114 protein-coding genes and 1 pseudogene (2 of these 115 running past the window's edge) are annotated in these 109192 nt (G+C 67.9%); 48 read left to right on the plus strand and 67 right to left on the minus strand.

The genetic code is table 11. The annotated features are described in order from the left end of the window. From HMF7854_RS05740 to HMF7854_RS05770, 7 genes are all read right to left on the minus strand, one after another. A protein-coding gene (locus tag HMF7854_RS05740) for a glycosyltransferase (RefSeq protein ID WP_126718212.1) crosses the window boundary here: on the minus strand, window positions 1-3593 show its 5' portion. The gene continues 106 nt to the left of window position 1, outside the view; the window shows 3593 of its 3699 coding nt (coding positions 1-3593); it begins with the start codon at window positions 3591-3593; its stop codon lies beyond the left edge, outside the window. 14 nt (window positions 3594-3607) lie between these two features. Further along, entirely contained in the window at window positions 3608-5662 is a 2055-nt protein-coding gene (locus HMF7854_RS05745; protein WP_126718213.1) for an FkbM family methyltransferase, read from the minus strand. Beyond that, on the minus strand, window positions 5659-6582 hold the full coding sequence (locus HMF7854_RS05750) for a glycosyltransferase (RefSeq protein ID WP_185829175.1): 924 nt from the start codon (window positions 6580-6582) through the stop codon (window positions 5659-5661). The genes HMF7854_RS05745 and HMF7854_RS05750 overlap by 4 nt, the downstream gene beginning before the upstream one ends. Before the next feature lie 335 nt (window positions 6583-6917). After that, entirely contained in the window at window positions 6918-7586 is a 669-nt protein-coding gene (locus HMF7854_RS05755; protein ID WP_126718215.1) for an ABC transporter ATP-binding protein, read from the minus strand. Continuing rightward, complete coding sequence (locus tag HMF7854_RS05760) at window positions 7583-8395, minus strand: ABC transporter permease (protein WP_126718216.1); 813 nt, start codon at window positions 8393-8395, stop codon at window positions 7583-7585. The genes HMF7854_RS05755 and HMF7854_RS05760 overlap by 4 nt, the downstream gene beginning before the upstream one ends. After that, on the minus strand, window positions 8388-9455 hold the full coding sequence (locus tag HMF7854_RS05765) for a KpsE/RkpR family capsule polysaccharide export protein (protein ID WP_239016859.1): 1068 nt from the start codon (window positions 9453-9455) through the stop codon (window positions 8388-8390). The genes HMF7854_RS05760 and HMF7854_RS05765 overlap by 8 nt, the downstream gene beginning before the upstream one ends. Before the next feature lie 69 nt (window positions 9456-9524). Beyond that, window positions 9525-10679, minus strand: a complete 1155-nt coding sequence (locus HMF7854_RS05770) for a mannose-1-phosphate guanylyltransferase (RefSeq protein WP_126718218.1) — start codon at window positions 10677-10679, stop codon at window positions 9525-9527. 300 nt (window positions 10680-10979) lie between these two features. Here HMF7854_RS05770 and HMF7854_RS05775 point away from each other — a divergent pair, with 300 nt between their 5' ends. Further along, window positions 10980-11738 carry an outer membrane protein gene (locus HMF7854_RS05775; RefSeq protein ID WP_185829176.1) on the plus strand — a complete coding sequence of 253 codons (759 nt, stop codon included), beginning with the start codon at window positions 10980-10982 and terminating at the stop codon, window positions 11736-11738. A gap of 82 nt (window positions 11739-11820) precedes the next feature. Here the strand turns inward: HMF7854_RS05775 and HMF7854_RS05780 are convergent, their stop codons facing one another. After that, window positions 11821-12969, minus strand: a complete 1149-nt coding sequence (locus HMF7854_RS05780; RefSeq protein ID WP_126718220.1) for a right-handed parallel beta-helix repeat-containing protein — start codon at window positions 12967-12969, stop codon at window positions 11821-11823. 173 nt (window positions 12970-13142) lie between these two features. On the opposite strand from HMF7854_RS05780, the gene HMF7854_RS05785 reads away from it, so the two are divergent. Then, entirely contained in the window at window positions 13143-13979 is an 837-nt protein-coding gene (locus HMF7854_RS05785; RefSeq protein WP_126718221.1) for a class I mannose-6-phosphate isomerase, read from the plus strand. A gap of 65 nt (window positions 13980-14044) precedes the next feature. Continuing rightward, window positions 14045-14869 (plus strand): class I SAM-dependent methyltransferase, encoded by an 825-nt coding sequence (locus HMF7854_RS05790; RefSeq protein ID WP_126718222.1) that lies wholly within the window; start codon window positions 14045-14047, stop codon window positions 14867-14869. A gap of 9 nt (window positions 14870-14878) precedes the next feature. Here HMF7854_RS05790 and HMF7854_RS05795 read toward each other — a convergent pair whose 3' ends face one another. The 3 genes from HMF7854_RS05795 to HMF7854_RS15710 form a co-directional block, all read right to left on the minus strand. After that, the gene (locus HMF7854_RS05795) at window positions 14879-15361 is read right to left on the minus strand and encodes a molybdopterin-dependent oxidoreductase (protein WP_126718223.1); all 483 of its coding nucleotides are present in this window, start codon (window positions 15359-15361) and stop codon (window positions 14879-14881) included. Between the two features lie 108 nt (window positions 15362-15469). Continuing rightward, on the minus strand, window positions 15470-16324 hold the full coding sequence (locus tag HMF7854_RS05800; RefSeq protein WP_126718224.1) for an outer membrane protein: 855 nt from the start codon (window positions 16322-16324) through the stop codon (window positions 15470-15472). Between the two features lie 103 nt (window positions 16325-16427). After that, entirely contained in the window at window positions 16428-16580 is a 153-nt protein-coding gene (locus HMF7854_RS15710) for a hypothetical protein (protein WP_185829177.1), read from the minus strand. 199 nt (window positions 16581-16779) lie between these two features. Between HMF7854_RS15710 and HMF7854_RS05805 the strand changes: the two genes are divergently transcribed. Together HMF7854_RS05805 and HMF7854_RS05810 are read left to right on the plus strand one after the other, a co-directional pair. Beyond that, complete coding sequence (locus HMF7854_RS05805) at window positions 16780-17040, plus strand: hypothetical protein (protein WP_126718225.1); 261 nt, start codon at window positions 16780-16782, stop codon at window positions 17038-17040. Between the two features lie 59 nt (window positions 17041-17099). Next, window positions 17100-17432 carry a hypothetical protein gene (locus HMF7854_RS05810; RefSeq protein ID WP_126718226.1) on the plus strand — a complete coding sequence of 111 codons (333 nt, stop codon included), beginning with the start codon at window positions 17100-17102 and terminating at the stop codon, window positions 17430-17432. A gap of 350 nt (window positions 17433-17782) precedes the next feature. Here HMF7854_RS05810 and HMF7854_RS05820 read toward each other — a convergent pair whose 3' ends face one another. The 5 genes from HMF7854_RS05820 to HMF7854_RS05840 all read right to left on the minus strand — a co-directional run bounded on the left by HMF7854_RS05820 (window position 17783) and on the right by HMF7854_RS05840 (window position 22887). Then, a complete protein-coding gene (locus tag HMF7854_RS05820) occupies window positions 17783-19033 on the minus strand; it encodes an N-succinylarginine dihydrolase (protein WP_126718227.1) in 1251 nt (416 codons plus the stop codon). Next, window positions 19033-20049 (minus strand): arginine N-succinyltransferase, encoded by a 1017-nt coding sequence (locus tag HMF7854_RS05825; RefSeq protein ID WP_126718228.1) that lies wholly within the window; start codon window positions 20047-20049, stop codon window positions 19033-19035. Before HMF7854_RS05825 ends, HMF7854_RS05820 begins: the two co-directional genes overlap by 1 nt. Further along, entirely contained in the window at window positions 20046-21254 is a 1209-nt protein-coding gene (locus tag HMF7854_RS05830) for a hydrolase (RefSeq protein ID WP_126718229.1), read from the minus strand. Before HMF7854_RS05830 ends, HMF7854_RS05825 begins: the two co-directional genes overlap by 4 nt. A 230-nt stretch (window positions 21255-21484) precedes the next feature. Next, window positions 21485-21955, minus strand: coding sequence for an RNA pyrophosphohydrolase (locus HMF7854_RS05835; RefSeq protein ID WP_126718230.1), 471 nt, complete (start codon window positions 21953-21955; stop codon window positions 21485-21487). Continuing rightward, complete coding sequence (locus HMF7854_RS05840; RefSeq protein ID WP_126718231.1) at window positions 21952-22887, minus strand: alpha/beta hydrolase; 936 nt, start codon at window positions 22885-22887, stop codon at window positions 21952-21954. Before HMF7854_RS05840 ends, HMF7854_RS05835 begins: the two co-directional genes overlap by 4 nt. Before the next feature lie 119 nt (window positions 22888-23006). Here HMF7854_RS05840 and HMF7854_RS05845 point away from each other — a divergent pair, with 119 nt between their 5' ends. From HMF7854_RS05845 to HMF7854_RS05875, 7 genes are all read left to right on the plus strand, one after another. Next, entirely contained in the window at window positions 23007-24935 is a 1929-nt protein-coding gene (locus HMF7854_RS05845) for a 2-oxoacid:acceptor oxidoreductase subunit alpha (RefSeq protein WP_126718232.1), read from the plus strand. Between the two features lie 79 nt (window positions 24936-25014). Then, the gene (locus HMF7854_RS05850; RefSeq protein WP_126718233.1) at window positions 25015-26031 is read left to right on the plus strand and encodes a 2-oxoacid:ferredoxin oxidoreductase subunit beta; all 1017 of its coding nucleotides are present in this window, start codon (window positions 25015-25017) and stop codon (window positions 26029-26031) included. Next, window positions 26028-26693 (plus strand): spermidine synthase, encoded by a 666-nt coding sequence (locus HMF7854_RS05855; RefSeq protein ID WP_126718234.1) that lies wholly within the window; start codon window positions 26028-26030, stop codon window positions 26691-26693. Before HMF7854_RS05850 ends, HMF7854_RS05855 begins: the two co-directional genes overlap by 4 nt. A 35-nt stretch (window positions 26694-26728) precedes the next feature. Further along, window positions 26729-28075: a cryptochrome/photolyase family protein gene (locus tag HMF7854_RS05860; protein WP_126718235.1), complete on the plus strand. Its 1347-nt coding sequence runs from the start codon at window positions 26729-26731 to the stop codon at window positions 28073-28075. A 13-nt stretch (window positions 28076-28088) separates the two neighbouring features. Continuing rightward, window positions 28089-29336: an SAM-dependent methyltransferase gene (locus tag HMF7854_RS05865; RefSeq protein ID WP_126718236.1), complete on the plus strand. Its 1248-nt coding sequence runs from the start codon at window positions 28089-28091 to the stop codon at window positions 29334-29336. A 55-nt stretch (window positions 29337-29391) separates the two neighbouring features. Beyond that, window positions 29392-30420: an AI-2E family transporter gene (locus HMF7854_RS05870; protein ID WP_221766417.1), complete on the plus strand. Its 1029-nt coding sequence runs from the start codon at window positions 29392-29394 to the stop codon at window positions 30418-30420. Window positions 30421-30453: 33 nt separating this feature from the next. Next, a complete protein-coding gene (locus HMF7854_RS05875; protein ID WP_126718238.1) occupies window positions 30454-30693 on the plus strand; it encodes a hypothetical protein in 240 nt (79 codons plus the stop codon). Between the two features lie 12 nt (window positions 30694-30705). Here HMF7854_RS05875 and HMF7854_RS05880 read toward each other — a convergent pair whose 3' ends face one another. Genes HMF7854_RS05880 through HMF7854_RS05890 form a run of 3 tightly spaced genes read right to left on the minus strand, consistent with a single transcriptional unit; the run spans window position 30706 to window position 33670 of the window. Next, window positions 30706-31743: a sensor histidine kinase gene (locus tag HMF7854_RS05880; protein ID WP_126718239.1), complete on the minus strand. Its 1038-nt coding sequence runs from the start codon at window positions 31741-31743 to the stop codon at window positions 30706-30708. Continuing rightward, window positions 31743-32183: a response regulator gene (locus tag HMF7854_RS05885; protein WP_126718240.1), complete on the minus strand. Its 441-nt coding sequence runs from the start codon at window positions 32181-32183 to the stop codon at window positions 31743-31745. The genes HMF7854_RS05880 and HMF7854_RS05885 overlap by 1 nt, the downstream gene beginning before the upstream one ends. Further along, window positions 32180-33670, minus strand: a complete 1491-nt coding sequence (locus HMF7854_RS05890) for a sensor histidine kinase (protein ID WP_239016860.1) — start codon at window positions 33668-33670, stop codon at window positions 32180-32182. The genes HMF7854_RS05885 and HMF7854_RS05890 overlap by 4 nt, the downstream gene beginning before the upstream one ends. Before the next feature lie 222 nt (window positions 33671-33892). Between HMF7854_RS05890 and HMF7854_RS05895 the strand changes: the two genes are divergently transcribed. Continuing rightward, window positions 33893-34411, plus strand: a complete 519-nt coding sequence (locus HMF7854_RS05895) for a PilZ domain-containing protein (RefSeq protein WP_126718242.1) — start codon at window positions 33893-33895, stop codon at window positions 34409-34411. On the opposite strand, the gene HMF7854_RS05900 is transcribed toward HMF7854_RS05895, so the two are convergent. Together HMF7854_RS05900 and dcd are read right to left on the minus strand one after the other, a co-directional pair. Further along, window positions 34385-34840, minus strand: a complete 456-nt coding sequence (locus tag HMF7854_RS05900; protein ID WP_126720092.1) for a vgr related protein — start codon at window positions 34838-34840, stop codon at window positions 34385-34387. The genes HMF7854_RS05895 and HMF7854_RS05900 overlap by 27 nt on opposite strands. A 55-nt stretch (window positions 34841-34895) precedes the next feature. Next, window positions 34896-35450: a dCTP deaminase gene (gene dcd / locus HMF7854_RS05905; protein WP_126718243.1), complete on the minus strand. Its 555-nt coding sequence runs from the start codon at window positions 35448-35450 to the stop codon at window positions 34896-34898. Window positions 35451-35641: 191 nt separating this feature from the next. On the opposite strand from dcd, the gene HMF7854_RS05910 reads away from it, so the two are divergent. After that, window positions 35642-37132 carry a replicative DNA helicase gene (locus HMF7854_RS05910; RefSeq protein WP_126718244.1) on the plus strand — a complete coding sequence of 497 codons (1491 nt, stop codon included), beginning with the start codon at window positions 35642-35644 and terminating at the stop codon, window positions 37130-37132. 68 nt (window positions 37133-37200) lie between these two features. On the opposite strand, the gene astD is transcribed toward HMF7854_RS05910, so the two are convergent. Together astD and HMF7854_RS05920 are read right to left on the minus strand one after the other, a co-directional pair. Next, on the minus strand, window positions 37201-38628 hold the full coding sequence (astD, locus tag HMF7854_RS05915) for a succinylglutamate-semialdehyde dehydrogenase (protein ID WP_126718245.1): 1428 nt from the start codon (window positions 38626-38628) through the stop codon (window positions 37201-37203). A 131-nt stretch (window positions 38629-38759) separates the two neighbouring features. Continuing rightward, entirely contained in the window at window positions 38760-39086 is a 327-nt protein-coding gene (locus HMF7854_RS05920) for an FYDLN acid domain-containing protein (protein ID WP_126718246.1), read from the minus strand. Window positions 39087-39187: 101 nt separating this feature from the next. Here HMF7854_RS05920 and cmk point away from each other — a divergent pair, with 101 nt between their 5' ends. After that, window positions 39188-39826 (plus strand): (d)CMP kinase, encoded by a 639-nt coding sequence (gene cmk, locus HMF7854_RS05925; RefSeq protein ID WP_126718247.1) that lies wholly within the window; start codon window positions 39188-39190, stop codon window positions 39824-39826. On the opposite strand, the gene HMF7854_RS05930 is transcribed toward cmk, so the two are convergent. Both HMF7854_RS05930 and HMF7854_RS05935 read right to left on the minus strand, forming a co-directional pair. Beyond that, window positions 39818-41227 (minus strand): Coenzyme F420 hydrogenase/dehydrogenase, beta subunit C-terminal domain, encoded by a 1410-nt coding sequence (locus HMF7854_RS05930; protein WP_126718248.1) that lies wholly within the window; start codon window positions 41225-41227, stop codon window positions 39818-39820. The two genes, cmk and HMF7854_RS05930, sit on opposite strands and share 9 nt — an antisense overlap. Then, complete coding sequence (locus HMF7854_RS05935) at window positions 41199-42257, minus strand: polysaccharide pyruvyl transferase family protein (protein WP_126718249.1); 1059 nt, start codon at window positions 42255-42257, stop codon at window positions 41199-41201. The genes HMF7854_RS05930 and HMF7854_RS05935 overlap by 29 nt, the downstream gene beginning before the upstream one ends. A gap of 314 nt (window positions 42258-42571) precedes the next feature. Here HMF7854_RS05935 and HMF7854_RS05940 point away from each other — a divergent pair, with 314 nt between their 5' ends. Further along, entirely contained in the window at window positions 42572-43180 is a 609-nt protein-coding gene (locus HMF7854_RS05940; RefSeq protein ID WP_126718250.1) for a hypothetical protein, read from the plus strand. 16 nt (window positions 43181-43196) lie between these two features. On the opposite strand, the gene HMF7854_RS05945 is transcribed toward HMF7854_RS05940, so the two are convergent. Then, window positions 43197-44699, minus strand: coding sequence for a TadA family conjugal transfer-associated ATPase (locus HMF7854_RS05945; protein WP_126718251.1), 1503 nt, complete (start codon window positions 44697-44699; stop codon window positions 43197-43199). A gap of 192 nt (window positions 44700-44891) precedes the next feature. Between HMF7854_RS05945 and HMF7854_RS05950 the strand changes: the two genes are divergently transcribed. Then, the gene (locus HMF7854_RS05950; RefSeq protein ID WP_126718252.1) at window positions 44892-46379 is read left to right on the plus strand and encodes a hypothetical protein; all 1488 of its coding nucleotides are present in this window, start codon (window positions 44892-44894) and stop codon (window positions 46377-46379) included. A gap of 3 nt (window positions 46380-46382) precedes the next feature. On the opposite strand, the gene HMF7854_RS05955 is transcribed toward HMF7854_RS05950, so the two are convergent. The 7 genes from HMF7854_RS05955 to HMF7854_RS05985 form a co-directional block, all read right to left on the minus strand. Next, complete coding sequence (locus tag HMF7854_RS05955) at window positions 46383-46640, minus strand: ATP synthase F1 subunit epsilon (RefSeq protein WP_126718253.1); 258 nt, start codon at window positions 46638-46640, stop codon at window positions 46383-46385. Then, window positions 46633-46812 (minus strand): eL24 family ribosomal protein, encoded by a 180-nt coding sequence (locus HMF7854_RS05960; protein WP_239016861.1) that lies wholly within the window; start codon window positions 46810-46812, stop codon window positions 46633-46635. The genes HMF7854_RS05955 and HMF7854_RS05960 overlap by 8 nt, the downstream gene beginning before the upstream one ends. Before the next feature lie 5 nt (window positions 46813-46817). Continuing rightward, window positions 46818-48290 (minus strand): F0F1 ATP synthase subunit beta, encoded by a 1473-nt coding sequence (gene atpD / locus HMF7854_RS05965; RefSeq protein WP_126718255.1) that lies wholly within the window; start codon window positions 48288-48290, stop codon window positions 46818-46820. 27 nt (window positions 48291-48317) lie between these two features. Beyond that, window positions 48318-49202: a F0F1 ATP synthase subunit gamma gene (locus HMF7854_RS05970; RefSeq protein WP_126718256.1), complete on the minus strand. Its 885-nt coding sequence runs from the start codon at window positions 49200-49202 to the stop codon at window positions 48318-48320. A gap of 113 nt (window positions 49203-49315) precedes the next feature. Further along, entirely contained in the window at window positions 49316-50845 is a 1530-nt protein-coding gene (gene atpA, locus HMF7854_RS05975) for a F0F1 ATP synthase subunit alpha (RefSeq protein WP_126718257.1), read from the minus strand. A 3-nt stretch (window positions 50846-50848) separates the two neighbouring features. Further along, window positions 50849-51403 (minus strand): F0F1 ATP synthase subunit delta, encoded by a 555-nt coding sequence (locus tag HMF7854_RS05980; protein ID WP_126718258.1) that lies wholly within the window; start codon window positions 51401-51403, stop codon window positions 50849-50851. Between the two features lie 162 nt (window positions 51404-51565). Next, window positions 51566-52042 (minus strand): GNAT family N-acetyltransferase, encoded by a 477-nt coding sequence (locus tag HMF7854_RS05985; protein ID WP_239016862.1) that lies wholly within the window; start codon window positions 52040-52042, stop codon window positions 51566-51568. A gap of 44 nt (window positions 52043-52086) precedes the next feature. Between HMF7854_RS05985 and ada the strand changes: the two genes are divergently transcribed. Together ada and HMF7854_RS05995 are read left to right on the plus strand one after the other, a co-directional pair. After that, window positions 52087-53151: a bifunctional DNA-binding transcriptional regulator/O6-methylguanine-DNA methyltransferase Ada gene (ada, locus tag HMF7854_RS05990; protein WP_185829178.1), complete on the plus strand. Its 1065-nt coding sequence runs from the start codon at window positions 52087-52089 to the stop codon at window positions 53149-53151. A gap of 176 nt (window positions 53152-53327) precedes the next feature. Then, on the plus strand, window positions 53328-53783 hold the full coding sequence (locus HMF7854_RS05995; protein WP_239017024.1) for a CAP domain-containing protein: 456 nt from the start codon (window positions 53328-53330) through the stop codon (window positions 53781-53783). 4 nt (window positions 53784-53787) lie between these two features. Here HMF7854_RS05995 and HMF7854_RS06000 read toward each other — a convergent pair whose 3' ends face one another. The 5 genes from HMF7854_RS06000 to HMF7854_RS06020 form a co-directional block, all read right to left on the minus strand. Next, window positions 53788-55338: a cryptochrome/photolyase family protein gene (locus HMF7854_RS06000; RefSeq protein ID WP_126718261.1), complete on the minus strand. Its 1551-nt coding sequence runs from the start codon at window positions 55336-55338 to the stop codon at window positions 53788-53790. Window positions 55339-55363: 25 nt separating this feature from the next. Further along, window positions 55364-57532, minus strand: a complete 2169-nt coding sequence (locus tag HMF7854_RS06005) for a primosomal protein N' (protein WP_126718262.1) — start codon at window positions 57530-57532, stop codon at window positions 55364-55366. Window positions 57533-57588: 56 nt separating this feature from the next. Continuing rightward, window positions 57589-58449: a DUF2306 domain-containing protein gene (locus HMF7854_RS06010; RefSeq protein WP_126718263.1), complete on the minus strand. Its 861-nt coding sequence runs from the start codon at window positions 58447-58449 to the stop codon at window positions 57589-57591. Between the two features lie 63 nt (window positions 58450-58512). Then, window positions 58513-59292: a phosphoribosylaminoimidazolesuccinocarboxamide synthase gene (gene purC / locus HMF7854_RS06015; protein ID WP_126718264.1), complete on the minus strand. Its 780-nt coding sequence runs from the start codon at window positions 59290-59292 to the stop codon at window positions 58513-58515. Between the two features lie 128 nt (window positions 59293-59420). Continuing rightward, a complete protein-coding gene (locus HMF7854_RS06020) occupies window positions 59421-59603 on the minus strand; it encodes a hypothetical protein (RefSeq protein WP_126718265.1) in 183 nt (60 codons plus the stop codon). Window positions 59604-59783: 180 nt separating this feature from the next. On the opposite strand from HMF7854_RS06020, the gene HMF7854_RS06025 reads away from it, so the two are divergent. Further along, window positions 59784-60689, plus strand: coding sequence for a LysR substrate-binding domain-containing protein (locus HMF7854_RS06025; RefSeq protein WP_185829180.1), 906 nt, complete (start codon window positions 59784-59786; stop codon window positions 60687-60689). Between the two features lie 62 nt (window positions 60690-60751). Next, complete coding sequence (locus HMF7854_RS06030) at window positions 60752-61186, plus strand: hypothetical protein (RefSeq protein ID WP_126718267.1); 435 nt, start codon at window positions 60752-60754, stop codon at window positions 61184-61186. Here HMF7854_RS06030 and HMF7854_RS06035 read toward each other — a convergent pair. From HMF7854_RS06035 to HMF7854_RS06080, 10 genes and pseudogenes are all read right to left on the minus strand, one after another. After that, entirely contained in the window at window positions 61183-61908 is a 726-nt protein-coding gene (locus HMF7854_RS06035) for a hypothetical protein (RefSeq protein ID WP_126718268.1), read from the minus strand. The genes HMF7854_RS06030 and HMF7854_RS06035 overlap by 4 nt on opposite strands. Continuing rightward, the gene (locus tag HMF7854_RS06040; RefSeq protein WP_126718269.1) at window positions 61905-62894 is read right to left on the minus strand and encodes a YncE family protein; all 990 of its coding nucleotides are present in this window, start codon (window positions 62892-62894) and stop codon (window positions 61905-61907) included. The genes HMF7854_RS06035 and HMF7854_RS06040 overlap by 4 nt, the downstream gene beginning before the upstream one ends. Window positions 62895-62942: 48 nt before the next feature. Next, window positions 62943-63515, minus strand: a complete 573-nt coding sequence (locus HMF7854_RS06045) for a NifU family protein (RefSeq protein ID WP_126718270.1) — start codon at window positions 63513-63515, stop codon at window positions 62943-62945. A 31-nt stretch (window positions 63516-63546) separates the two neighbouring features. After that, window positions 63547-64242, minus strand: a complete 696-nt coding sequence (locus HMF7854_RS06050) for a cytochrome b/b6 domain-containing protein (RefSeq protein WP_185829181.1) — start codon at window positions 64240-64242, stop codon at window positions 63547-63549. Further along, a complete protein-coding gene (locus HMF7854_RS06055; protein WP_126718272.1) occupies window positions 64229-64795 on the minus strand; it encodes a c-type cytochrome in 567 nt (188 codons plus the stop codon). The genes HMF7854_RS06050 and HMF7854_RS06055 overlap by 14 nt, the downstream gene beginning before the upstream one ends. 45 nt (window positions 64796-64840) lie before the next feature. Continuing rightward, window positions 64841-65740: pseudogene (gene mmsB / locus HMF7854_RS06060) on the minus strand (3-hydroxyisobutyrate dehydrogenase); the annotation flags it as partial. A 19-nt stretch (window positions 65741-65759) separates the two neighbouring features. Next, on the minus strand, window positions 65760-66536 hold the full coding sequence (locus HMF7854_RS06065) for an enoyl-CoA hydratase (RefSeq protein WP_126718274.1): 777 nt from the start codon (window positions 66534-66536) through the stop codon (window positions 65760-65762). Window positions 66537-66545: 9 nt separating this feature from the next. After that, window positions 66546-67598: an enoyl-CoA hydratase/isomerase family protein gene (locus HMF7854_RS06070; protein ID WP_126718275.1), complete on the minus strand. Its 1053-nt coding sequence runs from the start codon at window positions 67596-67598 to the stop codon at window positions 66546-66548. Further along, on the minus strand, window positions 67595-68737 hold the full coding sequence (locus tag HMF7854_RS06075) for an acyl-CoA dehydrogenase family protein (RefSeq protein ID WP_126718276.1): 1143 nt from the start codon (window positions 68735-68737) through the stop codon (window positions 67595-67597). Before HMF7854_RS06075 ends, HMF7854_RS06070 begins: the two co-directional genes overlap by 4 nt. 46 nt (window positions 68738-68783) lie before the next feature. Further along, entirely contained in the window at window positions 68784-68993 is a 210-nt protein-coding gene (locus HMF7854_RS06080) for a hypothetical protein (protein WP_126718277.1), read from the minus strand. A gap of 125 nt (window positions 68994-69118) precedes the next feature. Between HMF7854_RS06080 and HMF7854_RS06085 the strand changes: the two genes are divergently transcribed. The 7 genes from HMF7854_RS06085 to mltG all read left to right on the plus strand — a co-directional run bounded on the left by HMF7854_RS06085 (window position 69119) and on the right by mltG (window position 77119). Next, window positions 69119-70477, plus strand: coding sequence for a M28 family metallopeptidase (locus HMF7854_RS06085; protein ID WP_126718278.1), 1359 nt, complete (start codon window positions 69119-69121; stop codon window positions 70475-70477). Between the two features lie 48 nt (window positions 70478-70525). Further along, a complete protein-coding gene (locus HMF7854_RS06090) occupies window positions 70526-72946 on the plus strand; it encodes a ribonuclease R family protein (RefSeq protein WP_126718279.1) in 2421 nt (806 codons plus the stop codon). Between the two features lie 41 nt (window positions 72947-72987). After that, window positions 72988-73839, plus strand: a complete 852-nt coding sequence (locus HMF7854_RS06095; RefSeq protein ID WP_126718280.1) for a c-type cytochrome — start codon at window positions 72988-72990, stop codon at window positions 73837-73839. A gap of 33 nt (window positions 73840-73872) precedes the next feature. Continuing rightward, a complete protein-coding gene (locus tag HMF7854_RS06100; RefSeq protein ID WP_126718281.1) occupies window positions 73873-74475 on the plus strand; it encodes an NADPH-dependent FMN reductase in 603 nt (200 codons plus the stop codon). Between the two features lie 81 nt (window positions 74476-74556). After that, window positions 74557-74793 (plus strand): acyl carrier protein, encoded by a 237-nt coding sequence (locus tag HMF7854_RS06105; RefSeq protein WP_126718282.1) that lies wholly within the window; start codon window positions 74557-74559, stop codon window positions 74791-74793. A 93-nt stretch (window positions 74794-74886) separates the two neighbouring features. Then, entirely contained in the window at window positions 74887-76149 is a 1263-nt protein-coding gene (fabF, locus tag HMF7854_RS06110) for a beta-ketoacyl-ACP synthase II (RefSeq protein ID WP_126718283.1), read from the plus strand. A 4-nt stretch (window positions 76150-76153) separates the two neighbouring features. Continuing rightward, complete coding sequence (gene mltG / locus HMF7854_RS06115; protein ID WP_126718284.1) at window positions 76154-77119, plus strand: endolytic transglycosylase MltG; 966 nt, start codon at window positions 76154-76156, stop codon at window positions 77117-77119. A 1-nt stretch (window position 77120) separates the two neighbouring features. Here mltG and HMF7854_RS06120 read toward each other — a convergent pair whose 3' ends face one another. From HMF7854_RS06120 to HMF7854_RS06130, 3 genes are all read right to left on the minus strand, one after another. Next, complete coding sequence (locus HMF7854_RS06120) at window positions 77121-77351, minus strand: SH3 domain-containing protein (RefSeq protein WP_126718285.1); 231 nt, start codon at window positions 77349-77351, stop codon at window positions 77121-77123. A gap of 73 nt (window positions 77352-77424) precedes the next feature. Next, window positions 77425-77769 carry a MarR family transcriptional regulator gene (locus tag HMF7854_RS06125; RefSeq protein WP_126720094.1) on the minus strand — a complete coding sequence of 115 codons (345 nt, stop codon included), beginning with the start codon at window positions 77767-77769 and terminating at the stop codon, window positions 77425-77427. 122 nt (window positions 77770-77891) lie between these two features. After that, entirely contained in the window at window positions 77892-79301 is a 1410-nt protein-coding gene (locus HMF7854_RS06130; protein ID WP_126718286.1) for a leucyl aminopeptidase family protein, read from the minus strand. A gap of 120 nt (window positions 79302-79421) precedes the next feature. On the opposite strand from HMF7854_RS06130, the gene HMF7854_RS06135 reads away from it, so the two are divergent. After that, window positions 79422-80540, plus strand: a complete 1119-nt coding sequence (locus HMF7854_RS06135; RefSeq protein ID WP_126718287.1) for an NADH:flavin oxidoreductase/NADH oxidase — start codon at window positions 79422-79424, stop codon at window positions 80538-80540. Here the strand turns inward: HMF7854_RS06135 and HMF7854_RS06140 are convergent. Both HMF7854_RS06140 and HMF7854_RS06145 read right to left on the minus strand, forming a co-directional pair. Next, window positions 80537-81814, minus strand: a complete 1278-nt coding sequence (locus HMF7854_RS06140; protein WP_126718288.1) for an NRAMP family divalent metal transporter — start codon at window positions 81812-81814, stop codon at window positions 80537-80539. The two genes, HMF7854_RS06135 and HMF7854_RS06140, sit on opposite strands and share 4 nt — an antisense overlap. Window positions 81815-81922: 108 nt before the next feature. Then, on the minus strand, window positions 81923-82111 hold the full coding sequence (locus HMF7854_RS06145) for a hypothetical protein (RefSeq protein ID WP_126718289.1): 189 nt from the start codon (window positions 82109-82111) through the stop codon (window positions 81923-81925). Between the two features lie 312 nt (window positions 82112-82423). On the opposite strand from HMF7854_RS06145, the gene HMF7854_RS06150 reads away from it, so the two are divergent. Then, window positions 82424-82900 carry a MarR family transcriptional regulator gene (locus HMF7854_RS06150; protein ID WP_185829182.1) on the plus strand — a complete coding sequence of 159 codons (477 nt, stop codon included), beginning with the start codon at window positions 82424-82426 and terminating at the stop codon, window positions 82898-82900. A 131-nt stretch (window positions 82901-83031) separates the two neighbouring features. Next, window positions 83032-83190, plus strand: coding sequence for a hypothetical protein (locus HMF7854_RS15715; RefSeq protein ID WP_185829183.1), 159 nt, complete (start codon window positions 83032-83034; stop codon window positions 83188-83190). Window positions 83191-83203: 13 nt separating this feature from the next. On the opposite strand, the gene rimO is transcribed toward HMF7854_RS15715, so the two are convergent. Beyond that, entirely contained in the window at window positions 83204-84553 is a 1350-nt protein-coding gene (gene rimO, locus HMF7854_RS06155) for a 30S ribosomal protein S12 methylthiotransferase RimO (RefSeq protein ID WP_126718291.1), read from the minus strand. A 111-nt stretch (window positions 84554-84664) separates the two neighbouring features. On the opposite strand from rimO, the gene HMF7854_RS06160 reads away from it, so the two are divergent. The 3 genes from HMF7854_RS06160 (at window position 84665) to HMF7854_RS06170 (ending at window position 88619) form a co-directional block, all read left to right on the plus strand. Beyond that, window positions 84665-85978, plus strand: coding sequence for a UDP-glucose dehydrogenase family protein (locus HMF7854_RS06160; protein ID WP_126718292.1), 1314 nt, complete (start codon window positions 84665-84667; stop codon window positions 85976-85978). Between the two features lie 65 nt (window positions 85979-86043). After that, window positions 86044-87309 carry a nucleotide sugar dehydrogenase gene (locus HMF7854_RS06165; protein ID WP_126718293.1) on the plus strand — a complete coding sequence of 422 codons (1266 nt, stop codon included), beginning with the start codon at window positions 86044-86046 and terminating at the stop codon, window positions 87307-87309. Between the two features lie 14 nt (window positions 87310-87323). Continuing rightward, entirely contained in the window at window positions 87324-88619 is a 1296-nt protein-coding gene (locus tag HMF7854_RS06170; protein ID WP_126718294.1) for a sugar transferase, read from the plus strand. A gap of 21 nt (window positions 88620-88640) precedes the next feature. Here HMF7854_RS06170 and HMF7854_RS06175 read toward each other — a convergent pair whose 3' ends face one another. Beyond that, a complete protein-coding gene (locus tag HMF7854_RS06175) occupies window positions 88641-89210 on the minus strand; it encodes a hypothetical protein (RefSeq protein WP_126718295.1) in 570 nt (189 codons plus the stop codon). Between the two features lie 128 nt (window positions 89211-89338). Here HMF7854_RS06175 and HMF7854_RS06180 point away from each other — a divergent pair, with 128 nt between their 5' ends. Beyond that, window positions 89339-90055: a VIT1/CCC1 transporter family protein gene (locus HMF7854_RS06180; protein WP_126718296.1), complete on the plus strand. Its 717-nt coding sequence runs from the start codon at window positions 89339-89341 to the stop codon at window positions 90053-90055. A gap of 8 nt (window positions 90056-90063) precedes the next feature. On the opposite strand, the gene HMF7854_RS06185 is transcribed toward HMF7854_RS06180, so the two are convergent. Next, a complete protein-coding gene (locus HMF7854_RS06185; protein WP_126718297.1) occupies window positions 90064-90222 on the minus strand; it encodes a DUF2256 domain-containing protein in 159 nt (52 codons plus the stop codon). A 35-nt stretch (window positions 90223-90257) separates the two neighbouring features. Beyond that, on the minus strand, window positions 90258-92237 hold the full coding sequence (gene parE, locus HMF7854_RS06190; RefSeq protein WP_126718298.1) for a DNA topoisomerase IV subunit B: 1980 nt from the start codon (window positions 92235-92237) through the stop codon (window positions 90258-90260). A 185-nt stretch (window positions 92238-92422) separates the two neighbouring features. Here parE and HMF7854_RS06195 point away from each other — a divergent pair, with 185 nt between their 5' ends. Beyond that, window positions 92423-92917, plus strand: a complete 495-nt coding sequence (locus HMF7854_RS06195) for an Hsp20 family protein (protein ID WP_126718299.1) — start codon at window positions 92423-92425, stop codon at window positions 92915-92917. 81 nt (window positions 92918-92998) lie between these two features. Here the strand turns inward: HMF7854_RS06195 and HMF7854_RS06200 are convergent, their stop codons facing one another. Continuing rightward, window positions 92999-93562, minus strand: coding sequence for an OsmC family protein (locus HMF7854_RS06200; RefSeq protein ID WP_126718300.1), 564 nt, complete (start codon window positions 93560-93562; stop codon window positions 92999-93001). Window positions 93563-93588: 26 nt separating this feature from the next. Further along, on the minus strand, window positions 93589-94494 hold the full coding sequence (locus tag HMF7854_RS06205) for a diiron oxygenase (RefSeq protein WP_126718301.1): 906 nt from the start codon (window positions 94492-94494) through the stop codon (window positions 93589-93591). Window positions 94495-94810: 316 nt separating this feature from the next. Here HMF7854_RS06205 and HMF7854_RS06210 point away from each other — a divergent pair, with 316 nt between their 5' ends. Next, entirely contained in the window at window positions 94811-96622 is a 1812-nt protein-coding gene (locus HMF7854_RS06210; RefSeq protein ID WP_126718302.1) for an alpha/beta fold hydrolase, read from the plus strand. 7 nt (window positions 96623-96629) lie between these two features. Here HMF7854_RS06210 and HMF7854_RS06215 read toward each other — a convergent pair whose 3' ends face one another. Then, window positions 96630-97322, minus strand: a complete 693-nt coding sequence (locus tag HMF7854_RS06215) for a GcrA family cell cycle regulator (RefSeq protein WP_126718303.1) — start codon at window positions 97320-97322, stop codon at window positions 96630-96632. 83 nt (window positions 97323-97405) lie between these two features. Here HMF7854_RS06215 and HMF7854_RS06220 point away from each other — a divergent pair, with 83 nt between their 5' ends. The 4 genes from HMF7854_RS06220 to HMF7854_RS06235 all read left to right on the plus strand — a co-directional run bounded on the left by HMF7854_RS06220 (window position 97406) and on the right by HMF7854_RS06235 (window position 100647). Continuing rightward, window positions 97406-98239, plus strand: a complete 834-nt coding sequence (locus HMF7854_RS06220) for an ABC transporter permease (protein ID WP_126718304.1) — start codon at window positions 97406-97408, stop codon at window positions 98237-98239. Between the two features lie 38 nt (window positions 98240-98277). Further along, window positions 98278-98754, plus strand: a complete 477-nt coding sequence (locus tag HMF7854_RS06225; RefSeq protein ID WP_126718305.1) for a hypothetical protein — start codon at window positions 98278-98280, stop codon at window positions 98752-98754. Window positions 98755-98856: 102 nt separating this feature from the next. After that, the gene (locus HMF7854_RS06230) at window positions 98857-99318 is read left to right on the plus strand and encodes a hypothetical protein (RefSeq protein ID WP_126718306.1); all 462 of its coding nucleotides are present in this window, start codon (window positions 98857-98859) and stop codon (window positions 99316-99318) included. Between the two features lie 141 nt (window positions 99319-99459). Further along, complete coding sequence (locus tag HMF7854_RS06235; RefSeq protein WP_126718307.1) at window positions 99460-100647, plus strand: aspartate aminotransferase family protein; 1188 nt, start codon at window positions 99460-99462, stop codon at window positions 100645-100647. A gap of 54 nt (window positions 100648-100701) precedes the next feature. Here the strand turns inward: HMF7854_RS06235 and HMF7854_RS06240 are convergent, their stop codons facing one another. Next, window positions 100702-101166 carry a DUF4126 family protein gene (locus tag HMF7854_RS06240; protein WP_126718308.1) on the minus strand — a complete coding sequence of 155 codons (465 nt, stop codon included), beginning with the start codon at window positions 101164-101166 and terminating at the stop codon, window positions 100702-100704. Window positions 101167-101261: 95 nt separating this feature from the next. On the opposite strand from HMF7854_RS06240, the gene hslO reads away from it, so the two are divergent. From hslO to queE, 4 genes are all read left to right on the plus strand, one after another. Next, entirely contained in the window at window positions 101262-102173 is a 912-nt protein-coding gene (gene hslO, locus HMF7854_RS06245; RefSeq protein ID WP_126718309.1) for an Hsp33 family molecular chaperone HslO, read from the plus strand. A gap of 10 nt (window positions 102174-102183) precedes the next feature. Continuing rightward, window positions 102184-102555, plus strand: a complete 372-nt coding sequence (locus HMF7854_RS06250; RefSeq protein ID WP_126718310.1) for a hypothetical protein — start codon at window positions 102184-102186, stop codon at window positions 102553-102555. A 169-nt stretch (window positions 102556-102724) separates the two neighbouring features. Continuing rightward, window positions 102725-103408 carry a 7-cyano-7-deazaguanine synthase QueC gene (gene queC, locus HMF7854_RS06255; RefSeq protein ID WP_126718311.1) on the plus strand — a complete coding sequence of 228 codons (684 nt, stop codon included), beginning with the start codon at window positions 102725-102727 and terminating at the stop codon, window positions 103406-103408. Continuing rightward, window positions 103405-104037, plus strand: a complete 633-nt coding sequence (queE, locus tag HMF7854_RS06260; RefSeq protein WP_126718312.1) for a 7-carboxy-7-deazaguanine synthase — start codon at window positions 103405-103407, stop codon at window positions 104035-104037. Before queC ends, queE begins: the two co-directional genes overlap by 4 nt. A gap of 18 nt (window positions 104038-104055) precedes the next feature. On the opposite strand, the gene HMF7854_RS06265 is transcribed toward queE, so the two are convergent. The 3 genes from HMF7854_RS06265 to lipB all read right to left on the minus strand — a co-directional run bounded on the left by HMF7854_RS06265 (window position 104056) and on the right by lipB (window position 105611). Further along, entirely contained in the window at window positions 104056-104478 is a 423-nt protein-coding gene (locus HMF7854_RS06265) for a hypothetical protein (protein WP_126718313.1), read from the minus strand. 100 nt (window positions 104479-104578) lie between these two features. Then, window positions 104579-104863 carry a hypothetical protein gene (locus HMF7854_RS06270; protein WP_126718314.1) on the minus strand — a complete coding sequence of 95 codons (285 nt, stop codon included), beginning with the start codon at window positions 104861-104863 and terminating at the stop codon, window positions 104579-104581. A gap of 85 nt (window positions 104864-104948) precedes the next feature. Next, window positions 104949-105611 (minus strand): lipoyl(octanoyl) transferase LipB, encoded by a 663-nt coding sequence (gene lipB, locus HMF7854_RS06275; protein ID WP_126718315.1) that lies wholly within the window; start codon window positions 105609-105611, stop codon window positions 104949-104951. Between the two features lie 98 nt (window positions 105612-105709). Here lipB and HMF7854_RS06280 point away from each other — a divergent pair, with 98 nt between their 5' ends. After that, on the plus strand, window positions 105710-106516 hold the full coding sequence (locus tag HMF7854_RS06280; protein ID WP_126718316.1) for a DUF7847 domain-containing protein: 807 nt from the start codon (window positions 105710-105712) through the stop codon (window positions 106514-106516). Here the strand turns inward: HMF7854_RS06280 and HMF7854_RS06285 are convergent. Genes HMF7854_RS06285 through HMF7854_RS06295 form a run of 3 tightly spaced genes read right to left on the minus strand, consistent with a single transcriptional unit; the run spans window position 106465 to window position 108426 of the window. Then, window positions 106465-107076 (minus strand): GNAT family N-acetyltransferase, encoded by a 612-nt coding sequence (locus tag HMF7854_RS06285; RefSeq protein ID WP_126718317.1) that lies wholly within the window; start codon window positions 107074-107076, stop codon window positions 106465-106467. The genes HMF7854_RS06280 and HMF7854_RS06285 overlap by 52 nt on opposite strands. A gap of 37 nt (window positions 107077-107113) precedes the next feature. After that, window positions 107114-107977, minus strand: a complete 864-nt coding sequence (gene hemF / locus HMF7854_RS06290) for an oxygen-dependent coproporphyrinogen oxidase (RefSeq protein ID WP_126718318.1) — start codon at window positions 107975-107977, stop codon at window positions 107114-107116. Beyond that, window positions 107974-108426: a tRNA (cytidine(34)-2'-O)-methyltransferase gene (locus HMF7854_RS06295; protein ID WP_126718319.1), complete on the minus strand. Its 453-nt coding sequence runs from the start codon at window positions 108424-108426 to the stop codon at window positions 107974-107976. Before HMF7854_RS06295 ends, hemF begins: the two co-directional genes overlap by 4 nt. A 171-nt stretch (window positions 108427-108597) precedes the next feature. Here HMF7854_RS06295 and petA point away from each other — a divergent pair, with 171 nt between their 5' ends. After that, the gene (petA, locus tag HMF7854_RS06300; RefSeq protein ID WP_126720095.1) at window positions 108598-109179 is read left to right on the plus strand and encodes a ubiquinol-cytochrome c reductase iron-sulfur subunit; all 582 of its coding nucleotides are present in this window, start codon (window positions 108598-108600) and stop codon (window positions 109177-109179) included. A 12-nt stretch (window positions 109180-109191) separates the two neighbouring features. After that, window position 109192 carries a 1-nt sliver of a cytochrome b gene (locus HMF7854_RS06305; RefSeq protein ID WP_126718320.1) on the plus strand. It continues 1304 nt past the right edge of the window, so only 1 of the gene's 1305 nt is visible here; its start codon straddles the right edge of the window (only 1 of its three bases is visible, at window position 109192); its stop codon lies off the right edge, out of view.

Consider the following 109192-nt stretch of genomic DNA (forward strand, 5'->3'; position numbering starts at 1 on the left):
CCTGCTTGAAAACTCTGCAACCATTCTTCGAGTGTGGCGATCAGGTCATCAGTGAAATAGCTCGCGCAGTCGCCGCAAACCTCCCTAAACACGGGGATATCTCTTGCAATGAGGCGAACGTTCCGGCTCGCTGCTTCGATTAACGGCAAGCCGAAACCTTCATCAAGAGAGGCCGCAATAAGACAATCCGCTTCTCCGTAGAGGCGCTCAAGCTGCTCGTCGGAGATGTTTTGCCGCCACTCCAGCGGATGATCCGGCGCCAACTCTTCCAGCCGTCGAACGATCTTCTCTGCCTTCCAGCCAGGATTGCCGACGATGATAAGTCGGATCTTCTTGCCGCTATCCCAAAGCGCTTCGAAGGCGCGCAGAACCTCGAGATGACCCTTCCGCGGTTCAATGGTGCCAACCATAATGAAGGTTGGTTCGGCATTCCGGTCTGCGGCGGATATTGATCCGACTGAAGCCGCCACGCTGCTGCGAACATCATCCAGATCGGCACCAAGTTTGAAGTGCGAGATCGGAAGGTGAGTGTTGGGATGCGCAGTATCGAGGTAATCGCGCAAGTCGTCAGCGACCCCTTTGGATATACAAGTCGCCGTGTCTCCGGCGGCGACGATTTCGAGCCACTCTCGGTGGGCTTGTGCCACTCCGTCGGGAAACAGATCCGGATGCTTGATCGGGATCAGGTCATATACGACCGAAACAATTTTCGTCCCCTGTCGACGAAGTCGAAGCAGCTCCTCCTTCACGAAGGTTAGAAGCATTGGATTGAGATCGAGCAATAGAACCGTATCACTCTGCCCGATGTCCACCACGTCATCGGGAAGATCGACCGGCTCGACCTTCAGGAACCCGGTTGTGAACGAGCGGGCGAACCGGAACTTGCGTACTGCCGGATCGACGAAGACGGGCTCAATCCTAAAATCGAGAAAGTCTCGACCGAGCATGTCTTTCAGCACGTTGCGGACAACCCGCTGTATACCGGTTCCGGCATCGGTACGCGCGAGTACCGAAATGTCAATTAGAAGACGCTTGTTCTCGTGAGGTGACGCGTTGGCAAAGGCCGAACTGAACTGGCTCTTTTCGAAAGTCGACAACCCAGCTTGCCGTACAAGATCGATTGCGTAATCCAGCCGGTTTCGATCCAACCGCGCGGCGGCAAGAACCCTGCTATACGCCTCGGCGCATTCGGCCGGACTATGCCCGGTAAGTACTCGCTCACGGCCTAGGCCTCCAAGCTTCGCACGCATCTCGGAACTCCCGGCGAGTTCCTCAAGAGCCTCGGTTAGTTCCGAAATCTCGAATTGGTCCCGAAGGACGAGGGCGCCCTGGTCCGCAAGCGACGCCATTCCGCCGTTGTCATTGACGATCAACGGAACACCATGATTCATGCAGTCGAGCACAGCCGCCGAGGTCTCACCACGCGACCAAGTGCGCAATTGAACAGCCATATCTGCCACCGAAAGGTAACGGCGGAAAGTTTCCGCATCCGTCCAGCCGGCGATGAATATCCTTTTCTTGCCTTTCTTCGTTATGAAATCGCTCAGCTCTGCTCCATATACCCCTTGGTCGTTCTGCCCGACGAAGACCAGTTTGCAACGACGATCACCGCCAAGGCGAGACTTCACCCAAGCTTGGGCCAACTCACGGTTAAGTTTTGTCGAGCCGATCATCCCGAACGAACAGACGATTAGATCGTCGGCCGCAAACCCTAGCTCTTTCTTGAGCGAAGCCTTGTCGCTCTTGTCCGTGTATGGCTCCCGAAGAAGCGGGATGAATTGGAACTTGCTATCCGCTTGTCTGCCGTACCATTGGCGGGCGAGATGTCGGCCAAATTCGGAGTGCACAACGACCTTTTCCGCCAAATCGACAACGGTCTTGCTGCAAGGATATTTCCAAACCGTGTCGTAGACGTCGACCGCGCTTTTCCTCGCAAGCAGTGCCGGATAGCCGTGCGATCGGTAGAGCTCGCGTTGCCAGCCGTGCGGCTCGAGATGGTGCCACTCCCGGTACGACACAATCCCGCTGAGAAAAAAGTCGTGCAACACAACCACGCCACCGGTTAGCTGAAGAAGCTCGAACATGTAGGAGTGGAACTCGGAGTTCCCGAAATGATAGATTATATTGTCGAAGTCTCCGTAATTTTGGCGAAACTCAGCTTCGCTCATCACGCCGATGGCCTCCGGGATTAGCGGAAACTCGATCAAATCAGAGTTGACACCGTTGGCGAGCACTACATCTATTTGGAAATTCTTGGTTAAGGAGGCAAGTAGTTCGGCACTATAATCGGCGATGCCTGTCCTTGCAGGTGGCAGAGGGGAGACGAAGGCAAGGCGTGGCCGAGCGTCCGAGCGGTATGAGGCCGCAGGATGCGGTGCGCGACCCAGTTCCTCGATCGCGCCGAGCGCCCGGATTGCACAGCTATCCCAGTCAAATTTCGCGGATTGCACCCGACTATTTTCAAGCAACATTATCCGGTATGGATCATCTTCAAGACCGGCGTGCATGCGACTTGTGATCTCCTCTTGATCGAAGGGATCGAACATCGCTTCCTCAAGTTCTACGACCTCCGGCAGACTTGAGCGATTGGACGCAATAACCGGGGCGCCGCAATGCATCGCCTCAAGGGCAGGAAGCCCAAAACCTTCATGCCACGATGGAAAGATGAATAACCTTGTTAGATGATAGAGGGTGACTAACTCGTCTTCCGAGACATAACCGGTGAACACGATGTCTCCGTCGCTCAATCCTTTCTCCGAGGCGAGTTGCAGAAGCCTATTACGATCATGCTGGTGGGCCGAGCAGACAATCGCCAATTGATATTTGTTTCGCACGCTTCTCGGCAACTTGGCAAAGGCGCCGATGAGACGCTCGATATTTTTCCGAACGTCGATTCCGCCGGTGTACATGACAAACGGTTTGCGAAGGTCGTATTTTTGCCTGAGGCTTTCCTCGCAGTCAGGAGAGATGGTGGTCGATTTGAAATGCGGGTCTGCGGCCGTTCCCACGCTGATCGCCGTCGTTTTGTCGAATCCAAGGTGATCGATGGCTTCTCGCCGAGCGGACTCGGAGATCGACAACAGCCGATCGGCTCGGCGTAGCTGATCCACACGATCCATATACCATTGGGATATCTGACGATCGTGCAGGTAATCGCCTTTGTTTATCAAAGGGATGAGGTCATAGAGCGTGACGACGGTCGGAACGTTCCCGCACAAACCGATCGAGATGAGACCGTCGTCCGACAGCCCCTCAAAGAGACTAGTCACGAAAACGACATCTGGGTTCAGTTCTTGAATGAACCGTTCGCGGATGACCTGCGAGGCTCGCCGACGTGCCTTGCTCCCAGGGACTGCGAATGCAACGGACGGCAACTGCTTCCAAACATGGATCCTGTCCTGCGAAATGAAGTCCGCGAATTTAGTGCGGATCTCATCGATGCTGTCAGGAAAAGCCCCATTTAGAACGATATGGATATCGTGACGTTCATTGTTTCGTAAAATGGCTTGCGCCAAGGAGGATGAGTATCGACCAATACCGCGGTTACGAGAACCGTTAGTCTGCGCGCCCTGCAAATCAATTATGATACGCATCAATCGAAATACTCTTAAACTAGACGCTGGAAGATACGACGTCCGACGTCGCTAAGTTGGTCCTGTATGGACAACGTGTCATCCTCTAGTAAAGGGACTGCCTCGCCCGCCTGTCGTCTGGCAACTAGCTCTCTGACATTCTCTGACAGACTTTGAAGCTCTGTACTCAGGCCTTGCACCATGTTTCTCAGGTCAGCCGTGCCATGCGCAGCTTGTCTTGCCTCCGATCGGTAAATCTCGTTCAACAAGATCCGGTGGCGCTTCCAGGCCGCGCTATTGCTCTCGCCGCCGGTGATCATGCGGACCAGCCACCCGAATGGACTTCGTGCCCACCGCGCGCTTCGCAACGCGCGGTCAAAGCCGGCAATGCCGGGATCGTGCGATCTTGCTTCAGCCGATTTCCGAAGCTGCCATAATGTCTCCAGCTTGGAGTATCCCTCGCGTATTCTACGGGTATAATAGAGTTCGCCGACTTGATCTGGCTGTCGGCCAAGTACCGTCACATAAGCGCAGCGAACAAAGTCGATGTCGTTCCAGCTGACGAGCTCGGCGAGAGAATCGGCGCGGAGATATGGATTGCCATACTCCTGGTCGAGATAAGAGGTCATTGCTTGATCGTGGCTCGTTTGAACAGGAAAAGGAGGTTTTTGTGGCGGATGATGTTCACTGATTGACTTCGCCCAGTTCTCCAGCGCGAACATAATGTGTGAAGCCGATCTTGATCTCGGCCGTAACGGGTGCCAGCCACTCCTCGGTTTTTCAGACCCTGCCCTAACCAGGCGCGCGGCGGTCAGAACATGGGCTCGCATTTGCTCAAGCTCGGCGGCAAGTCTCGCAACGTCTTCACGGGCGTCGCCATGCTCTTTCAAAGTGTCGACTAGTTTGCCTCGAACCGCGTCGAGTTGCTCGCAGTGTCTTCGCTCCATTGCCAGATGCTCGTGAAGCGCCCGTCGCTCCTCCTCCCGGGCGGAGGTCAGTAGCGCTCGCAATTGATCCTGCTCTGCCAGAGCCACGTCGCTTGCCGCCCTCGCGCTCGCGCCTTCTGCCACCGCAGCTGCCAGACGCTCGAACAAGCCATCAATCTGGGTGAGCAGGACTGCCTTTTCGGTTGAAGCTTCGGCTGCCAGTTCCTGTAAGTCGGCGCGCTCGGCCTCCAGCGCCTGCTGGGCGGCAGCCATACCCGCACAGGAATTCTCGAGTTCCTGGACGCGCGAGAGGGCGGCCTGTCGCTCGCCGAGGAGCTCGGCGCGAGCGCTCTCGAGCTCGTCGACTCGGGACTGTAGGACGTTGTTGCTTTCTTTCAGCCCGCGCCGCTCCTCAGCGCTCGCAGTTGTCGCGATTGAGACGGCATCGGAGCGCTCATTGTTCAGCAGGGCAGCGCTGAAGTGCGATCGGCTGATCAGGAAAGAATCGAAGACATTCGGCGGCGTCTGGAACGCGCTTGCTCGTTCCGCTTGCTCCTCATGCAGGTAGTAGCGACTAAGCCCATCGAAATAAACGCTGCTGTACCCCCGGTTGCGGAGCTGGTGTTCCCAGGCCTCGTGGGTAGGTCGCCGTGTGCTTGGGAAGGTCGCTTCGATAGCGATAATCCAAGGGCGTGCGCCATGGTCGCCCCAACTCGCAAGCACGTCGGCCTCGGCGCCCTCGACATCGATCTTGAGCCAATGGGTCGGAGTTTTAATGGTCTCGTACAATCCGTCGAGCCGCACGGTGGGCACGAGAATGGACCGGCCTTCGAAACCGTTCCTTGAATGATGCTCCGCAATCTCTACGCTGGAGGTCGAAAGGCCCGTAGTCGGAAACTCAAAGAAGCGAATAGGTCCCGGGGCACAGCTGCAAGCCGCCTCGATGACCGTCTCGTCCGGCCGACTGTTCCTCAATTGTCGCGCGTAAGCAGGCGTGGGTTCGACATGAACACCGCGCCATCCTCTTTCGTAGAATGCCAAACTTACGCTGTCCTGCTCCGGATCCTGAGCGCCGATGTCGAGGTAAGAACCGCCTTCGATGTCCTTCAGCGCTCTCCAGAGTACGACATCTTCGAAATTCTGAGCGTAAGAGACGAACGTCATGATGCAGTGCGCAGCAAAGGCATGGCGGACGGTGTGGGCGTTGCTTTGATGCCCAAGACCTCCAACAGGTCGGCAACCGTTTTGCTCCAAGCTCTATGTTCGATATCCCCGTCAGTGAGAGATGCGCTACGCGCAAGCTCGATCAGGCGTTTGCCGAGCGAACGCGGATCGTCTTGCGTAAAGAATTGTATGCCTGACGACTGATTTTCACGAAATACCGGAAGGTCGCGAGCAAGGACGGGACGTCCATGCGCAAGTGCTTCGGCCAAGGGAAGACCAAAACCCTCATTGTGCGAGGCGACCAAGACGCCTTTGCAGGCTTCGTAAAGGCGGCAGAGACCCTCATCGCTGACGCTCGGCAGCCAGTGAAGGCGCTCCCCCGCATGCAAGTGCTTGCGCAACTTGACTTGGAGCGCCTGCGTCTTCCATCCCGGTTTCCCGACGATCACCAGGTCTGGCGCATCCTGAGGCGCAGTGTGCCAAATGTATTCGAATGCGGCTAAGGCGACGTCGTAGGCTTTGCGAGGCTCTACCGTGCCAACCATCAGGATAGCGTCATTTGTGCGAAGTCGTTCAAGCAATCGAGTGACGTCCAAGCACATTCCGGCGGATGGGCGGGACGCCGCAATGTCCGCGCCCAGATTCAATTTGCGTATGCGGATTAATCTTGGAGCAGCCATGGTGCCTAAACGGCCGGCCACGTCAACAGCGACCTGATTAGAGATGCAGAGGAGCTGGTCAGCTTCCCAACTCAACGTTTCAAACCACTCGCGGAATTGTTCGACGGTACGCTTTTCAAACCATTGAGAATGAGTAAGCGGTAGAAGATCGTAGACTACAACATTAACTGAGACTCCACTTGCGCGCCAAGCGCGGATCTGCCGCCGGTACTTGGGTAGAAAGTGCGCAGAAAGGTCCAAGCCTAGGAAACAGTCTCCCCGACTAACATTTATCAGCATTGGGGAAGCAGGGGCACGAACTCGATCGAGGAAATCATGAGGGGCTTGGCAGTATCCATGCCTAGCAGTCGCGAAAACCGGGACAAGGGTAAATCCCTGCCCGTCACGTTGCTTTAGCTCAGACCAGACGGCGCGCACCACTCGCTGGATGCCGGTATGCACGTCTTTCTGGACGATGGCGGATACGTCGACCAGCAGCCGGGGCGATTTACCTGCTTCGATAGCTCCGAACGACCCACGATGGCGCCAAAGCCACGCATGTCGCATGCCGAGCTGCGCGACTCCTTTCAAAGCCCTCACGCCGCCACCACCCGGTGAGTAGCCTCATGATAGAAGTCGAATGCTTCCTCCATCGAGGCTGGGTGGTGCAGCGCGCCGCCGTCAAGTACCGCCGCCCGCGTGCAATGCTCTCGAATATAGGCGGAATCATGAGAGACGATGATCATTGCTCGATTGCCGCGCTTCTCGAACAGTTCATGATGGCACTTCTCGTGAAAGCGGGCATCACCAACGGCAATGATCTCGTCGATCAAGAAACAGTCGAATTCGATAACCATCGAAATGGCAAATGCGAGTCGTGCCCGCATGCCCGATGAGTAGCTTTTCACTGGTTCGTTCAGATAAATTCCTAATTCGGAGAAGTCGTACACGAATTGGAGCCGATCCGTAGGATCAACGCCATAGATGCGACAGATAAACCGATAGTTGTCCAGTCCTGTCAACGAGCCCTGAAAAGCGCCGCCAAAAGCCAAGGGCCAAGAAACACTCATGTCTCGATCGATTTGGCCGCTGGTTGGGAACTCGGCCCCACTAATTAGTCTTATGAGAGTAGATTTGCCGGCACCGTTTCGGCCAAGGATTCCGACCCGCTCGCCGCAGTCGATCGTCAGATCGACGTCCCGCAAGACCCTCACTGGCCCGCTGTGCGTCCCGTAAGTCTTGTTGATGCCGCGTAGTCGGATCATTCGGGAACAACCGTTCGACTGATCTTCGATACTTGCGCGAGGCCTAGGATTGTCAGGACTGTGTTGATGAGAGCCATGTAAGCGGTGTCGTAGTGAGCGACGATCTGCGAACCAAAATAGCCTTCCCGCAGCATCTCGACCCCATGGACCATTGGTAGAGTCAGCACCACGTCCTGAGCCGCTTTCGGGAGAGAGTCGACCAGAAAGGCCGCTCCCGAAAGGGGGAAAAGAATATATGACGCCGGGTGCCAGAGCTTTTCAACCGTTTCCGAGACTTCAGACAAAGCCCCCAGCAGCAGCGCGGCAGAGGCACCAAACCAGGCCAACATGAGCCACGCGCCAGCAATTTGCAGGGCATCTTCTGGCATCGCGAGCCAACCGATGAAATTGAAGAATAACACGAGAAACACGAACGACATTGTTGCACCGGCAGCTTCAAGCAACACGCGCGACAAATAGATGTCGATAGGACGAACGTTGCGATGGTATAGCAGCGACAGGTTTGGCGCGATTGCCCCGATGCAGCGCGCGGGCATGTTGCGCCACAGCAGAACGCTTGAATAGCCAGTTACCGCGAAAGCGACGATCGGGAGGTTTGAGCCATGGACCGACTTGGTCGCTGTCCAGAGAGCCGTAACGCCCAACGTGAACAGCATTGGTTCCGCGAAGAGCCAGAGAAAACCGATGTTATGCCTGCCGTAGCGGGTTAGAATTTCCCGAAGCATCAGCGCGCCAATGACGCGACGCTGGATAATCCAAGCTTGCCTGAGAGTTGCGCCTTGAGGTTCCGGCGTCGAGCTATCAGGCATGATGTTCTCTCACGCCGGCCAAAAGCATCGTGAGAATGCCCCAGGCGACGAGCCCCAAGACGAACGTTGCGAAGATTCCGCGCAGGCGGCGGGGTTCCTCCGCGCGATCCGGTCGGCTTGGCTGAGCGATCCGCTCGACATAGGCCTGCTTGCGACGAGCTTCGCTGCGTGCGTCCTGCAGCGACGTCATCGCGGCCGCCAGGCGCTTGTCAGCAAACTCGCGCTCGAGCTGGAGTCGCTGGTACCGCGCCGCGGTCGCCGAGAGGGAGCGCCGATTGCCCGCCACCTGGCCGAGCTGCGCGTCAATCTCGCGGGCGAGCCCGTTAATGCGGACCTGCAGAATCGGAATCTGCGGATTGGTAGGCGCCATAGCGCGGAGCTGGAGCAGCTGCAGCCGGGCGCCGATCAGCTCGTCCTGCAGCTTAGAGATCATCTGCAGCTGGACGGTCGCCTGGCGTTCCGGGTCGATGATGCCCTGCTGGTTGCGGAAGGTGGCGAGGGCCAGCGCCGCGCTGCGATCGGCCTGCTCGGCCGAAGCGACCTCGTCGGATGCGAACTGCACGAGATCCTTGCGGCCCCGGTCGTTCAGCCGATTGACCAGCGCCTCGGAAAGCTCGAGCAGCTGCGTGTTGACCCGAAGCGCCTCGGCGGGCGTGAAGGCCCGGACGGTGAGGGTGGTAATGGATGAGCTGGTGTCATGCTCAATCCCAACCTTTTTCTGGTAGTAATCGAACAGGTCCTCAAACGAGTTGCGCCAGCCGAAACCATTGAAACGGTCGAACATCGAAATGTCGTTCGAGCCGTAAGCCTTGGCGAAGGCCCCGTTCTTGTTGAGGGCGTGCAGCGCATCACGCGACCGCACGAACGCGTGCGCGGCGTAGATCTCATCCCCGGCATTCGAGAAGCCTGCGGTCTTCAGCAACACTCCCAGCCCCGTCGACGCGGGCTTGTCGGGGCTGCGGACGACGAACTCGGACTCGGAAACATATACGTCCGAGGCGATAAACCCGAAATAGATGATGGCGCATAACGTCGGCACCACGACGGTGACCAGAAACAATGGGTCCAACCGCCTCTTGAAGGCACTTACGGCAGGCATCTAGCAATTGGTCCTTGGCGCTGATCTGGCTTAGCGGGGCCCATGGCTGATGGGCATGGCCGCTAGCAAGCTTCTGATCTCCTGGGACCGCCCCCGCGGCATCACCAGGATCCGATTACCGGCCGCAACGATGATAAGATTGTCGACGCCGTACGCGGCGATTTCAGGCCCGTCACTTCGGACATAGCAGCCCGATGAGTCAAGCAGCGTCACCGGTCCTGCCTTGGCTCCACTCGATCCCAGGTCGGCCAGCGCATCCCAGCTGCCAAGGTCCGACCATCCCGGCGACATCGGCACCACGGCCACTTGGTCCGAGCGTTCCATCACCGCAGTGTCGATCGGTTCGCTTGGACAGGCCGCAAGCGAAGCCTCGTTCGGCAGGACACTGCAGCCGTCGCTGCCGCCTGCTGTGATCGCCTCGACCGCTGCGGCGGCGATCGCAGGCGCATAGGTCTCCAGCGCGGCGAGGATCGCGTCAGCGCGGAACAGGAAGATGCCCGCGTTCCAGAGATATTGACCGTCGGCCACCATGGCTTTCGCGTCGGCAAGCGGCGGCTTCTCGACGAAGCGGAGCGCCTGGCGTGCGCCTGACTCCGGGCTCAGCGGCTGGCCCATGCGAATATAGCCATAGCCCGTCTCGGGTGAGGCCGGAACGATACCGAAGGTGACCAGCCGGCCTTCGCGGGCAGCGGCTTCACCGGCCACGATCGCGGCATGAAACGCGCAGACGTCTTCAATGACATGGTCGCTGGGCATCACCAGCAGCAGGGCATCGCCGCCGTGCAGTCCACGGGCCGTTTCGGCGGCCATGGCAATCGCCGCGGCGGTGTTGCGGCCGAACGGCTCGAGGATCACGCGCGTGCCGTCCCCCGTGTTGGACAGGGCGGCCTGGCACAGGTCGCGATGCCGCGCACTGCTGACCACGATCGGCTCGCGGAAGGACCCACGATCGGCCACTCTCGACAACGCCTCCTGGAACAGGCTGGTCGGCCCGGTCAGTGGCAGGAACTGCTTGGGCACCTCTTCGGTCGATAGGGGCCACAGGCGGGTTCCGCCCCCGCCGCTCAGCACGACGGGCACAACAGGATGCTCGAACAGCGCCGCGTTGGCGGTCGAACCGCGCTCCACGCCCGAAGCTTCGCTGTCCGTGCAACTCTGGGTCGCGCGTGAAAGATTAAAGTCCATTGAGGTTGGCCCACGCTTTGCCCGTCACGACATGATCAGTGCGTGCTCAGGCCCGGATTCAAAAATGCGCCGAAATGCCGAAACATTTTCGCGTTGTAGTGGGTTTGTTGGTGCCAGTGAGCACCAGCAATGGCAAGGTCCGGGGGTGCCGCTTGTCTACCACCGCTAGGTTAGTGTTGCAGGTTTGCAACAAGCGTAACAAAGATCTTGGATCAGAACGGTAATGGAACCATGGACGTGATCTGAGTTTATGCTGTAGGCTCTATCGGTCAGTTTCGATCACCACAAAAGGGGATGACAATGAAGTTAGTTTCATTAGCAGCCTTCGCCGCAGTCGCGGTCGTTGGCAGCCAGCAGGCGAGCGCCCAGGGCGTTTCGCTGTATGGCGTGCGGGCGGAGGCCGATGCCGGTCTCGACCGCTTCTATTCCGAGGGTAACCACAAGAACAAGTTCGGCTACGGCGGCGAAGTCGGCGTTGACGGCCTGTTCGGCTCGAATTTCGTCCTCGGTGCGTACGGCTCGTACTGGCGTTCGCGCGCCACCAACGTGACCCGTGACGGCCCCGGGATCGCCACCCGCCAGTCGCGTGGTGAGTGGGCCGGCGGTCTGCGCGCCGGTGTGCTGCTCAGCCCGACCTCGCTGTTCTACGTGAAGGGCGGCTGGGCCGTCGATCGTCAGCGCAAGACGTTCCTCGCGGATACCAGCCCGCGCGGCAACTACTCGAACCGTTACCGGACCGAGGGTTACCAGGTCGGCGCGGGCTTCGAGCAGACGCTCGGCACCTCGCTCTACTGGAAGGCGGAAGGCCGCTACACCAACTACCGCACCAACTCGTCGCGCCTCGCCGCGCTGGTTGGCATCGGTGTCCGCTTCGGCCAGTCGGCTCCGGAGGCTGCTCCCCCGCCGCCCCCGCCGCCCCCGCCGCCGCCCCCGCCGCCGCCTGCGCCTACCACGCAGACCTGCCCGGACGGCTCGGTGATCGACGTCACGGCGACCTGCCCGGCTCCGCCGCCGCCGCCGCCGCCGCCGCCGCCGCCGCCGGCTCCCGAGCGCGGCTAAGCGCTTCGGCCAGAATGAGGGAAGGGGCGGACTTCGGTCCGCCCCTTTTCTTTTGTCTTCCGCCGATGATGCGTCGAGGTGGTCAGTTCCTGGGGCGGTTCAGCAGGCAGCCGACCGTGGACACCGCGCCGGTTTCGGCTCCGACCTGCATCGCGTCGACGAACCGGCGAGCGCCAGGTGCCACATTCGCAGCCGGCCATTTTCGAAGCCCGCACCGCGAGGCGAACTCTCCTCCCGAACGCTCGACACGGTTTCCCTGAAAGGCCATCGGCCCGGTGACCCCATCGACGTTGATCCCGATCATGGCGTTGCGAACGCTGTTGCCGCGCACGGTGCCGCCGGAGGCGCGACCGGCGTACCAGGGCGCCGCCCCGATCATCAGGCCGTAGCCGCAGCCCTTGCGCGCACCGCAGTCGATGTCGTTCCGCTCCACCACGGTGCCGGAATAGTTGCCGCTAGTGTTCGGCCAGGATTGCAGCATCAGCGCCGCGAAGGCGCTTCGGGCCTCCTCACCGCTGGTGCGGAAGCGATTGCCGACAATCCGGCAGTAACGGCAGCCACCAAGGATCAGTTGCACGTCGGTATTGTCGACGAACAGATTGTTTCCGACCATGGCACCGCGGCTATCGTGGATGGTCACTCCGTCGCTCCAGTCCTCGGAACGGCGATGTGTCCCGTTGGGCCCGAACCTGTTGCCGCTGAGGCGCGGTGCTGATGCCGAGGCCGTGATCTCGAGCGCCGAGTAGCAGGCGATGTCTCTGATCGCGGAGCGGGTGAAGCTGAAGCCCGAGCCGCTCACCCGCACTCCGCCGCCGGCGGCTTTCGGGCGGGTCGAGCGGCAGAAAGCCTTGCTGCCCTTCACCCCCACAATGACGAGATGGTCCATCGAAACACCGTCTGCCGTGATCTCGAGCGGCATTTGGGTCGGCTCGATGCTGCCTTCCCGCGGCGCGAGGACCAGAACCGCGCAGCGGCGATCATCGCCGGGGAGACAGCCCGGCGCACCGGCGGCAATGCCCCGCGTCCGAATGGCCACGCCGCGCTCAATGCGGATCGGCTTCTCCAGCAGGTAGCGCCCAGGCGACAGCTCCAGCGACCCTCCGAAGGCGAGTGTCTTCAGACAATCTTGGAAGGCGGTCGAGACATCCTGGTCTCGGTTGACACTGACAGCGAGTGCGGGGCAACCGGCTTGCGCGGGTAGGCAGGCCGAGGAGACCATCAGCACTGCCACGCCCGCCAATGCTCGGCACGTCGCGACGACACGCTTGCCAGGCCAAACTGTAAGCGAAGCTGAAAACGTCACTGGTTGCTAACCTCCCGCAAGCATTTATGGAGCAGCCGAACCGCTCGCGACGACACCGATTGCTGGTACACCGCGACCACGACGGCATGGACAGGAATTTGATGACTCTCACGAAGCTGGAGACGAGGCGCGTCCACAAGGTGTGGGGACAACGCCAACTCTGGGGGCCGTTCGCCGATCCCGCGCCGGGCGAGGAGCCGATCGGCGAAGTCTGGTTCGAGGATCCCCGCGGCATCGATCGCGGCCTCCTCATCAAATATCTCTTCACCCAGGAGAAGCTGTCGATCCAGGTCCATCCGGGCGACGAGCAAGCGCACAGGCTGGGGCTCCCCCGTGGCAAGGACGAGGCTTGGGTCGTGCTCAAGGCGGAACCCGGCGCGACCATCGCCATGGGGTTGAAGCAGCCGGAAAGCCTGACAACGGTTCGCGCGGCGGCGCTCGACGGCACGCTTCAGGACTTGGTCGACTGGCGCCCGGTCGCCGCCAACCGCACCTACTTCTCGCCCTCCGGCACCATCCACGCGATCGGGGCCGGCCTCACCGTGATCGAGATCCAGCAGAACTCGGACACCACCTATCGCCTGTTCGACTATGGCCGCGATCGCGAGCTTCATCTCGACGATGGCCTCGCGGTCTCCTCGCCCGTCCCCTACAGCTTCGACAACAGCGAGCGCCAGCTCTCCGATCATCGTGCCGTGATCGTCGCCGCGCCGACCTTCACGCTCGAGCGGGTCGTCGGACCCTGCGCCTTCCGCCTGAGCGCGTCCGAGCCAGTGTGGCTGGTGCCTGTGGAGGGCGACAGCGCTGCCGACGACCAGTCGCTCGATCCCGGCTCGGCTTGGCTGGCGGAGGGAGCAGCCAGCCTGAGGCTCGGCCCGGGCGCCGTGCTGCTGCTGGCCCATGAAGGTACGGAGCCGCTCGCGATCGACGAATACTGAGGCAGCACGGGCGGAGCAGCCCGGCTGTGATTGAGGCCGCGACGGCCGGCTGCTAGCCTTCCGGCATGTCGAACGCCGACGATCCGACCCTTCGCGCCTTCGACGAGAAATGGGCTGCGCACTGGCGAGGCGTGTCGAGCCGCACGCACCAGCAGCGCACCTTCGACAACTTCTTCTCGCTATTCCCGTTCGAGGAACTCAGCAAGGCTGAGGGCTTCGACCTCGGTTGCGGGAACGGGCGGCATGCGGAGAAGGTCGCGCCGCGGGTCGGGCGCCTTCACTGCATCGACCCGTCGCCCGCTGGCCTCGCGGCAGCCCGCGCGCAGATGGCCGACCAAGCCAACGTCGAGTTCCACTGCGCCGACGTCGATCACATACCCCTGCCCGACGCGAGCCAGGACTTCGGCTACTCGATGGGGGTGCTCCACCACATCCCGGACACCGAGGGCGCGCTCCGTCGCTGCACCGCCAAGCTTCGGCCCGGCGCCCCCTTCCTCCTCTATCTCTACTATGCGTTCGACAATCGCCCGGCCTGGTTTCGCGCGGTATGGCGGGGCAGCGACCTCCTCCGTCGACTGATCTGCCGCCTGCCGATTGGCCCTCGCAAGCGGGTCTGCGACATCATCGCCGTCACCATCTACTGGCCGCTCAGCCGTTTGGCAGGGGAGGCCGAGCGGCGCGGCGTGAGCGCCGGCCACTGGCCGCTCAGCTACTATCGCCGGACCCCGCTGGTCAGCCTCAAGGTCTCGTCGCTCGACCGCTTCGGAACTCCGCTTGAGCAACGCTTCTCCCGCCGAAAGATCGAGGCGATGATGCGCCGCTGCGGGCTCGAGGACGTTCGGTTCCAGGAGCACGAACCCTATTGGGTTGCGCTCGGCCGAAAGCGCTGAACTCCGTCGCTACGGGAGCTGAACGATGCTGAGCCGCTCGAGCTGGCGGACGGACCGCGCCGGCCGCTGATCGTTGGGAAGGATGAGGCGGAGCGGACCCGCCGATGGGTCGAGCGGTCGCCCGTTGCAGCGGTCCGCGACCACCGCGCCGGCCTTCCCGAGCTCCGGGTCGAGTTCGCCGAGGGAGAAGGAGACACGGTAGCCGTCGCGGGCGCTTGCGACGATGACGGTGGTCAGTGCCTTGCCGCGGAGCGCTTCGCCCGAGGGTAGCTTGACGCGCGCCAGCAGCGCGGCGAGCGGCACGCCCTCGCAGCGGACCGGCTTGCCATGGTCGGTGCGGCTTACGGATACGTGGGAAAGCGCGGCGATTTCGCTACCCGAAATCCGGATTGGCGCCGGCTCTACTCCCTCGATCAGGAGGCCGGAGGGTTGCACGGCGGAAGCCATGACGCGGACCAGCGCGGCCGCGGCCGGCGCGATGAACAAGGGCATGGCCGATCATCGCCCGTCCGGCAGCTTTTGCAAGCGCTCCGACGACCGCACAGAAATGGAAACGGGCGAGGATCGCTCCCCGCCCGTCTGGCCGATCTTCGTCCGGCCTCAGCCGCGCTCCTGCGTGGGCGGCGGTGGGGGTGGCGGGGGCGGAGGCGGCGGGCTCGGGCACACTGCGGTGACCGGCAGCACCGACCCGTCGAAGCAGGTCTGCGTCTCCACCGGTGGCGGAGGCGGAGGCGGAGGTGGCGGCGGGGGAGGCGGCGGCGGAGCCGGCTCGGCCACGTTGAAATTATAGACGAAGCTCAGCAGCAGCGAGTGCGAGCGGAAACGGTCGCGCCCGGTGGTCGGCGCCGTGGCCGTGTTGAACAGATTGTCGAAGCGGAGGCGACGGGTCTGAAAGTAGCGATACTTCAGCCCGACATCCATCTGGGCGGTGACGGGGTAGCGCGCTTCCGCAAGCAGCTGCCAGGCGAACCCGCTGTCGCGCTCGTCCGCGCCACTGGCGGTCGAGCCGCTCGGGGCGATGTGGGACAGCTTGGCGCGGGCCCAGCCGGCACCGGCGCCGAGCGAGAAGTTGGCGCCATCGTCCGGACCGAGGTCGACGAGGAGGTTGCCCATGCCGGACACGACGCTGGTGTGGCCGCGTCCGTCGCGGGTGGTGTTGCCGACCGCCGCGCCGCTCAGCTCGTCGACGCTCGCATATTTGTAGCCGCCCTCGATCTCCGCGCGGAACAGCCCGAAGTCGTATCCGCCCTTCAGGTCGAGATCGAGGCCCGGCTTCTTGTAGCGGACGTTGAGCCCGTTGGGCGTCGTCGTGGTCGCCGTCGACAGGTCGACATGCTGGTTGCGCGCCAACAGCGCACCCCCTTCGACACCGACATAAGCACTATTGTCCCGCGCGTAGGCGGGCGTGAACGGCAGGCTGGTGGCGAGCGCCAGCAGGGCCAGTTTGCGCGTCATTGAAATATCCCCCGATGCAAGCGACACCGGGCGCCGCTGACGGGGATCCCCTATCAAAAGAGGAGCTGATCAACCAAGAAGATTCTGTTGCGGACCCGTTTCGTTATGCGGCAACCTGTCGGTTTTCCGCGGCTCGCTCGGCGAACTGGATCGCGAGCTGCGCGTGCCAGGCGCGGGCTTCCTCGGTGATCGACCGCTGGGCGGCGAGGCGTTCCTCTACCGCGCGGCGCTGATAGTAGCGAGAGTTCGATTCCATCCTCACAGCCCTCGTCCATTCTGGTCAGACGGGGCACCATGACGGGCAGAAGGTTTAGCAACGGTAAATATCCACAGCGTCCCCCTGCGGGACAGGGATGTGACATCGGAGTGACAGAAGCCCGGATATCACCTCATCCTTGAAACCGAACGACTCATCGCCCGTTGAACCCACGAAACGAGCTTGAGGGGACGGTCCCATGCACATGCCAATCGAGGCCCACCGCGATTTCTTCAACCCGGCTGCCCGGGGCTATCATGCGGTGTATCGTGAGAACGAGATCAACCACTGCCCGGGTTGCGGGCGGACGCACTGGCATATCGGGCGGCTGCTCGCCGAGTGCGCCTTCTGCTCGACAGCGCTGCCGCTGACCGAAACCTATGCACGCGGCTCGTTCGCCAGCTCGCACCGGTTCACCGGGCGGCGCGGCCAGCCGATCTTTACCGCTCGCGCCGCCTGACCCTCCGCCCGGCAGGGCGTGCCTCTTCATCGACGAGCCGAAATCGGCTAAGATGGGGAATGCGCCGTGGTCTTGCCCTCGCACTGCTGACGATCCCCACCGCGGCGATGGCCGCGGCGCCTGGGTTGGCGATCGTCAACGCCGCCGGGGCCGACATGAGCGGCCTGTTCATTCGTCGCGTCGGGGCAAGTGAATGGCGCAGCTTGGCGCCCGGGCTCAGCCAGCGGGCGACGATCCGACCCAGCATCGCCGAGCATGAATGTGGGTTCGACCTGCGCGCCACCTTCGTCGGTGGTGGGGAGGCCGTGTGGCGGGACGTCAATCTCTGCGAAGTGAAATCGGTGACGCTCGTCCGCCGCGCGGATGGCGTGACGTTCGTCGACTACGACTAGCCGACCGGACGGGGCGGAGAGCGGCCGCATAGGGGCCGGGGGCGATCCCCGGGGCCGCCGGCCGAACCGAGTCCAGCAGCCGCGCACCGGCGAGGAACACCACACCAGTACAGGCGACCGCCAGCAGCTGGCCGCCGACCCCCGGGTACATCTCCATGTAGTGACGACCGCGCTCGACCGCGCCGAGCGCGATGGCCCAGATCACCAGCCAGGCCTCGGTGCGGGTCTTGATCGTGAACAGACGAACTATGCGCTTACCCATCGCCATGGTTAAGCAAACGTTATGCCAGCGGCGCAGTTCCGCCATTCTTGTGTTAACCAAAGCCGCTAACTGTCAATTTACTCGACGCTCAGGCGAGCTCCTGCAGGTTCAGCGCGGCGAGCAATGCGAAGCGGGCCGACTCGACCTCGTGCCACAGCTCGGGGTTCGCCAGGTCGGCCGGCGCGATCCGCTCCGGCCAGTGCCGCTCGACCAGGCCCGCGAGCTGGTCGAGCCTGGCCTCGTCGACCAGGAAGCGAGGGTCGACCAGCGCTGTGTCCGCCACCACTCGCAGCCGCAGACAGGCCGGCCCACCGCCGTTGGCCATCGACTGGCGGACATCGACCACCTCGACGCGGCGGATCGGGCCGTTGGAGGCGAGATGCCGCTCGAGCCAGCCCCACACGCTCGCCGTTTCGCGCGCCTCCTCGGGCACGATCAGGCTCATCGCGCCGTCGGGCAGCGTCACCAGTTGCGCGTTGAACAGGTAGGAGCGGATCGCGTCCACCAGCGGGACCTCGGCGGCGGGAACCTCGACCAGCTCGAACCCCTCGACCAGCGCGGCGCAGCGCTCGACGAAGCTCTTGTCGGCGAACGCCTGCTCGTGCGCGAACAGCACCCGCTCGTTGGCGACCGCGACGACATCGTTGTGGAAGGCGCCCGCGGCGATCGCCTGTTCGCTCTGCTCGACGAACAGGGTGCGCTCCGGATCGAGCCGGTGGCGGCGGGAGATGGCGCGGCACGCCTCGGCATGCTGGCGGGCGGGGAAGGCGCCGCCGGCGGTGCCGTAGACGAACAGCTCGACTCCCGGCTCGCCGTGGCGGGGGCAGAGCCGCATGTGGTTGGCCGCGCCCTCGTCGCCGAACGCGGGCGGCACCGGCCCGTGCACCGCGAAGGAACCCGGGTCGGCGAAGGCGAGCCGCAATTGCGCCAGCGTCGACGGCCATTCGTGGCTGCGGTGCGGCATGGTCCGAAGATTTGCGACGCTGAGGTGGCAGCGCCTGTCCGCCGTGTCCGGCGCGGGCGAGACCGTCGCCGCATTGGCCGCCCACATGCTGCTCGCCGACAGCGCGTTGGCGCGCAGCACCGGCTCGGCCGCCTCGACGCTGGTCCCGAGCTCCGCGAGCCAGCCGCGGTTCGGGCACGGGGCGGGGACGAACAGGCCCTGCGCCAGCCCGAGCCGGAGGTTGGCACGCATCTTCTCCAGCCCCTCGAGCGCCGCCCGGCGAGGCTGGGAGGCTTGTCCCGCGTTGCGCGCGGAAGCGAGATTGCCGAGGCTGAGCCCGGCATAATTGTGGCTCGGCCCGACGATTCCGTCGAAGTTGATCTCAACCAGCGGCATCAGCGCGGCGCGGCGTGGAAAGTCTGTCCCGGCTCGATCCCGAGCAGCTTGACCGCTCGAGCGTCGAGCGCGGCGCTGCCCTCGTCGATGATCCGGACATGGCCGAAGGTCGCGGCGAAGTCGGTCAGCCGGCCGGCCGAGACGATCATCTTGTGGCTGCCGTCCTCGGCCACCTCGGCGAGCTTGAATTCGCGCCGGGCGCGAATGGTCTGGATGTCGTCGACGCTCGCGGTCACTGTCGGACCGCCGTCGAAGATGTCGATGTAGCAGTCGAACTTGAAATTCTCTTCCTGCAGCATCCTGAGCGCGGCGCGGCCCGTCGGGTGCGGCTGGCCCATCACCGCCTGCGCCGTGTCGGGCAGCATTGCGACATAGACTGGCGTCTTGGGCATCAGGTCGGCGATGAACTGGGTCCCGTTCACCGCATTGAAGGCGTCGGCCTCGGGAAAGGTCATGCCGAAGAAGCGGCCGGCCAGCGCGTCCCAGAAGGGCGAGTGGCCGCCCTGGTCCATCACCCCGCGCAGCTCGGCCAGCACGCAGGAGCCGAACCGCTGGCGGTGCGCGGCGATGAACAGGTAACGGCTCCGCGCCAGCAGCGCGCCCCAGCCGCCCGCCCGTTCGCCCGGGTGGAGGAACAGCCCTCCGACCTCCGAGCAGCCTTCGAGGTCGGTGGTGAGGTTGAGCGTCTGGTTGCGGAAGGTCTTGCCCAGCTCCTGGCTGTGCTGGGTCAGGGTCGAGATGCGATAGCTGTAGAAGGGCCGATCGGTGCCGACCGCGCCGAACACCTGGCAGGTGCCGCGGATCAGCCGCCGCTCGGGATCCTCCAGCACGAACAGGTAGAGGTCGCCGCGCTGCTGCTCCTCGGCGCTGGCGAAGCTCTCCTCGCTGCGCGCGATCTTCTCGACCAGCACGCCCTTGTCGGCGGGCAGGTTGGTGAAACCGCCGCCGGTCAGCTTCGCCATCTCGTAGATGGCGGCGAAGTCGGCCGGACGGGCGGGGCGGACGCGAAAGCTCATTCGCCGCTCCCCGCCAGGCGCAAGATGGTCAGCGCGGACAAGGCGGCGCGTTCGCCCAGGCTGTCGACGATCAGATATTCCTCCCCCGAGTGGATCTTGCCTCCACGCACGCCCATCGTGTCGACGACGGGCACCCCGCAGGCGGCGATGTTGTTGCCGTCGCACACCCCGCCGCTCGGCTGCCAGGCGATCGCCTGGCCGAGGTCGGCGCCGGCGTCGCGAACCAGCCCGAACAGCGCCTCGGCGGCGGGCGTCAGCGGCTTGGGCGGACGGCCAAACCCGCCGTGGATGTGGATCGCCACCTCATGCTCGCCGGCGACCGACGCCACCGCGGCGTCGATCAGGCTCTGCGCGCGCTGCTGGTCCTCCAGCGTCGCCGGGCGGCAGTTCAGGCGAAGGACGGCATGGTCGGGAACGACATTGTTCGGCCCGCCGCCATCGATCCGCGCGGCGTTGACCGAGAGGCGCGTCCCCTTGGCGCGATCGAGCCGAAGCGCGAGGTCGGCGGCGGCGACCAGCGCGTTGCGCCCGTCCTCCGGGTTGCGCCCGGCATGCGCGGCTCGGCCGGTGACGATGAAGCTGAAGTTGCCGCTCCCCGGCCGCGCGCCCGCCAGCGTCCCGTCGGGCAGCGCCGCGGGCTCGTAGGTCAGCGCCGCGCGCTTGCCGCGGGCGGCCGCGGCGATCAGCGCGGCGGAACCGGCCGACCCGGTTTCCTCGTCGCTGTTGACGACGACCTCGTAGCCGATGCGGTCCGCGAGCGGGCTCGCCTCGATGCCCTTCAGCGCTGCCAGCATCACCGCGAGACCGCCCTTCATGTCGGCGACCCCGGGGCCGTTCAGGGTCCGCTCGTCGAGCCAGCGCAGCGCCTGGAACGGGTGGTCACGGCCGTAGACCGTGTCCATGTGCCCGGTCAGCAGTAGCTGCAGCGGCGCGTCGGGTCGGACCACGAGGTGGAGGTTGCGCCCGTGCGCGACCTCGCGCCGCCGCCCGTCCGGCTCGATCGTGTCGACCGGCGCCGGATCGCGCTGCTCGAGCGCTCCCGGCAGCGCGGCGAAGGCATCGGCAAGCAGCCCGGCGACCCTCGCCAGCCCGTCGAGATTGGCGGTCCCGCTGTTGATCGCGGACCAGGCCTCCACCTGCGCGAGCATCGGCTCGGCCCCGGCGCGGTCCACGGCCGCCCGCTCGATCTGGCTCAATCCTCCCATTTCGGCTGCTCTAGCCGGACCCGAAACGGAAGGCGAGGGGGTGGCCCTGCGACCATTGCGCTCCCGCCGGGGGATGGCCCCTCCACCATCCCGCTGCGCGGGACGGTCCCCCTCTCCCCATTGCTGCGCAACGGGGAGGCACGAGAAAGACCATCATTCCTCCCCGCGAGCAACGCTTGCGGGGAGGGGGACCGTTCGGCGCAGCCGAATGGTGGAGGGGCCATCCGACCTCAGAAATAAGCTTGGAAGTGACCCACCAGGCAGCGATAGAGATCGCGCTTGAACGGCACGATGAGGTCCGGCAGCGAGTCCGCCGCGGTCCATTTCCACGCCCGAAACTCGGGGTGCGCGGTGGCGATATTCACGTCCGCGTCGGTGCCGAGGAAGCGGCACAGGAACCAGTCCTGCGCCTGTCCCTTCCACTTGCCGCCCCACAGGCTCGAACGAAGCTCCGCCGGCAGGTCGTAGGTCAGTCGCTCCGGATGGGAGTCGAGCCGCTCGACCAGGTGCGGCGGGATCCCCGTCTCCTCCTCCAGCTCGCGGAGCGCCGTCGCCCACGGCTCCTCGCCCTTGTCGATCCCGCCCTGCGGCATCTGCCAGGCCTCGTCGGTGTTATCGATCCGCAAGCCCACCCAGACCTGGTTGGACGCGTTGAGCAGCATCACGCCGACCCCGCGCCGATAGCCGTCCTGACCGCTCATTCCTTCGCTCCTTTCAGCATGACCCGCAGGTGCGCGGCGCAGCGCTCCAGGTCGGCCTGCGAACTCGGCAGCGCCTTGCGCAGGCTGAAGAAGCCGTGGATCGTCTCCGGGCACTCGAGATAGATGGTATCGACCCCCGCGGCGGCGCAGGCCGCGGCATAGGCGCGGCCCTGGTCGCGGATCGGGTCGAGCCCGGCGGTGACCACGAGCGTCGGCGGCATCCCGCGCTGGTCCTGGTGAAGGGGATCGTAGCGCCAGTCTTTCGGGTCCGGGGCATAGCAGCTGCTGAACCAGTCCATGCTCTCGCGCGACAGGAGGAAGCCTTCGCCATAGGCATCCATGCTCGGATAGAACTGGGTCGGGTTGGCGGCGGGGTACATCGGCCACTGCGCGAGCACCGGCACCGCGGCGGGCTCGTCGCGCAGCGCGAGCGCGGTGACGATGGTGAAGTTGCCGCCCGCGCTGTCGCCGGCCAGGATCAGGCCGGTCGCTTCGCGGCCAAGCTCGGCAGGGCTGCCCGCCACCCAGCGTGCTGCCGCGATCGCGTCGCTGACGCCGGCGGGGAAAGGGTGCTCGGGGGCGAGCCGATAGCCGACCGACACCACCGGCAGGTCGAGCAGACGGGCAATCTCGGCGCACAGCGGCTCGTGCGTGTCGATGTCGCCGAGCACGAAACCGCCGCCATGGAAGAAGACCAGCACGGGGCCGGGTCCACGCTCCGCCCGGACGTCGAACAGGCGCAACGGGCAGGGGCCATTGTCGACGTCGCGTAGGACCGCCAGCGGCCCGGTCGGCGCGTCGAGCAGGCTGCGCGAGGCGTGCATCATGCCGCGCGCCTGTTCCAGCGAGACGTCGACCGCGCGTGGCGAATTGGCGGCGGCCATCTGGTCGAGCAGGCCCCGGACGTCGGGGCGGACGGGTTGATCGGTCATGGCGGACCGACTAGGCCGACCCGACGCGGCTTTCCAGCACAGTGCGCCATTGTCCTCGCAAAAATGGGGGCGAGGCGTTAAGGTCGGGCCCGAACATTCTCATTTCAGCGGGAACTCGCATGGCCTCGGCCACCCATCTGCTCACCCCCGAAGAAGCCGCCGCGCATCCGCCGCTCGAAGCCGTCGTCGTTCGCTTTGCCGGCGACAGCGGCGACGGCATGCAGCTGACCGGCGGTCAGTTCACCCTGTCGACCGCGCTGGCCGGCAACGACCTCGCGACCTTCCCCGACTTCCCGGCCGAGATCCGTGCCCCGCAGGGCACGACCTTCGGCGTGTCGGCCTTCCAGATCAACTTCGGCTCGAGCGCGATCGAGACGGCCGGCGACCAGCCCGACGTGCTGGTGGCGATGAACCCCGCGGCGCTCAAGGTGAACGTCAACCAGCTGCGCGAGGGCGGGCTGATCATCGCCGACGAGGGCGAGTTCACGGCGCGCAACCTTGCCAAGGCGGGATATGACGCCAACCCGCTGGAGGACGGCAGCCTGGCGAAGTGGCAGCTCGTCCACTTCAACATTTCGCAGTTCACTATGGATGCCGTGAAGCCGTTCGGGCTCGGCAACAAGGAAGCGCTGCGCTGCAAGAACATGTGGACGCTGGGCCTCGCCCTGTGGATGTTCGACCGCAGCCGCGAGCCGATCGTCGACTGGCTCAAGACCAAGTTCGCCAAGGCACCCAACCTCGCCGAGGCCAACATCGCGGCGCTGAATGCCGGCCACGCCTATGGCGAGACGGTCGAGATGGGGAGCCACATCCACCCCCACCGGATCGCCGCGGCGCCGGCCGAGCCGGGGCTATACCGGACGGTGACGGGAGCCGAGGCGCTCGGGCTCGGGCTGGTCGCCGGTGCGGAGCTGGCGGGCTTGCCGATGTTCTTCGGATCCTACCCGATCACGCCGGCGTCGCCGCTGCTCCACAGCCTCAGCCGGCTGAAGGAATATCGCATCACCACCTTCCAGGCGGAGGACGAGATCGCGGCGGTCTGCGCGGCGATCGGCGCCAGCTACGCCGGGCAGCTCGGCGTGACCTCCTCGTCGGGTCCGGGGATCGCGCTCAAGACCGAGGCGATCGGGCTGGCGGTGATGACCGAGCTTCCGCTGGTGATCGTCAATTCGCAGCGCGGCGGGCCCTCGACGGGTCTTCCGACCAAGACCGAGCAGTCGGACCTCTATCAGGCGGTCTATGGCCGCAACGGCGACGCGCCGCTCCCCGTCATCGCCTGCCGTTCGCCCGCCGACGCGTTCGACTGCGCGATCGAGGCGTGCCGCATCGCGGTCCACTACATGACGCCGGTGATGCTGCTGACCGACGGATATATCGCCAATGCCGCCGAGCCGTGGAAGGTGCCGGACATGAGCGGCTACGCGCCCTTTCCGGTGACCTTCCATGACGAGGCGCCGTCCGCGGGCGAGAAGCCGCAGCCGTTCGCCCGCAACGACAATCTCGCGCGGCCGTGGATCAAGCCGGGCACTCCCGGACTGATGCACCGCATCGGCGGGATCGAGAAGAGGCCCGGCACCGGCGACATCGACTATTCGCCCCAGGCCCACAGCGAGATGACCCAGCTGCGCGCCGCCAAGGTGCTCGGCATCGCCGACACCATCCCCGACCAGGAGGTCTGCCTCGGCAACCCCTCCGGCCGGCTCGCGGTGGTCGGCTGGGGCTCGACTTTCGGGCCGATCCACCAAGCGGTGCGCCGCGCGCGCAAGGCCGGCCAGGACGTCAGCCACATCCACATCCGCCACATCTGGCCCGCGCCCAAGAATCTCGGCGACCTGCTCCGCGGGTTCGACCAGATCCTGGTGCCCGAGATGAACATGGGGCAGCTCAAGACGCTGCTGCGCGACCAGTATCTCGTTGACGCGCGCCCGCTCAACAAAGTCAGCGGCCAGCCCTTCCGCATCGTCGAGATCATGGCCGCGATCGACGAGGCGCTGGACGGCGTTGCGCCGGACCAGATCGAGCCGATCCCCGGGAGCGCGCTGGCATGAAGCCGATGAATGTTGTCCCGATGGTCCTCATGCTGGTCGTGATCGTCCTCCTCATCGTCTACCTGCACGGAATTGCCTGATGAACGAAATGACCAGCGTCGCCACGACCGCAAAGGACTGGGCGAGCGACCAGGAAGTGCGCTGGTGCCCGGGCTGCGGCGACTATGCGGTGCTGAAGGCCGTGCAGCGCACCATGCCGGACCTCGGGCTGGCGCGGGAGAAGACGGTATTCGTCTCGGGCATCGGCTGCTCCAGCCGCTTCCCTTATTACATGGAGACATACGGCTTTCACACCATCCACGGCCGCGCGCCTGCGGTAGCCACGGGGGTGAAGCTCGCCAATCCCGAGCTCGACGTGTGGATCATCACCGGGGACGGCGATGCGCTGTCGATCGGCGGCAACCACACGATGCATGTGCTGCGGCGCAATCTCGACTGCCAGATCCTGCTGTTCAACAACGAGATCTACGGCCTGACCAAGGGGCAGTATTCGCCGACCAGCCGGATCGGGACGCGCAGCCCGTCGACCCCGTTTGGCTCGGTCGACCGGCCCGCGCGGCCCTGCGCCTTCGCATTGGGTTCCGGGGCGCGGTTCGTCGCGCGGGGTATCGACGTCCACAAGAACCTGCCCGACGTGCTCAAGGCCGCCCATGCCCACAAGGGCGCTGCGTTCGTCGAGATCTTCCAGAACTGCGTCGTCTACAACGACGACGTGTTCGCGCCGTTCACCGCCAAGGAGTTTGCGGCGGACCGGCAGCTGTGGCTGAAGCACGGCGAGAAGATGGTCTTCGCGGGCGGCACTAAGGGCATCGCGCTCGACACCGAGCTGCTGACTCTCAAGGTTGTCGCCGGCGACGATCCCGCGGTGCTCACGCACAATGCCCAGAACCGCGCCATCGCGCACATGCTGGTCGAGATGCCGGGCGAAGGCTTCCCGGTCGCGCTCGGAGTCATCTACGACGACCCCGCCCCGACCTTCGAGAGCGCGGTCGTCGAGCAAAACGCGGCTGCCGCCGCCGGCAAGACTCCCGACCTGCAGAAGCTCGTCAGCAAGGGTCAGACCTGGCAGGTCGAGAAGGAACCCAGAGCCGAATGATCCCGCGCACCCTCATCGCCACCACCCAGATCCCCGGAGGCGACGAGATGAGACTCTACCGCCGCGGCGATGATCATATGATCTTGCTCGAGCGGGACGAGCTCATGTCCACCCGCATGTCCGGCTCCGAAGAGGCGCTTGCGACCATGACGGCGGACCGCTTGCCTCGGCTCGCGGGATCGCGTTGGCTGATCGGCGGCTATGGTATGGGGTTCACCCTGCGTGCCCTGCTCGCCCGGCTGCCGAAGGACGCCCGCGTCACGGTGGCGGAGCTGGTCCCGGCGATCGTCGACTGGGCGCGCGGTCCAATGGCCGATCTCACCGCCGGCTGCCTCGACGATCCGCGCGTGACCGTCGCCATCGGCGATGTGGCGATCCCCATGGAAGCGGGGGGATGGGATGCCATCCTGCTCGACGTCGACAATGGTCCCGATGCGTTGGTCAGGGCAGGGAACCAGTGGCTTTACGAGCCGGGCGGGCTGGCGATGGCTCGCGCCGCGCTACGTCCCGGTGGTGTCCTGACCATCTGGTCCGCCGCCTCGAATGACCGGTTCACCAAGACCCTGCGGAGCGCTCGTTTCGAGGTCGAGGAGCAGGTCGTCCGCGCCCGCTCCAACGGCAAGGGGCCGCGGCACCACCTCTGGTTCGCGCGCCCGCGCTGACGGAACCGGGCAATAGGCTTGAACGTCGGGCGGCCATGCCAAGCTCGCTGATCTGGTTTCGCCAGGACCTCCGCCTTGCCGACCAGCCCGCCGTCGCCGCCGCCGCCGAACGCGGGCCGACCGTGGGGCTCTATGTCCTCGATGACGAAACGCCGAACGACTGGTCGATCGGCGGCGCGCAGCGCTGGTGGCTCCACCACAGCCTCGAGGCGCTCGGCGCCGAATTGAAGAAGAAGGGCGGCACTCTGCTCCTTCGCCGCGGCCGTTCCGCCGAGGTGGTGTGCGCGGTTATGGACGAGCTCGGCGCCGAGACGGTGCACGCGGCGCGCCACTACGAACCTTGGTGGCGGGCAGCCGAAGCGGAGCTTGGCGCCCGTCTGACGCTGCACGAGGGCGACGTGCTTCACGAGCCGGAAGCTTTCCGCAACGGCTCCGGCGGCAGCTTCAAGATCTTCGGTCCTTATTATCGCGCGCTGAGCAAGGACCTGCCACCGCCCGAGCCACTGCCGGCGCCCAAGCGCTTCAACGCGCCTCCGGAGCTGCCCCGGAGCGATCGGCTTGCCGACTGGAAGCTGCTCCCCACGCGGCCGAACTGGGCGACCGGGTTCGACGTCTGGTCGCCGGGCGAGGCGGGTGCGCAGGATCACCTCCACCGCTTCGCCGCCGAGGTTGAGACCTATGCCGAACGGCGCGACCTGCCCTCGGAAGTCGGCACGTCCAACCTCTCGCCGCACCTCCACTTCGGCGAACTGAGCCCGCGCCAGCTGTGGCACGGCCTGTCCGACGGAGCCGACGACAAGTTCCGCCGCGAGCTCGCCTGGCGCGACTTCTCCCGCCACATCATCCTTGCCGATCCCGAGCTGGGCAACCGCGAGCAGCGCCCGCTCAAGCTGAAGCATCGTCGCTCGGACAGGGATTTCGCCGCCTGGTCGCGGGGTCGCACCGGCTACCCGATCGTCGACGCCGGGATGCGCCAGCTGTGGGCGACCGGCTGGATGCACAACCGCGTTCGGCTGATCACCGCCAGCTTCCTCGTCAAGCATCTGCTGCTCGACTGGCGGCTCGGCGCTCACTGGTTCTGGGACACGCTGGTCGACGCCGACTATGCCAACAACAGCCAGAACTGGCAGTGGATCGCCGGCACCGGGTTCGACAGCCAACCCTTCTACCGGGTGATGGCGCCCTTGCTCCAGTCGGAGAAGTTCGCCGCCGCCGACTATATCCGGCGCTGGGTCCCGGAATTGGCGGACCTATCCGACCGCGACATCCACGATCCCCACGCCCGCGGTCTCGCGCCGGCGGGCTACCCCGAGCCGCTCATCCCGCACCGCGAGGCCCGCGAGCGCGCGCTTCAGGCCTTTCGCGACGCCCGCAACCGCTGATAAGGGCCGCCCCATGGCATCGCGGGGCGAGCATTTGGTGCGGGCGGACCGCGGCTTCGCGACCGGTGGCGGTCTGCTCTCGCGCGCCGTCGCGCCGAGCTTCGCGCGGGTCCTCGACCGGGTCGATGCCGGCCTCGCGGAGGGCGGGATCCATGCCACGCTCCCGAGCGGGGAGCGGCGCGACCTCGGCTTCCGCGCGCCGGGCCCGGTCGCGGTGGTGCAGCTCGCCAGCTGGATGGCGCTCGTCCGCCTCGCGATCTCGGGCAGCGTAGGCTGGTACAAGGCGTGGGAGCGCGGCGAGTGGAGCTCGCCCGACCCGGTGCCGCTGTTCGACCTCTTCATGCGCAACGCCGCGAGCCTCGGCGGCACCGCCCGCGCCAAGGGCCCCGCCCGCTGGGTCAACCGGCTCGCCCATGGCTTGCGCGACAATGGACGGGTCCGCGCGCGCGAGAACATCGCCGCGCACTACGATCTCGGCAACGACTTCTACGCCGCCTGGCTCGACCCGACGATGAGCTATTCGAGCGCGCTGTTCGCCGACCCGGCCGAACCGCTCGCGGCGGCCCAGCTGCGCAAGGTTCATGCGCTACTTGACCGGCTCGAGCTCCGGCCCGGCGACCGGCTGCTCGAGATCGGCTGCGGCTGGGGCACGCTCGCGATCGAGGCCGCAAAGCGCGGCGTCCGCGTCGTCGGACTGACCTTGTCTGCCGAGCAGAAAGGTTGGGCCGATCGAACCATTGCCAATGCGCAACTGCAGGATCGTATCGAGATCCGCCTGCAGGATTATCGCGACATTCGCGAACCCTTCGATACGGTCGCCAGCGTCGAGATGGTCGAGGCGGTCGGCGAGCGCTGGTGGCCCGCCTACCTCGAGGCGATCGCCGGCGCGCTTCGCCCCGGTGGCCGCGCCGCGCTCCAGTTCATCTCGATCCGTCCCGAGCTGTTCGAACGCTACGCGGCGAGCGCGGACTTCATCCAGGCCTATATCTTCCCAGGCGGGATGCTTCTCGACGAGCCGCGGTTCCAGTCGCTGGCGGCACGGCGCGGGCTGAGCTGGGAGGACCGCCACGGCTTCGGCCTCAACTATGCCGAGACGCTCCGCCGCTGGCGCGCCAGCTACGATGCGGCGACGGCGGATGGCCGGCTCGCCGGCTTTGGCGACGACTTCCACCGCCTGTGGCGCTACTATCTCATGTACTGCGAGGGCGGCTTCCGCGGCCAGGGGATCGACGTCGCTCAGGTGACGCTGCGCAAGGCCTGACCGGAACGCGCGCGGCGCTGGACGGTTCGCCCCTGCAATGGACCATGACAACGCCGTGAGCGACGCCTCCTTCATCCGCCGGACCCTGATCGTCATCGGTCTGCTCGCGCTGACCTTCCTGGTCTGGCAGCTGCGCGACATCCTGCTGATGATCTTCGGCGCGGTCGTCATCGCCGCGCTGTTCCGCTCGCTGGCGGACACGATCCGCCGCTTCGTCCCCGTCGGCGGCAGCGCCGCGCTCGTTATCTCCGTACTGCTGGTGCTTGGCATCGTGATCGGGGCCGGGTTCCTGTTCGGCGCGCAGGTGGTCAGCCAAGCCGAGACGCTGCGGGCGGCCATCCCGCAGGCGTGGCAGGCGGTGCAGAGCCGGCTCTCGCACTACGGCATCGAAGTGCCGCTGCAGAACCTCACCGGCGGCGGCGCTACCGGCGGAGTGATGAGCAAGGTCACCAGCTTCCTCATGTCACTGAGCGGCGGCTTCACCGACACGTTGCTGATCGTGGTCGGCGGCATTTTCCTCGCCAACCAGCCGCGCTTCTACCAAGAAGGCGCGCTCAAGCTCATCCCCGAAGGCAAGCGGAGAATCGCGCAGCAGAGCTTCGAGGACAGCGGCCGCGCGCTTCGGCTGTGGCTTAAGGCGCAGCTGATTGCCATGTTGCTGATCGGGCTGCTCACCACTTTAGGCCTGTGGCTGCTCGGCGTGCCGAGCTTCCTCGCGCTCGGCCTGCTGGCGGGACTGCTCGAGTTCATCCCCTTCGCCGGCCCGATCCTGTCGGCCATTCCCGGCATCCTTCTCTCCTTCGCAATCAGCCCCGAGCTCGCGCTGTGGACGCTGCTGCTCTACGTCGGCATCCAGAACATCGAAGGCTATGCGATCCAGCCGATGATCCAGCAGTGGGCGGTCGAGCTGCCCGGCTTCATCCTCCTCTTCTCGCTGCTCGCAGCCGGCGCCTTGTTCGGGCCGATGGGGATCGTCTTCGCCGCCCCGCTCACCGTCGTGATCTACGTGATGGTGAAGCGCCTCTACGTTCAGGAGGCGCTGGATACTCCGACGCCGATTCCGGGCGAGGGGAAGGCGGGCTAGCGACGCCTGCCAGCAGCGGCTAGCCGGGGCGACATGCATGCGGGCCGCTTCCTCATCCTTCGCCATGGCGAGACGGTCTATGGAGCGGCCACGCACCTGGTCGTCATGCACGGCATCTCGAGCAGGGTGCTGCGCGGGCTTCTCACCGGCCGTACGCCCATTGAGCACTACGGAGCGCCGATCGCGCCGAAGCTGGCACAAGGGTCGGTGTCGCTGAAAGAGAACGGCGTGGAACGGATCGTGCTAAACGCGGCGGGCGGACTGCACGCCTGACCGCCGCCGCGCTCAGGCGATTGCTGCCTCGAGCGTCGCGCGGACACCGCGATGGCTGCGGTCATATTCGACCGGGCCGCCGAGCGACTTGGCCATGGCGGTGATCAGCCGCGTCCCGAGCCCGGTTCCGGTCGGCGCCGTACCCAACTCGATCCCGCGCCCGTCGTCCTCGACGCACAGTCGGAAATGCTGCTCGCCGGTGCGTCCGAAATTCACCCGGATCTCGCCGGCGTCATCGGGCGAATAGGCATATTTGCAGGCGTTGCTGACCAACTCGTTGACGATCACGCCGAGGCTCAGCGCCTTGTCGGCCTCGAGCTGGAGCGGCTCGGCGGTCAGGCGAATGTGGCGCGGCGCGTGACTGCTCGACCAGGTCTCCTCCAGCTCGGCGACCAGCGCGGCAAGATATTCGTCCATCGCGACCGACTGCACGTCGCTGCTGGCGTAGAGACGGCGGTGGACCTGCGCGATCGCCTGGATCCGCCGCTCGGTATCGTCGAGCGCGTCGCGCGCCAGTCCCTCGGGCAGCAGCCGAGCCTGCATGCCGACCATTGTCCCGGCGAGCTGGAGCGAGTTGGCGACACGGTGATTGACCTCGCGCAGCAGCGTCTCGAGCCGCAGGTTGGACGCGACCAGCGCCTCCTCCGCCTCGGCCTTGGCGCGTTCGAGCCGGAGCGTCGCGAGCGCATGCGAGAAGGCCCGCTCGAGCAGGTCGACGAAATCGTCACCGACGGACTTCACGACATATTCCGCGGCGCCCGCCTTGAGCGCGGCGACCGCGACGCTGCTCTCTTCCGAACCGGTGACGTAGACGACTGGCGGCCCGTCCGGCAACGCGCGCAAGGCCTGGAGCGTCTCCAGCCCATCCATCCCGGGCATGTAATGGTCGACTGCGATCAGGTCGAACCCGCCCTCGCGGGCCCGCGCGACCCCGTCGTCGCCGGTGGCGGCCGTGACCACCGTGTGCCCGCGGCGGCCGAGCAGCTTCTCCACCAGGCGACGGAGCCCGGCGTCGTCATCGATGTAGAGAATGCGGCGCGGCTGCTGCATCAGGCGTCGATGTCCGGAACCTGGATGACGGAGAGAAACAGGCCGAGCTGGCGGATCGCGTCGGCGAAGCTCTCGTAGTTCACGGGCTTGGTGATGTAGACGTTGCAGCCGAGGTCGTAGCAGCGCTGGATCTCGACCTTGTCGTCGGTTGTCGTCAGCACCACCACCGGGGTCCGATGCAGCGCGGAGTCGCTCTTGACCCGTTGTAGGATGTCGGTCCCGCTCATGTCCGGCAGGTTGAGGTCGAGCAGCACCAGCGCCGGCCCGTTTTTCGCCGGGCCTTCCGGATGGTTGAACAAATATTCGACCGCGCTGGTACCATCGGTGAAGTGGCAGATGGGGTTGTTGATCCCGGCGCGACGAATGTTCTTCTCGATCAGGCGCGCATGTCCCTCGTCGTCCTCGATCATGACGATGTTGACCGGCCGATGGCTATTCACTTCTTGTCCCCCTCATCCTTGAACTCGGCCGGCAGGCGCACCGTGAAGGTCGACCCGCGGCCCAGCTCGGAATTCACGTCGATCAGTCCGCCCAGCCGGTATATGAGTGCCCGCACATGGGCCAGCCCGATGCCTTCGCCCGCCTGGTCCTGCTGGCCCGAGCGGCGGAACAGGTCGAAAATCCGGCTATGGTCTCGTGGATCGATCCCGCGGCCATTGTCCTCCACCTCGTAGATCAGCCTCTCGCGCTCCCGTCGACCCCACACCACGATCCTCGGCGCGCGCTCTTGATCGGAATATTTCACCGCATTTTCAAGGAGGTTGGAAAAAATCTGTTCGATGGCGATACGATCGCTGACGAGGTCCGGAAGAGGCGCCTCGATCCTCACCTCGGCCTCCTTTGCGGCGAGCCGCTGCTCGAGGCTGGCGACGATCTCGCTCATCACCGCATCCATCGCCAGCGGCTGCGGCGACAGGTTGCGCCGGCCTTCGCGCGACAGCTTGAGGATGGCGTTGATCAGCCGGTCCATCTTCTGGGTGGACGAGCGAATGAAGCCGATGGCCTCGGGCAGATCCTCGCGGGCGAAGCGGACGTCTTCGGTCAGCAACTGCGGAGCCTCCTGCTCGGCACGCTCGACAAGTCCGCCGATTGCCTTGTTGGCCTGCTCGAGCTCGGCCGTGAAACCCAGCACGTTGACCAGCGGTGAACGCAGGTCGTGGCTGACGATGTAGGCGAAGCGCTGGATCTCTTCGTTGGCGCGGGTGAGGTCGGCGGTCCGCCGCCCCACCTCGCCCTCGAGATCGGCATTGAGCAGGTTCAGCCGGTCGCGGGTGCGCGTCAGGTCTCGCGTGTAGCGGCGGACGATCACGAACGTGGCCGCGCCGAGGACCATCATCAGCAGGCCGAGCAGCGCGAGGATGAGGTTGAGCTGATTGCGGCGCTCCTGCTCGACCGCCTGTCGCTGCACCAGAAGCCGGTTTTCGGCATCCTCGATCTGCGCCTCCAGCGCGCGGATTTGGTCGATCTGGCGAACCTTCACCCGTTCGGCGAATTCCTCCCGTGCGCCGGCGAGGTCTCCCGCGACCGCGCGTCGCAGCATGTCGATGTCAGTCGCCAGCTGGTCGGCCATCTTGGCGCGAAGGAGGGCGATCTGCCGCTGCTGCCCGGGATTGTCCTGGGTCAGCTCCTTCAGCCGGTCGACGCCGGGCAGCACCAGGCCGGCGTTGCGATGCGCGGTGACCACACGCAGCGGGCTCGGGGCGAGCAGATAGCCGCGGGTCGCGGTCTCGGTCCGCTCGATCGCCAGCGCCGTGCGGTTGAGCGTATCCTTGACCTGGTAGGTGTGGCGGACCCAGCCGGTGGCCCGCTGACTGCTGCTGGAACTCGCCAGCACGGTCACGAAGGCAATGATCAGCAGGAGGAAGCCGGCGAGCAGCCCGACGAGCGCGAGCCGGTTGAACAGACGGTCGTTGAGCCGGTCGAGCAAAGAAGAAGTCCCCCTGGTTCGCGCCCGAACCGCGCCGGGACGGAAGGGTTCCGGACCGGGCGGGCAGCAACGATTTCGTCCCGAATATGCGCAGCTTGCGGGATTGGCCATCCGTTGCGCTGCGCATTTCGCGCCGGGTCGGCCGCGTTGCGGAGCAGACTTCATCCATAATGAAGGCATGATTTACCATCGCGTGACCAACAGCTCGCTAAACCGTGGTTGATGAATCCCCAGGCGTCCGACGCTCGCGGCTTTCCGCGCACCAGCATGTTCGTCGGCGCGACCCTGCGCCGCGGTGAGGCGACGACGCCGGTCAAGCTCCGCAACATGTCGGAAAGCGGCGTGATGATCGAAGGGGTGGAAGGGCTCGCGGTCGGATCGGAAATCAACATCCAGCGTGGTCGGCTTGCGGCGGTCGGAACGGTGGTCTGGTCGGCCGGACGTCAGACCGGCGTTCGCTTCCGCTACCCGGAGCGGGTCGACATCTGGCTGAAGCCGATTGGGTCGGTCCAGCAGCACCAGGTTGACGAAGTGATCCGGCAGTGGCGCGCGGGGGAGGGGGAATCCGTTCCCTTCGTCCATGCAACGCCGGCCGTGACCCAGGCGCGGGTGCCCGAGATCATCCGCCTGCTCAGCGAACTGGAGGATGCGCTGACTGCCGACGTCCTGGTGCTCGCCCAGCATGGTGACAAGCTGCAGAACCTTGATCTGGCATTACAGCTGCTGCGCCAGCTGCGCTGAGGGGCCGGTCCCGAAGGGCAGGATCGTTTCCAGTTCCGCGAGGAGCGGCAGGTCGTCGCGCCGTGGACCGTGGCGGAGGAGGAAGGCGTGGCGGACGATCTCCGCCTGCTGCTCCAGTCCGTAGCGCCCGAACGGCCGATCGACCTCGGGCTTGTAGCCATAGCGGCAAAAGGGATGGCGCATCAGCGGCAGGTAAAAACGCCCGCGCTGCTGCGCCTGCAGCACATGGGTCAGCTCGTGCATGACCAGTCCCTGGTGGCCGAGCGGCGCGGTCGAGAAATCCTTGGCCCAGAGCGGATTGTCGGGATGGAAGTGGATGGATCCGGTCGGGGCCATGATGACATCGCGCGGCTGGAATGGCCACCATTTGCCGCGCACGATCCGCACCGCGTCGAGATCGAGCGCGTCGCCGAACAGCGAGGCCGCCATTGCCCGCTCGCCGACCGTCAGGGAACGGCTGATCGTCACTGGCGCCGGAGCGGGGCTAGAGCCGCGGCAGGGTCACGCCGCGCTGGCCCATATATTTGCCGGCTCGGTCGGCATAGCTGGTTTCGCACGGCTCGTTGCCCTTGAGAAACAGGAACTGACAGGCGCCCTCGTTCGCGTAGATCTTGGCCGGCAGCGGCGTGGTGTTGGAGAACTCCAGCGTGACATGGCCTTCCCACCCGGGTTCCAACGGCGTGACGTTCACGATGATCCCGCAGCGCGCATAGGTCGACTTGCCGAGGCAGATGACCAGCACATCGCGAGGAACCCGGAAATACTCGACGGTTCGCGCCAGTGCGAAGCTGTTGGGCGGAATAATGCACACGTCCGTCTTGCGGTCGACGAAGCTGTTGGAGGCGAAATCCTTGGGGTCGACCACCGCATTGTCGACGTTGGTGAAGATCTTGAACTCCTCCGCGACCCGTGCGTCGTAGCCATAGCTGGACAGGCCGTAGCTGATGCAGCCCTCGCGTCGCTGCGCCTCCACAAATGGCTCAATCATGCCGTTTTCCAGCGCCTGCTCGCGAATCCAGCGATCGGACAAGATGCTCATTCGAGCTGGCTAGCGGGCACTGCCGCCAGCGTCACCCGCACGATGCACGGCCCGCCGCTTTTCTGTGGATTGCACATTGGCGGTTTTGGCGAGCCTTGCGCCCCTTATCGACAGAGTTTTCCACATTGCTCTCCCGCTCGGTTCGTCGTGGCGGGCTGGAGCCGCCGCCATTCGGTGAGTAGGACAGGGGCATGGCCGAGATCCTCCGACACCCCGGTGCGCCCGACGCGCCCGAGCCGCCGAGCGTCCCGCACAACATCGAGGCGGAAGCCGCGCTGCTGGGCGCGCTGATGATCGACAACCGGCTGGTCGAGGACGTGCAGCTGAGGCTCCGCGCCGACCATTTCTTCGAGCCGCTGCACGGGCGCATCTACGAAGCGATCCTGCGGATGACAGACCGCAACATGGTCGCAAACCCGGTCACGCTCCGCCCGATGTTCGAGGCGGACGAAGCGATGAAGGAGGTCGGCGGCCCCGGCTATCTCGCCCAGCTGACCGGCTCAGGCGCGGCGATCCTCGGCGCCCGCGATTTCGCCGCGCAGATCTACGACCTCGCGCTGCTGCGGGCGCTGATCGGGGTCGGCCGCGACCTAGTCGAGGGCGCGATGGACACCAGCGAGGAAGTCGCCCCGCTGACCCAGATCGAGCGCGCCGAGACCGAGCTCTACAAGGTCGCCGAGCAAGGCGGCGGCGAGGGCAAGGTCAAGGCCTTCGCCGAGGCGACCCGGATCGCCCTGCAAACCGCGGAGAAAGCGCTCAACTCGGGCGGTCACCTGTCGGGCATCACCACCGGTCTGGAATCGCTCAACGGGAAGATCGGCGGCATGCACCCGTCCGACCTGATGATCCTCGCCGGCCGCCCCGGCATGGGCAAGACCTCGCTTGCCACCAACATCGCCTTTGCCGCTGCGCAGCGTTTCCTCCGCGACCAGGAGGACGGGATCGCGGCCGAGAAGTCGGCCGGTGCTCCGACCGCCTTCTTCAGCCTGGAAATGAGCGCCGACCAGCTCGCCACCCGCGTGCTCGCCGAACAGTCGGGGATCAGCTCGGAAAACCTCCGCATGGGCAAGATCAGCCAGCAGGAGTTCCGCAATCTCGCCCGCGCCGCCGCCGAGCTGCAGAGCCTGCCGCTGTACATCGACGACACGCCCGGCCTGTCGATCGCCGCGCTTCGCGCCCGCGCCCGCCGGCTGAAGAGGCAGAAGGGCATCGGCTTCATCGTCGTCGACTATCTCCAACTCCTTTCGGGCACCGGCAAGGGCGGCGACAGCAACCGGGTCCAGGAAATCTCTGAGATCAGCCGCGGGCTGAAGCAGCTTGCCAAGGAGCTCGACCTGCCGGTGCTCGCCCTGTCGCAGCTCAGCCGCGCGGTGGAGCAGCGGGAGGATAAGCGTCCGCAGCTATCCGACCTGCGCGAGTCCGGCTCGATCGAGCAGGACGCCGACATGGTCTGGTTCGTCTATCGCGGCGACTATTACCTCCAGGCCAAGCAGCCGTCCGAAGACCATCCCGACTTCGCCGGATGGCAGGAGGAGATGCAACGCATTTACGGGCTCGCCGAGGTGATCGTCGCCAAGCAGCGCCACGGCGCGACCGGCAAAGTCCGGCTCAAGTTCGACAGCAACATCACCCGCTTCAGCGATCTCGCCGAGTCCGACTATCTGCCGGACATGCGCGACTAGGCCTCACCGGGGGGTGGGAGTGCGGGCCGGCCGAAGATTGTCCCCTCCGGCCGGCCCGCCGATCCCGTTCAGTCTTCCAGCAGATTGGGGTCGCGCAGCCCTTCGGCGATGCTGGCGCGGGCAATCTCGGTTTCGCTGCTGGTGACCGGATAGGCGCAATAGTCGGCCGCGTAGAAGGCGCTCGGGCGATGGTTGCCGGACAGGCCGACCCCGCCAAACGGGGCGTTGCTGGGCGCGCCGTTGGTCGGCTTATTCCAGTTGATGACTCCGGCCCGCACCTCGGACCAGAAGCGGTCGTAGAGCTTCGGGCTGCCCCCGAGCAGGCTGGCGGCGAGCCCGAAGCGGGTATGGTTGGCCTCTGCCAGCGCCTCGTCGAAGCTCTCCACCCGCACCATCTGCAGCACCGGCCCGAAAAGCTCTTCGTCGGGCCGGTCCGCGACGTCGGTGACGTCGACAAGCGCCGGGGTGAGGAAGGGCAGGCCGGCGCGCGGCCGCTCAAGCCGGCGGATCACCCGCCCGCCCTTCATCATCAGCCCGAGGAACTGCTCCTGCAGCAGGTCGGCCGCGCCATTGTCAATGACCGGGCCCATGAAAGGCGCCGGCTCGGCGTGAGGATGATCGACGATCAGCCGGTCCATCAGCCGGACGATCTCGGCGACCAGCGCTTCCTCCTCGCCGGCGCGGACGATCAGACGGCGTGCGGCGGTGCAGCGCTGGCCGGCCGAAAGGAAGGCCGACTGGACGATGATCGTCGCCGCCGCCGCGATGTCCTTGCCTTCCCACACGACCAGCGGATTGTTGCCGCCGAGCTCGAGCGCGAGAATCTTCTGCGGCGTGTCGGCGAACTGGCGATGGAGTGCCTGGCCGGCCCGGGCGGAGCCGGTGAACAGGAGCCCGTCGATGTTGGCCTCGGCAGCCAGCGCGCGGCCCTGCTCCGGCCCGCCCAGCAGCAGCCGCACCGTACCCTCGGGGATGCCGGCCTCGTGATAGCAACGGACGAGCAGCGCGCCGACCGCCGAGGTCTTCTCCGACGGCTTGAACACCACGGCGTTGCCGGCAATCAGCGCGGGAACGATGTGCCCATTGGGCAGGTGTGCGGGGAAATTGTAGGGGCCAAGCACCGCCAGCACGCCATGCGGCTTGTGGCGGACCGCCACCTTGTTGCCGAGCGCCGCCTCAAGGCTCCGCTTGGGGGTTCGCTCGGCGTAGGCGGAAATAGAGATGTCGACCTTGTTGACGACCGCGGCGACCTCCGTCTTCGCCTCCCACAGCGGCTTGCCGGTCTCGCGTGCGATCAGATCGGCGAACTCGCCCTCGCGCTGGCGGACGACGTTGGCGAAGCGGCGCAGGCTCTCGGTTCGGTAGGAGACGGAGCGGGCGGCCCAGTCGGGGAAGGCGGCGCGCGCCAGGGCGACTTCCGCACCGGCGTCGCCCGTCTCGCCCGACCAGAGCTCGGCGCCGGTTGCCGGCTCGTAGGAGATCAGTGAAGACGCCATCAACCCTCCGCTTGGCGCTGGCCCTACATTATGGCCTCAGGCGGTCAAGTTGCGGGCGGCAACGGACAAAACAAAAGGGCCGCCGGTGACCGGCGACCCTTTTCTTCAGCGGCGCGGCAGGCGCGCGACGATTAATGTTCCTCGTCTTCGCCCCCGGTGCCGACGCCCAGGTCGTCGTCATCGGTGGTGGTGAGATCCACCTCGTCGTCCGCGCTCGGCTCCTCGTCCTCGTCGATCGCGAGATCCTCGGCGCCGAGATCCTCGTTCTCCCGCGCGGCAGGCGCTTGCGTGGTGGTCGCCGCCTCGAACGGCAGCGGCTGCTTGGACTTCAGCACCGGCTCCGGCATGAAGGCGGTGCCGCATTCAATGCAGGTGACTGGATCATCCTTGCCAAGGTCGTAAAAACGCGTCGCGCACTTGGGGCAGGTCCGCTTGTGGCCCCACTCGGGCTTCACCATGAACAGTCTCCGATGAATTCATTGAACCGCGCGGCCAACGGCGTGCGCGGAAATCGGCGGCGCCTTGCCATAGGGGAGGGGCGCTGTCAAAGCCGGCACCCGTGACTTCCCGCGCCCCCCTCGTCATCGCCGTCGACGGCCCCGCCGCCAGCGGCAAGGGCACCGTCGCCCGGGCGCTCGCCGCCCATTTCGACCTGCCGCACCTCGATACCGGCCTGCTCTACCGCGGCGTCGCGCTGGCCCTGCTACGCTGGGGCGGCGACCCCGACAGCGAGTTCGCGGCCCTCCGCGCCGCGCAGGAATTGAACCTCGACAGCGGCGATCCCGAGCTCCGCAGCGAGATGGTCGGCGGCATCGCCAGCCGCATCTCCGCCTATCCGGCGGTCCGTTCGGCGCTGCTCGAACGGCAGCAGGCGTTCGCCGGGCAGCCGGGCGGCGCAGTGCTCGACGGGCGCGATATCGGGACGGTCATCGCTCCCGATGCGCGGGTCAAGCTGTTCGTCACGGCCAGCGCCGAAGTCCGGGCCGAGCGCCGGCTGGCCGAGCTGGAGAAGCGCGGCCTTCCCGCGCACCTGCCCGACGTGCTGCTCGACATCCGCGCGCGCGACGAGCGCGACAGCCACCGCGCCGCCGCGCCGCTGCGCCAGGCCGAGGACGCCATCCTGCTCGACACCAGCGAGCTCGACATCGCCGCCGCCAAGGCGCGGGCAATCCAGCTCGCGGAGGCCGCCCTAGTCTGAAGTCCTCGGCGGCCCGAGCCAGCGATCGAATGGCTTGCCCAGTGGCCCCGCCGACCAGGCCAGCGCCTGGTAGAGCTTGAGCGATCGTCGCGCCCACGCCGTGTAAAGGCTGGTCCGCCCCGTCCGGTGCGCCAGCAGTGCCAGCCGATGGCTGTTGCGGGCGATCGCCGCACGCATCCGGTAGACGAGCTTGCGCCTGAGCGGCAGCTCGGCCGAGGGCGCAACCCGCTTGACCGGCCGAACCGGCCCGTCGCGCTCCCAGGTCAGGCGGTAGGCGAGACCCTCGCGACGGTGGCGGAGCCCGGCGGCCTGGGTCCTCGCGATATAGTCGGCATCCACTTCCTCCAGCACCAGCCGGCTCTCCTCGATGCCGCGGCGGAGCATGGCGTCGAACCCGCGCGAGCGGGCGATCACGACGTTGGTGCCGCGCCCGTCGGACGAGTGCGGCTCGACCCAGGCATCACCGAACGCGATATCCGCCGTCTCGCCGACCACGTCGTCGCAGCTGTCGCACGCCGGGTTCTGGAAGAAGCCCGCGCCCCAATCGCCGTCCGCGAGATTCCACCAGTCCTCGCCGCGCGCCGATCCGTCAGCAAGGTCGAGGTGCGCGCGGTACCAGTTGGCCGGCCGTCCTTCGTCCTTCAGCCGATAGTCGACAGCGCGAACCGCTTCCAGCGGCGCGCCCAGCTGCCAGGCGAAGCTCTCGACCAGCCGGGCGCTCTTCATGTGCCCGCAGAACAGGCCCAGTGTGTGGGTGATGCGCTGGGCCAGCAGCGGCTCGGCGCGGCGGGCGAGGTGGACCGCCTTGATAAAGCAGGGCACGCCGACGATCGCGTAGCGGCCGGGCGTCGCGCGGATCTGGCGCAGTACGCGGCTGAGTTCGACTGGATAGTAGCGCGACTTGGCGCCTTCCAGCAGCTGCTCGCGGCTACGGCTGATCTGATAGTCGAAGAAGCGGCCGGTCTCGGTCGGGTCGGTCGGGACGACATGCGCCACCCCGTCGACCACGCCCGAGGCGAGCAGATCCGCCGCGACCCAACTGACGAGACCGCCCGAGCTGCCCTGCGCGCGGAAGGGCGGCTCGGCGGCGGCACCGACCCAGGCGCTTTCAAAACGCCCGATCCGCCCGTCCGCGGAACGCGCTGCGGCGAAGCGGCTCCACGCCAGCAAGTCCTCGTTGGCGGCACCGGGCGAAAAGGGGCAGCGGCGGGCAAGATCGGCGCTGCGGCGATGGTACCAGCTGTCCGGCCCGTCGGGCTTGTACTGGCCGTAGCGGTCGAAGCGGACCACTGCCTCCGGCTCGACCGAGACGCAGCTGCCGCAGCCGATGCAAAGCGAGGAGCGGACCATGTCCGCCGGGCTGATCGCCGGCTCAGCCGAGCGCGGCGTCGAGATAGTCATGACCCTCCTGGCGGCGCTCGGCAATCCGCTCGCCGATGCGGCGATCGAGCGGGCTCAGCAGCAGCGCATCGAACTCGTCGTGGCCGATCCGCTCGTCGACCAGATGGCGCGCGGCGGCGAGGTCGGCGGTGAGGTCGTTGAGCTTGTTGCGGCGGTACTCGGTGGCAGTGGTGACGAACGGCTTGTCGTGCAGCAGCGCGAAGACGCAGCCGTGGAAGAAGTTGGTGGCAACACCCGCCGCTCCGGCGACCACCGCCGGGAAATCCATCGGCCCGGCGTCGACCCTCTGCTCGTCGGCCCAGTCGTTGCGGTAGCCGAAGCTCAGCACCCGCAGGCCGTGCCGGTCGGCGGCGGCGCGCACCGCGGCGGCGTACCAGTCGGGAAAGCTGTGGCCGTAGACCAGCAGATAGCCGCCACTCCCAACTGGCGCAGGCCGACCGAATTGAAGGACGGGATCGAGCACCATCGCCGGCTCGCGGCCGGTGCTCGCCGCCACTGCGCAGCGGCTGTTCTCGTCCCGGACGGAGAGGTGGTCGAACCGCTTCAGCCGTTCGGCGTAGTGGTCGGGTATGCCCCAGGCAGCATCGTGGTTGCCGAAGCTCGCGGCATAGCTGACCAGCCGCTCGGCCGGCAGCCCGACACCGGTGAAAATCGGCTTGCCGCCGTACCAGGGGTGGCGAAGGTTCCATACTTCGTCACTGCCGACCACCACCGTCTCGAACGGCTGCGCGCTGCCTGGGTCGTCGAGCCCGAAGCGTTCGGTCCGCGGCAGGTGGCGAAAGGCGTCGAGGAAGTTGCGGACCTTGGTCGCGTAGGCTCCGAAATGCGCGCGCCCGGTTGGTACCGGCAAGGTCGGCTGAAGCGCGCAGCGGTACTCCGCCAGCGTCACCCGCTCGCAATCATGGTCGAGCAGCGTGCCATGGAAGCCGCGCGCCTCTAGCCCGTCGACCATGCAGCGCGCCTGCCAGTAGGACCCGTAGTTGATGCACTTGTGAAAGGTGAGGACCCCCACCGACTTGCGACCCAGCATAAGCAGATGAATGCGGGTCGCACGGCGCGGTTCCCGCCAGTCGGGGTTGATCGGCTCCGAGATACGCCGACCCGAGGTGCGTCGCATTTCCGAGTCCGACCGCCGTGATCCTGAACGTCACTATCGGAAGTCGCGATCCACTTTCACGCGAAGGGCGAAGTTAGCGGGCGAGGTCATCAAAGCCGTACCGTCCTAACCGATTAGGTTGTCATGTCGCTTTAAGCTATGACCGCCCCGTGCGGTGTGTGGGAGCGGCGATGGTTCTCGTGGTGAGGTCGACGAATAGCGCAGACGTGCCGTTCCTTGCCTGGGCGATGCACGAATCGATGAAGCCGGTGACCGGCAAGGGCGTGTTCGATGATGCGCTCGATTGTACCGGCACGGCTCCCCTTGCGTTCCATGCGGCGCTGCTCCGCTGCGGCGCGAGCAATTGGGGCCGGCTCGAAGACTTCCTGTTGATCGAAGACGAAGTCGGTGCGCCGGTCGCGGCGATGAGTGCCTTCTCGAACATGCAGGACGATCTTCGGCCGCTGACCGCTAGCGGGTTCGAGCAGGTCTCGGCCGCGCTCGATTGGCCGGCGGAAGCGGCGCGCGGCTTCTGGCTTCGCTATGTCCGTTTGTTCGGATTCTTCGGCAAGGCGCCGCAGCTGGTCCACGCCGCCGATTATGTGCTCGAATATGCGGCGGTCCGGCCGGACTGCCGCGGGCAGGGCCACTATTCCCGGCTGCTCGCCGCCCATGGCCAGCGCGCCCGTTCGCTCGGCCATGGCGCGATGAGCTTCTCGGCGGTCATCGGCAACGATGTGGTGACCCGGCCTTTGCGCGAATTCGGCTTCCGCGAGGCCTACAAGGTGGGACCGGAGGTCTACCGCTTCATGTACCCGGGGATGATCCGCTACCGCTGCGAGCTGCCCGCGGACTGACCCGCAGGACGCCCGCTCAGAGGCAGGCCTCGAGATAGGGCTGGTCGAAGCCGAACTGCTTGGCCTTTTCCAGCGTGTAGGGCCTGAGGCCCATCGAGCGATATTCGCCGATGATCTTTCCGTCCGGGGTCTCGTCGAGATATTCGAACTTGAACAGCTCTTGGGTGACGATGACCTCGCCCTCCATGCCGATCACCTCGGTGACGTTGGTGGTGCGGCGCGAGCCGTCGCGGAGGCGCTTGACCTGAACGATGAGGTCGACCGAGTCCGCGATCTGGCGGCTGATCGCCTCCTTCGGGATCTTGATGTCGCCCATCATCACCATGTTCTCCATACGCGCGAGGCATTCGCGCGGGGAGTTGGAGTGGAGCGTGGCCATCGACCCGTCGTGACCCGTGTTCATCGCCGCCAGAAGATCGAAACACTCCTGGCCGCGAATCTCGCCGAGGATGATCCGGTCGGGGCGCATACGAAGGGCGTTGATGACGAGGTCGCGGATAGTGATCGCACCCTGGCCCTCGAGGTTGGGCGGACGGGTCTCGAGCGGGAGCCAGTGCGGCTGCTGAAGCCGGAGCTCGGCCGCGTCCTCGATGGTGATGACGCGCTCGCCCGGGTCGATCATCTTCGACAGGGCATTGAGCATGGTCGTCTTGCCCGAGCCGGTACCGCCCGAGATGACGATGTTGAAGCGGCAGGCGCCGGCGATCTTGAGCGCCGTCGCCATCTTCTCCGACATCGAACCGAAGCCGCGCATCATGTCGAGCGTGATCGGCTTTTCGGAGAATTTACGGATGGAGATGGCGGTCCCGCGCAGCGAGAGCGGCGGGATGATGACGTTGACGCGGCTTCCGTCGGGGAGGCGGGCGTCGGCGAGCGGGGTGGTCTGGTCGACGCGGCGGCCGACCTTGTTCACGATCCGCTGCGCGATCTGGAACAGATGCTCCTCGTCGCGGAACTGGATGGAGGCGATCTCCAGCTTGCCCTTGCGTTCGACGAAGGTCTGGTCGGGTCCGTTGACCATGATGTCGCTGACCGCCGGATCGCTCAAGAGCTCCTCCAGCGGCCCGAGGCCGAGCAGTTCGTCGACGAGCACCTTCTCCAGCGCGAACTGCTCGCGCCTATTGAGGGTGATCTTCAGCTCTGCCAGCACCTCGCCGATGATCGGGCGGAACTCTTCGGCGAGCTCGTCCTTGCCGAGCGTCGCCGCCGCTTCCGGGTCGACCCGCTCGAGCAGGCGCGGAAGCACCTGTTCCTTGATCTTGTGGACCGAGGCCTCGAAGCCTTCGGCCTTGTTCGACGCGCGCTCGCCGCTGGCGTTCTGGCGATCGTTGAGCCGGTCCATTGCGCCCGTGGGGCCGACCGGCATGCTCGGCATGGAGGCGGCTGGCTCGGGCGCCGGTGCCGCGTCCTCCAGCGGCGGGAACTGGTCGCCCCCGCTGCCGCCCTTCATGGGACGGGCGACGCCGAAGCTCGGTCGACCACCGCCGCCCACCCCGTTGCGCTTGCCGAAAGCGTTCATTCCGATCCGATCCCGTTCAATCTGGTCGATGCTCTGCCGGGAGCTAAGCGGGAATGTTTGATTAATTGCTAACTCTAATCAGCCGCGGACCGGAACCGGTCGGCTTCGGTGCTCGCGGCATGGCCCCATTAACCACGTCCTAACCCGTGCGCGCGAGAAGACGGCGGGCAGTTGAGGGCGAACATGGCGATAATGGCGAGCGAGGAGGGGGTGATCGGCGGCACGCGGCCGACCCTTACCCTTGCCGGGCCGCGTCTGCTGCTGGCAACCGCCTTCGCGTTGGCCCTGGCGGCGCGGCTCGCCGCGGGATGGACCCTTCCGCTGTGGTTCGACGAAAGCTTCACCGCGACGATCGCGGCGCAACCGGACTTTGCCGGCCTTCTTCGCTGGTGCCTGTCGGAGCTGACCGGGCCGGCCTTCTACATGGGCATGTGGGGCTGGGCGAAGCTCGCCGGGACGAGCGATGCCGCGCTCCGCCTGCCGCCGCTGCTCTTCTCGTTCGGCGCCCCGCTGCTGATCGCTTGGAAGGGGCACGAGCGGCTGAACATCCGCTGCTTCTGGGCGGCAGCCTGCCTGCTGTGGCTGCCGATGCTGGCGATGGCGAGCGAGGCGCGCTCCTATCCCCAGCTCTTCTTCCTTTCCGCCGCGCAGGCGATCGCCTTTCGCCGCCTGCTGCACCGGCCAAATCGGAATGCCGCGCTTCTCTGGTCGACGCTGACCGCGCTGGCGGTCCTCACGCACTACTACAGCCTGCTGGTCAGCGGGCTTGAGGCGCTGGCGATCCTGGCGACACAGCGGCGGCGCTGGATGGCGCTGCTTCCCGCCGCGCTGCCGCTGCTGGCGGCGGCAGCGTGGATGCTGTTTCACCTGAGCTTCGTGCTGTTCTTCGCCGTCGGCCTGTTCGGCCACTACAATCCGGTGCCACCTGCGGCGATGGTGCTGCTGCCGGTTTGGGTGCTCGGCATGGGGCCGCAGTCCCTTGTCCTTCCGGCCGCCCTGGTTTTGACCAGTCGCGAGTGGCGGGCAGCCGCGCTCCGGCAAAGTCCCGAGGCCCTGCTGGTATGGTGCGCGGTCGCTGCGATCGCGCTGCTCGCGCTGTCGAGCCTGTTCCGCCCGACGCTGATGCCGCGCTATCTCACCCCCGCCATGCCGGGACTGATGTTCGGAGTCGCGCTGTGGGCGGACCGCTTATGGCCGCGCTCGCGCGCGATCGTGCTGGCGGTCTATGCGAGCCTCGCAAGCGCGCTTCTGCTGGCGTTACTGTTAGGGCCTGACGATATCCGGTTCCGCGAACGCCGCCACTTCGAGCTGGAGACCGCCTCGCGCTGGCTAGTCGAGGGCGGCCCTGAACGCCTCTACTTTCTCTGGTCGACGCCGACGGGCGCGCTGAGCGCGCAGGGGCAGGGGATCGAAAACCTCCGCCAGGTTGCAGGCTTCGAGTTCGCGCGGAGCGGCCGACCGGTCGACGTGCGGCTGGTCGACTGGACGGGTGAACGCAACCGGATGCTGGTTACAGCCGCCCGCGGGGATCCGGCGGCGGCGCTGCTGTGGGTGTCCGACAATCGCCTGCCCGACGGCGTGAGGCCGGCGGTCGAGCAGCTCGACCCGACCTGGACCTGCCGTGATTTCGGGGGCGAGGGGATCCTCGTCTACGCCTGTCGCCGGCGCGCCGGCGGGTGAGCGCTACTCGGCGCTCTCGGCGAGAACCGTGAGCCCATTGTCGCCGACTTCGGCGAACCCGCCGCTGACGCGGAGGGTCTGGGGCTGCGAGCCCTGGGTGCGGTAGATGGCCAGGTTGCCGTCCTTGAGGGTGGTCATGTAGGGCGCGTGCCCGGCGAGCACGCCTTCCTCGCCCTCGCTGCCGGGGACGACGACCATGTAGACGTCCTCGCTGCGGACCAGCTTCTCGGGGGTCACCAGCTCGAAGTGGAGGTCAGCCATTGTTCGTCACTTTCTCGATCGCGGCGTCGAAGGCGCGGTTCGCGGCTTCGAACTTGTCCCGGCAACCCGGGTTGCAGAAACCGACGACCTGTCCCCGGTAGGTGGTGAGCGAATCCTCACTCACCGGCTTGCCCGACCAGGGGCAGGTCTCGTTAAGCGGCTTGGGCTTCAAGCGGCTCAGGCCTCCTGAGCCATCTTCTCGGCCTTCTCGACCGCCTCGTCGATCCCGCCGACCATGTAGAAGGCCGCTTCCGGGAGGTGGTCATACTCGCCGGCGACGACCGCCTTGAACGAGCGGACCGTGTCCTCGACCTGCACGAACTTGCCGCTGATGCCGGTGAAGACCTCGGCGACGTGGAACGGCTGCGACAGGAAGCGCTGGATCTTGCGGGCGCGGCTGACGGTGAGCTTATCCTCTTCCGACAGCTCGTCCATGCCGAGGATGGCGATGATGTCCTGCAGCGACTTGTACTTCTGCAGGATCTCCTGGACGGCGCGGGCGGTCTCGTAATGCTCCTGGCCGACGACCGACGGGGTCAGCACGCGACTGACCGAGTCGAGCGGGTCGACCGCCGGGTAGATGCCGAGCTCCGAGATGGCGCGCGACAGCGTCGTGGTCGCATCCAAGTGGGCGAAGCTGGTCGCCGGGGCCGGGTCGGTCAGATCGTCCGCGGGGACGTAGATCGCCTGCACCGAGGTGATCGAGCCCTTGTTGGTCGAGGTGATCCGCTCCTGCAGCTGGCCCATGTCGGTGGCGAGCGTCGGCTGATAGCCGACGGCCGAGGGGATGCGGCCGAGCAGCGCCGACACTTCAGAGCCGGCCTGGGTGAAGCGGAAGATGTTGTCGACGAAGAAGAGCACGTCCTGCCCTTCCTGGTCGCGAAAATATTCGGCCTGGGTGAGGCCCGACAGCGCGACGCGGGCACGGGCTCCCGGCGGCTCGTTCATCTGGCCGAACACCAGCGCGACCTTGGAGCCTTCCGGCGTGGGGTTGCCCTCGGCGTCCTTAGCGATGACGCCTGCGTCGAGGAACTCGTGGTAGAGGTCATTGCCCTCGCGGGTCCGCTCGCCGACGCCGGCGAACACGCTGACGCCGCCGTGGCCCTTGGCGATGTTGTTGATCAGTTCCTGGATGAGCACGGTCTTGCCTACGCCGGCGCCGCCGAACAGGCCGATCTTGCCGCCCTTGGCGTAGGGGGCGAGGAGGTCGATGACCTTGATCCCGGTGACGAGAATGGCGGCCTCGGTCGACTGGTCGACGAAGGGCGGCGCGCTGGCGTGGATCGGGGCGGAGAGGTCGCTACCGATCGGGCCGCGCTCGTCGATCGGCTCGCCGACCACGTTCATGATTCGGCCGAGGGTCTTGGGGCCAACGGGGACGCGGATCTGCGAGCCGGTCGAGTTTACCGTCTGGCCGCGGGTCAGGCCTTCGGTCGAGTCCATCGCGATGGTGCGGACCATGTTCTCGCCGAGGTGCTGGGCGACTTCGAGGACGAGGCGGTTGCCGCCATTGTCGGTCTCGAGCGCGCCGAGGATCGGCGGCAGCTCGCCGTCGAACGCGACGTCGACGACCGCGCCGATGACCTGCGCGACGCGGCCGACGAGGTTGCTCGTCTGCGGGTTGTTGAGGGTGTCAGCGGCGGTGGCCATGGTGTCTTCCTTGCCTTCTCGAATGTCCTAGAGCGCTTCGGCGCCGGAGATGATTTCCACCAGCTCGGTCGTGATCGCGGCCTGGCGCTGGCGGTTGTACTGGATGGTGAGGCGGTTGATCATGTCGCCGGCGTTGCGGGTCGCATTGTCCATCGCGGTCATCTGCGAGCCGTAGAAGCCGGCCTGGTTCTCGAGCAAGGCGCGATAGATCTGGATCGCGACGTTGCGCGGGAGGAGATCGGCGAGGATCGATTCCTCGTCGGGCTCATACTCGATCGCGGCGGAGGCGGCGGTATTCGCCGCAGCGTCGCTGGTGGCTGGCACGACCGGGATGATCTGGTCGACCGTCGGCTCCTGCGCGAGCACCGACTTGAAGTTGGAATAGGCGAGGTGGGCGACGTCGAACTGTCCGCCGAGGAAGCGCTCGGTGATGTCCTCGGCGATCGCCTGGGCGTTGGCATAGGCCGGGTTCTTCATGTCGCCGGTGTCGTACTGGCCGACGATCGCCTTGGGATAGAAGCGCTGGATCACCGGCCGGCCCTTGCGGCCGACGAGGTAGAAATGGACGGTCTTGCCCTGCGCGATCAGCGCGTCCGCCTTGCGGCGGACGGCGCGGACGATGTTGGTGTTGAATGCGCCGGCGAGGCCGCGGTCGCCGGTGGCGACGATGATCAGGTGGGTCTGGTCCTGCCCCGACCCGGCGATCAGCCTGGGCGACTGCGGGCCAACGGTGATGCGCGAGGCGAGGCTGGAGACGACCGTCGACAGCCGCTGCGCATAGGGGCGCGCGGCTTCGGCGTTCGACTGCGCGCGGCGCAGCTTCGCCGCGGCGACCATCTTCATCGCCTTGGTGATCTTCTGCGTCGACTTCACCGAGCCGATGCGGATCTTGAGGGCTTTCAGCGATGCCAACTCAGTTAACCCTTCAAACCGTCATGCTGAACCTGGTTCAGCACCCATTTTCCGACCTGCTTCGCCGCTCCGCCATGGGTCCTGAAACAAGTTCAGGATGACGGAGGTGCGCGTTAGGCGAATTCCCGTCCGAACGTCGTCAGCGCGTCCTTGAGCGCCGCTGCCGTCTCGTCGTCGAGCGCCTTGGTGTCGCGGATCTTGGCGAGCACTTCCGGCTTGTCCGAGCGCAAATAGCTCAGCATCGCCGCCTCGTAGCGGGTGACGTCGGCGGTCGGGACCGTGTCGATGAAACCCTGCGTTCCGGCGAAGATGGACGCGACCTGCTCCTCGATCGGCATCGGCGAATATTGCGGCTGCTTCAGCAGCTCGGTCAGGCGCGCGCCGCGGGCCAGCAGGCGCTGGGTCGAGGCGTCGAGGTCGGAGCCGAACTGGGCGAAGGCGGCCATTTCACGATACTGGGCGAGCTCGAGCTTGATCGAGCCGGCGACCTTCTTCATCGCCTTGGTCTGCGCCGAGGAGCCGACGCGCGACACCGAGAGGCCGACGTTGATGGCCGGGCGGATGCCTTGGTAGAAGAGGTCGGTCTCGAGGAAGATCTGGCCGTCGGTGATCGAGATGACGTTGGTCGGGATGTAGGCCGACACGTCGCCCGCCTGGGTCTCGATGATCGGCAGCGCGGTCAGCGAGCCGTTGCCATTCTCGTCGTTCATCTTCGCGGCGCGCTCGAGCAGGCGGCTGTGGAGATAGAAGACGTCGCCCGGATAGGCCTCGCGGCCCGGCGGACGACGGAGCAGCAGCGACATCTGGCGATACGCAACAGCCTGCTTCGAGAGATCGTCGTAGACGATGACCGCGTGCATGCCGTTGTCGCGGAAATATTCGCCCATCGCGCAGCCGGCGTAGGGGGCGAGGAACTGCAGCGGGGCGGGCTCCGAGGCGGTCGCGGCGACGACGATCGAATATTCCATCGCGCCGTTTTCCTCGAGCGCGCGGACGATCTGCGCGACGGTCGAGCGCTTCTGCCCGACGGCGACGTAGATGCAGTAGAGCTTTTGGTTCTCGTCGGTGCCGGCGTTCGCCTGCTTCTGGTTGATGAAGGTGTCGAGCGCGACGGCGGTCTTGCCGGTCTGGCGGTCGCCGATGATCAGCTCGCGCTGGCCGCGACCGACCGGGACGAGCGCGTCGAGCGCCTTCAGGCCCGTCTGCACCGGCTCGTGAACCGACTTCCTCGGGATGATGCCCGGCGCCTTGACCTCGACCCGGCGGCGCTCGGTGGCGTCGATCGGGCCCTTGCCGTCGATCGGGTTGCCGAGCGCGTCGACGACGCGGCCGAGCAGGCCCTTGCCGACGGGCACGTCGACGATGGTGCCGGTGCGCTTGACGGTCGATGCCTCCTTGATCCCGCTGTCCGAGCCGAAGATCACGACGCCGACATTGTCGGCCTCGAGGTTGAGCGCCATGCCCTGCACGCCGCCCTCGAATTCGACCATCTCGCCGGCCTGGACATTGTCGAGGCCGTGGACGCGGGCGATGCCGTCGCCGACCGAGAGGACCTGACCGATTTCGGAGACCTGAGCGTCGGCGTCGAAGTTCGCGATCTGGTCGCGGATGACGCGCGAGATTTCAGCGGCGCGGATGTCCATTGCTTAGCCTTTCATCGCCGTGGCGAGGGTGTTGAGTTTGGTCCGGATCGAGACGTCGATCATCTGGCTTCCCAGCCGGACGACGATTCCGCCGAGGATGGAGGGATCGACGCGGGCGTCGATCATGACGTCGCGGCCGGCGCGGGCGCGAAGCTGCTGCTTGAGCTGGGCGACCTGTTCGTCGTCGAGCGGGCGGGCCGAGACGACCTCGGCGGTGGTCTCGCCGCGATGGTCGGCCGACAGCCGCGTGAACAGACGGATGACCTCGCCGAGCTGCGACAGACGGCCGTTCTTGGCGAGGACGCCGAGGAATCGGGTGGTGATGGGATCGAGCTGGAGCTGCGCCGACGCGGCCTCAATCGCCTTGCCGGCATTGACCCGGCCGATCAGCGGCGAGCTGACGACGGTCCGAAGGTCGGCCGATTCGCCGAGCGTCTGGCGGACCGTGTCGAGGCTGCGCGACACGGCGTCGATCTGCCGTTCGTCGCGGGCCAGATCGAACAGCGCCGACGCATAGCGTCCCGCTAAGCTGGCCCGAATGCCGCCGGATGTCTCCACGCGCAAAAAGCTCCGAATTGATGTGCGTAGCGGGGCGCCGCAGCCCTCTCGGACCGCCCGCCCCCGCAGGGTTGGCGCGCCCGTAGCAGGGGGCCCGAAGCGATGCAAGAAGCCGCGCGCCGAGGGCGGCCGAAGGGACGAGGACGTGGCCTCGGGGCGACTCTACAGCGTACGGCTGAGAAAGCGCGTGAACTCGCTGTCAGGATAGGTGCCGAACGGCGGGCAAGGAGTGAAGCCTTCGCGCTGGTAGAGCCGCAGGGCGGGGGCAAAGGCGCCGGTCGAACCGGTTTCGAGGCTGAGCCGGGTCATGCCGCTCGCCCGAGCGGCGGCCATGAGGTGCGCGAGCAGCGCCGAGCCGACCCCGCGGCCGAGCGCGGCCGGGGCGGTGCGCATCGACTTCACCTCGCCATGGTCGAGCGCCATCCGCTTGAGCGCGCCCACCCCGAGCAGCCGACCCTCCTCGCGCAGGGTGAAGAGGCGGATCGCCGGGTCGTGCAGCGCGTCGGCGGGAAGCACGTGGCAGGCGTCGGGCGGCGAGCCATCGCGCATTGCGGCGAAGTGGAAGGCCAGGAGCTTGGCGACGTCGGGGCGGTCCAGCTCGCCCTCGTGGATCGTCCAGCCGGTTTGAGCGCAAGCCATGGGAAGCGCGACCTAGGGCCAAGGCCTATGGTAGGTCCATGCTGATGCGAACAATTGACGAGGACGCCGCCTGGGCGGCCTTCGAAGCGCGAGACCGGGCGCAAGACGGCGCGTTCATCGGGGCCGTCACCACGACCGGGATCTACTGCAAGCCGAGCTGCCCGGCACGGCGGCCCCGGCGCGAGAACGTCCGCTTCTTCGCCGACGCGGCGACGGCGCGCGCCGCCGGGTTCCGGCCCTGCCTGCGCTGCCGCCCGGACGAGGTGGGCCGCGACCGACAGGCGGTCGCCGCGGCCGTCCGGCTGATCGAGGAAGCGGAGGAAGCACCCACGCTCGAGGCGATCGCCGCCGCGGTCGGCTATGCCCCGCACCATTTCCAGCGCCTGTTCAGCCGCGAGATCGGCCTCTCTCCCGCCGCCTATGCCCGCGCGTTCCGGGCGCGCCGCGCCGAGCAGGCGCTGCGCGGAGCGGAGCGGGTGACCGACGCCATTTACGATAGCGGCTATGCGGCGCCGAGCCGTTTCTATGCCGATGCGAAGGAGAGACTGGGCATGACTCCATCCGCCTGGATCGACGGCGGGCGCGGCGCGACCGTGCGCTGGACCCGGTCCGACACCGATCTCGGTCCGCTGCTCGTCGCCGCGACCGACAAGGGCATCTGCCGGCTGACGTTCGACGAGGACGAGGCGGTGCTCGTGCGGCTGTTCCCGAACGCCGAGGTTTGCCGCGACGACGGCGGGCTGGCCGGACTGGTCGCCGGAATCGTCGCCGCGATCGAGACTCCCGCGAGCGCCCCCGAGCTGCCGATCGACGTCCGCGGAACCGCCTTCCAGGAGCGGGTCTGGGCCGAGCTTCGGCGCATCCCTCCGGGCGAGACGCGCAGCTACGCCGACATCGCCGCCGCCCTCGGCGCACCCACCGCAACGCGGGCGGTCGGCACCGCAAACGGGCAGAATCCCGTGGCCGTTCTGGTGCCCTGCCACCGCGTGATTCGAGCGGACGGTACGCTCGGCGGCTATGCGGGCGGGCTCGAACGCAAGCGAAAGCTGTTAACCGCCGAGGGCGTAGATCTGCGGGAGGACGCCAAGGTTCCTCTGAATGATCGCTAGTTCGAGTCGGTTCGTCGTAAAGCTGGTTACGGTCACCTTTGCTTTACCTTTCAGGCCGATGAGCATCCCATCCAACCGATCCGGGGGGATGGGAAATGCTTTTCAATTACCGTGTTGCCGCGCTCGCGGCAGCGGCCGTCGCGGCCGCAAGCCTTTCTTCCGGCGCGGCCGTGGCCATGCCGATGTTCACCAGCGCCTCGGTCCCCGACCGGCTGCTGGCGCAGCAGAACGCCGCTCGCGGCGCCTTGGGCGTCGGGCCGATGCAGTGGGACGCGTCGCTTGCCGCCGCCGCCGCCGGCTACGCCGCGGAACTCGCGCGCACCGGCCGCTGGGGCCACTCCGACCGCTCCGCGCGGCCGGGGCAGGGCGAGAATCTCTGGATGGGCACGCGCGGTGCGTTCAGCCCCGAGCAGATGGTCGGCGGCTGGCTGTCCGAGGGCCGCTTCTTCCGCGCCGGCAACTTCCCGGCGGTGAGCCGTACCGGCAACTGGGAAGATGTCGGCCACTACAGCCAGATCCTGTGGCGCGGGACGACGCACATCGGGTGCGCGATCCGCTCGTCGCAGGACTATGACTATCTGGTGTGCCGCTATTCGCCGCCAGGCAACGTCGACACGCTTCCAGTCTACTGAGCGCTCAGTACACCCAGTCGCTCTCGGGCGGCTCAAGGGTCGCGAGGAAACGCGCCGCCTGATCCCGGTAGGCCGCGCGCTTCTCCTCGCTCATCCGGTCCCACGTCGCATAAGGGTTGCGCAGCCGGCGGTTAGGGCCGAGCCGCTCTCGATTGCGGTCGAGGAAATCCCAGTAGAGCGAGTTGAACGGGCAGGCGCGCGGCCCGACCTTCTTCTTCACGTCGTAGACGCAGTGCGCGCAATAATCGCTCATCCGGTCGATGTAGGCGCCGCTCGCCGCATATGGCTTCGAGGCCATCCGTCCGCCGTCGGCGTGCTGGCTCATCCCGATCACGTTGGGCATCTCGACCCATTCATAGGCGTCGGCGTAGACGACGAGGTACCAGTCGCTGACCTCCGCCGGATCGATCCCCGCCAGCATCGCGAAGTTGCCGAGCACCATCAGCCGCTGGATGTGGTGCGCGAAGCCATTGTCGCGGGTGATCCCGATGCACTCGGCAAGGCATTTCATGTCCGTCTCGCCGGACCAGTAGAAGCCCGGCAGCTTGCGCCGCGCCTCGAGGAAGTTGCGCTCGCGGTAGCCCTCGCCCTCCCACCAGTAGATGCCGCGGACATATTCGCGCCAGCCGATGACCTGGCGAATGAAGCCCTCGACCGCGTTGAGCGGTGCGCGGCCGGCGCGGTACTCGGCCTCGGCGCGGCGGCAGACCTCGAGCGGGTCGAGCAGCCCTAGGTTGATCGAGGTGGAGACCAGCGCGTGGTTCATCGTCACCTCGCCGATCAGCATCGCGTCCTGAGTCGCGCCGAAGCGGGGCAGGCGCTGACTTAGGAAATCGGACAAGGCATATTCCGCCTCGTCGGCGGTGACCGGCCACTCGAACCCCTCGAGCGTCCCGAAGTGCGAGCCGAAGCGGTCCTCGACCAGCTCGATCACCTCGCGGGTGATCACGTCCTTCTGGAACCGCGGGCGGTCGGGGAAGTCGGTCCCGGGCGGGGCGGCGTCGCGGTTGTCGGCGTCATAGTTCCACCGCTCGCCCTCGGGCTTGCCGTCCGCACTCATTAGAAGCCCGGTGCGCCGGCGCATGTCGCGGTAGAAATATTCCATGGTGAGCTCGCGCCGCGCGCCGGCCCAGTCCAGGAACTCCTCGATCGAGCAGAGGAAGCGGGTGTCGGGCAGCAGGCGGACTGGGACAGCAAAGCGTCCTTCCCAGCTCCGCTGCATGGCGAGCACGCGCCGCTCGCCCGCCTCGACGGTGCGGATCGCGCTCGCGCGATGGCGCTTCACCGCGCGCTCGACCTCGCCGGTGAAGCTGCCGCTGTTGCCGGGATCGTCGAGCTTCACATAGTCGACGGCGAAGCCACGCCGGCGGAGTTCCTCCGCGAAGTGCCGCATCGCCGAGAAGATCAGCGCGATCTTCTGCTTGTGGTGCTTGACGTACTGGGTCTCGTCCCAGACCTCCATCATCAGCACGATCGTGTCGGCGGGCTCGACCCCGACGAGGCTGGGGAGCTGGTGGCTGAGCTGGTCGCCCAGCACGGGAACGAGAACAGGCATACGGCCCGCTCAACGCATCAGGTTGCTAAAGGAAACTATAAGGGTCGACGTCGACCGCGACGCGGACCTTCGCGCTCCATTCGACGGTCCCGAGCCAGTCGCGGATGACGTCCTGCACGTCGAGCTTGCGCGCGGCGTGGACCAGCAGCCTCTGGCGGTGGCGGCCGCGGAGCATGGCGAGCGGGGCGGGAGCGGGGCCGAACACCGCCATTCCCTCTACCTCGGGCGCGGCTTGGCCGATCCGGCGGGCGACGCCCTCCGCCTCCTGCGCGTCCTCGGCCGAGACGATGATCGCCGCCAGCCGCCCGAACGGCGGCATCGCTGCCTCTCGGCGGGCCTCGGTCTCGGCGGCGTAGAAGCCGGGCGCGTCGCCGGCGATCAGTGCGGCGATGACCGGCGCGTCCGGGTCATGGGTCTGGATCAGGACACGCCCCGGCTTCTCGCCGCGCCCGGCGCGCCCGGCGACCTGGCTGATCTGCTGGAAGCTGCGCTCCGCCGCGCGAAGGTCGCCACCCTGGAGCCCGAGGTCGGCGTCGACCACCCCGACGAGGGTCAGGTTGGGGAAATGATAGCCCTTGGTGACGAGCTGGGTGCCGATGACGATGTCGATCTCGTGCGCTTCCATCGCGCGGACGAACTCGGCGGCGCGCTGGGGCGACCAGATGGTGTCGGAGGTGACGATCGCGGTCCGCGCCTCGGGGAAGAGCGCGGCGACCTCGTCGGCGATCCGCTCCACCCCCGGCCCGCAGGCGACCAGGCTGTCCTGCTCGCCGCACTCGGGGCATTCCTGGGGCGGCGGGATCACCAGCCCGCAATGATGGCAGGCGAGCCGGTGCATCAGCCGGTGCTCAACCATCCATGCGGTGCAGTTGGGGCACTGGAAGCGATGGCCGCAATGGCGGCAGAGGGTTAGCGGCGCAAAGCCGCGACGATTAAGGAAGAGCAGGCTCTGCTCGCCCGCTTCGAGATTGGCCTCGAGCTCCGCGACGAGGCTCGGCGCGAGCCAGCGTCCGCGCGGCGGCGGGTCCTTGGTTAGGTCGACGGCGCGAAGCTCGGGCAGGCGGGCGCCGGCGAAGCGGATCGGCAGCTGGACCTCGCGGTAGCGGCCGATCTCGACCATGTGGCGGGTTTCGACGGCCGGAGTGGCGGAGGAGAGGATGACGGGCACGTCCTCGAAATGGCCGCGCATCACCGCCACGTCGCGGGCATGGTACTGGACCCCGTCCTCCTGCTTGAACGAGGGCTCGTGCGCCTCGTCGACGACGATCAGCCCGAGGTTCGCGTAGGGGAGGAAGAGGGCTGAGCGGGCGCCGACGGTGACGCTCGCCTCGCCGCTGGCTATCCCGCGCCAGGTCCGGCGCCGCTGGGAAGAGCGGAGGTCGCTGTGCCAAGCGGCCGGAGCGCAGCCAAACCGCGCCTGAAACCGCTTCAGGAAGGGCTCGGTGAGCGCGATCTCGGGAAGGAGGACAAGCGCCTGCTTCCCGTGGCGCAGGCACTCGGCGATCGCCTCGAAATAGACCTCGGTCTTGCCCGAGCCAGTGACGCCGTCGAGCAGCGCGGGGTCGAAGCCCTTGCCGATCGCGCCGGCGAGGCTGGCCGCCGCTTGGGCCTGGTCGGGCGAGAGGGTGGGCGGCGCGAAGTCGGGGTCGGGACAGTCGAGCGGCCGGTCGGCCTCGACCGCCACTGCTTCAAGCGCACCGGCGTTGACCAGTCCGCGCAACACCGCGTCACTGACCTCGGCGTGGTCGGCGAGCTCGCGGATCGTACCCTGCCGTCCTTCCAGCCGCTCGAGCGCCTGCATGCGCTGCGGGGTAAGGCGGGGCGGGACCTGCCCGGTCGGACGATATTCGGTGAGCTGGCGCGGGCCGGCCAGCGCGCTCGACGAGGGCAGGACCATCCTGAGCACCGCGGCGAGCGGGCTGAGGTAATAGTCGGCGGTCCATTCGCACAGGCGGCGCAGCGGAGCGCGGACCGGTGGAACGTCGATCAGCCCGGCGAGCGGACGGAGCCGGTTGTCGCCGACTTCCTCGGTCGGCAGTCGCTCGGCCTCCCACGCGACCCCGATCAGCTGGCGCGGGCCGAGCGGTGCGACGACCACGCTGCCGGGCTCGACCGCGAGCCCCTCCGGCACGCGATAGTCGAGCGGCCCGAGCGCGGCATTCAAGGTAACGACACGGCAGCGAGGGAGAGGCATTTGCGCCGTCTTTGGGGGTCGGCAGCCAAGGGCGCAAGGTCCGGCCGCACGGCGGCCTAGAGCGGCGCGCCGGTCACCCCGCTGACCATGCCCGGCACCCAGAACTGCACGGCGAAGTAGAAGCTGGCGGTCAGCACGAAGGCGCTGGCGGTGACCAGCACCGCCGCCGCTCCGGCCTTCAGCGCCGAGTGCGGGGCCATCCGGCGGGTGCGGATGAAAAGCTCGGCGACAACGAGGTTGGGCAGGTAGAAGAAGAAGTCCATGAAATAGTCGAACGGGCCGCGGAACAAGTGGGTGTGACCGACCTTGCCGGCGATCATGAACCAGAAGCCATAGTCGATCCGGAACAGCCAGGACCCGACCACCAGCGAGAAGAGCCGGATCGCCCATGCCCGGTGCCGTTCGAACCGGCGCGCCTGCGCTTCCGTATAGGCCTTGACCGAGCAGAGCGTGACGAGCACGCCATAGCCCGCCAGTCCGACGTTCATCACCGGACCGCCGATCGTGCCCGCGACTAGAATGAAGACCAGCCCGCCTACCCCGGCGATGCCCGCGGCAGCGACATAGATCCGCCCGAGCCAGCGGTGAAGCGCGGGATACGCGCGCCGGATGCTGCCCATCAGCTGGAGCGGCCCGAGGATCAGCAACAGCCCGCCAGCGAGAAAGTGCACGCCGATACCGGCCGTCGCCGACGGCGCGTTCGCAGGATGGAGGAAGTCGAGCGACTCGTTCCAGCGGTCGAGCGTCCCGTGCAACGCCGTGCCGCCGAAGAAGAGCAGCATGTAGAGGCCGAAGACCGCCCCGCTCGCCCACACCGAACCGGCAAGGGTCCAGCCGGACCAGCGCACGACCCGGTCGATCAAGGGAACCGAAGTCCCGGACGTTCCGCTGCTCAGCGGTTCAGCGACGCTTACCATGACCCGAGTTCAAGTCAGAACCGGACCGGCGTCAAATGAAATCGAAGCGGCTAGACCTGCGCGTTACTTGCCGCGCTTCTTCCGATGGCTGTCGAGATCCAGAACCGCGAACTCGTCGTCTTCGCGGAGCAGCCCAAGCCGGCGGGCGACTTCCTGATAGGCCTCGGCCTCGCCGCCCAGATCCTGGCGGAAGCGGTCCTTGTCGAGCTTCTCGTTCGACTTCATGTCCCACAGCCGGCAGCCGTCGGGGCTAATCTCGTCGGCGAGGATGATGCGGCTGTAGTCGCCGTCCCACACCCGCCCGAACTCGAGCTTGAAGTCGACCAGCCGGATCCCGATCGCCGCGAACATGCCGCACATGAAGTCGTTCACGCGGATCGCCATGTCGGCGATGTCGTTCATCTCGTCCTGGCTGGCCCAGCCGAAGCAGGCGATGTGCTCGTCTGCGATCATCGGGTCGCCGAGCGCATCGTCCTTGTAGTAGTATTCGATGATCGTGCGGGGCAGCTGCGTGCCTTCCTCGATCCCGAGCCGCTTGGACAGCGAGCCCGCCGCCACGTTGCGGATCACCACCTCGATCGGCACGATCTCGCACTGGCGAATGAGCTGCTCGCGCATGTTCAGCCGGCGGATGAAGTGCGTGGGGACGCCGATCGTCGCCAGCGAGGTGAAGATATGCTCGCTGATCCGGTTGTTGAGCACGCCCTTGCCGCTGATCGTGCCGCGCTTCTGCGCGTTGAAGGCGGTCGCGTCGTCCTTGAAATACTGGATCAGCGTGCCCGGCTCCGGACCCTCGTAGAGGATCTTGGCCTTGCCCTCGTAGATCTGGCGGCGACGAGCCATCGGCGACACTGCTCCCAATCGCGTCGAAACAAAGACCCCGGCCGAAGCTCTGCGTGAAGTCGAGCCAGGACCGGGGTGGCCGCGCTATAGGCGAGGGAGGCTGCAAGGGCAATCGGAAGCGGTGTCGCTCACGCCACCCGGCGCCACTCCGGTTTGCGGGGCCGGGGCTCGGGCCGGCTCCACGGCGCGGCGAACTGGATGCGGTGCAGCGCGCGGAAGCTTTCCGCCAGACTGGCGACCAGCCGCAGCGCCGCGGCGTTGAGCTGCTGGCGGGCCTCGCGATAGTTCCGGTCGAAGATTTCGTCGATCATCTCGTCTCTCCTTCTCGTCCGCATCGAGGCAGCCGCAACCGGTCCGAACCGGCATCGCGCCGGGCCGCCGATCATCAGCTGAGCTGGTCGGCTGCTGCTCTCCTCATCTACGCTCCCGACGTGCTGACGGCCAATCAAAGGCTCGACACACCCGATAAGCTGGGCTTATCAGCTGGGTTGATGAGGCAGCTGCCGTCCCTAGCCGCCGTGCGGGTGTTCGAGGCCGCCGCTCGGCTTGAGAACTTCACCGCCGCCGCCAACGAGCTGGGGATGACCCAGGCGGCGGTCAGCTATCAGGTGAAGAGCCTCGAGGAGCGGCTCGGCGCGCCGCTGTTCGTCCGCGAGCGCGGGCGAGCCCGCCTGTCGGCGCTTGGCCGCCAGCTCCAGCCGGCACTGACCCAGGCGCTGGACGCGATCGAGGCGGCCTTTGCGGTCACTCGCGCCGAGGACGAGGCGACGCTCACCGTCGCGACCACCCAGACCTTCGCCAACAGCTGGCTGGCGTGGCGGCTCGGCGGCTTCCAGGTGGCGCACCCCGACCTCGCGGTGCGGCTGACCACCGGCGACCGCATGCTCGACCTCGGCGCCGGGGAGGCCGACGTGTCGATCCGCTCGGGTCTCGGCGACTGGCCGCGGCTGGAGGCGCACCGGCTGATGAACATCGACTTCACGCCGATGGCCGGCCCGCGCTTCCTCGCCCAGGTCGAGGCCGAACTGGGGCGCCCGCTGCAGCCCGGCGACCTTGCCGAGCTGCCGCTGATCTCGCCCGAAGACCCGTGGTGGGACAGCTGGTTCGCCGCCGCCGGAGTAGCGCCGGGCGAGCGGCGGCGAGGCGGCGGGCTGCGCCTCGACAGCCAGGCCAACGAGGGTCATGCGGCAATGGGTGGTCGCGGCTTCGCGTTGCTGACCCCCGTCTTCTGGACCAACGACATCGCCGAAGGCCGGCTGGTCCAGCCGTTCGCGACGCTCGGCACGCGCGGCTTCGCCTATTGGCTCTGCTACCCGCCCGAGCGGCGCACCGTCGCCAAGGTGCGGCGCTTCCGCGACTGGCTGCTCGCCCGCTTCGACGAGGAGCGGAGCCGCTGACGACCGGCCGCTGAACATGCGCCGCCCCGCTTCGTTGTCATCCTCGAGGCAAGGAGCAAGGAATGGCCAGCGAACCCGACCGGAACGGCAAGATCGACGAGGAAGCCCTGGTAAAGCGGCAGGACGCGATGGACGCGACCGGCGGCAGCGCCGGTGGCGGCACCCACGCGGGCGCCGGACAGCCCGACGGCGGCCGCACCGACCGCGGCGTGCTGCTCAGTGGCGACGCGATGAGCAGCGTGGCCGACGCCGCCGAGGCCGCGGCACGGAGCGGCAGCGAGGAGGCGGCCGAAGCCGCGGCGCTCGGCAGCGAGGACGGTTCGCTCGCCGATGCCGCGGGAAAGCCCGGCTCCGGGCCCACTCAGGGCGAGGCGCTGGGCAGCGGGGCCGGCAAGGACGTCGGCTCGGGCACTCCGGGCGACAGCAGCGGGCTCGGCGGCGGCGGCGCGTCGCTCGATCAGGGCGGCGGGACTGGTCCGGCCGGCAGCGACCGCTAGAAGCTCAGCCCGAGCGCGGCATAGCCGTGCGCGCCGACATGGCCGGCGCTGAAGCTCGGTCCGCCCGAGACGAGCAGCGAATAGGGGCCGCCGAGTGCGGCGGTCGCGCCCAAGCCGAGGCGCGTCTCGGGCCGAGCGTCGCGGCTGTCTGGTCCTTGGTGGAAGAGCTCAGCCCCGACCGACAGCCGCTCGCCGAACTCGCGCGTGACCGCGACTCCGGCGATCCAGAAGTCGCGGTTGCCGGCCCCGGGATTGAGCTCGAACCCGCCTCCGCCGAAGACGCTCCACGGCCCGCTGTCCTTCTCCGCCCAGACGGGGAGCAGCAGCCGGATCCGGCGCCCGCCGAACGCCCGCGAGCCGGTCGGGAGGATGGCGCGGGGAAAGACTGAGAAGGCGAGCCCCTCTTTCTCGTCATGGTACAGGCGGGCCTTGATGCCGAGCTCGACATCGCTCGCACCGGCGCGAAACCGTTCCCCCGCCGCACGCGAAAACCCGAGCGGCAGGGTCGCGGTCAGTTGGACCTCCCGAAAGCCGCCATAGTTCAGGTCGACCCCCGCCGCCCCGTCGAGCGACCCTTCCGCCCGCGCGCCCGCGACGAAATTGTAAATCTCCCAATGGTGAAGTTCGGTCGGCTGCGGATCGTCGGTGTCGTAGGGCGGTCCGGCCAGCACCGGGGAGGCGAGCAGGAGCGTCAGCGCCGCCGCAGCCCGGGCCGCGGTCATCCCGCGGACGGATCGACCAGCAGCAGGCGGAAGCTGCCTGGAACCATCGGCGGCCGCTCGCCGGTCCTGGCCGCCGCGCCGTAGCTGGCGGACGGGAGATAGACGCGGCCGCTGCGCGGATCGACCGCGCCGGTCCGGGCGCCCTTGGCGGTCGATACGCGCGCCATCAGGCGGGGCAGCGCTCCGCGCGTGTCGAACACCGCCAGCGTGCCGTCGCCTCCGCTGGGAATATAGGCACGGTGGCGGGCCGGGTCGGCGAAGGCACCGTCCGGCCGAGCTCCGATCGCGGCCGAGCCGAGCGGCTTGAGGTCGGCGGCCGCGGTGAAGCGGGCGATGCCGTTGGCGCAGGCGGAGATCAGCACCCGGCCCGCCAGCGCAAGCCCGGTCGGCCCGTCGCAGCCGGGAAGCGGGGCCCGCGCGACGACAGCCACCCGGCGCGTGTCGATCTTCACCAGCTCGTTGCGGTCTTCGACGTTGACGAACAGGTGTCCGGCGCCGTCCGCCGCGGCGAGTTCGAGCGACCCGCCGACCTTGAGCGTCGCCAAGCGCCGTCCGGCCGCGGCATCAACGACGTCGATGCTGCCGTCGCCGGGAGTCATCACCCACAGCTTTTGGCTCGCCGAGTCCCAGGCGGCGGCATCGGGATCCTTCCCGGTCGGCACGCGAGCCTTGACCGCGCCGGTTCGGGTATCGAACAGCAGCAGCTCGTTGCTCTCGCCGAGCGTGGTCGCCCCGATGGTCGTCCCGGGGATCGCCAGCGCGGCATGGAGCCGCTTGCCGGCGACGAAGCCCGGAGTGACCTTCCGGGTGGCGAGATCGACCATCATCAGCCCGTCGCTGCGGGCGACGAACAGCCGGTTCGTGGCGGGGTCGACCCCGAGCAAATCCCAACCGCCGTCGGGGCCCGGGATGCTGCCGGCGAGATGGACGGGCGCGGCGGCGCTCGCAGCCAGGCTGGCGAGGGCGAGCAGGAGGGATCGGATCATGGCCGCCAGCCTAGTCGCCAGCGGCGGCGCGCCCAAGTGAAAGCTGGGTCAGATCGCCTCGACCGTCTCCACCTCGGGGACGTAGTGGCGGATCAGCCCCTCGATCCCGCGCTTCAGCGTGATCGTCGACGACGGGCACCCCGAGCAGGCGCCCTGCATGGCGAGGTAGAGCGTCCCTTCGCGATACCCGCGATAGACGATGTCGCCGCCGTCCTGAGCGACCGCGGGGCGGACCCGGGTCTCGATCAGTTCCTTGATCTGGTCGATGATGTCCGCGTCGGCAGGATCGTCCTCGAACCCGGCGTCGGCTGCGACCTGGATGCCCGCGGCGCTCGCCGGTGCGAGGATCGGTGTCCCCGAGACGAAGAAGTCGAGCAGGGTCGAGAGGATTTCCGGCTCGAGATAGCGCCAGTCGGTGCCGGGCGTGGCGGTGACCGAAACGAAGTCGCGGCCGAAGAAAACGCCCTCGACCAGCCCGCTGGCGAACAGCGCCTCGGCAAGCGGGGAGGCGGCGGCGGCCTCGGCGTCCGGGAAGTCGCGGGTGCCCGCGTCCATCACCGGGCGGCCTGGCAGGAACTTGCGGGTCGCCGGGTTAGGCGTGGCTTCGGTCTCGATCAGCATGGCGGCGATGTGGCGCCGCGCCGGGCGACAATCAAGCCGTGCAGCCGCTCCCCTGCGCGATGATCCAGCCGCTGATTGCCGCAGCGAAGGCGAGGCAGAGCACCAGCCGACCGACGCCCGCGGGCACGTTGGCGATCGTCCCGGCCGGCGCCTCGGAGCGGCCGGTGATCATCGCCCGGACAAGCTTCTTGTGGCGAGCCAGCCGATAGTAGACGATCGCCGCCAGGTGCAGCGCGATGAAGCCGAGCAGCAGGTTGAACAGCTGCGCGTGAATGCCCATCGCCAGCTCGCTGGTCTGTGAATCGACCATATTGGAGAGCGGTCCGCCGCACACGCCGTCATCGTCGACCAGGATCAGCCCGAAGCCGATCTGGGCGATCATCAGTCCGAGCAGCGCAACGACGCTCAGCGCACCCAGCGGGGTATGCCCGATCGCATGCCATCCCCGCGCGTTTCGAATATAGGCGAGCACGCCGCCCGGCCCGCGAACGAAGCTGGTGAAACGCGCGGTGGTGCTTCCCGCGACTCCCCAGAACAGCCGGAACAGGAGCAGGAACAGGATCGCGTAACCCGACCAGATGTGCCACTGCTCGTGGTGCCACTTGGCGGTGCCCCACGACCAGAAGACCAGCGCCGCGAGGGCCCAGTGGGTGATCCGGACGGGAAGGTCCCAGACGGCGACCTCGCTGGAGGTCGCCGTGGGCACGGACTCGTCAGTCGTGATCATGGTCCTCGGCGCGGAACTGCTCGTGACAGGCCTTGCAGCTCTTGCCGAGATTGCCGAACGCGGTCTTGGTCGCGGCCAGGTCGCTGCCCTTGGCCGCCGCATCGAACGCCTGGGCGGCGCCGTTGAAGTCCTTCGCCGAAGCGGCGAACTTGTCGGCCTGCTGCCAGATCTCGGCCTTGGCGCCGGTCTTGTTGCCGCTGTCGACACCGGTGCCCTTGGGGAACCAGGTCAGCACCTGCGGGGCAAGCCCGGCGATGGTCGCGGCCGAGCTGCGGACGGTGGCGATGTCGGTCGGACTGGCGTCGAGCCCGCGCTTGGCGGCCTTCATCGCGTCGGCGATCTGGTGGTACTTGGCATGGCGGTCCTTGATGATCGCCGCCGCGCGGGCCTTGTCGAGCGGCGTCGCGTCGCTGCTGGCAACCGCGTTGTTGAGCGCGGAAGAGGCCTGGGCGGCCCCGGCATTGGCGTCGGCCATCGCCTGATTGGTGCTGGTCCCCTTGTTACAGGCGGCGAGCAGCGCCAGCGCGGCGGCAGTGACGAGCAGCTTCTTCATGCGGCATCCTTCGATACGAGCGAACAACAGGTGCAGGTTGGCGCGCTAGGCGGGCGGCGTCCAGCTGTCGTCGATCATTTTGATCAGCGCCGAGAAATCCTTGGTCGCGCCGCCGCGGTCGACGAAACGCTGGTAGAGCTCCTCCGCCTCGCCGCCCATCGGGGTATAGGCACCGGCCGCCTTCGCCGCTTCCATCGCGAGCTTGAGGTCCTTCAGCATCAGCTGCGCCTGGAACCCGCCCTCATAGTCGCGGTCGGCCGGCGTTTGCGGACCCACCCCCGGAACCGGGCAGTAGCTGGTCATCGACCAGCTCTGGCCCGACGCCTTGGACGAGATGTCGTAGAAAGTCTGCAGGTCGAGCCCAAGCTTCTGCGCCAGCGCGAACGTCTCGCAGGTCGCCGCCATGGTCGCGCCGAGCAGCATGTTGTTGCAGATCTTCGCGGCTTGGCCCGCGCCCGCGTCGCCGGCGTGGATCACCGCATTGCCCATCTTCTCGAGGTAGGGGCGCGCGCGCTCGAATCCGTCGGCCGAGCCGCCGACCATGAAGGTGAGGGTGCCCCCGTCCGCCGCGGCGATTCCACCCGAGACCGGCGCGTCGACCATCGCATATCCGCCCGCCTGCGCCGCGCCTTCGACCCGCCGCGCGGTGTCGACATCGATGGTCGAGCAGTCGATCAGAATGGCGCTGGTCGGCGCCTTGCCGAGCACGTCGCGGCCGAACAGCTGCTCCACATGCCGGCCGGCGGGCAGCATGGTGATCACCGCATCGGCGTCGGTGACGGCCTCCTCGGCAGAAGCGGCGCGCTTGGCGCCTTTGCCGACCGCCCGCTCGAGCGCCGCGTCGCTGAGGTCGAAGGCGGTGACCGTTTCGCCCTTCTGCGCGAGGTTGGCGGCCATCCCGCCGCCCATGTTGCCAAGCCCGATGAATGCGACGCGCGACAAGTTGCTCTCCTTCGGCCCGGCCCTAGCGCCCGGTCCAGTTTCCTGGCCGCTTCTCGACGAAGGCGGCCATGCCTTCCTTCTGGTCCTCGCTTCCGAACAGGCCGTGGAACAGGCGCCGCTCGAAGCGGATGCCCTGCGCCAGTCCCTGCTCGAAGGCGGCGTTGACCATCTCCTTGTTGGCGATGGCGGCGAGCGGGGCCATGCCGGCGATCGTCTCGGCCGTCTTCATCGCCTCGTTCAGCAGCTCGGCCGCCGGCACCACCCGCGCCACCAATCCGGCGCGCTCGGCCTCCTCCGCACCGATCATCCGGCCGGTCAGGCACATCTCCATCGCCTTGGCCTTGCCGACCGCGTGGGTCAGCCGCTGCGACCCGCCCATGCCGGGCGTGACGCCCAGCTTGATCTCGGGCTGGCCGAACCTGGCGGTGTCCGCGGCGAGGATGAAGTCGGCCATCATCGCCACCTCGCAGCCACCGCCCAGCGCATAGCCGGCGACCGCGGCGAACCACGGCTTGCGGGTGTCGGTCACCCGCTCCCAGCCGCCGAAGAAGTTCGACGCGTACATGTCGGCAAAGCCCTGCGCCTGCATCTCCTTGATGTCGGCACCCGCGGCGAAGGCTTTCTCCGACCCGGTCAGCACCAGGCAGCGCTGGCCCTCGTCCGAGTCATAGGCGGCGAAGGCCGTGATCAGCTCCTTCAGCACCTCGCTGTTCAGTGCGTTGAGCGCCTGCGGACGGTTGAGCGTCAGCAGCGTGACGGCGCCGCGCTGCTCGACGAGGATGGTCTGGTAGTCGGTCATCGTTCCTCCTCAGGCCGCCGCGAAGGGCGTCCACTCCTCGCCGGGGTCACGCGGCTCGAACAGCGCGTCGAGCATGGCATCGTCGACCGCGTTCGGCGTGGCCGGATCCCAGCTCGGATCGCCCGTCTTGTCGATCAGCAGCGCTCGCACTCCCTCGCGGAAGTCGTGGGTGCGGACGACGTTGCAGGCGAGCGCATATTCGGCGCGCATCTCGTCGGCGAAGTCGGTCCGCGCCGCGCCCTCTCGGAGCAGGCGGAGCGAGACCTTGCACGACAGCGGGCTCTTTGACTTGAGCGTCGCCAGCTCAGTCTGTGCCCAGTCGCCGCCGTCCGCCTCGAGGCACTCGATCACCTCTTCCAACCGGTCGGAGGCGAACAGCTTGGCGATCGCCGGCAGGTTCTTCTCGATCCGGGCCTCGGGCACGGTGGCGGAAAAGGCGCCGATCGCCCCGTTCACCCGGCCCGGGCTCTTAGCAACCCGCTCGACCAGGTCCGGTAGCGACGCCTGGTCGACATAGTGGGTGGCGAGCCCGAGATAGCGGCACTCCGCGCCATCTAATCGGGCGCCGGTCAGCGCCATGAACTCGCCGACCCGGCCCGGCAGGCGCGACAGGTACCAGCCGCCTCCGACGTCGGGGAACAGCCCGATCCCGGTCTCGGGCATCGCCAGCCGCGTGTTCTCGGTCGCGACCCGGAACTTGCACGGCAGCGAGATGCCGACCCCACCCCCCATGGTGATCCCGTCCATCAGCGCGACGGTCGGCTTGGGATAGGTGAAGAGCAGGTGGTTCAGCCGATATTCTGCGAAGAAGAAGTCGCGCGCCTCCGCGCCGTCGCCTCCACCGCTTTTCGCCAGCATGACCACGTCGCCTCCAGCGCAGAAGCCGCGGCCCTCGGCGTGGTCGATCACCACCGCCTTGACCGCCGGGTCGTCGCGCCAGGCGAGCAGCGCGGCCGACATGGCGTCGCACATCTCCCGGGTGAGCGCGTGGATCGCCCGCGGCCGGTTGAGCCGGATCCGCCCGAGCGGACCCTCGATCTGGGTCAGGACGGCGTCGGTCACTGGCGCAGCATCTCGCGCGAGGTAATCATCCGCATGACCTGGTTGGTGCCCTCGAGGATCGAGTGGACCCGGAGGTCGCGCCACAACCGCTCGATCGGATAGTCCATCAGATAGCCGTAGCCGCCGTGGAGCTGCAGCGCGCGATCGGCGACGCTCGAGCCGGTGTCGGTGGCAAGCCGCTTGGCCATCGCCGCGAACTTGGTCTTGTCGGGCGCGTTGGCAGTGACCTTGGCCGCGGCGACGTAGAGCAGCCAGCGCGCCGCCTGCAACTCGGTCTCCATGTCGGCGAGCATGAACTGGGTGTTCTGGAAGTCGGCGATGGAGGTGCCGAACTGCTTCCGGTCCTTGGTATAGCGCACTGCCTGGTCGAGGCAGCGCTGCGCCCCGCCGAGCGAGCAGGCGCCGATGTTGAGCCGGCCGCCGTCCAGCCCCATCATCGCGATCCGAAAGCCTTCGCCCTCGCCGCCGACGCGGTTGACGACGGGGACTCGAACCTCGTCGAAATTGATCTGCGCGGTCGGCTGCGAATGCCAGCCGAGCTTCTTCTCCTGCGCGCCGAAGCTGACGCCCGGCATGTCCTTCTCGACGACCAGGCAGGTGATGCCCTTCGGACCCTCCTCGCCGGTGCGAACCATGGTGACGTAGATCTCGTTCTCGCCGCCGCCCGAGATGAAGGCCTTAGACCCGCTCACCACATAGTGGTCGCCGTCGCGGACCGCGCGGGTCTTGAGCGCGGCGGCGTCGGAGCCGGACGCGGGCTCGGTCAGGCAATAGCTGCCCATCCGCTCCATCGTAATCATCGATGGCAGATACTTCTGCTTGACCTCGGCCGAGCCGAACCGGTCGATCATCCACGCGGCCATGTTGTGGATCGAGATGAAGGCGCTGGTCGAGGGACAGCCATAGGCCATCGCCTCCATGATCAGCGCGGATTCGAGCCGTCCTAGGCCGATCCCGCCCGATTCCTCGGACACGTAGATGGAGCCGAAGCCGAGCTCGGCGGCCTGGCGGATCGTGTCGCGCGGGAAGATGTGCTTCTCGTCCCACTCGGCCGCGTGAGGGGTGATCTCGGCCGCGGTGAACTGCTGCGCCATTTCCTGGATCTGGCGCTGATCGTCGGTCAAATCGAACTGGTTCATCGGTCAGAGCCCCTAGCTTGGCGGCGGGGGCCTTTCCAGTGGTCCCTCAATGCTGCGCGACCAGATTATTTTGCTCGACCGGGTCGGGCGTGCTGCTGTTGCTGCTCTCGTCGGGGGGCAAGGTGACGATGTCGGGGGGCGGCTTGGCGGCCGCGTCGTTGGCGGCGACCGCGTTGCGCTCGGCCGCCGGGCGCTGGCACGCGGCGACGGCAAGGAGCAGCGGCAGGCAGGCGAGGCAGAGCGGCAGACGCGACATGGCGGGACAACGCCCTGCCGTCGGGTTGGTGGCACCGCGCGGCCGGGGCGGCGGCAGGGCGTCGCCCTTTTCGGTTGCGCTCCCCTCGGCGCTCCCTAGACGGCGTGGGCGAGGAGAGTGTTTCCATGCGTCACCCGATTGCGATCCTGGCCGTCCTTCCGCTGCTCGCCGCGGCCCCGCCGCCCGCCGCCGCCGACGCTCGGCTGCGGGCGATCGTCGCCCCGGTCAGTCCCGCGCAGCTCCGCCGCACCATCGCGACGCTGGTGAGCTTCGGCACCCGCCACACCCTCTCCAGCCAGACCGATCCGAAGCGCGGGATCGGCGCCGCGCTTGAATGGACCCGCGGCGAGTTTCAGCGCAGCTCCGCCGCCTGCGGCAACTGCCTGACGATCGTCGACCCGTCGGAAACCGTCACCGGCACTCGCATCCCGCAGCCGACCCGCATCCGCGACATGGTCGCGATCCAGCGCGGAACCGAGCGGCCGAACGACGTGGTCATCATTCAGGGGCATATCGACAGCCGGGTAACCGACGTGATGAACGCGACCTCGGACGCGCCCGGCGCCAACGACGACGGCTCGGGCACCGCGGCCGTGATCGAGGCGGCGCGGGTGCTGTCGAAGCACCGCTTCCCGGGCACCATCGTCTATGCCGCGCTGTCGGGCGAGGAGCAGGGGCTGTACGGCGGCAAGGTGCTCGCGGACTACGCCAAGGCGCAGGGCTGGAACGTTGTCACGGTCCTCAACAACGACATCATCGGGAACAGCTGCTCGTCCGACGGCGTGTGCGACAGCACGCACGCCCGCGTCCTGTCCGAAGGGCCACGCTCGCAGGGGGAGGGTGACCTTTCCAAGGCGACGCACAGCCTCGGCGGCGAGAATGACTCGCCGTCGCGCAACAGCTCGCGCTTTCTCGACACGCTGGCCGACCGGCTGAACATCGGCCTCGACGTTCGGCAGATCTGGCGGACCGACCGCTTCGGCCGCGGCGGCGATCACATCCCCTTCCTAGACCAGGGCTTCCCGGCGGCGCGGATCAGCGTCGCGGTCGAGAATTACGACTGGCAGCACCAGGACCTGAGGACCGAGGGCGGCAAGCGCTACGGCGACACGATCGATCATGTCGACTTCGCCTACTTGGCCAAGATGACCAAGCTCAACGTCGCCGCGCTCGCCGCCATTGCCAGCGCCCCGCCGCCGCCCGAGGCCAAGGTCGAGGGCGCGGTGAGCAACGACACCACATTGACCTGGACGGCCGTGCCCGGCGCCACGGGCTATGTCGTGCGCTGGCGCCGTACCGACAGCAATCATTGGGAAGAGTCGCGCAGCGTCGCAGCTGGCACGACCCGGATCGTCCTTCCCCACGTCCGTGTCGACGACTGGGTGTTCGGCGTCAGCGCGCTCGAGAATGGATGGGAAAGCCCGGTGTCGAGCGCTGTCCCCGGCGGCGCGTTCAAGCCGTGGGTGGCGCCGGCGAAGAAGTAAGAGCCGTCAACCTGACGCTGTCTCGGTGCCCAACCTTCCACTCGGACCATGGTTCGCGTAGCGGGTGGGGTGCTGAAACGAGTTCAGCATGACGGCGTAGGACAGACCGTGCCCCGCAGACCCACTCCCGGCCTTCCCACCCGCCAGCAGATCCTCGACTTCATCACCCAATCCGGCCAGCCCGCCGGCAAGCGCGAGATCGCGCGGGCGTTCGGGCTGTCGGGGCATGACAAGATCATGCTCAAGGCGCTGCTCAAGGACATGGCCGACGAGGGGCTGATCGACAGCTCGCCCGGCCGCGCCTTTCACAAGTCGGGCGGGGTGCCGCGGGTGACCGTGCTGCGGGTGGTCGAGGTGGATAGTGGGCCGGTCGCCATCCCGGAGAACTGGCAGGGCGAGGAGCCGCCGCCCAAGCTCCGCATTCTCGAGCAGGGTCGCCGCGGCGCGCTCGCGCTCAACGACCGCGTGCTGGTCCGCACCGAGGAGCGCGGGAACGGCCACGTCGCCCACCTGATGAAGAAGCTCGCCAAGTCGGCCGAGCTGGTGCTGGGTGTCGTCCATCAAGAAGGCGAGCGGTTCTGGCTCCGCCCGGTCGACAAGCGCGAGCGACGCGAGCTGCCGATCAGCGACCTCGGCGAGGCGCAGCCCGGCGATCTTGTCCTGTGCGAACCCTCGGGCCGTCCCCCCAAGATGTCTGCGCGGGTCGACGCGATCCTCGGCGACCCCTTCGCGCCGCGCAGCTTCAGCCTCATCGCGATCCACAAGCACGGCCTTCCGCACGAGTTCCGGGAGGAGACGATCGAGGAGGCCGCGCGGGTCGCCAAGCTGCCGCTCGGCGCTGACCGCGAGGACCTTCGCCACCTGCCAATCGTCGCCATCGACCCGGCCGACGCACGCGACCACGACGATGCGATCTGGGCCGAGGCGGACGGGGAGGGCGGCTGGCGCGCGATCGTCGCCATCGCCGACGTCAGCTTCTACGTCCGCTCCGGCTCGGCGCTCGACCGCGAGGCGCGGCGGCGCGGGAACAGCGTCTATTTCCCCGACCGGGTCGTCCCGATGCTGCCGCACGAGCTGTCGAGCGGCATCTGCTCGCTCAAGGCAGGGCAGGACCGGGCGGCGCTGGCCTGCCATCTCGCGATCGCGAAGGACGGAGCGGTGAAGAGCTGGCGGTTCAGCCGGGCGGTGATCCGGGTCGCCGCCAACATCGCCTACGAGGATGCGCAGGCGGCCATGGATGCACTCCTCCCCGAGACTTCTCTGGGAGGGGGACCACCGCCGCAGGCGGTGGTGGAGGGGCCTTCTCCTTCACTGACGGCGAAAGAGGCCCCTCCACCACTCGCCTCCGGCGAGCGGTCCCCCTCCCCTGCAACGGCAGGGGAGGAGCGAGTGCCCCGCGAACTCGTCGACACCGCCCTCCGTCCCCTGTGGGGCTGCTGGCGCGCCCTGCTCGCCGCGCGCACCCGCCGCGAGCCGCTGGAGCTCGACCTGCCCGAGCGGCAGATCCAGCTCGACGAGAAGGGCCGCATCCTCTCGGTCGCCCCGCGCGAGCGGCTCGATGCGCATCGGCTGGTCGAGGATTACATGATCGCCGCCAATGTCGCGGCGGCAAAGGCGCTGGAGGCGAAGAAGGCGCAGGTCATGTACCGCGTCCACGAGACGCCCAGCCGCGAGAAGCTGGTCGCGCTCAAGGACTATCTCGACACGTTCGGCATCTCCTTCGCGCTCGGCCAGGTGGTCCGCCCGGCGACCTTCAACCGGATCATCGCCGCGCTTGGCGACAGCGACGCCCGGCCCGAGATCATGGAGCAGGTGCTGCGGACCCAGACCCAGGCCCGCTACGCGCCCGACAATCTCGGCCATTTCGGGCTGGCGCTAGGGTCCTACGCCCATTTCACCTCGCCCATCCGCCGCTACGCCGACCTGCTGGTCCACCGCTCGCTGGTCCGCGCCTACAACCTCGGCGAGGGCGGGCTTTCGAACGAGGAGAGCGAGCATTTCGGCCAGATCGGCGAGAGCATCTCGATGCTCGAGCGGCGCGCGATGGAGGCGGAGCGGGAGACGATCGACCGCTATGTCGCGGCCTATCTCAGCGACCATGTAGGCGAGCTGGTCCAGTGCCGGATCACCGGGGTCCAGCCGTTCGGCTTCTTCGCGACGGTCGAGGGGCTGGGCGGCGACGGGCTGGTCCCGGCGGGCGATCTCGGCACCGAATATTATCGCTACGACGAGGCCGCGCGCGCGCTGACCGGCGAGGCGAGCGGCGACAGCTACCGTGTCGGGCAGCGGCTGACGTTGCGGCTGGTCGAGGCCAACCCGGTCAGCGGGGCGCTGCGCTTCCAGCTGCCGGAAGGAAGCTACGGCGGCGCCCGCCAGCGGCCGGAGCGCCGCGACCGGGTGCGTAGCGGCGGCATGGGCCGGCGCGGCCGCCCCGCGAACATCCGACATCAGGGTCGTAAGAAGCGCTGAAACGCGCTACGCTCTCCCGTGTCGTCGAGGGGGGCTTTGGCGTGGGCAGATTCAAACGGTGGGCCGGCTATGGCCTTGGTGGGGTGGCGGCGCTCGCCGTCGCGGGCACGGCGTTCGTCTGGTTCGGATCGGAGCGGGCGCTTGCCGCCGGGGAGCCAGCCACGCCCGAGCATCTCGTCCGACCCTCTCCCGCGATGCTCGCCAACGCGAGCCGGCTTGCCCATGTCTATGCCTGCTACGATTGCCACGGCGACCGGCTGCAGGGCGCCAAGTTCTTCGACCAGGCGGGCGTCGCCACCCTGTGGGGGCCCAACCTTACCCGCCTCGCCGCGCGGTCGAGCGACCAGCAGCTCGCCGCCGCGATCCGGCAGGGGATCGGCACCGACGGGCGAGCGCTGTTCGGCATGCCCTCGCACAGCTACGCCAGCTTCTCCGACGCGGAGGTGGCGACGATGATCGCCGCGATCCGTGCCGAGCCGGTCGGCGGCCCGGAGCGGCCGGCGCGGTCGCTGGGTCCGCTCGGCCGTTTCGGCATCGCCACCGGCAAGTTCAACTCGGCCCCGGTCCGGCGGACCGCCTATCTCGCCAATCCGCCCGCCGATCTGGGACCGCAGCACGCGGCGGGGCGGGCGATCGCCATGCACATCTGCGCCGACTGCCACGGCTCGGACCTCAAGGGCGGCGAGGCGGGACCGGACCTCAAGGGCCCGGACCTCGCGATCGCCGGGGCCTACGACCTGCCCGGCTTCACCCGGCTGATGCGCACCGGGGTGCCCGCCTCGGGCCGCGAGCTTAGGATGATGAGCGGCGTGTCGCGCACCGCATTTAGCCACATGACTGACGCCGAGATCGCCAGCCTGCACGGATACCTGGTCGCGCTTGCGCAGCGCTAGGAACCCGCCTCCCGCCGGCGGGTTCAAGGGCGCATGCCCAACCACAAGATTGCCATCGTCGTCGGTTCGATCCGGACCGGCTCGCTCAACCGCAAGGTCGCCCGGGCGATGTGCGCCCATTCGGACGCGCTCGACTGCCACATCGTCGAGATCGCCGACCTGCCGATGTACGATCCCAACCTCGACGGCGCCGAGCAGCCCGAGCCCTGGCAGCGCTTCCGCCGCGAGATCGCCGAAGCGGACGGCGTGCTGTTCGTTACCCCCGAGTACAACCGCTCGATCCCCGGCGTGCTCAAGAACGCGATCGACGTCGGTTCGCGCCCCTACGGCAAAAGCTGCTTCGCCAAGAAGCCGGCAGCGATCGTCACCGCCTCGCCCGGCGCGCTCGGCGGGTTCGGGTGCAACCACCAGCTGCGCCAGTGCTGCGTCTTTCTCGACATGCCGGTGATGGCGCAGCCGGAGGCCTATCTCGGCGGGGTCAAGGACGACAAGTTCGGCGAAGACGGCTCGATCACTGACCCGGCGCTGGACAAGCTTCTGCACAGCCTCGGCACCGCTTTCGCCGGCTGGGTCGGGATGATCCGCGCGGGCCGCGACGCGCTCGCCCCCGACTCGGCCGGAAGCAGCGGCAACTGAGCCTTCCCTCAACATGACCGGCCCTTGCGAGCCCGTTCGTGCCTCGCTAGGGGCGGGTCAAGAATTCAACGGAGGAATACCATGAGCGAGACTGCCGATCGGGTGAAGAAGATCGTCGTCGAACACCTCGGCGTGGACGCCGACAAGGTGACTGAGGAGGCGAGCTTCATCGACGATCTGGGCGCCGACAGCCTCGACATCGTCGAATTGGTGATGGCGTTCGAGGAAGAATTCGGGGTCGAGATTCCGGACGATGCCGCCGAGAAGATCACCACCGTCAAGGACGCGATCGACTATATCGACCAGCACCAGAGCTGACGGCCTGGTCGCCGCCTAGCTGAACGCCAGATAGGCGGCTCGAACGGCTTCCCGGTTCCCCGGGGGGCCGTTCTGCATTTGAGGGGAGTTTTGATGCGCCGAATTGTGGTCACCGGTCTGGGCCTCGTCACGCCGCTGGGCGGGGACGTCGAGACGAGCTGGAAGAACATCCTTGCCGCCCGGAGCGGGGCGGGCCTGATCACCAAGTTCGATGCGTCCAACCAGAAGTGCCGCATCGCCTGCGAGGTGAAGCCCAAGGACCATGAATATGGGTTCGATCCGGACAAGCGGGTCGACCACAAGGTCCAGCGCCAGGTCGACCCGTTCATCGTGTTCGGGATCGATGCGGCGGGGCAGGCGATTGAGGACGCCGGGCTGGCCGACATGCCGGAAGAGATGCGGCTGATGGCCGGCTGCTCGATCGGCTCGGGGATCGGCGGCCTGCCGGGGATTGAGAGCGAGTCGATCGTGCTCCACGAGCGCGGGCCGGGGCGCGTCTCGCCCCACTTCGTCCATGGCCGGCTGATCAACCTCATCTCGGGCCAGGTCTCGATCAAGTACGGGCTGATGGGGCCGAACCATGCGGTCGTCACCGCCTGCTCGACCGGCGCCCACTCGATCGGCGACGCGGCGCGGATGATCCGCGACGGCGACGCTGACATCATGCTCGCGGGCGGCGCCGAGGCGACCATCTGCCCGATCGGGATCGCCGGCTTCGCCCAGGCGCGCGCGCTCAGCACCAACTTCAACGACCAGCCGGAGAAGGCCTCGCGTCCCTACGACAAGGATCGCGACGGCTTCGTCATGGGCGAGGGCGCGGGTGTGGTGGTGCTCGAGGAATATGAGCACGCCAAGAAGCGCGGCGCCAAGATCTATGCCGAGGTGGTCGGCTACGGCCTGTCGGGCGATGCCTACCACGTCACCGCGCCGCATCCGGAAGGGTCGGGCGCGTTCCGTTCGATGCAGATGGCGATGCGCAAGTCGGGGATCGACCTCGGCGACATCGACTATATCAACGCCCACGGCACCTCGACCCCGCTCGGCGACGAGCTGGAGCTGGGCGCCGTCCGCAAGCTGTTCGGCAACAACATCGCCAACCTCAGCATGAGCTCGACCAAGTCGGCGATCGGGCACCTGCTCGGCGGCGCCGGGGCAGTCGAAAGCATCTTCTGCATCCTCGCCATGCGCGACCAGATCGTCCCGCCGACGCTCAACCTCGACAATCCGAGCGAGGGCACCGCGGGCGTCGACCTCGTCCCGCACACCGCCAAGGAGCGGAAGGTCAAGGCCGTGCTCAACAACAGCTTCGGCTTCGGCGGGACCAACGCCAGCCTGGTGATGAAGGCGGTCGACTAGCCTCGTGATCCGCAGGGCGCTCCTCGGCATCGTCGCGCTGGGCGTCCTTGCGGCGCTCGCCGGCTACTGGCTCCTGTGGGCCGGCGGCGGCGCGGCGAGCGCGCAGACCATCGTGGTCGAGGAGGGGGCGACGCTGATCCGGCTCTGCCCGGGGCTGGAGCGCAAGCATCTCATCCCCGGCAGTTGCACCACCTATCGAGGCATGGCGCGGCTGTTCGGGGCCAAGGACCCGGTCCAGGCCGGCGAGTTCGAGATCCCGGCCCACACCGGCGGGGCGAAGCTGCTCGACCTGCTCCAGCACGGCCGCCCGGTGCAGCGGCTGGTGACCGTCCCCGAGGGCACGCCGTCGATCGTCGTCCAGGAAAAGGTCGCGGCGGTGCCCTATCTCACCGGCGCGGCGCCACTTCCACCCGAGGGAAGCGTGCTCCCCGATAGCTACGGCTTCCAGCGCGGGGAGACCCGCGCGGCGCTGGTCGGGCGAATGCAGGCGGCGATGAGCCGCGAGCTCAACGCCCTATGGAAGAAACGCACCACCAATTGCCCGGTGGCGACCAAGGATCAGGCGCTGACGCTCGCCTCGATCGTCGAGAAGGAGACCGGCAAGCCGTCCGAGCGGCGGCTAGTCGCCGGGGTCTACTGCAACCGGCTGAAGATCGGGATGAAGCTGGATGCCGACCCGACCGTCATCTACCCGATCACCAAGGGCAAGCCGCTCGGGCGGCGGATCCTGCGGTCGGAGCTGAACGCGGTCACCGGCTACAACACCTACCGCGAGCCCGGGCTGCCACAGGGGCCGATCGCAAATCCCGGCAAGCTCAGCATCGCCGCGGTGCTCGATCCGGCGCCGACCAAGGCGCTCTACTTCGTCGCCGACGGCACCGGCGGGCACGTCTTTGCCGACACGCTCGAGCAGCATCAGGCGAATGTCGCGAAATGGTATGCCATCCGCCGCCAGCGCGGCGAGATGTAGCTCAGGCGCCGAGCGTCTCTTCCCGCACATAGCCGACGCGCCGCTCGTCGCCGGCATAGCCCCAGGCCCACCCAAGGGTGCAGTCGAGCATCGCGAAGGCAGTTCCGGGCTCGAGACGGGCGAGCAGCTCGCCGTCGCCGCTCGCCGCCCCGCGCAGGGCGGTCGCGGCAGTCACCCGGCGGGCGAGGGGCTCGGCATAATGGGAAGCGATGACCCGGCCGGCCAGCGCCACGTCGGCGAGGTCCTTGCGGAAGGCGTGGGTCGCTGGATCCGGCAGATCCGACGGCCCCGCCAGCGCGAAGCTCCTAGCGGTGAGCGTGGGCGAGCTGGCTGAGAGCCGGTCGTCGCGAGGGGCTGTCTTCGCCCTCGCGAAGGTTGCGCTTGAACCCTTCAAGAAATTCCGCCCCATCGCTGGTCCGAACGACGAACACATTCCGTCGGTCGTCCTGGTCTCGTTCGCGGCGCAGATAGCCGAGCCCGCCCAGCGTGTTCAAGGCGCGGGTAACGACGGGTTTCGAAACGCCCAGCATTCGGGCGAGGCCGCGCACGGTATGCGGGCCCGGGGACAAGTATACGATCAGCAATAGTGCCATCTGGCGATTGGTGAGATCCGGCTCGCCTGACCGCACGTAGCCGATCAGCGCGCGCATCCACGCATTTAGCGAGACGTCGCTCATATCGGCCGCACACTCCTATGACGCGTTTGCCTCCGTTAACCGGCAAATGACTGAATCGTTGCGTCATCGAAGAGAAAAATGCCCGCTTATGTCCGTTAAGCGACACTGCTCGTTTGCGGATGGCAACGTTTGGCAAGCATCGCCAGCATGGCGCGAAGCCCCATCGCGTCGCCGCCCTTGGGCCGGCCCGGCTTCGCCGCGGGGCGCCAGGCGAACACGTCGAGGTGGACCCAAGGGGTCGCCTCCGGCACGAAGCGGCGGAGGAAGAGGGCGGCGGTGACCGACCCGGCGAACGGGCTGTCGCCGCTGTTCGCCATGTCGGCGATGTCCGATTTCAGCATGTCGTCATAGCCGTCCCACAGCGGCATCCGCCACAGCGGGTCGTCCTGCTCGCCCGCCGCCGCGAGCAATTGGCTGGCGAGCTCCTCGTCGTTGACGAAGGTCGCGGGCAGGTCCGGGCCGAGCGCGACCCGCGCCGCCCCGGTGAGGGTCGCAAGGTCGATGACCAGTGCCGGCGCCTCCTCGCCCGCGCGGGTGATCGCGTCGGCCAGCACCAGCCGACCCTCGGCGTCGGTGTTGTCGACCTCGACCGTCTTGCCGGCGCGGCTGATCAGCACGTCGCCGGGACGGAAGGCATTGCCGCCGACGCTGTTCTCGACCGCCGGGATCAGGAGGTGGAGCCGGAGCGGCAGCCGCGCGCCGATCACCAGCCGCGTCAGTGCCAGCGCATGCGCCGCGCCGCCCATGTCCTTCTTCATCAGCCGCATCCCGCTCGCCGGCTTGAGGTCGAGCCCGCCGGTGTCGAAGCAGACGCCCTTGCCGACGATCGCCACCCGCGGGTTGCGCGCGTCGCCCCATTCGAGCTCGATCAGCCGCGGCGCATGCTCGCGCGCCGCGGCGCGGCCGACCGCGTGAATCATCGGATAGTCGGTTTCCAGGCTGTCGCCCGCGGTGACCCGGAACTCGGCCCCGGCCTCGTCGGCCAGCGACCGCGCCGCCGCCTCGAGCGCACCCGGCCCCATGTCGGCGGCGGGCGTGTTGACCAGCTCGCGCACCAGCGCGGTCGCCTCCGCCTCGCGGACGATCGCGCCGATCGCGGCGGGCTGGTCGGTGAGGAGGACGCGGCCGCCGCGCTCCTCCTCGGGCTTGGAGCGGTAACGGTCGAAGCGGTGCTGGGCGAGCAGCCAGCCGAGCCCCGCCGCGCCCGCCCTGCCTCCGCTCAGCCGCCAGTTGCCCGCGGGAAGACGGTCGGCCGCGGCAGCGAGGCACCAGGGCGTCAGCCTTGCCGGGTCGGCGACCGCAAGCACGGCCTCGACCCGCTCGCCCGCCGGCAGCAGCGCCAGCGTCCCCGCCGCCTTGCCGTCGAACCGCTGCGCCTCGAGCAGCGCGCGATGTTCCGCCGGCCGGCCCTTGAGCCAGGTGTCGAATCCGGCGGAGTCGACGAGGTGGAGGGTGGAGGCGGGCTGGCCACGGTCGGGCTGGAGGAGGTCGGCGAAGCGGGTCATCGCCTCGTCCTAGTCCGGCGGCGGCGGCCGCGAAAGCCGCTCCTCGTAGCCGCTCCCCCCTTGTGCGCGCGCCGCGCCGACCCAGATGGCGCTCAACCCCCGACAAGCAGGTGACCAGAAATGAGCGGACCCAAATTGTTCGAGCCGATGGAAGTGGGGCGCCTGACCCTCGACAACCGGATCGTGATCGCCCCGATGTGCCAGTACTCGGCCGAGGACGGGCGCATGACCGACTGGCATAGCGTCCATCTCGGCCACCTCGCGCTGTCGGGCGCCGGGCTGCTGACGATCGAGGCGACCGCGGTGCTACCCGAGGGGCGGATCAGCTACGGCGACGTCGGCCTGTGGGACGACGGCTGCGAGGCGGCGATGGAGACCGTGCTGGAGACGGTCCGGCGCTGGTCGCCGATCCCGGTCGGGATCCAGCTCGCCCATGCCGGGCGCAAGGCCTCGACCGACCTGCCGTGGCATGGCGGCGCGCAAATCGCTCCCACCGACCCGAACGGGTGGCAGACGGTGGCGCCCTCCGCCCTGCCGTTCGAGGCGGCGGAGAACGCCCCGCTGGCGCTCGACCGCGCCGGCATGGACCGGGTTCGCGACGGCTTCGTCGATGCCGCCCGCCGCTCGGTCCGGCTCGGGCTCGACCTCGTCCAGCTGCACGGCGCGCACGGCTATCTCATCCACCAGTTCCTCTCACCGCTGTCGAACCGGCGCGACGATGACTATGGCGGCAGTCTCGACAACCGGATGCGCTTCCCGCTCGAGCTCTTCGACGCGGTAAAGGCGGTGCTCGGCGAGATTCCGCTGACGATGCGCGTCTCGGGCACCGACTGGGTCGAGGGCGGCTGGACGATCGAGGAAACGATCGCGTTCGCCCGCGTGCTCGAGCAGCGGGGCTGCGCCGGCATCCATGTCTCGAGCGGCGGGCTCGATCCCCGCCAGGCCATCCCGGTCGGTCCCAACTACCAGGTTCCGCTCGCCCGTGCCATCCGGCAGGCGGTCGGCATTCCGGTCGTCGCGGTGGGGATGATCACCGAACCCGAGCAGGCCGAGGCGATCGTCGGCACCGGCGACGCCGACGCCATCGCGCTCGCCCGCGCCATCCTCTACGATCCGCGCTGGCCGTGGCACGCCGCCGCGGCCCTCGGCGCCCGGGTGCGGGCGCCCGACCAGTATCTGCGCAGCCAGCCGCGCCAGTACAAGGCGCTGTTCGACTTGCCCCGAAGCGCGGAGGATTAGCCGCCGGCGACCATGGTCAACAGCATGAAACCGCTCGCCGCCGCCATGACGAGCGTCGCCGCCCAGCCCAGCGTCAGCAGCAGCGGCACGGCGGTGAAGCGGCCCATCACCTTGCGGCTGTGGACCACCACCATCATCGCCGCCATCAGCGGGACCGCCGCCAGCCCGTTCAGCACCGCGCTCCAGAAGAGCGCCTTGATCGGGTCGAGCCCCGACCAGTCCATCACCACCCCGGCGAGGGTGGCGACGACGATGATCGCGTAGAAGCGCTTGGCCTGCCGGGGGTGGAGCTCGAGCCCGGTCTTCCATCCACGGGCCTCGCTGACCGCGAAGGCGGCGGAGCCGGCCAGCACCGGGATGGCGAGCAGGCCGACCCCGATGATCCCGAGCGCGAACAGGCCGAAGGCATAGCGCCCGGCGATCGGGCGGAGCGCCGCGGCGGCGTCGGCCGCCGTGTCGATCCGCGCCGCCCCGTGCGCATGGATCGTCGCCGCCGTCGCCAGCATGATCGCCAGCGCGACGAGGTTGGAGAAGGCCATGCCCAGCAGCGTGTCGAGCCGCATCCGGCGGTACTGATCCTCCGCCTCGCGCGGGTGGCGCTTCAGCGGGTGTTGGCCTGGATGGTCGGCGATCTCCTCGGCTTCCTGTGAGCTCTGCCAGAAGAAGAGGTAGGGGCTGATCGTCGTCCCAAACACCGCGACCACGGTGGTGATCGCGTCCTTTCCGTAATTCTCCGGCACGAACATCCCGCGCAGTGCTGCGTCACGATCGAGATGGACCATCAGCAGCACCCCGACATAGGCGAACAGGCTGAGCGTCAGCCACTTCAGCACGCGGGAATAATGATGGTAGGGCAGGAACAGCTGGAGCGCGGTGCTGAGCAGCGCGAAACCGATCACGAACAAATGCTGCCCGCCCCCGACGACCAGCTGCAGCGCTGCCGCCATCGCGGCGAGATCGGCGCCGATGTTGACCGTGTTTGCGACCACAAGGATCCCGACCAGCGTCATCACCAGCCAGCGCGGGATGACCCGGTGGAGGTTCTTGGCCAGCCCGCAGCCGGTGACCCGCCCGATGTGCGCGCTGACCAGCTGCACCGCGCTCATCAGCGGGTAGGTCAGGACCATCGTCCACAGCAGCCCGTAGCCGAACTCGGCGCCGGCCTGCGAGTAAGTGGCGATTCCACTGGGATCGTCGTCCGCCGCGCCGGTGACCACGCCGGGCCCGAGCCGCTCGACCGCGCGGGTGAAGCGGGTCTTCCAGCGCTCGCGCATCAGGCGGCCCGGCGCCGACCCCGCGCTGTCCCCGCCGTCCGCGAGGACGGTGACCCGCTCACACCGGTTGGAAGACAGGGGCGGAACGGCCGGACGGACGATTGTGGATCAGCGGGTCTGGCTGCCGGGGTACCGCTGGCTGTCCTTGGCCTGATCGCGATAGACGCGGGCGAGATAGAGGAAGTCCTCGCGTTCCGCGGTGGAGCCGGCCTGGCGCGCCGCCTGGCGGCAGGCAGTGGCCCGGCTTTCGAGGAAATTGGCGTCGCCCACCCGTTGCGCTCCGGACTGGTTTTCCACGCGAGCGGCGGACCATACCGGATTGTCGAGCAGGGCACAAATCCAAGATGGAGCAATGCCGGCGGCCGATTTCGCCGAGCCGAAACGGAAGGGGTTTGCAGCGCCATTCGCAACCCCTAGGGCAAGCGGCGAAACCCTGAGCGGTCCACCGCGTTACGGTTAGGCCAGATACTCCGGGGCGGTTCGAACTGTATCCGTAATGAACAAGATTCTTATTTGTCTTGAAAGCTTTAACTACGTAACGGACAGTCGTTGCGGACAATTTTTCTTGTGGCGTCTTGAACTCGGTCGCCATCAATCATGGGGGTTGCGATGACCGACGTTCCTATCCAGCGGCTGCGGAGCGGAGAGCCGAAGATCGCGCTGTCGGCTTCCGACGCGCGCGAGGCCGCGCGGCTGCTCGGACTGCTCACCGGACAGGAGGAAGCCGCGGGCCGCAAGACCGGCGTCGCGCCGGGCTCGCAGCGCGAGGTGGCGATCAGCCGCGCCCGCCGCGAGTTCAGCGAGCGCAAGCGCCGCGCCGAGTTCTTCTCGGCCGCGATGTTCGGCGAACCGGCGTGGGATATCCTGCTCGCGCTCTACGTCACCGAGGGCACGCACGGCCGCCATACCATGACCAGTATCCGCGACCTGGTCGGCGTCCCGCTGACCACCGCGCTGCGCTGGGCCGACTATCTGGAGCGCGAGCGGCTGATCGCCCGTTCGCAGCACCCGACCGACCGGCGCAGCATGATCATCGAGCTGACCGACAAGGGCCGGCAGACTCTCGACGGATATTTTTCCCAGTAATTCTACGTGTTTGACGTAGATCGCTAAGGGTTTACCATGCGCTGCGGAACGAGTGGGGTCGTTCTTCAGGGTGGGGAAATCCGATGCCGTTGTCGCAGTCGCAGGGGGCGTTCAGCCCGGTCTTGCCGGCAATGCTGATCGAACAGCTGGCGCTTGCCGCCGATCTTCTCGAGCGTGCGCAGCGCATCCTCGACGCGAGCGGCGCGTCGCCCGACATCGCCGCGCGGGTCGAGGAGGCGCTCGACCGTCTGCGGCAGGAAAGCGGCATCGGCCAGGGCCTGCGCCACTAACCTTTCGCCGCTTCTAGGCGGGCACGCCGTACAGGTCGTGCTCGTCGCTCTCCTCGACCAGCACGCGGGCGAAGTCTCCCGCCGCGAGGTGACCGGCGTCGCGCAGGTGGACCTCGCCGTCGATTTCCGGCGCATCGGCCTTGGAGCGGCCGGTCGCGCCGCCGGTCTCCGGGTCGACCGCGTCGACCAGCACCTCGATCGTCCGCCCGACCCGTGCCGCCAGCTTCTCGGCCGAGATCCGCGCCGTCAGCTCCATCACCCGCGCGTAGCGCTCTTCCTTGACCGCTTCGGGCACCGGGTTGGGCAGGCTGTTCGCCGATGCGCCCTCGACCGGCTCGAAGCGGAAGGCGCCGACGCGGTCCAGCCGCGCTTCCTCGAGCCATTCGAGCAGGTAGCGGAACTCCTCCTCGGTCTCGCCGGGGAAGCCGACCACGAAGGTCGAGCGGATGGCGATGTCCGGGCAGACCTCGCGCCAGCCGCGGATCCGCTGCAACACCCGGGCGTCGTTCGCCGGCCGCTTCATCGCGCGCAGCACCGCCGGGCTGGCATGCTGGAAGGGGATGTCGAGATAGGGCAGCACGAGCCCCTCGGCCATCAGCGGGATGACCTGGTCGACGTGCGGATAGGGGTAGACATAGTGGAGCCTGACCCACGGCTGCTCGCCCTGCGGGGTGCGCAGCTGCCCCAATTCGCGCGCGAGGTCGGTCATGTGCGGCCGCACTTCGCGCCCCTTCCATGACCGGGTCTCGCCACGAATGTCGATCCCGTAGGCGCTGGTGTCCTGGCTGATCACCAGAAGCTCCTTGGTCCCGGCCGCGAGCAGCTTTTCCGCCTCGCGCAGGATGGCGTCGGGGCGGCGGCTGGCGAGATCGCCGCGCAGCTGCGGGATGATGCAGAAGGCGCAGCGATGGTTGCACCCTTCCGAGATCTTCAGATAGCTGTAGTGGCGCGGCGTCAGCTTGAGCCCGGCGTCGGGGATGAGGTCGATGTAAGGCGACAGGCCCGGCGGCGCCGCCTCGTGGACCGCCTCCACCACCTGCTCATATTCATGCGCCCCGCTGATCGCCAGCACCTGCGGGAAGCGGGCGCGGATCACCTCCGCCTCCTTGCCCATGCAGCCGGTGACGATCACCCGCCCGTTCTCCGCGATCGCCTCGCCGATCGCCTCGAGGCTTTCCTCCTTGGCGCTGTCGAGGAAGCCGCAGGTGTTGACCAGCACGACGTCGGCGCCGGCATAGTCGGCGCTCATCTGGTAGCCGTCGGCGCGCAGCTGGGTGAGGATCCGCTCGCTGTCGACCAGGTTCTTGGGACAGCCGAGCGACACCATGCCGACACGCGGCGGGGAAGGGAGTGTGGTTGCCATGGGAAGCGGCGCCCTTAGCCGAGATTCGCGGCGAAATCGAGGCGGTTGCGCGGGCGCTGAGTCGCCCGCTAAGGCGCCCCCACGCGCGACGCCGCGCGAGAGGGATTGACCATGAAGATTGCGATGATCGGCACCGGCTATGTCGGGCTGGTGTCCGGGGCCTGCTTCGCCGATTTCGGCCACGACGTCTGCTGCGTCGACAGGGACGAGGCCAAGATCGCCGGGCTCGAGGCGGGCCGCATGCCGATCTGGGAGCCGGGGCTGGAGGACCTGGTCGAGAGCAATGTCCGGCGCGGCCGGCTGACCTTCACCACCGACCTCGCGCGCGGAGTCGACGGGGCGGACGCCGTGTTCATCGCGGTCGGCACCCCGGCGCGGCGCGGCGACGGGCATGCCGACCTCAGCTACGTCTTCGCCGCTGCGGCCGAGATCGCCGGGGCGCTGACCGGCCCGGCGGTGATCGTCACCAAGTCGACTGTCCCGGTCGGCACCGGCGACGCGATCGCGAAGATCCTGATCGACGAGGGCGCGCCCGAGGGGACGCTGGTCGCCTCCAATCCCGAGTTCCTGCGTGAGGGCGCGGCGATCGCCGACTTCAAGCATCCCGACCGGATCGTCGTCGGCGCCGAGGACCCGCGCGCCGAGGCGGTGCTGCGCGAGATCTACCGACCACTGTTCCTCAACAAGGCGCCGATTTTGTTCACCGGCCGCCGCACGGCCGAGCTGATCAAATATGCCGCCAACGCCTTCCTCGCGACCAAGATCAGCTTCATCAACGAGATCGCCGACTTGTGCGAGAAGGTGGGGGCCGACGTGCAGGAGGTCTCGCGCGGGATCGGGCTCGACAATCGCATCGGCCCCAAGTTCCTCCACGCCGGCCCCGGCTACGGCGGCAGCTGCTTCCCCAAGGACACGCTGGCGCTGCTCCGCACCGCCGAGGAGTCCGGCGTCCCGATGCGCATCGTCAACACGGTGGTGGAGGTCAACGACGCCCGCAAGTCGGGGATGGGCGACCGGGTGCGCGAGGCGGTCGGCGGCAGCCTTCAGGGCAAGAAGATCGCGGTGCTCGGGCTCACCTTCAAGCCGAACACCGACGACATGCGCGACGCGCCGAGCCTCGCCCTCATCGACACGCTGAAGAAGGGCGGGGCCGAGATCGCCGCCTTCGACCCGGTCGGGCGCGAGCAGGCCGAGCCGCTGCTCCCCGGTATCAGCTTCGCCGACGACAGCTATGCCGCCGCCGCCGGGGCCGACGCGCTGGTGATCGTCACCGAGTGGGACGAGTTCCGGGCGCTCGATCTGCGCCGCATCGCCGGCGCGATGCGCGGCACCGCGCTAGTCGACCTGCGCAACATCTACGGCGAGGACGAAGTGGTGCGCGCGGGCCTCTCCTACCGCGGAATCGGACGGGCGGTAACCAGCTAAGCCCTTGTCCCCACAAGCGGTCTGTTTCAAAGGCAGGTTGACCGCGGTGGTGGAGCGCGTTGGGCATGTCATTGAAGATCGTCGTCGTCGGCCTCGGTTATGTCGGCCTGCCGCTGGCGGTCGCGCTTGCCCGCCACTTCCCGACGATCGGGCTGGATATCGACCGCGGCCGGGTCGACGAACTGCGCGCCGGCCATGACCGCACCAACGAGGTCGACCCCGGCCGATTGCAGGCCTCCTCGCTGCAGATGACCGCCGAGGCTGCCGACGCTCGGGGCGCCGACGTCTACATCCTCACCGTGCCGACCCCGGTCGATGCCGCCAACCGCCCCGACCTCGGGCCGCTTCTCTCCGCCACCCGCACCGTCGCCGGGCTGATCGATCCCGCCGTCCGCGCCACGGTGGTGGTCGAGAGCACCGTCTATCCCGGGGTCACCGAGGACCGGGTCGGGCCGGAGCTCGAGCGCGTCTCGGGGCTTCGCCGCGGCGAACATTTCCGGCTCGGCTACAGCCCCGAGCGGATCAATCCGGGCGACCGCGAACATACGATCGAGGCGATCACCAAGGTCATCTCGGCCGAGGACTGCGAGACGCTCGACCAGCTCGCCACCGTCTATGGCGCGGTGACCGGGGGCAACATCTTCCGCGCCGCCTCAATCAAGGCGGCCGAGGGCGCCAAGGTGATCGAGAACGCCCAGCGCGACATCAACATCGCCTTCATGAACGAGATCGCGCAGATTTTCGGCAAGCTCGACCTGTCGGTCTGGGACGTGCTCGCAGCGGCGCGGACCAAGTGGAACTTCCTGCCGTTCGAGCCGGGGCTGGTCGGCGGCCACTGCATCGGGGTCGACCCTTATTACCTCAGCTACCGGGCGCAGGAGCTTGGCCACAAGCCGCAGGTCATCCTCGCCGGGCGCGACATCAACGACGGGATGGGCGCGTGGGTCGCCGACCGGCTCCACGAGCGGCAGGGCGGCCGCGCGGGGAGCGCGCTGGTGCTCGGCCTGACCTTCAAGGAAAATGTCCCCGATCTCCGCAACAGCCGGGTGGTCGACGTGATCCGCCGGCTCGCCTGGCTCGGCTATCGGGTCGAAGTCAGCGATCCGCTCGCCGACCTCGCCGAAGCGGAGCATGAATATGGGCTCGCCCTGAAGCCGCTCAACGGCACCCGCTATGACATGGTGGTGGGCGCGGTGGCCCACGAGGAATATCGGACGATCGGCGCCAATCGCCTGACCGAGCTGCTCAACGAAGGGGGGCTGGTCGCCGACCTCAAGGGCATGTGGCGGTCGCTCGAGCTGCCGGCCGAGATCCGCCGCTGGTCGCTGTAGGCGCGCGGGGGTTAATGGGGATGCTCCAGGTCGTCACCCGGCAGACCGTCAAGCGCCGCTCGATCGTCACCCGGCGACGCTTCCAGCTGTTCGGGGCGCTGCTGCTCGCCGCGCTGCTGCCGTTCCTGGTCCGCCAGCTGGTCCAGCCCGAGGCGGTGCTGCCCGATGTGCGGCCCGCGTTCAACGCGATGGCCGGCAACGCGATCGGCATCATCATCGGCTTCTGGATGCGGCTGTCGATCGAGCCCTACCCCGGCATCCGATCGAGCTATGTAATCTTCCCGACCGCGGCTGGCGCCCATGCCGTAGTGCTCGCCTTCTTCCTGCTGACCCGCATGCCCTACGACCGGACCGCGCTGCTGTTCGGCTTCATGCTCCACGTCGCCTGGTTCTACCTCGTCTACTATGCGGTGCAGCGGCGCGCCTCGCTGTCGATCGCGGTCATTCCCTACGGCAACGTCGCCCGGCTGGCGCCGATCACCAGCGTCGAGTGGGTCCGCCTGTCACGCCCCGATCTCGACGCCTGCGCCCTGTGCGACGCGATCGTCGCCGATTTTGCCGCCGACCTTCCCGACGAGTGGGAGCGGTTCCTCGCCGACGCGGCGCTCGACGGGCGGATCGTCTACCAGGTCAAGAACCTCGAGGAATCGCTGACCGGACGGGTCGAGATCGACCATCTGTCCGAGAACAGTTTCGGCTCGCTCGTTCCCGCGCGCGGCTACTTCTACCTGAAGACCCTGCTCGACTGGCTGCTCGCGGTGGCGGTGCTCCCGTTCGCGCTCCTGGTGATGATCCCCGCTGCGATCGCCATCAAGCTCGAGGGCGGCGGCCCGGCCCTGTTCCGGCAGAAGCGGATCGGCCACGCCGCGCGGCCGATCACCGTTATCAAGTTCCGGACCATGCGGATCGGCAGCGGCCCGCAGGACGCCCGGGCGGCGGCGATGACCGGGGACAAGGACCCGCGCGTGACCCGTGTCGGCGCCTTCCTGCGCAAGACCCGGATCGACGAGGTTCCGCAGATCTTCAACGTGCTGAAGGGCGAGATGAGCTGGATCGGCCCGCGCCCGGAGGCGGCGGTGCTGTCGCAATGGTATACCGGCGAGATCCCCTTCTACCGATACCGCCATGTGGTAAAACCGGGGATCAGCGGCTGGGCGCAGGTTAACCAGGGCCATGTCGCCGAAGTCGAGGAGGTTCACGAGAAACTCCAGTTCGACTTCTACTACATCAAGTATTTTTCGCCCTGGCTCGACGTGCTGATCCTGTTCAAGACGCTCAAGACCATGGCCAGCGGCTTCGGCGCGCGCTGAGCATCGGGCGCTAGGGCGTGCTTACCCCTGGTGCCGGTCGTTGCGCTCGGCTGACGGGCGAGGCGGAGCACGGTCTTCCTGCTCTGCCCGCCGCGCGACCATGAAGGCGATCGCGTCCCAGCTGTTATAGACCCCGACGAACAGCAGCCCCGCCGCGGCGAGGCCGATCAGCATCAGCCCGTCCTCGGCCGACCAGTTGAGCGCCACCGAGCCGCCAGTCAGCACGAGGTACAGCAGCGCAGGCGAGACGACATAGCTCACCCAGTCGACCAACTCCGGCCGGTAGCCCTGCTGGTGCGCCATCCGCCAGCCGACGACCGCGATGTAGACGAGCCCGAACCCGCCGGTCGCGACATAGGTCCACAGCGCGCCGCGGGTGCCCGGCCACGGCGCGGCGGTGACGAGGCTGAGCCACAGCGCCATCGAAAAATGGAAGACGTTGGGCGTCGAGAACGCGTTGCCGGCCTCCTCCGCGCCCTCGGGCGGCTTCTCGGCGACCAGCGTCATCACGACGAACTGCAGCCCGATCAGCGCCCCGGCCGCGGCGCCGAGGATGACGTAGAAATCGTGCCAGGGTTCGAGCGAAGGCATGGCAGCGTAACGAGCAGCCCGGCGCGGCGGGTTCCGGCCGGCTTGCGCGGCAGCGCCGGGCGGGGCAACGATCGTCCTCCCCGCGGGTTCGAACAAGCGCGGCGCGGCTAGGCGATGAAGGACGGACGATGACGGAACAGTCGGCGGTGAACGCCCACCATCATGCCGAGGAGCATTTCGTCACCCGCACCGGCTGGCTGCGCGCGGCGGTGCTCGGCGCCAACGACGGGCTGCTGTCCACCGCCAGCCTGATGGTCGGGGTCGCCGCAGCGGCGGCCGATGCGCAGCATGTCATCCTGACCGGCGTCGCCGGGATCGCCGCGGGCGCCATGTCGATGGCGGCCGGCGAATATGTCTCGGTCAGCAGCCAGGCCGACGCAGAGCGCGCCGATCTCGCCCGCGAACGGCACGCGCTCCACCATTTCCCCGAGCAGGAGAAGGCCGAGCTTGCCGGCATCTACCGCGAGCGGGGGCTGCACCCCGACCTCGCCGAGCAGGTTGCCGACGCGCTTCACGAGAATGACGCGCTCGCCGCCCACGCCCGCGACGAGCTCGGGCTGACCGACACCAACAGCGCCAACCCGGTGCAGGCGGCCGTCGCCTCGGCCGCCTCGTTCGTCGCCGGTGGGCTGCCGCCGCTGCTCGCCGCTGTCGTCGCGGGCGGGCAGCAGGTGCTCGCCGTCATCGCGGCGGTGACGCTCGTCATGCTGGCTCTGCTCGGCGCGGCCGGGGCCCGGCTCGGCGGGGCGCCCCTCGCCAAGGCAACGTTGCGGGTGCTGCTGTTCGGGACGCTGGCGATGCTGGTCACCGCGGCGGTCGGGCGGGCCTTCCACACCGTCGTCTGAGCGGTCGCTCAGGCCGGCTTCGCCCCCTGCCGCCCAGAGCGGCAGCGGTCCGAACAGTAACGGACCTCGTCCCAGTCGCGCGCCCACTTCTTGCGCCAGCTGAACGGGCGCCCACACGCGGCGCAGATCTTCTCGGGCAGGTCGCCCTTGCGGACCATCTTGGGCATGGCGCACCAAGCGCACCGCGGCGCCATCGGCTCCGTCAGGCGTCGATTGCGTCGTCCTCGACCGCCGCGGCACGGCTCTGGATGAAGGCGAAGCGGTGCTCGGGGTTCTTGCCCATCAGCCGCTCGACCAGATCCTTGACCGGCTGCCGGTCCTCGTACTGGCTGGGCAGCGTGATCCGGATCAGCGAGCGGCTCGCCGGATCCATGGTGGTTTCCTTGAGCTGGTTGGGGTTCATCTCGCCCAGCCCCTTGAACCGTCCCACCTCGACCTTCTTTCCCTTGAACTCGGTCCGCTCCAGCTCCGCCCGGTGCGCGTCGTCGCGTGCGTAGAGCGACTTGGAGCCCGAGGTCAGCCGGTAGAGCGGCGGCTGGGCCAGGAAGAGGTGCCCGCGCCGCACCATCTCCGGCATCTCCTGGAAGAAGAAGGTCATCAGCAGCGTCGCGATGTGGGCCCCGTCGACATCGGCGTCGGTCATGATGATGATCCGCTCGTAGCGCAGCGCAGCCTCGTCGAAGCGCTCGCGGACTCCGCAGCCGAGCGCGAGTTGGAGGTCGGCGATCTCGCTGTTGGCGCGGATCTTGTCCGAGGTCGCGCTGGCGACGTTCAGGATCTTGCCGCGGATCGGCAGGATCGCCTGGGTCTTGCGGTCCCGCGCCTGCTTGGCCGAGCCGCCCGCGCTGTCGCCCTCGACGATGAACAGCTCGGTCCCGGCGGGATCGTCGCTGGAACAGTCGGTGAGCTTGCCGGGAAGGCGGAGCTTACGCGCGGACGTGGCGGTCTTGCGCTTCACCTCACGCTCGGCACGCCGCTTCAGCCGCTCGTCCATCCGCTCGATGATCGAGCCGAGCAGCGCCCGGCCGCGGTCCATGTTGTCGGCGAGATAATGGTCGAAATGGTCGCGCACCGCGGCCTCGACGAAGCGCGCCGCCTCGAGGCTCGTCAGCCGGTCCTTGGTCTGGCTCTGGAAATGCGGGTTGCGGATGAACACGCTGAGCATCAGCTCGACGCCGTTCATCACGTCGTCGGGGGTGATGTCCTTGGCGCGCTTGTTGCCGACGAGCTCGCCGAACGAACGGACGCCTTTGGACAAAGCGGCGCGAAGCCCCGCCTCGTGGGTGCCGCCGTCGGACGTCGGGATGGTGTTGCAGTAATAGCTTTCCGACCCGTCCGAGAAGAGCGGCCAGGCGACCGCCCATTCGGCGCTGCCCTGCCCGTCGGGGAAATCCTGCCGCCCGGCGAAGGGCGCGTTGGTGACGCAGGGCCGCTCGCCCAGTTGCTCGGCGAGATGGTCGGCAAGCCCGCCCGGGAACTGGAACACCGCCGTCTCGGGGACGGCGGCAGAGGCGAGCGAAGGATCGCAGCGCCACCGGATCTCGACCCCGGCGAACAGGTAGGCCTTGGAGCGGGCGAGCTTGTAGAGGCGCTCGGGCGAGAACTGCAGTTCGCCGAAGATGTCGGGATCGGGGTGGAAGCTGGTCGTCGTGCCGCGCCGGTTGGGGGCGGCGCCGACCTTCTCGAGCGGCCCCTGCGCGACGCCGCGGGCAAAGCGCTGGCGGTAGAGCGTCTTGTCGCGCGCGACCTCGATCACCGTCTCGGTCGACAGGGCGTTAACGACGCTGACGCCGACGCCGTGGAGGCCGCCGGAGGTCGAATAGGCCTTCCCCTCGAACTTGCCGCCCGAATGGAGCGTGGTGAGGATCACCTCCAGCGCCGACTTGCCAGGATATTTGGGGTGCGGGTCGACCGGGATCCCGCGGCCGTTGTCGGTGACGGTCAGCCGATTGCCGGGCTCGAGGGTCACCTCGATGCGGGTCGCATGGCCGGCGACCGCCTCGTCCATCGAATTGTCGATGACTTCGGCGGCAAGGTGGTGGAGCGCGCGCTCGTCGGTCCCGCCGATGTACATGCCGGGTCGGCGGCGGACGGGCTCCAGCCCCTCGAGCACCTCGATCGAGGAGGCGTCGTAGCTGTCGGGCGTGGCAGACGGCGCGGCGGAACCGAAGAGGTCGGACATATGGCGAACGTATAGGGTGGCCGCGCGCTCGATGCCAAGCCGCACCAGCAGGCTTGAACCCCTGTGGCCCAATTACCACATCCACCTAGCCGGATGCTCAGCAGAGGTCCGGTGACGGGCTTCAGGGATGTCCGCCGTGACGTCCCGTCGTCCGCCTTGTTGCTCAACATCGGAGGACAAGACTGATGCGTACCGCTTTCGACTTCGCGCCGTTCCGGCGCTCCACCGTCGGCTTCGACCGGCTGTTCGACATGCTCGAGAACAGCGCCCAAGGCGGCAATGGCGAGAATTATCCGCCGTTCGACCTGATCAAGCTCGACGACAATCGCTACCGCATCGAGATCGCCGTGGCCGGCTTCAAGCGGGGCGAGATCGACATCACCAGCCACCAGAACCAGCTGATCGTCCGCGGCCAGAAGGCTGAGGACAATGGCGCCAACTATGTCCACCGCGGCATCGCCACTCGCTCGTTCGAGCGGCGCTTCGCGCTGGCGGACCATATCCAGGTGACCGGCGCCGACCTCCACGACGGCATGCTCAGCCTCGACCTCGTCCGCGAGATCCCCGAGGCAATGAAGCCGAGGAAGATCGAGATCGGCGGAGCCGCCGGCCAGCCGGCCCCGGCCCAGCCCCAGACGATCGACGCCAAGGCCGAGCAGCGCGAGCCCGAGCCCGCTTAAGCCGGTCCAAGAGCCAGGAAATGGAAGGCCCCGGGAGCGAGTGCTTCCGGGGCCTTTCTCATCAACCGCGCGGGGACCCGCTCAGGCGGTGACGAGCTCGCCGTTCATCCGGATCGGCCGCCCGAAATTATAATAGTTGGGCGAGGTCTTCATCACCGTGCGGTGGACCTCCTCAAGGTCCGTCGGCGAACCGTCGCTGGCGATCCGCACGCGATAGTCGACCTCGGCGTAGCCGGGCGGCACCTCGTCGCTGAGCCCGAGGAAGCCGCGCAGGTCGAGCTCGCCGCGGGTGGCGATCTCGATCGAGTCGACGTGGATTCCCTTCAGGGAGCAGCCGGCGACATAGCCGACGGTCATGCAGGCGTTCAGCGCCGCCATCAGCAGCTCCTGCGGGTTGGGCGCCGAATCGCCGCCGAGCAGCTCGCAGGGTTCGTCGGCGACGATCCGGTGGGACCGCTCGATCCGCTCGCCGGCAAGGGTGAAGCCGCTGACCTCGGTTTCGGTGCGGGTCTGCCCTTTCCAGCGGGTGACGACGTCGAAGCCGACCTTCGCCTTGCCGGGGTCCTTCTGGATGGCGTCGACCACCTCGCCGAGCGCGGCGAGGTCGAGGCCGTTGACGGTCTGGTTTCTGACGGTGTCGAGCATCGTTCTTCTCCTTGGGTGCGGTGGGTTCACACGAACATCGGCGCAGCGTCGGCGACGCGGCGGGCGAGGGCGGGCGAGAGGGACTCGATTGTCTCGACGAAGCGCGGATGGACCATGCCGGAGCCGAGATAGGTCCAGCGCGCGGCCTGGTGCTGCTGTTGCAGCAGCGCGTCGCGATCGGCGACCGGGCGGCCGGTGACCGCTTCGAGCGCGTCGAGGTTGAACCCGGCCTGGGTGGCGAGCCCGGCGTCGAGGAAGCCGCCGATCGCGAAGAACTCGTCAAGCGCCGCGTCGAGCTGCGCCTCGCTTCGTCCCTCCGCCAGTGCCTCGACGATCAGCGTGTCGATCTTGGCGTGCTGCGCCTCCTCCATCCAGTGGTGGCGAAGCAGGCTCTTGAACAGGGGGTCGATCCCGCCGTCGTCGCGAATCGCGCCGAGGTAATGACCCTGCGTCATCCACTCGATCATCAGGATGACGAGGGCGACGGCGAGCGGGTCGTGGCGCAGGACCTCGGCACCGATCGCGTCGGCCGGACCGATCATCTGCGGCCGCACGGGGAAGCCGCGGACGAAGGCGGCATGGAAGCGCTTGAACAGCTGGATGTGCTTGGCTTCCTCCGAAGCGAAGTTGATGATCGCCCGGACCCGCCAGTCGTCCCCGCTCAGCACCGGGCGGGCATGGTCGAAGAGGAAAGGCAGGATGAACTCCTCGACCAGTCCGAACATGCAGAGATATTCGTGCGCCGCGATCTGGTTGAGCAGCCGTCGTCCGGCCGGGTCGAGCATGGCGAGACCGGCCGTGCGGGCGAGGCTGTCGGGCAGCATGGGTCGGCTGAAGTCCAGTTCCTGGTCTTCGCGAAGAACATCGTCGATCGCCCAGGCGGCCTTCAGTGACGAAGCGAGGGTGCGCTCGTAGGTGAAGTCGTGGAACATGGCGGCAGCTCCTTTGTCTGGCGCGAGGTCAGACCATCAGCGGGGCGATACTGACCGCGGCGCTGCTGACCCCCGACAGGATCAGGAAGACCAGTGTGACAATGGCGCGGACACGAAGCTTGTAGTGAAGGTCGTTCATGGTTCTTCTCCCTGGATCTTGGAGGCGAGCCATAGTCGTCGCGGAAGAGCTTGCTTCCGGTCTGCTGCTGCTCGTCTCGGTGCTTTTGCTGCGGAGGCTTTACGCCCGCCGGGGATTTGCCAAAATGACCCGCTTGCCGGATAAGTTGACCGGAACGCCGGAAGTGAGGGACTCTCGGTGGACGTGCTTGGCGACGTGCTCGGTTCGCTTCGGCTGACCGGCGGGGTCATCCTCGAGGGGCATGGCCGCGGTCGCTGGTGCGTATCCTCGCAGCTCCTCCCGGAGGACGTCTCCGCGCTGTTCCCGGGCGGCGGCCCGATGGTCGCCTATCATTATGTCGACCGTGGCCAGCTGTGGGCCGAGTGCGACGGGCATCGCCCGGTCACCGCGGGCGAGGGCTCGGTCATCCTCTGTCCGCGCAACCACCGCCACCGCCTGTTCACCGACCCCGCCCAGCCGGCGCGCGATTCGCACGAGTTCGTCAGCCTGACCGAAGGCTCGCTGGCGCGTTTCGCGGTCGGCGAGGGGGAGGAGAGCGCCGCCTTCTACTGCGGCTTCCTCGGGGTGGAGGCGGATCATCCGCTGCTCGACTGCCTGCCGCCGTTGATGGTGGTGAGCAGCCGCGACGGACAGAGCGGGGACTGGCTGCGCAGCAACCTGCGCTTCCTGAGCGAGACGAGGCCCCCGCCCGAGATGGTATCGCGGATCGCCGAGCTGCTGTTCGCCGATGCGGTGCGCAACTATGTCGGCGCGCTGCCGAAGGGTGCGCAGGGCTGGCTCGCCGGGCTGCGCGACCCGGCGGTGGCGCGGGCGCTCGCGATCATCCACGCGCGCTTCGCCGACGAACTCGACATCGAGCTGCTGGCCCGCGAGTCGGGCGTTTCGCGGAGCGTTCTCGGCGAGCGCTTCGTCAGCCTGCTCGGCGAGCCGCCGATGCGCTATTGCAGCCGGTGGCGGATGCGGGTCGCGGCGAAGCTGCTGCGCGAGGGGCGCGAGAACAGCGCGTCGATCGCCTACAGCGTCGGCTTCCAGAGCGAGGCCGCCTTCACCCGCGCCTTCAAGCGCGAATATGGCGAACCGCCGGCAACCTGGAAGAAGCGGCACGAGGAGCGCGAGCGTGCGGTCAGCGCGGCGCAGCGCCCGGCCGCGCTCCCCGAGCAGCAGGTCCGCTACTGCCACGCCCACGACGGCACTCGGCTCGCCTGGTCACGGGTCGGCAAGGGGCCGCCGCTGGTGAAGACCGCCAACTGGCTCAACCATATCGAGCAGGACTTCGCGAGCCCGCTGTGGCGGCACTGGCTGCACGAGCTGACCGCCGGCCACGCGCTGGTCCGCTATGACGAGCGCGCCAACGGCCTCTCCGACTGGGACACGCCGGAGATCAGCTTCGAGGCGTTCGTCGACGATCTCGAGAGCGTGGTCGACTGCGCCCGGCTCGAGCGCTTCGACCTGCTCGGGATCAGCCAGGGCGCGGCGGTCGCGGTGGCGTTCGCCGTGCGCCACCCGGAGCAGGTCCGGCGAATGGTCCTGTGCGGCGGCTATGCGCAGGGCTGGAAGAAGCGCGCCCAGCCCGAGGAGGTGGCGCGGCGCGAGGCGATGCTGACCCTGACCGAACTCGGCTGGGGCGCCGAGAACCCGGCTTACCGCCAGCTCTTCACCAGCCTCTACATCCCCGACGCCACGCTCGCCCAGCAGCACTGGTTCACCGACGTCCAGAAGTGGAGCGCCTCGGCCGAGAACGCGGTGCGGCTGCAGCGGGTCCTGTCGGAGATCGACGTCGCCGAACTGCTCCCCGCGGTGCGGGTCCCGACGCTGGTCCTCCACGCCCGCCACGACCAGGTGGTGCCCTATTCATGCGGCGAGCAGCTCGCCCGCAGCATTCCCGGGTCGACCTTCGTCCCGCTCGACAGCGGGAACCACATCCTGCTCGCCGACGAACCGGCGTGGAAGCTGTTCGTGCGCGAGACCCGCGCCTTCCTCGCCGACTGAGCGGGGCCTAGCGGACCCGCGGGCCGCCGAACGGGAGCGGCGGGGGCGGCCGGCGATCGCGGCGCGGCAGCTGGGCCTGGTAGGCGACTCCGCAATGGTCGACGCAATAGGGGAAGCCCGGGTTGGCCTGGTTGCCGCAGAAGTGGAAATCGGGCTCGCCGGGATGGCCGATCGGCCACTTGCAGATGCGGTCGTTGAGATCGAGCAGGCTGGTCTTGTCGGCGATCTCCGGGCTCGGCTTGGCCGGGACCAGCCGGCGCGGCGGCGCGGGCGGGATCGGCGCCTGCTGCTCGCCCGGGCCCTGGCGGATGAACCCGCCCGGGCCGACCGAGCGATACTGGACGTTGGGGTCCGGCGCCGACGGGCGCTGCGGGGTCTGCGGTACCGGGACCGGGCGGGTCACGCGCGCCGGCGGCGTGCCGGTCGGGGCATCGCCCGCGGCGAGCTCGGCCGCGTCGCGCGCGGCAGGAACGGGATCGCGCGGCGCGGCGGCGGGCGCGGGCCGGGCGCTCGCCGCGGCGGCGCCCTTCTCCTCGCCGGGCTTCACCGGGGAAGGACGCGCCTCCAGCCCCAGTCGGTGCGCCTTGCCGATGACGGCGTTGCGGCTGACCCCGCCAAGGTACTCGGCGATCTGGCTGGCGGTGGCGCCCTCGGCCCACATCGACTTCAGTCGCTCGATGCGCTCGTCGGTCCAGGACATGCGTGTAGGTCTTCCTTCAAAAATCCGTGGGCGGCCGACGCGACGGTTGCTTGCCCGGGCGTCAGCCGATAGGCGCTGCCAACGTGAACGACCAGCCTTCAGCGTCAAACTGGGTCCGGGCGGAGCCCGGCCAGCCTCGGCTCAACGGCGTCAATTGGGGTGGCCTGAAGACCCTCTATATCAAGGAGGTCCGCCGTTTCTTCAAGGTCCAGCTGCAGACGGTCTGGGCACCGGCGATCACGACCCTCCTTTACCTCGTCATCTTCACCGTCGCGTTGGGCCGATCGGGGCGGACGGTGCTCGGCCATCCCTTCGCCGACTTCATCGCGCCCGGGCTGATCGTCATGGCGATGATCCAGAACGCCTTCGCCAATTCCAGCTTCTCGCTGCTGGTCGGCAAGATCCAGGGCACGATCGTCGACTATCTGATGCCGCCACTCTCGACCGGCGAGCTGCTCGCCGGGCTGGTGTCCGCCTCGGTGACCCGCGGGTTCCTGGTCGGCGGCGCGCTGTGGCTGGTGATGCTCTTCTATCCCGGCGTCCATGTCGCGGTGCACCACCCGCTGGCGGCGCTGTGGTTCGGCCTGATGGGGACGCTGCTGCTGTCCTTCCTCGGGGTGCTGACCTCGATCTGGGCGGAGAAGTTCGACCATGCGGCGGCGGTCACCAACTTCGTGGTGGCGCCGCTCTCGCTCCTGTCCGGCACCTTCTACTCGGTCGAATCGCTGGCGCCGACCTTCCGCGCGATCAGCCACGCCAACCCCTTCTTCTACATCATCTCGGGCTTCCGCTACGGCTTCCTCGGAGAGGCCGATTCACCGGTCGTGCTTGGCGCCGTGGCGCTGCTCGTGGTGAACCTGCTGCTGTGGTGGCTGTGCTTCACGCTGCTCAGGCGCGGCTGGAAGATTAAGAGCTAGGCGGGAACCGCCGCCGCGGCCGGGCGGTTCGCCCGGTCATGACCCAGACCATCGACACCGCCGACCGGATCGCCGTCGGCCTCGCCGCGGGGCTCGTCGGGACCGCGCTTATGACCCTGTCGCAGAAGGCCGAGATGGCGCTCACCGGCCGCCCCGAATCGACCACCCCGGCGAAGGCGGTCGAGCAGGTCAGCGGCGTCGCGCTCAAGGACGAGACGGCGGAGAAGCGCGCCTCCGTCCCGGTCCACTGGGCCTATGGCACGGCGCTCGGCACCGCGCTTGCCGGGCTCGAGCCGCTGCCGACCGCGGCGCGGACACCCGCCTTCTTTGGGCTGGCCTGGGGCAGTGGCGCCGCGCTGCTCAGCCGGCTCAGGCTCGCCAAGCCGCCGGCCGACCAGGACGGGCGGGAGCTGGCGATCGACCTTGGCCATCACCTCGTCTACGCGACCGGCGCGAGCCTTGCCTATGCGCTCGGCACCCGCTGGCTGGCCCAACGCCGCGCGGCCGCCGCATGACGGCCGGTTAATGAAGTTGAACCGCGGCTAACGGGTCCGTTCAGCCTCGAAACAAACGAGCTCCCCTAGAAGCGACCCATCAACGCTCAAGGGAGAGCCGACATGAAGAAGTTCCTGATCGCCGCCGCTGTCGCCGCCTCGGCCCTCAGCGCGACGGCCCCGGCCGCGGCGCAGTGGTACCCGCAGCCGCAGCAGCCGGGCTATGGCTACAACAACTATGGCTACGGCAACGGGCGCGGCCTGATGCAGCGGGTCGAGCGCATCCGCTGGCAGATCCGCATGCTCGACCAGCGCGACCGGCTGTCGAACCGCGAGGCGGCCTATCTCGACAACGAGGCACGCGACCTGCTGCAGCGCATCCGCTACTCGGCCGGCGATGGCGTCAACCCGCGTGAGCGCCAGGCGCTCGAGTGGCGCGTCCAGCGGCTCGAGCAGCGCGTCCGCGCCGAGGCCAACGACGGCAACTGGCGCGCCGGCGGCTTCCGCGACCGTGATCGGGACGGCCGTCCCGACCGTTACGAGGACGACCGCGGCTACGACCATGACGGGCGCTGGGACCGCTAAGCGGCACCAGAGCTGACGAACGGAGGGGCGCTCCGGCTTTGCGGCCGGGGCGCCTTTTCCTGTGCGGGGCAGGCGCCTATAGGCCCGACAGGCGCGGCGGGGGCCGCGTCCGACATCTTCATTCCTTCAAGGAGCCCTCACATGGCCATCACCCCACTCATGCCCGTCTATCCGCGGTGCGAGGTGCGGCCGGTCCGAGGCGAAGGCGTCTACCTCTACGGGGAGAATGGCGAGCGCTATCTCGACTTCGCCAGCGGGATCGCGGTCAACCTGCTTGGTCACGGCCATCCCCATCTCACCCAGGCGATCCAGCGCCAGGCCGAGACCCTGATCCATGTCTCCAACCTCTACGGCAGCCCACAGGGCGAGGCGCTGGCGCAGCGGCTGGTCGACCTCACCTTCGCCGACACGGTCTTCTTCACCAACTCGGGCGCCGAGGCGGTCGAGTGCGCGATCAAAACCGCGCGCCGCTATCACTATGCCAAGGGCAACCCGCACAAATATGAGCTAATCAGCTTCAAGAACGCCTTCCACGGCCGGACGCTGGGGACGATCAGCGCGACCGATCAGCCCAAGATGCGCGACGGGTTCGAGCCGCTGCTCGAGGGCTTCACCGTGGTGCCGTTCGACGATCTCAACGCGGCCTGCGCGGCGATCACCGAGCGCACTGCCGGCTTCCTGCTCGAGCCGGTGCAGGGCGAAGGCGGGATTCGCCCGGCCAGCCCCGAGTTCATGAAGGGTCTGCGCGCGCTCGCCGACGAGCACGACCTGATGCTGGTGCTCGACGAGGTCCAGTGCGGCGTCGCCCGCACCGGCACGCTCTATGCGCACGAACAGTATGGCATCACCCCCGACATCATGGCGACCGCCAAGGGAATCGGCGGCGGCTTCCCGATGGGCGCCTGTCTCGCCACTGAGAAGGCGGCGGCGGGGATGACCTTCGGCACCCACGGCTCGACCTACGGCGGCAACCCGCTTGCGATGGCGGCGGGTCAGGCGGTGCTCGACATCGTCACCGACCCGGCCTTCCTCGCCCAAGTCACCGGCATGGGCGAACGTCTTCGCGCCGCGCTCGAGCAGATGATTCCCAACCACGACCAGCTGTTCGACAGCGTGCGCGGCCTGGGCCTGATGCTCGGCATCAAGATGCGCACCGACAGCCGCGACTTCGTCAATTACCTCCGCGGCAAGGGCATCCTGCTGGTCGCGGCCGGCGACAACGTCGTCCGCGTGCTTCCCCCGCTGATCATCGACGAGGCCAACATCCGCGAATTCGTCGACGCGCTGAGCGCGGCGGCGGCGGACTATGCGGTGCCGGCGGCGGCGTAGCCTGCCGGTCTCTGCGGAGCGGCCACCAACCCTCGGAACGACGCTGGTCTGAGACTATCTGCTCAGCGCCCGCGCTCCGAGCCCGACCACCAGCGCTGCCGCGCCGACGATCAGCGCATCCTCGATGAGGCCGGTCTTCGTCTGGCCGTGTTTCACCATCGTCTGCTTGCGCGCAAGCCAGGTCGGGAAGGAGGCGAGGACCGCGGCGGTCGCGCCCGCCCAGGCGCCGGTGCGCTTCTCCTCGGGCCGGGCGAGGCTGGCGCCGGCGATCGCGCCGGTGGCCAGGCGAGCCGCGAGCCCGGCCGGCACGATCCGGTCGGGCGCCGACTTCATCTTGTCCCCGTAGAGTTCGCCGAGCGCGAGCGCAGCGGTGCCGGCCGCCACCCAGGGGTTGGCAAGCCACTTCATCCGCCCTTCCTGCTCGGGCAGCCGTCCGGCGGCGCTGGCGAGGCTGACGGCGGCGAGCGGGGTCATCGAGCGGGCGCCGGCGGTGGCGCCGACGAGGGCGGAGGCGAGCATGGCAGGTCCTTCGGTCTGTTCACGCGATCAACGCGCCGGCCCCCGGCGCGGTCCCGTTCTTGTTCGCCACCGGACGGCTTCCTATCTCGCCCGCAATGACTTCCGACAATCTGACCCTCGACGTGGCGCTCAGCGTCGTCATTCCCGAGCGCCACGCCCGCGGCCGCGCGGCCCGGCTCGGCCCCGCGCTCGCCAGCATTCTCGCCAATCACAAATATCCGCCGGTCCTCGAGAAGCTGCTGGCCGAGGCGCTGGTGCTGACCGCGCTCCTCGGTTCGCTGCTCAAGGACCCGGGCGGGCAGCTCACCATTCAGGCCCAGACTGAGGGCGGCGCGATCGACCTGCTGGTCTGCGACTATCTCGGCGGCGAGCTGCGCGGCTATGTCCGCCATGACGCGGAGAAGATCGCCGATCTCGGCCCCAACGCCAGCCTCAAGAGCCTGTTCGGGCGCGGCTATCTCGCGATCACCTTCGACCAGCCGGCGACCGACGAGCGCTACCAAGGGATCGTCCCGCTGGAGGGCGACAGCCTGGCCGAGGCGGCGCAGAGCTATTTCAGCCAGTCCGAGCAGATCCCGAGCCTGATCCGGCTCGCCGTGCGCCGCGACGAGGCGGGCGAGTGGATTGGCGGCGGGCTCCTGTTCCAGCACCTCCCCGAGGGCGAGGAGGGTCGCGAGCGGCTCCACACGCGCCTCGACCATCCCGACTGGGATCATGTCGCGGCGCTCGCCGGGACGATCCGCCCGGAGGAGCTAACCGACCCCGCGCTGCCGCTCGACACGATCGTCTGGCGGCTGTTCCACGAGGAAGCCGAGGTGCGCACGCTTGCGCCTGTCGCGCTGTCGCGCGGCTGCCGCTGCGACCCCGACTATGTCCGTTCGGTGATCGCCCGCTTTCCGGCGGAGGACCGCGCAGAAATGGCCGACGAGAGCGGTCTCATCAAGGTCGATTGTGCCTTTTGCGCGACGAGCTTCCCGATCCACTTCGATCGCGCTGATCTGTGTTAAGCTGAGAGCAATGTTGCTCCGATTCGCCACGGCGCTCGCCGCCTTCGTCCTGACCGCGGGCGCGGTCCATGCCTTCCCCGGCGTGGAGGGCGGCGCATGGGAAGTCAGCCGCTCGGCAGCGGGCGGCAATGCGGCGCGGGTCTGCGTGCCCGACATCGCGGTGCTCGCCCAGTGGGAGCATCGCGGCCAGCCTTGTACCCGGGTGGTGATCAGCCGGACCCCGGCGGGCGAGGTCATTCATTACACCTGCCCGGGCGGCGGCTTCGGGCAGACCAAGGTGACGATGATCACCCCGCGCACGCTGCGGCTCGAGACCCAGGGGATCAGCGGCGGCCTGCCGTTCGCCTACACGCTGACCGCGCGCCGGGTCGGCGGCTGCTGAGATCCATTAAGGCTCTGTTTAACAAGCCTGTGCTAGCGCTTTCCTCGTGCTTCTCGTGGAGCACGTATTCCTCCCTTCGGGTAAGAGCCCGACACCTGGGCCGCTTCGACAGATTGCCGGGCGGCCCTCTCTTTTGAGTCGACGCCGCTTCGACTAAGGCGCGCCCGTCATGACAGAAGAACGCCACGCCGTGGTCCTCCTCTCGGGCGGACTGGACTCGATGGTTTGCGCCGCCCTCGCGCGCGAGCAGGGCTTCCGGGTGCTCGCGCTGACGGTCGACTACAACCAGCGGCACCGGGTCGAGCTGAACGCCGCGCGGCGGATCGCCGCCGACCTCGCCGACCGCCACATCGTCCTCCCGCTCGACCTGCGCGCGTTCGGCGGGTCCGCGCTGACCAGCGACGTGGCGGTCCCCAAGGATGGCGTCGGCGAGGGCATCCCGGTCACCTACGTCCCCGCGCGCAACACCATCTTTCTTAGCCTGGCGCTCGGCTGGGCCGAGGCGGCGGGCGCGCGCGACCTGTTCGTCGGGGTCAACGCGCTAGACTATTCCGGTTACCCCGACTGCCGGCCCGAGTTCATCGCCGCCTTCGAGCAGCTTGCTAACACCGCGACCAAGGCCGGGGCGGAAGGCGACCGCTTCACCGTTCACGCGCCGCTCCAGCACATGACCAAGGCCGACATTGCGCGCGAGGCCGCCCGGCTCGGGCTCGACGCGGGGCTGAGCCACAGCTGCTACGACCCGGCGCCGGACGGCGGCGCCTGCGGCCTGTGCGACGCCTGCCGGCTGCGCGCCAAGGGGTTCGAGGACGCCGACCTCCCCGATCCGACGCGCTACGCGGCGGCGCGATGAGCTACGCGGTCAAGGAAGCCTTTCTGACGCTGCAGGGCGAGGGGGCGCAGAGCGGAAGCCGCGCGGTGTTCCTCCGCTTCGCCGGCTGCAACCTGTGGAGCGGGCGCGAGGAAGACCGGGCCAGCGCGCAGTGCCGCTTCTGCGATACCGACTTCGTCGGCATGGACGGGGAGGGCGGCGGCCGCTTCGCCGATGCCGCGACGCTGGCCGACCATGTCGAGCGATTGTGGGGCCAGGGCGCCGAGCGGCGACTGGTGGTGATCACCGGCGGCGAGCCGATGCTGCAGCTGGATTCCGGGCTGGTCGAGGCGCTTCACGCGCGCGGCTTCCGGATCGCGATGGAGAGCAACGGAACGCTTCCGGCGGCGGCGGGGCTCGACTGGCTGTGCGTCAGCCCCAAGGCCGGAACGGAGGTCGTCCAGCGGGCCGGCGACGAGCTCAAGCTGGTCTGGCCGCAGCCAGGGATCGACCCTGAGGCGCTCGAGCGCTGGGACTTCGCGCATTTTCTCGTCCAGCCGATGGACGGGGCGGACCGGGCAGCGGCGCTGGACGCGGCGATCGCGCTGGTGATGGAGCGGCCGCGCTGGCGGCTCAGCCTCCAGGCGCACAAGGTGGTCGGACTGCCCTGACCCGGGCCGGCCGGCCGCCTACTGGGCGTTGCCGGGCGGGTTCGCCGGAGCGGCGGGCAGGGGCGCGAGCGTATCGGCGGGCGCGCTGCTGTTGCCGGCGCCGGCCGGGGCGGTCGCCGGGCTGCTGCGGCGCGGGGCCGGGCGATGCTCGTCGGTCGCGGCGGCGCGGCTGGCGGCGCGATTGGCGGAGGCGGCGCTGGCGGCCTGGGCGGCGTTGGCGGCCTGGTCGGCAGCGAGATTGGGGATGTCGTCGGGCGGCAGATCGGCCGCCATGTTCGCCGCGTCGGCATCGGCGGCGTCGATCGAGGTCATGTCGTTGGTCAGGCCGATGCTCGACACGGCGCTGTTGTCGTCGACGCTGACCGCGTTCGAGGTCTCGGCGTTGCGATGGCAGCCCGCCAGAAGGATCGCCGCCGCGCCCAAGGGCAGAACCGCCCGCATTCCCACTCTCCCGAACTTGCCCGAATGTGAAAGAGGCTGCCGGCCCTGCCGACAGCCTCCCGATCCGTCGACGCTCCCCGCGAGGGGGAGCGCCCACCGATTACATGGCGTTGTTAGTCGCCGTGTTCATCGTCGTCGTGGTGGTCGTGGTGTTCGACGCATTCATCGACGAGTTCATGTCGGTCGAGTTCATCGACATGTTGGCGTCGTTCGACATGGCGTTCATGTCGGTCGCGTTCATGTCGGTGGCGTTCATGTCGGTGGTGGTGGTGTTCATGTCGGTCGTCATGTTGGTGTCGACGTTCATGGTGTTGTTCGCGGCTTCGTTGCTGCTGCAAGCCGAAACCGCCAGGGCCGCACCAGCGACCAGGATAAGAGCACGCATTCAAGACTCCCTAGATAAATATGATCTGGCGTGGCTTAGCCGCGTCGCAAATCGGGCTGCACAATACTGACTCGTTTGCCGGCCCTCAAGCACCTTTGCTGGGCAGGCCTATTTTTCCCAGAAATTCGGGAAATTCTTGTTCCAGCGCTTCGTCCAACGCTTTCATTTTGGCTCTGTTCCCAAGCGCTTGCAGCGAGGTCACGCCAAAATCGGCGATCCCACACGGGACGATCCCGCCGAAATGGGAGAGATCCGGGGAAAGGTTGATGGCGAAGCCGTGGAGCGTGACCCACTTCTTCACCCGCACGCCGATCGCCCCGATCTTGGCCTCGGCCGACCCCTCGCCGGTCCAGATCCCGATCCGCCCGGGTTCCTGCCGGGCGGCGACCCCGAGCCGGCCGAGCGCGGCGATCATCCAACCCTCGAGCGCGGCGACGAAGGCGCGAACGTCGCGGCCGCGGCGGTCGAGGTCGAGCATCAGGTAGCCGACCCGCTGCCCGGGACCATGATAGGTGTAGCGCCCGCCGCGCCCGGCCACATGGACCGGGAAGCCCATCGGGTTGAACAGCTCGGCCGGGTCGGCGCTGGTGCCGGCGGTGAACAGGGGCGGGTGCTCGACCAGCCACACCAGCTCGCCCGCGGTCCCGGCCCGGATCGCCGCGGCGCGCTCCTCCATTCGGGCCAGCGCCGCCTCGTAGGCGGTGAGCCCGGGCGCGACTTCCCATTCGACGCCGGCGATCGTCCTCATCGCCCGCCGGCTTGGCGGATCGGCGCGCAGCGGGCAAGCCGATTGCCACTCGCCGCGCCGCTCCGCTACGGACGGCGGCGAAGCGAGGGGAAACAAGCATGCGTCCACTGTCCATTTCAGAAGCCTGGGCCGGCAGCATGGCCCGGCTGCGCAGCGACGGACGCCTCTACGGCGCGGTCGGGCTCGCCTTCTTCGCGCTCCCCGACCTCGTCTATTCGGTCGCCGGGGCGAGCTCGATGGCCAGCGCCCAGCGCGATCCCGGCTCCTTCGCCCTGCTCCTCCTCATGCTGCTGCTCGGGATGGTCGGGCAGCTCGCGCTCGCCCGCCTCGCGCTTGGCGGCGGCGCCAGCGTCGGGGAGGCGATCCGTCATGCCGCGCGGCGCATCCCCGCGCTGATCGGCGCCGGTTTCCTCGTCGCGCTGCCGCTGATGCTCCCGCTCGTCCCGATTCTCGCCACCCTCCAGGGCGTGACCCCCAACAGCGTCCCGAGCGGCGGGCAGACGCTCGCCGCCCTCGCGTTCCTCCTCTGGTCGGTGCTGGTGGTGTGGGTCGCGGCCCGGCTGATGCTGCTCAGCCCGGTCGTCACCAGCGAGCCGCTCGGGCCGCTGGCCGCGCTGCGGCGGACGCTGGCGCTCACCAAGGGGCGCGCGCTCCGTCTGTTCGGGCTGATCGTCGCCTTCCTGATCGTCGCCGCGGTCGCCAGCATCGCGATCAGCTCGGCGGTCGGCGTGGTCGTCGTGCTGGCGCTCGGCCGGCCCGAGCCCTGGTCGGTTTCCGCGCTGCTGCTGGCCTTGGTCGCGGCGCTGGTCCAGGCCGCGATCACCGTCCTATTCGTGCTGCTGATCGCGCGGATCTACGCGCAGCTCGCCGCGCCGGAGGTCGGGGTGCCGAGCAGCGGCACCTGAGGCGCGCAGTCCGACGGCAGGACCCCGGCGAGCCGCGGGTCGGCGAAGGTCTCGACCGCTCGGCGGACCGGCATGAAGCCGGCGCGACGATAGGCGGCGAGCGCCGCCGGATGGTCGAGCGAGCAGGTATGGACATGGACCCGCGCCACCCCGGGCCGCCACGCGTGCTCGACCGCCTCGGCGAGCAGCCAGCGCCCGTGGCCCCGCCCGGCGAGTTCGGGAACCAGCCCGACGAACGCAAGCTCGCAGCTTTCCGGTTCGCGAAAGTCGAGCTCGAGCAGCCCCGCCTCGCCCTCGTCTTCGGCCACCACCCGGAACAGCTCGACCGCGTCCGAGCCGAGGATCGCGCCGAGTTCACCCTCATCCATCACCAGCCGCGAGAACCAGAGCCAAGGGGCCCCGACGCGGCGGAACAGCCGGCGGTACTCGTCGCTCGTGGGCCGCACCCACCGCTCCAGCCGCAGCGGGGAGGATGGGACCGCGAGCACGGGCCGCGCACGCATCTCGAGATAGGTGACCACCGCGGCAAGCTGCTGATCGGCAAGCGGCTCCAGGCTCATCCCCTCACGCCCGCCGTTCCGGCCCGCACTCGCCGCGTCACGCCCATTTCGCCAGCGGCGGCAGGCTCATCAGGATCGCGTCGATGTTGCCGCCGGTCTTCAGCCCGAACAGCGTCCCGCGGTCGTAGAGGAGGTTGAACTCGACATAGCGGCCGCGGAAGCGGAGCAGCGCGTCCATCTCCTCCGCGGTGAACGGCTCGGCCATGCGTCGCCGGACGATCGCCGGAAACACGTCGAGGAACGCTTCGCCAACGTCGCGGGTGAAGGCGAAATGCTCCTCGAAGGTAGGGCCCTGGCCCGGTTCCGCGCACTCCAGCCGGTCGTAGAAGATCCCGCCGACCCCGCGCGCGACCTGGCGGTGGGGGATCCAGAAATACTCCTCCGCCCACTTGGCGAAGCGGTCGTAATAGGTCGGGTCGTGCGCGGCGCAGGCGGCGCGCAGCCGGGCGTGGAAGGCGTCGGTGTCCTCCTCCCGCGGCAGCGCCGGGTTGAGGTCCGCGCCGCCGCCGAACCAGCGCTTCGTCGTCGTCAGGAAGCGCGTGTTCATGTGCACCGCGGGGACGCGCGGGTTGGCCATGTGGGCGACGAGGCTGATTCCGGTGGCGAAGAAGCTCGGATCCTCCTCGGCGCCGGGGATGCTCTTGGCGAATTCCGGGCTGAAGCGGCCACCGACGGTCGAGACGTTGACCCCGACCTTCTCGAACACCTTGCCCGTCATCTGCCCGCGGACGCCGCCGCCGCCGCTCGAACCGTCTTCCTCGGTGCGGTCCCATGGGATGTACTGGAAGGCGGCGTCGGAGCCGGCCTCCCGCTCAATCGCCTCGAACGCGGCCGTGATCCGGTCGCGCAGGGACTCGAACCAGGCGCGGGCCTGCAGCTGCTGGTCGTCGAGCGGCTTCATGTCGGCAGTCCTCCGGTCTGGCGAAGTGCCTCGGCCAGCGCGATCGCGGCCGAGGTGGCGAGATTGAAGCTGCGCACCGCCGGGCGCAGCGGGATCCGCGCGGCGAGCGGGCAGGCGGCGCGGACCGCGTCGGGGACGCCCGCGCTCTCCTTGCCGAACAGCAGCACGTCGCCGGGCTCGAAGCGGGTGTCGAACAGCGAGGTGTCGGCCCGGGTCGTCAGCAGCACCAGCCGGGCAGGCGAGACCGCCCGGGCGAAGGCGGCGAACCCGGCGTGGCGGCGCACCTCGACATGATCGATATAGTCCATCGCCGTCCGGCGGACCCGCCGGTCGTCCCAAGCGAACCCCATCGGCTCGATCAGCTCGACCGGGCAGCCGAAGCAGGCGCCGAGCCGCAGCACGGCACCGACGTTGCCGGCGATCTCGGGTTCGAACAGGGCGAGGCGCATGGCCGGCCGTTACGGCGAACGCCTCGCCGCGGGCAAGGCACACATTCCCATTTGCAAGCTTGTAGCGAGGCGCTATCAGCCGCCCAATCCGCCGGAGAAGAAGGCTTCCCGGCGGTTCGTCATATGTGACTTCATCCGGGGCACACGCGACAAACGGATACAAGGGTGAGCATGGCCACGCTGGAACATGAAGCCAACGGTGAACCGATCATCGATGGCGACGGGGGTGAGGGCGGCGTCCGCCGCCGTGATTTTATCAATGTCGCGGCGCTGAGCTTCGCCGGCGTCGGCGCGGTCGCGGTGGCGCTCCCGCTGATCAGCCAGATGTCTCCGTCGGCCGACGTGCTGGCGCAGGCGTCCGTCGACGTCGACATCTCCAAGATCCTGCCGGGGCAGGCGATCAAGACCAGCTGGCGCAAGCAGCCGATCTTCGTTCGCAACCTGCAGCCGAAGGAGATTGCGGAGGCCAATGCGGTCCCGCTCAGCGAATTGCGCGATCCCGAGACGCTCGCGCAGCGGACCAAGCCCGGCCACACTAACTGGCTGATCACGCTGGGCGTCTGCACTCACCTCGGCTGCATCCCGCTCGGCACCGGCGAGGGCGAGAACCGCGGCGAGTTCGGCGGCTATTTCTGCCCCTGCCACGGCTCGCAGTACGACACCGCCGCCCGCATCCGCAAAGGCCCGGCCCCCAAGAACCTGGTCGTGCCGCCCTACGAATTCTCGTCGCCCACCGTGGTCAAGATCGGCTGAGGAAAGACTGACA

The organism is Sphingomonas ginkgonis (genome assembly GCF_003970925.1).
Classification (GTDB): Bacteria; Pseudomonadota; Alphaproteobacteria; order Sphingomonadales; family Sphingomonadaceae; genus Sphingomicrobium; species Sphingomicrobium ginkgonis.

Excerpts from the sequence above, each read along its gene's own strand:
- HMF7854_RS05745 (WP_126718213.1), bottom strand. The coding sequence starts at position 5,662 with ATGACGTTCGTCTCTTACGCTCAGAATTTCGAAGATGTCGTACTCTGG.
- HMF7854_RS05755 (WP_126718215.1), bottom strand. The coding sequence starts at position 7,586 with ATGATCCGACTACGCGGCATCAACAAGACTTACGGGACGCACAGCGGG.
- HMF7854_RS05760 (WP_126718216.1), bottom strand. The coding sequence starts at position 8,395 with ATGCCTGATAGCTCGACGCCGGAACCTCAAGGCGCAACTCTCAGGCAA.
- HMF7854_RS05770 (WP_126718218.1), bottom strand. The coding sequence starts at position 10,679 with ATGGACTTTAATCTTTCACGCGCGACCCAGAGTTGCACGGACAGCGAA.
- HMF7854_RS05775 (WP_185829176.1), top strand. The coding sequence starts at position 10,980 with ATGAAGTTAGTTTCATTAGCAGCCTTCGCCGCAGTCGCGGTCGTTGGC.
- HMF7854_RS05785 (WP_126718221.1), top strand. The coding sequence starts at position 13,143 with ATGACTCTCACGAAGCTGGAGACGAGGCGCGTCCACAAGGTGTGGGGA.
- HMF7854_RS05790 (WP_126718222.1), top strand. The coding sequence starts at position 14,045 with ATGTCGAACGCCGACGATCCGACCCTTCGCGCCTTCGACGAGAAATGG.
- HMF7854_RS05795 (WP_126718223.1), bottom strand. The coding sequence starts at position 15,361 with ATGCCCTTGTTCATCGCGCCGGCCGCGGCCGCGCTGGTCCGCGTCATG.
- HMF7854_RS05800 (WP_126718224.1), bottom strand. The coding sequence starts at position 16,324 with ATGACGCGCAAACTGGCCCTGCTGGCGCTCGCCACCAGCCTGCCGTTC.
- HMF7854_RS15710 (WP_185829177.1), bottom strand. The coding sequence starts at position 16,580 with ATGGAATCGAACTCTCGCTACTATCAGCGCCGCGCGGTAGAGGAACGC.
- HMF7854_RS05805 (WP_126718225.1), top strand. The coding sequence starts at position 16,780 with ATGCACATGCCAATCGAGGCCCACCGCGATTTCTTCAACCCGGCTGCC.
- HMF7854_RS05810 (WP_126718226.1), top strand. The coding sequence starts at position 17,100 with ATGCGCCGTGGTCTTGCCCTCGCACTGCTGACGATCCCCACCGCGGCG.
- HMF7854_RS05820 (WP_126718227.1), bottom strand. The coding sequence starts at position 19,033 with ATGCCGCTGGTTGAGATCAACTTCGACGGAATCGTCGGGCCGAGCCAC.
- HMF7854_RS05825 (WP_126718228.1), bottom strand. The coding sequence starts at position 20,049 with ATGAGCTTTCGCGTCCGCCCCGCCCGTCCGGCCGACTTCGCCGCCATC.
- HMF7854_RS05830 (WP_126718229.1), bottom strand. The coding sequence starts at position 21,254 with ATGGGAGGATTGAGCCAGATCGAGCGGGCGGCCGTGGACCGCGCCGGG.
- HMF7854_RS05835 (WP_126718230.1), bottom strand. The coding sequence starts at position 21,955 with ATGAGCGGTCAGGACGGCTATCGGCGCGGGGTCGGCGTGATGCTGCTC.
- HMF7854_RS05840 (WP_126718231.1), bottom strand. The coding sequence starts at position 22,887 with ATGACCGATCAACCCGTCCGCCCCGACGTCCGGGGCCTGCTCGACCAG.
- HMF7854_RS05845 (WP_126718232.1), top strand. The coding sequence starts at position 23,007 with ATGGCCTCGGCCACCCATCTGCTCACCCCCGAAGAAGCCGCCGCGCAT.
- HMF7854_RS05850 (WP_126718233.1), top strand. The coding sequence starts at position 25,015 with ATGAACGAAATGACCAGCGTCGCCACGACCGCAAAGGACTGGGCGAGC.
- HMF7854_RS05855 (WP_126718234.1), top strand. The coding sequence starts at position 26,028 with ATGATCCCGCGCACCCTCATCGCCACCACCCAGATCCCCGGAGGCGAC.
- HMF7854_RS05860 (WP_126718235.1), top strand. The coding sequence starts at position 26,729 with ATGCCAAGCTCGCTGATCTGGTTTCGCCAGGACCTCCGCCTTGCCGAC.
- HMF7854_RS05865 (WP_126718236.1), top strand. The coding sequence starts at position 28,089 with ATGGCATCGCGGGGCGAGCATTTGGTGCGGGCGGACCGCGGCTTCGCG.
- HMF7854_RS05875 (WP_126718238.1), top strand. The coding sequence starts at position 30,454 with ATGCATGCGGGCCGCTTCCTCATCCTTCGCCATGGCGAGACGGTCTAT.
- HMF7854_RS05880 (WP_126718239.1), bottom strand. The coding sequence starts at position 31,743 with ATGCAGCAGCCGCGCCGCATTCTCTACATCGATGACGACGCCGGGCTC.
- HMF7854_RS05895 (WP_126718242.1), top strand. The coding sequence starts at position 33,893 with ATGAATCCCCAGGCGTCCGACGCTCGCGGCTTTCCGCGCACCAGCATG.
- HMF7854_RS05900 (WP_126720092.1), bottom strand. The coding sequence starts at position 34,840 with ATGGCGGCCTCGCTGTTCGGCGACGCGCTCGATCTCGACGCGGTGCGG.
- dcd (WP_126718243.1), bottom strand. The coding sequence starts at position 35,450 with ATGAGCATCTTGTCCGATCGCTGGATTCGCGAGCAGGCGCTGGAAAAC.
- HMF7854_RS05910 (WP_126718244.1), top strand. The coding sequence starts at position 35,642 with ATGGCCGAGATCCTCCGACACCCCGGTGCGCCCGACGCGCCCGAGCCG.
- astD (WP_126718245.1), bottom strand. The coding sequence starts at position 38,628 with ATGGCGTCTTCACTGATCTCCTACGAGCCGGCAACCGGCGCCGAGCTC.
- HMF7854_RS05920 (WP_126718246.1), bottom strand. The coding sequence starts at position 39,086 with ATGGTGAAGCCCGAGTGGGGCCACAAGCGGACCTGCCCCAAGTGCGCG.
- HMF7854_RS05930 (WP_126718248.1), bottom strand. The coding sequence starts at position 41,227 with ATGACTATCTCGACGCCGCGCTCGGCTGAGCCGGCGATCAGCCCGGCG.
- HMF7854_RS05935 (WP_126718249.1), bottom strand. The coding sequence starts at position 42,257 with ATGCTGGGTCGCAAGTCGGTGGGGGTCCTCACCTTTCACAAGTGCATC.
- HMF7854_RS05940 (WP_126718250.1), top strand. The coding sequence starts at position 42,572 with ATGCACGAATCGATGAAGCCGGTGACCGGCAAGGGCGTGTTCGATGAT.
- HMF7854_RS05945 (WP_126718251.1), bottom strand. The coding sequence starts at position 44,699 with ATGAACGCTTTCGGCAAGCGCAACGGGGTGGGCGGCGGTGGTCGACCG.
- HMF7854_RS05950 (WP_126718252.1), top strand. The coding sequence starts at position 44,892 with ATGGCGAGCGAGGAGGGGGTGATCGGCGGCACGCGGCCGACCCTTACC.
- HMF7854_RS05955 (WP_126718253.1), bottom strand. The coding sequence starts at position 46,640 with ATGGCTGACCTCCACTTCGAGCTGGTGACCCCCGAGAAGCTGGTCCGC.
- atpD (WP_126718255.1), bottom strand. The coding sequence starts at position 48,290 with ATGGCCACCGCCGCTGACACCCTCAACAACCCGCAGACGAGCAACCTC.
- atpA (WP_126718257.1), bottom strand. The coding sequence starts at position 50,845 with ATGGACATCCGCGCCGCTGAAATCTCGCGCGTCATCCGCGACCAGATC.
- HMF7854_RS05985 (WP_239016862.1), bottom strand. The coding sequence starts at position 52,042 with ATGGCTTGCGCTCAAACCGGCTGGACGATCCACGAGGGCGAGCTGGAC.
- ada (WP_185829178.1), top strand. The coding sequence starts at position 52,087 with ATGCGAACAATTGACGAGGACGCCGCCTGGGCGGCCTTCGAAGCGCGA.
- HMF7854_RS05995 (WP_239017024.1), top strand. The coding sequence starts at position 53,328 with ATGCCGATGTTCACCAGCGCCTCGGTCCCCGACCGGCTGCTGGCGCAG.
- HMF7854_RS06000 (WP_126718261.1), bottom strand. The coding sequence starts at position 55,338 with ATGCCTGTTCTCGTTCCCGTGCTGGGCGACCAGCTCAGCCACCAGCTC.
- HMF7854_RS06005 (WP_126718262.1), bottom strand. The coding sequence starts at position 57,532 with ATGCCTCTCCCTCGCTGCCGTGTCGTTACCTTGAATGCCGCGCTCGGG.
- HMF7854_RS06010 (WP_126718263.1), bottom strand. The coding sequence starts at position 58,449 with ATGGTAAGCGTCGCTGAACCGCTGAGCAGCGGAACGTCCGGGACTTCG.
- purC (WP_126718264.1), bottom strand. The coding sequence starts at position 59,292 with ATGGCTCGTCGCCGCCAGATCTACGAGGGCAAGGCCAAGATCCTCTAC.
- HMF7854_RS06020 (WP_126718265.1), bottom strand. The coding sequence starts at position 59,603 with ATGATCGACGAAATCTTCGACCGGAACTATCGCGAGGCCCGCCAGCAG.
- HMF7854_RS06025 (WP_185829180.1), top strand. The coding sequence starts at position 59,784 with ATGAGGCAGCTGCCGTCCCTAGCCGCCGTGCGGGTGTTCGAGGCCGCC.
- HMF7854_RS06030 (WP_126718267.1), top strand. The coding sequence starts at position 60,752 with ATGGCCAGCGAACCCGACCGGAACGGCAAGATCGACGAGGAAGCCCTG.
- HMF7854_RS06035 (WP_126718268.1), bottom strand. The coding sequence starts at position 61,908 with ATGACCGCGGCCCGGGCTGCGGCGGCGCTGACGCTCCTGCTCGCCTCC.
- HMF7854_RS06040 (WP_126718269.1), bottom strand. The coding sequence starts at position 62,894 with ATGATCCGATCCCTCCTGCTCGCCCTCGCCAGCCTGGCTGCGAGCGCC.
- HMF7854_RS06045 (WP_126718270.1), bottom strand. The coding sequence starts at position 63,515 with ATGCTGATCGAGACCGAAGCCACGCCTAACCCGGCGACCCGCAAGTTC.
- HMF7854_RS06050 (WP_185829181.1), bottom strand. The coding sequence starts at position 64,242 with ATGATCACGACTGACGAGTCCGTGCCCACGGCGACCTCCAGCGAGGTC.
- HMF7854_RS06055 (WP_126718272.1), bottom strand. The coding sequence starts at position 64,795 with ATGAAGAAGCTGCTCGTCACTGCCGCCGCGCTGGCGCTGCTCGCCGCC.
- HMF7854_RS06065 (WP_126718274.1), bottom strand. The coding sequence starts at position 66,536 with ATGACCGACTACCAGACCATCCTCGTCGAGCAGCGCGGCGCCGTCACG.
- HMF7854_RS06075 (WP_126718276.1), bottom strand. The coding sequence starts at position 68,737 with ATGAACCAGTTCGATTTGACCGACGATCAGCGCCAGATCCAGGAAATG.
- HMF7854_RS06080 (WP_126718277.1), bottom strand. The coding sequence starts at position 68,993 with ATGTCGCGTCTGCCGCTCTGCCTCGCCTGCCTGCCGCTGCTCCTTGCC.
- HMF7854_RS06085 (WP_126718278.1), top strand. The coding sequence starts at position 69,119 with ATGCGTCACCCGATTGCGATCCTGGCCGTCCTTCCGCTGCTCGCCGCG.
- HMF7854_RS06090 (WP_126718279.1), top strand. The coding sequence starts at position 70,526 with ATGGTTCGCGTAGCGGGTGGGGTGCTGAAACGAGTTCAGCATGACGGC.
- HMF7854_RS06100 (WP_126718281.1), top strand. The coding sequence starts at position 73,873 with ATGCCCAACCACAAGATTGCCATCGTCGTCGGTTCGATCCGGACCGGC.
- HMF7854_RS06105 (WP_126718282.1), top strand. The coding sequence starts at position 74,557 with ATGAGCGAGACTGCCGATCGGGTGAAGAAGATCGTCGTCGAACACCTC.
- fabF (WP_126718283.1), top strand. The coding sequence starts at position 74,887 with ATGCGCCGAATTGTGGTCACCGGTCTGGGCCTCGTCACGCCGCTGGGC.
- HMF7854_RS06125 (WP_126720094.1), bottom strand. The coding sequence starts at position 77,769 with ATGCGCGCGCTGATCGGCTACGTGCGGTCAGGCGAGCCGGATCTCACC.
- HMF7854_RS06130 (WP_126718286.1), bottom strand. The coding sequence starts at position 79,301 with ATGACCCGCTTCGCCGACCTCCTCCAGCCCGACCGTGGCCAGCCCGCC.
- HMF7854_RS06135 (WP_126718287.1), top strand. The coding sequence starts at position 79,422 with ATGAGCGGACCCAAATTGTTCGAGCCGATGGAAGTGGGGCGCCTGACC.
- HMF7854_RS06140 (WP_126718288.1), bottom strand. The coding sequence starts at position 81,814 with ATGCGCGAGCGCTGGAAGACCCGCTTCACCCGCGCGGTCGAGCGGCTC.
- HMF7854_RS06150 (WP_185829182.1), top strand. The coding sequence starts at position 82,424 with ATGACCGACGTTCCTATCCAGCGGCTGCGGAGCGGAGAGCCGAAGATC.
- HMF7854_RS15715 (WP_185829183.1), top strand. The coding sequence starts at position 83,032 with ATGCTGATCGAACAGCTGGCGCTTGCCGCCGATCTTCTCGAGCGTGCG.
- rimO (WP_126718291.1), bottom strand. The coding sequence starts at position 84,553 with ATGGCAACCACACTCCCTTCCCCGCCGCGTGTCGGCATGGTGTCGCTC.
- HMF7854_RS06160 (WP_126718292.1), top strand. The coding sequence starts at position 84,665 with ATGAAGATTGCGATGATCGGCACCGGCTATGTCGGGCTGGTGTCCGGG.
- HMF7854_RS06165 (WP_126718293.1), top strand. The coding sequence starts at position 86,044 with ATGTCATTGAAGATCGTCGTCGTCGGCCTCGGTTATGTCGGCCTGCCG.
- HMF7854_RS06170 (WP_126718294.1), top strand. The coding sequence starts at position 87,324 with ATGGGGATGCTCCAGGTCGTCACCCGGCAGACCGTCAAGCGCCGCTCG.
- HMF7854_RS06175 (WP_126718295.1), bottom strand. The coding sequence starts at position 89,210 with ATGCCTTCGCTCGAACCCTGGCACGATTTCTACGTCATCCTCGGCGCC.
- HMF7854_RS06180 (WP_126718296.1), top strand. The coding sequence starts at position 89,339 with ATGACGGAACAGTCGGCGGTGAACGCCCACCATCATGCCGAGGAGCAT.
- HMF7854_RS06185 (WP_126718297.1), bottom strand. The coding sequence starts at position 90,222 with ATGCCCAAGATGGTCCGCAAGGGCGACCTGCCCGAGAAGATCTGCGCC.
- parE (WP_126718298.1), bottom strand. The coding sequence starts at position 92,237 with ATGTCCGACCTCTTCGGTTCCGCCGCGCCGTCTGCCACGCCCGACAGC.
- HMF7854_RS06195 (WP_126718299.1), top strand. The coding sequence starts at position 92,423 with ATGCGTACCGCTTTCGACTTCGCGCCGTTCCGGCGCTCCACCGTCGGC.
- HMF7854_RS06200 (WP_126718300.1), bottom strand. The coding sequence starts at position 93,562 with ATGCTCGACACCGTCAGAAACCAGACCGTCAACGGCCTCGACCTCGCC.
- HMF7854_RS06205 (WP_126718301.1), bottom strand. The coding sequence starts at position 94,494 with ATGTTCCACGACTTCACCTACGAGCGCACCCTCGCTTCGTCACTGAAG.
- HMF7854_RS06215 (WP_126718303.1), bottom strand. The coding sequence starts at position 97,322 with ATGTCCTGGACCGACGAGCGCATCGAGCGACTGAAGTCGATGTGGGCC.
- HMF7854_RS06225 (WP_126718305.1), top strand. The coding sequence starts at position 98,278 with ATGACCCAGACCATCGACACCGCCGACCGGATCGCCGTCGGCCTCGCC.
- HMF7854_RS06230 (WP_126718306.1), top strand. The coding sequence starts at position 98,857 with ATGAAGAAGTTCCTGATCGCCGCCGCTGTCGCCGCCTCGGCCCTCAGC.
- HMF7854_RS06235 (WP_126718307.1), top strand. The coding sequence starts at position 99,460 with ATGGCCATCACCCCACTCATGCCCGTCTATCCGCGGTGCGAGGTGCGG.
- HMF7854_RS06240 (WP_126718308.1), bottom strand. The coding sequence starts at position 101,166 with ATGCTCGCCTCCGCCCTCGTCGGCGCCACCGCCGGCGCCCGCTCGATG.
- hslO (WP_126718309.1), top strand. The coding sequence starts at position 101,262 with ATGACTTCCGACAATCTGACCCTCGACGTGGCGCTCAGCGTCGTCATT.
- HMF7854_RS06250 (WP_126718310.1), top strand. The coding sequence starts at position 102,184 with ATGTTGCTCCGATTCGCCACGGCGCTCGCCGCCTTCGTCCTGACCGCG.
- queC (WP_126718311.1), top strand. The coding sequence starts at position 102,725 with ATGACAGAAGAACGCCACGCCGTGGTCCTCCTCTCGGGCGGACTGGAC.
- queE (WP_126718312.1), top strand. The coding sequence starts at position 103,405 with ATGAGCTACGCGGTCAAGGAAGCCTTTCTGACGCTGCAGGGCGAGGGG.
- HMF7854_RS06265 (WP_126718313.1), bottom strand. The coding sequence starts at position 104,478 with ATGCGGGCGGTTCTGCCCTTGGGCGCGGCGGCGATCCTTCTGGCGGGC.
- HMF7854_RS06270 (WP_126718314.1), bottom strand. The coding sequence starts at position 104,863 with ATGCGTGCTCTTATCCTGGTCGCTGGTGCGGCCCTGGCGGTTTCGGCT.
- lipB (WP_126718315.1), bottom strand. The coding sequence starts at position 105,611 with ATGAGGACGATCGCCGGCGTCGAATGGGAAGTCGCGCCCGGGCTCACC.
- HMF7854_RS06280 (WP_126718316.1), top strand. The coding sequence starts at position 105,710 with ATGCGTCCACTGTCCATTTCAGAAGCCTGGGCCGGCAGCATGGCCCGG.
- HMF7854_RS06285 (WP_126718317.1), bottom strand. The coding sequence starts at position 107,076 with ATGAGCCTGGAGCCGCTTGCCGATCAGCAGCTTGCCGCGGTGGTCACC.
- hemF (WP_126718318.1), bottom strand. The coding sequence starts at position 107,977 with ATGAAGCCGCTCGACGACCAGCAGCTGCAGGCCCGCGCCTGGTTCGAG.
- HMF7854_RS06295 (WP_126718319.1), bottom strand. The coding sequence starts at position 108,426 with ATGCGCCTCGCCCTGTTCGAACCCGAGATCGCCGGCAACGTCGGTGCC.
- petA (WP_126720095.1), top strand. The coding sequence starts at position 108,598 with ATGGCCACGCTGGAACATGAAGCCAACGGTGAACCGATCATCGATGGC.